General features: G+C 60.1%; 109 protein-coding genes, 2 tRNA genes and 1 other RNA gene (2 of these 112 cut by a window edge). 39 read left to right on the top strand and 73 right to left on the bottom strand.

What is annotated here, in order from left to right:
- The 6 genes from EDD75_RS04370 to cobU form a co-directional block, all read right to left on the bottom strand.
- A protein-coding gene (locus EDD75_RS04370; RefSeq protein ID WP_170157711.1) for an SAM hydrolase/SAM-dependent halogenase family protein crosses the window boundary here: on the bottom strand, positions 1–267 show its 5' portion. 480 nt of this gene lie to the left of the window's left edge; the window shows 267 of its 747 coding nt (coding positions 1–267); its start codon is at positions 265–267; its stop codon lies beyond the left edge, outside the window.
- Between the two features lie 196 nt (positions 268–463).
- Positions 464–820 (bottom strand): DUF6955 family protein, encoded by a 357-nt coding sequence (locus EDD75_RS04375; protein ID WP_123928637.1) that lies wholly within the window; start codon positions 818–820, stop codon positions 464–466.
- Between the two features lie 29 nt (positions 821–849).
- On the bottom strand, positions 850–2,211 hold the full coding sequence (gene sat, locus EDD75_RS04380) for a sulfate adenylyltransferase (protein WP_123928640.1): 1,362 nt from the start codon (positions 2,209–2,211) through the stop codon (positions 850–852).
- 287 nt (positions 2,212–2,498) lie between these two features.
- Positions 2,499–3,239, bottom strand: a complete 741-nt coding sequence (locus EDD75_RS04385) for an ATP-binding protein (protein ID WP_123928643.1) — start codon at positions 3,237–3,239, stop codon at positions 2,499–2,501.
- A gap of 19 nt (positions 3,240–3,258) precedes the next feature.
- Entirely contained in the window at positions 3,259–4,065 is an 807-nt protein-coding gene (locus tag EDD75_RS04390; protein WP_170157712.1) for a DnaD domain protein, read from the bottom strand.
- 165 nt (positions 4,066–4,230) lie between these two features.
- Positions 4,231–5,073 carry a bifunctional adenosylcobinamide kinase/adenosylcobinamide-phosphate guanylyltransferase gene (gene cobU / locus EDD75_RS11280; RefSeq protein WP_123928649.1) on the bottom strand — a complete coding sequence of 281 codons (843 nt, stop codon included), beginning with the start codon at positions 5,071–5,073 and terminating at the stop codon, positions 4,231–4,233.
- 88 nt (positions 5,074–5,161) lie between these two features.
- Between cobU and EDD75_RS04400 the strand changes: the two genes are divergently transcribed.
- A complete protein-coding gene (locus tag EDD75_RS04400) occupies positions 5,162–5,638 on the top strand; it encodes a DUF456 domain-containing protein (protein WP_123928651.1) in 477 nt (158 codons plus the stop codon).
- Here the strand turns inward: EDD75_RS04400 and EDD75_RS04405 are convergent.
- Together EDD75_RS04405 and EDD75_RS04410 are read right to left on the bottom strand one after the other, a co-directional pair.
- Complete coding sequence (locus tag EDD75_RS04405; RefSeq protein ID WP_123928654.1) at positions 5,628–6,413, bottom strand: acyl-CoA dehydratase activase; 786 nt, start codon at positions 6,411–6,413, stop codon at positions 5,628–5,630. The genes EDD75_RS04400 and EDD75_RS04405 overlap by 11 nt on opposite strands.
- A gap of 185 nt (positions 6,414–6,598) precedes the next feature.
- A complete protein-coding gene (locus EDD75_RS04410) occupies positions 6,599–7,411 on the bottom strand; it encodes a tRNA 2-thiocytidine biosynthesis TtcA family protein (protein WP_245963070.1) in 813 nt (270 codons plus the stop codon).
- A gap of 207 nt (positions 7,412–7,618) precedes the next feature.
- On the opposite strand from EDD75_RS04410, the gene EDD75_RS04415 reads away from it, so the two are divergent.
- Positions 7,619–7,936 carry an amphi-Trp domain-containing protein gene (locus tag EDD75_RS04415; RefSeq protein ID WP_123928657.1) on the top strand — a complete coding sequence of 106 codons (318 nt, stop codon included), beginning with the start codon at positions 7,619–7,621 and terminating at the stop codon, positions 7,934–7,936.
- Positions 7,937–7,960: 24 nt separating this feature from the next.
- Positions 7,961–8,971, top strand: a complete 1,011-nt coding sequence (gene gap / locus EDD75_RS04420; protein ID WP_123928660.1) for a type I glyceraldehyde-3-phosphate dehydrogenase — start codon at positions 7,961–7,963, stop codon at positions 8,969–8,971.
- A 46-nt stretch (positions 8,972–9,017) separates the two neighbouring features.
- Here the strand turns inward: gap and EDD75_RS04425 are convergent, their stop codons facing one another.
- The 28 genes from EDD75_RS04425 to EDD75_RS04565 form a co-directional block, all read right to left on the bottom strand.
- Positions 9,018–10,166 (bottom strand): SufB/SufD family protein, encoded by a 1,149-nt coding sequence (locus EDD75_RS04425; RefSeq protein WP_123928663.1) that lies wholly within the window; start codon positions 10,164–10,166, stop codon positions 9,018–9,020.
- A 23-nt stretch (positions 10,167–10,189) separates the two neighbouring features.
- A complete protein-coding gene (locus EDD75_RS04430; protein WP_123928666.1) occupies positions 10,190–10,945 on the bottom strand; it encodes an ABC transporter ATP-binding protein in 756 nt (251 codons plus the stop codon).
- A 12-nt stretch (positions 10,946–10,957) separates the two neighbouring features.
- Positions 10,958–11,803, bottom strand: a complete 846-nt coding sequence (locus tag EDD75_RS04435; RefSeq protein WP_123928669.1) for a damage-control phosphatase ARMT1 family protein — start codon at positions 11,801–11,803, stop codon at positions 10,958–10,960.
- Between the two features lie 83 nt (positions 11,804–11,886).
- On the bottom strand, positions 11,887–14,220 hold the full coding sequence (locus EDD75_RS04440; protein ID WP_123928672.1) for an endonuclease MutS2: 2,334 nt from the start codon (positions 14,218–14,220) through the stop codon (positions 11,887–11,889).
- Between the two features lie 52 nt (positions 14,221–14,272).
- Positions 14,273–16,789, bottom strand: coding sequence for a U32 family peptidase (locus tag EDD75_RS04445; protein ID WP_123928675.1), 2,517 nt, complete (start codon positions 16,787–16,789; stop codon positions 14,273–14,275).
- The gene (locus EDD75_RS04450) at positions 16,786–17,739 is read right to left on the bottom strand and encodes a Nif3-like dinuclear metal center hexameric protein (RefSeq protein ID WP_123928678.1); all 954 of its coding nucleotides are present in this window, start codon (positions 17,737–17,739) and stop codon (positions 16,786–16,788) included. Before EDD75_RS04450 ends, EDD75_RS04445 begins: the two co-directional genes overlap by 4 nt.
- A 172-nt stretch (positions 17,740–17,911) precedes the next feature.
- Positions 17,912–18,190 carry a cell division protein ZapA gene (locus EDD75_RS04455; protein ID WP_123928681.1) on the bottom strand — a complete coding sequence of 93 codons (279 nt, stop codon included), beginning with the start codon at positions 18,188–18,190 and terminating at the stop codon, positions 17,912–17,914.
- Between the two features lie 59 nt (positions 18,191–18,249).
- Positions 18,250–20,646, bottom strand: a complete 2,397-nt coding sequence (gene pheT / locus EDD75_RS04460; RefSeq protein WP_123928683.1) for a phenylalanine--tRNA ligase subunit beta — start codon at positions 20,644–20,646, stop codon at positions 18,250–18,252.
- Between the two features lie 33 nt (positions 20,647–20,679).
- Complete coding sequence (gene pheS / locus EDD75_RS04465; RefSeq protein ID WP_245963071.1) at positions 20,680–21,702, bottom strand: phenylalanine--tRNA ligase subunit alpha; 1,023 nt, start codon at positions 21,700–21,702, stop codon at positions 20,680–20,682.
- Between the two features lie 431 nt (positions 21,703–22,133).
- Positions 22,134–22,928: a TrmH family RNA methyltransferase gene (locus tag EDD75_RS04475; RefSeq protein WP_123928690.1), complete on the bottom strand. Its 795-nt coding sequence runs from the start codon at positions 22,926–22,928 to the stop codon at positions 22,134–22,136.
- Positions 22,925–23,569, bottom strand: coding sequence for a potassium channel family protein (locus tag EDD75_RS04480; protein WP_123928692.1), 645 nt, complete (start codon positions 23,567–23,569; stop codon positions 22,925–22,927). The genes EDD75_RS04475 and EDD75_RS04480 overlap by 4 nt, the downstream gene beginning before the upstream one ends.
- Before the next feature lie 13 nt (positions 23,570–23,582).
- A complete protein-coding gene (locus tag EDD75_RS04485; RefSeq protein WP_281277488.1) occupies positions 23,583–24,944 on the bottom strand; it encodes a TrkH family potassium uptake protein in 1,362 nt (453 codons plus the stop codon).
- A 100-nt stretch (positions 24,945–25,044) separates the two neighbouring features.
- Positions 25,045–25,404: a 50S ribosomal protein L20 gene (rplT, locus tag EDD75_RS04490; protein ID WP_123928698.1), complete on the bottom strand. Its 360-nt coding sequence runs from the start codon at positions 25,402–25,404 to the stop codon at positions 25,045–25,047.
- Positions 25,405–25,433: 29 nt separating this feature from the next.
- A complete protein-coding gene (gene rpmI / locus EDD75_RS04495; protein WP_123928701.1) occupies positions 25,434–25,628 on the bottom strand; it encodes a 50S ribosomal protein L35 in 195 nt (64 codons plus the stop codon).
- Positions 25,594–26,202, bottom strand: a complete 609-nt coding sequence (infC, locus tag EDD75_RS04500) for a translation initiation factor IF-3 (protein WP_342780952.1) — start codon at positions 26,200–26,202, stop codon at positions 25,594–25,596. Before infC ends, rpmI begins: the two co-directional genes overlap by 35 nt.
- Positions 26,203–26,376: 174 nt before the next feature.
- Complete coding sequence (thrS, locus tag EDD75_RS04505; protein ID WP_123928704.1) at positions 26,377–28,287, bottom strand: threonine--tRNA ligase; 1,911 nt, start codon at positions 28,285–28,287, stop codon at positions 26,377–26,379.
- Positions 28,288–28,702: 415 nt separating this feature from the next.
- Positions 28,703–29,323 carry a DUF445 domain-containing protein gene (locus tag EDD75_RS04510; RefSeq protein ID WP_123928707.1) on the bottom strand — a complete coding sequence of 207 codons (621 nt, stop codon included), beginning with the start codon at positions 29,321–29,323 and terminating at the stop codon, positions 28,703–28,705.
- Positions 29,324–29,352: 29 nt separating this feature from the next.
- On the bottom strand, positions 29,353–30,363 hold the full coding sequence (gene hypE, locus EDD75_RS04515; RefSeq protein WP_123928710.1) for a hydrogenase expression/formation protein HypE: 1,011 nt from the start codon (positions 30,361–30,363) through the stop codon (positions 29,353–29,355).
- On the bottom strand, positions 30,356–31,486 hold the full coding sequence (gene hypD, locus EDD75_RS04520; RefSeq protein ID WP_123928713.1) for a hydrogenase formation protein HypD: 1,131 nt from the start codon (positions 31,484–31,486) through the stop codon (positions 30,356–30,358). The genes hypE and hypD overlap by 8 nt, the downstream gene beginning before the upstream one ends.
- Entirely contained in the window at positions 31,431–31,703 is a 273-nt protein-coding gene (locus tag EDD75_RS04525; RefSeq protein WP_123928717.1) for a HypC/HybG/HupF family hydrogenase formation chaperone, read from the bottom strand. The genes hypD and EDD75_RS04525 overlap by 56 nt, the downstream gene beginning before the upstream one ends.
- Positions 31,694–34,012 carry a carbamoyltransferase HypF gene (hypF, locus tag EDD75_RS04530; protein ID WP_123928720.1) on the bottom strand — a complete coding sequence of 773 codons (2,319 nt, stop codon included), beginning with the start codon at positions 34,010–34,012 and terminating at the stop codon, positions 31,694–31,696. Before hypF ends, EDD75_RS04525 begins: the two co-directional genes overlap by 10 nt.
- A complete protein-coding gene (gene hypB, locus EDD75_RS04535) occupies positions 33,943–34,626 on the bottom strand; it encodes a hydrogenase nickel incorporation protein HypB (RefSeq protein WP_245963073.1) in 684 nt (227 codons plus the stop codon). The genes hypF and hypB overlap by 70 nt, the downstream gene beginning before the upstream one ends.
- A complete protein-coding gene (locus tag EDD75_RS04540) occupies positions 34,616–34,978 on the bottom strand; it encodes a hydrogenase maturation nickel metallochaperone HypA/HybF (RefSeq protein ID WP_123928723.1) in 363 nt (120 codons plus the stop codon). Before EDD75_RS04540 ends, hypB begins: the two co-directional genes overlap by 11 nt.
- A 171-nt stretch (positions 34,979–35,149) precedes the next feature.
- Complete coding sequence (locus EDD75_RS04545) at positions 35,150–35,968, bottom strand: histidinol-phosphatase HisJ family protein (RefSeq protein ID WP_123928726.1); 819 nt, start codon at positions 35,966–35,968, stop codon at positions 35,150–35,152.
- Positions 35,969–37,039 carry a uroporphyrinogen decarboxylase/cobalamine-independent methonine synthase family protein gene (locus EDD75_RS04550; protein ID WP_123928729.1) on the bottom strand — a complete coding sequence of 357 codons (1,071 nt, stop codon included), beginning with the start codon at positions 37,037–37,039 and terminating at the stop codon, positions 35,969–35,971. It abuts the gene before it with no gap.
- Between the two features lie 66 nt (positions 37,040–37,105).
- The gene (locus EDD75_RS04555) at positions 37,106–39,151 is read right to left on the bottom strand and encodes a glycoside hydrolase family 15 protein (RefSeq protein ID WP_123928732.1); all 2,046 of its coding nucleotides are present in this window, start codon (positions 39,149–39,151) and stop codon (positions 37,106–37,108) included.
- A 44-nt stretch (positions 39,152–39,195) separates the two neighbouring features.
- Positions 39,196–41,988, bottom strand: coding sequence for a 1,4-alpha-glucan branching protein domain-containing protein (locus EDD75_RS04560; protein WP_123928734.1), 2,793 nt, complete (start codon positions 41,986–41,988; stop codon positions 39,196–39,198).
- Positions 41,989–42,146: 158 nt separating this feature from the next.
- Positions 42,147–42,596 carry a DUF4912 domain-containing protein gene (locus EDD75_RS04565; RefSeq protein ID WP_123928737.1) on the bottom strand — a complete coding sequence of 150 codons (450 nt, stop codon included), beginning with the start codon at positions 42,594–42,596 and terminating at the stop codon, positions 42,147–42,149.
- 262 nt (positions 42,597–42,858) lie between these two features.
- On the opposite strand from EDD75_RS04565, the gene EDD75_RS04570 reads away from it, so the two are divergent.
- Complete coding sequence (locus tag EDD75_RS04570; RefSeq protein ID WP_281277489.1) at positions 42,859–43,761, top strand: Na/Pi cotransporter family protein; 903 nt, start codon at positions 42,859–42,861, stop codon at positions 43,759–43,761.
- On the opposite strand, the gene EDD75_RS04575 is transcribed toward EDD75_RS04570, so the two are convergent.
- Complete coding sequence (locus tag EDD75_RS04575) at positions 43,751–44,938, bottom strand: D-alanyl-D-alanine carboxypeptidase family protein (RefSeq protein ID WP_170157713.1); 1,188 nt, start codon at positions 44,936–44,938, stop codon at positions 43,751–43,753. The two genes, EDD75_RS04570 and EDD75_RS04575, sit on opposite strands and share 11 nt — an antisense overlap.
- 134 nt (positions 44,939–45,072) lie before the next feature.
- Here EDD75_RS04575 and EDD75_RS11185 point away from each other — a divergent pair, with 134 nt between their 5' ends.
- A complete protein-coding gene (locus tag EDD75_RS11185; protein ID WP_170157714.1) occupies positions 45,073–45,216 on the top strand; it encodes a hypothetical protein in 144 nt (47 codons plus the stop codon).
- A 48-nt stretch (positions 45,217–45,264) separates the two neighbouring features.
- Here EDD75_RS11185 and EDD75_RS04580 read toward each other — a convergent pair whose 3' ends face one another.
- The 24 genes from EDD75_RS04580 to EDD75_RS04695 all read right to left on the bottom strand — a co-directional run bounded on the left by EDD75_RS04580 (position 45,265) and on the right by EDD75_RS04695 (position 70,085).
- The gene (locus EDD75_RS04580; RefSeq protein ID WP_123928748.1) at positions 45,265–46,554 is read right to left on the bottom strand and encodes a glycosyl hydrolase family 18 protein; all 1,290 of its coding nucleotides are present in this window, start codon (positions 46,552–46,554) and stop codon (positions 45,265–45,267) included.
- A 350-nt stretch (positions 46,555–46,904) separates the two neighbouring features.
- Entirely contained in the window at positions 46,905–47,258 is a 354-nt protein-coding gene (locus EDD75_RS04585) for an NADH-ubiquinone oxidoreductase-F iron-sulfur binding region domain-containing protein (RefSeq protein ID WP_123928751.1), read from the bottom strand.
- 37 nt (positions 47,259–47,295) lie between these two features.
- Positions 47,296–48,582: a glutamate-1-semialdehyde 2,1-aminomutase gene (hemL, locus tag EDD75_RS04590; protein WP_123928754.1), complete on the bottom strand. Its 1,287-nt coding sequence runs from the start codon at positions 48,580–48,582 to the stop codon at positions 47,296–47,298.
- A 4-nt stretch (positions 48,583–48,586) separates the two neighbouring features.
- Complete coding sequence (ahbB, locus tag EDD75_RS04595; RefSeq protein WP_123928757.1) at positions 48,587–49,060, bottom strand: siroheme decarboxylase subunit beta; 474 nt, start codon at positions 49,058–49,060, stop codon at positions 48,587–48,589.
- The gene (gene ahbA, locus EDD75_RS04600; protein ID WP_245963074.1) at positions 49,057–49,536 is read right to left on the bottom strand and encodes a siroheme decarboxylase subunit alpha; all 480 of its coding nucleotides are present in this window, start codon (positions 49,534–49,536) and stop codon (positions 49,057–49,059) included. The genes ahbB and ahbA overlap by 4 nt, the downstream gene beginning before the upstream one ends.
- Positions 49,537–50,529: a putative heme d1 biosynthesis radical SAM protein NirJ2 gene (gene nirJ2 / locus EDD75_RS04605; protein WP_123928760.1), complete on the bottom strand. Its 993-nt coding sequence runs from the start codon at positions 50,527–50,529 to the stop codon at positions 49,537–49,539.
- Between the two features lie 15 nt (positions 50,530–50,544).
- On the bottom strand, positions 50,545–51,522 hold the full coding sequence (hemB, locus tag EDD75_RS04610) for a porphobilinogen synthase (protein ID WP_123928763.1): 978 nt from the start codon (positions 51,520–51,522) through the stop codon (positions 50,545–50,547).
- Position 51,523: 1 nt separating this feature from the next.
- Positions 51,524–53,125: a uroporphyrinogen-III C-methyltransferase gene (cobA, locus tag EDD75_RS04615; protein ID WP_245963075.1), complete on the bottom strand. Its 1,602-nt coding sequence runs from the start codon at positions 53,123–53,125 to the stop codon at positions 51,524–51,526.
- A 37-nt stretch (positions 53,126–53,162) separates the two neighbouring features.
- Positions 53,163–54,101, bottom strand: coding sequence for a hydroxymethylbilane synthase (gene hemC, locus EDD75_RS04620; protein ID WP_123928766.1), 939 nt, complete (start codon positions 54,099–54,101; stop codon positions 53,163–53,165).
- Positions 54,102–54,104: 3 nt separating this feature from the next.
- Positions 54,105–55,418 (bottom strand): glutamyl-tRNA reductase, encoded by a 1,314-nt coding sequence (gene hemA, locus EDD75_RS04625; protein WP_123928769.1) that lies wholly within the window; start codon positions 55,416–55,418, stop codon positions 54,105–54,107.
- Positions 55,372–56,022 carry a precorrin-2 dehydrogenase/sirohydrochlorin ferrochelatase family protein gene (locus EDD75_RS04630; RefSeq protein WP_170157715.1) on the bottom strand — a complete coding sequence of 217 codons (651 nt, stop codon included), beginning with the start codon at positions 56,020–56,022 and terminating at the stop codon, positions 55,372–55,374. The genes hemA and EDD75_RS04630 overlap by 47 nt, the downstream gene beginning before the upstream one ends.
- 96 nt (positions 56,023–56,118) lie before the next feature.
- Entirely contained in the window at positions 56,119–57,084 is a 966-nt protein-coding gene (locus EDD75_RS04635; protein ID WP_123928775.1) for a polyprenyl synthetase family protein, read from the bottom strand.
- Positions 57,085–57,171: 87 nt separating this feature from the next.
- Entirely contained in the window at positions 57,172–57,801 is a 630-nt protein-coding gene (locus EDD75_RS04640) for a TraR/DksA C4-type zinc finger protein (protein WP_123928778.1), read from the bottom strand.
- 23 nt (positions 57,802–57,824) lie between these two features.
- Entirely contained in the window at positions 57,825–58,124 is a 300-nt protein-coding gene (locus EDD75_RS04645; RefSeq protein WP_245963076.1) for a DUF5665 domain-containing protein, read from the bottom strand.
- Between the two features lie 252 nt (positions 58,125–58,376).
- On the bottom strand, positions 58,377–59,513 hold the full coding sequence (gene dnaJ / locus EDD75_RS04650) for a molecular chaperone DnaJ (RefSeq protein ID WP_123928784.1): 1,137 nt from the start codon (positions 59,511–59,513) through the stop codon (positions 58,377–58,379).
- Between the two features lie 121 nt (positions 59,514–59,634).
- On the bottom strand, positions 59,635–61,446 hold the full coding sequence (gene dnaK / locus EDD75_RS04655; protein ID WP_123928787.1) for a molecular chaperone DnaK: 1,812 nt from the start codon (positions 61,444–61,446) through the stop codon (positions 59,635–59,637).
- 89 nt (positions 61,447–61,535) lie between these two features.
- A complete protein-coding gene (gene grpE / locus EDD75_RS04660; protein WP_170157716.1) occupies positions 61,536–62,174 on the bottom strand; it encodes a nucleotide exchange factor GrpE in 639 nt (212 codons plus the stop codon).
- Positions 62,164–63,735: a TCP-1/cpn60 chaperonin family protein gene (locus EDD75_RS04665; protein ID WP_123928793.1), complete on the bottom strand. Its 1,572-nt coding sequence runs from the start codon at positions 63,733–63,735 to the stop codon at positions 62,164–62,166. The genes grpE and EDD75_RS04665 overlap by 11 nt, the downstream gene beginning before the upstream one ends.
- Before the next feature lie 30 nt (positions 63,736–63,765).
- Positions 63,766–64,791 carry a heat-inducible transcriptional repressor HrcA gene (gene hrcA / locus EDD75_RS04670; protein ID WP_123928796.1) on the bottom strand — a complete coding sequence of 342 codons (1,026 nt, stop codon included), beginning with the start codon at positions 64,789–64,791 and terminating at the stop codon, positions 63,766–63,768.
- Positions 64,792–64,931: 140 nt separating this feature from the next.
- Complete coding sequence (gene hemW / locus EDD75_RS04675) at positions 64,932–66,068, bottom strand: radical SAM family heme chaperone HemW (RefSeq protein WP_123928799.1); 1,137 nt, start codon at positions 66,066–66,068, stop codon at positions 64,932–64,934.
- The gene (gene lepA / locus EDD75_RS04680) at positions 66,065–67,867 is read right to left on the bottom strand and encodes a translation elongation factor 4 (protein ID WP_123928802.1); all 1,803 of its coding nucleotides are present in this window, start codon (positions 67,865–67,867) and stop codon (positions 66,065–66,067) included. The genes hemW and lepA overlap by 4 nt, the downstream gene beginning before the upstream one ends.
- A 154-nt stretch (positions 67,868–68,021) precedes the next feature.
- On the bottom strand, positions 68,022–68,303 hold the full coding sequence (locus EDD75_RS04685; RefSeq protein WP_123928805.1) for a hypothetical protein: 282 nt from the start codon (positions 68,301–68,303) through the stop codon (positions 68,022–68,024).
- A gap of 240 nt (positions 68,304–68,543) precedes the next feature.
- Positions 68,544–69,512 (bottom strand): stage II sporulation protein P, encoded by a 969-nt coding sequence (spoIIP, locus tag EDD75_RS04690; RefSeq protein ID WP_170157717.1) that lies wholly within the window; start codon positions 69,510–69,512, stop codon positions 68,544–68,546.
- Positions 69,513–69,737: 225 nt separating this feature from the next.
- Positions 69,738–70,085: a phage holin family protein gene (locus EDD75_RS04695; protein WP_123928811.1), complete on the bottom strand. Its 348-nt coding sequence runs from the start codon at positions 70,083–70,085 to the stop codon at positions 69,738–69,740.
- A gap of 153 nt (positions 70,086–70,238) precedes the next feature.
- Here EDD75_RS04695 and rpsT point away from each other — a divergent pair, with 153 nt between their 5' ends.
- A complete protein-coding gene (gene rpsT, locus EDD75_RS04700; RefSeq protein ID WP_123928813.1) occupies positions 70,239–70,505 on the top strand; it encodes a 30S ribosomal protein S20 in 267 nt (88 codons plus the stop codon).
- 90 nt (positions 70,506–70,595) lie between these two features.
- Here the strand turns inward: rpsT and holA are convergent, their stop codons facing one another.
- Genes holA through EDD75_RS04715 form a run of 3 tightly spaced genes read right to left on the bottom strand, consistent with a single transcriptional unit; the run spans position 70,596 to position 73,215 of the window.
- A complete protein-coding gene (gene holA, locus EDD75_RS04705) occupies positions 70,596–71,588 on the bottom strand; it encodes a DNA polymerase III subunit delta (RefSeq protein ID WP_123928816.1) in 993 nt (330 codons plus the stop codon).
- A gap of 25 nt (positions 71,589–71,613) precedes the next feature.
- Positions 71,614–72,885 carry a DUF1015 domain-containing protein gene (locus EDD75_RS04710; protein WP_123928819.1) on the bottom strand — a complete coding sequence of 424 codons (1,272 nt, stop codon included), beginning with the start codon at positions 72,883–72,885 and terminating at the stop codon, positions 71,614–71,616.
- A 6-nt stretch (positions 72,886–72,891) separates the two neighbouring features.
- Positions 72,892–73,215 (bottom strand): nucleotide pyrophosphohydrolase, encoded by a 324-nt coding sequence (locus tag EDD75_RS04715; RefSeq protein ID WP_123928822.1) that lies wholly within the window; start codon positions 73,213–73,215, stop codon positions 72,892–72,894.
- 205 nt (positions 73,216–73,420) lie between these two features.
- Here EDD75_RS04715 and EDD75_RS04720 point away from each other — a divergent pair, with 205 nt between their 5' ends.
- A complete protein-coding gene (locus EDD75_RS04720) occupies positions 73,421–75,361 on the top strand; it encodes a sensor domain-containing diguanylate cyclase (protein WP_123928825.1) in 1,941 nt (646 codons plus the stop codon).
- Here the strand turns inward: EDD75_RS04720 and EDD75_RS04725 are convergent.
- The 5 genes from EDD75_RS04725 to EDD75_RS04745 are packed head-to-tail and all read right to left on the bottom strand — an operon-like array spanning position 75,358 to position 81,751.
- Positions 75,358–76,245, bottom strand: a complete 888-nt coding sequence (locus EDD75_RS04725) for a methylenetetrahydrofolate reductase (RefSeq protein WP_123928828.1) — start codon at positions 76,243–76,245, stop codon at positions 75,358–75,360. The two genes, EDD75_RS04720 and EDD75_RS04725, sit on opposite strands and share 4 nt — an antisense overlap.
- A 16-nt stretch (positions 76,246–76,261) precedes the next feature.
- Complete coding sequence (locus EDD75_RS04730; RefSeq protein ID WP_123928831.1) at positions 76,262–76,906, bottom strand: methylenetetrahydrofolate reductase C-terminal domain-containing protein; 645 nt, start codon at positions 76,904–76,906, stop codon at positions 76,262–76,264.
- A 44-nt stretch (positions 76,907–76,950) separates the two neighbouring features.
- A complete protein-coding gene (gene nuoF, locus EDD75_RS04735; RefSeq protein ID WP_123928834.1) occupies positions 76,951–78,606 on the bottom strand; it encodes an NADH-quinone oxidoreductase subunit NuoF in 1,656 nt (551 codons plus the stop codon).
- Positions 78,607–79,089, bottom strand: a complete 483-nt coding sequence (gene nuoE, locus EDD75_RS11285) for an NADH-quinone oxidoreductase subunit NuoE (protein ID WP_123928837.1) — start codon at positions 79,087–79,089, stop codon at positions 78,607–78,609. It abuts the gene before it with no gap.
- Positions 79,076–81,751 (bottom strand): molybdopterin-dependent oxidoreductase, encoded by a 2,676-nt coding sequence (locus EDD75_RS04745; RefSeq protein WP_123928840.1) that lies wholly within the window; start codon positions 81,749–81,751, stop codon positions 79,076–79,078. Before EDD75_RS04745 ends, nuoE begins: the two co-directional genes overlap by 14 nt.
- A 238-nt stretch (positions 81,752–81,989) precedes the next feature.
- On the opposite strand from EDD75_RS04745, the gene EDD75_RS04750 reads away from it, so the two are divergent.
- The 31 genes from EDD75_RS04750 (at position 81,990) to EDD75_RS04895 (ending at position 112,952) form a co-directional block, all read left to right on the top strand.
- Positions 81,990–82,892, top strand: a complete 903-nt coding sequence (locus EDD75_RS04750) for a methylenetetrahydrofolate reductase (protein WP_123928843.1) — start codon at positions 81,990–81,992, stop codon at positions 82,890–82,892.
- Positions 82,893–83,391: 499 nt separating this feature from the next.
- The gene (rny, locus tag EDD75_RS04755) at positions 83,392–84,930 is read left to right on the top strand and encodes a ribonuclease Y (RefSeq protein ID WP_123928846.1); all 1,539 of its coding nucleotides are present in this window, start codon (positions 83,392–83,394) and stop codon (positions 84,928–84,930) included.
- A 16-nt stretch (positions 84,931–84,946) separates the two neighbouring features.
- Positions 84,947–85,726: a TIGR00282 family metallophosphoesterase gene (locus EDD75_RS04760; RefSeq protein WP_123930345.1), complete on the top strand. Its 780-nt coding sequence runs from the start codon at positions 84,947–84,949 to the stop codon at positions 85,724–85,726.
- An 11-nt stretch (positions 85,727–85,737) separates the two neighbouring features.
- Entirely contained in the window at positions 85,738–86,481 is a 744-nt protein-coding gene (gene recO / locus EDD75_RS04765; protein WP_123928848.1) for a DNA repair protein RecO, read from the top strand.
- A 140-nt stretch (positions 86,482–86,621) separates the two neighbouring features.
- Positions 86,622–87,500 carry a glycine--tRNA ligase subunit alpha gene (gene glyQ / locus EDD75_RS04770; RefSeq protein WP_123928851.1) on the top strand — a complete coding sequence of 293 codons (879 nt, stop codon included), beginning with the start codon at positions 86,622–86,624 and terminating at the stop codon, positions 87,498–87,500.
- Positions 87,500–89,572 (top strand): glycine--tRNA ligase subunit beta, encoded by a 2,073-nt coding sequence (glyS, locus tag EDD75_RS04775; protein WP_123928854.1) that lies wholly within the window; start codon positions 87,500–87,502, stop codon positions 89,570–89,572. Before glyQ ends, glyS begins: the two co-directional genes overlap by 1 nt.
- A 136-nt stretch (positions 89,573–89,708) precedes the next feature.
- Positions 89,709–90,377, top strand: coding sequence for a transcriptional regulator CcpN (ccpN, locus tag EDD75_RS04780; protein WP_281277449.1), 669 nt, complete (start codon positions 89,709–89,711; stop codon positions 90,375–90,377).
- Positions 90,378–90,384: 7 nt separating this feature from the next.
- Entirely contained in the window at positions 90,385–91,212 is an 828-nt protein-coding gene (locus tag EDD75_RS04785) for a pyruvate, water dikinase regulatory protein (protein ID WP_123928857.1), read from the top strand.
- Positions 91,213–91,258: 46 nt separating this feature from the next.
- Complete coding sequence (ppsA, locus tag EDD75_RS04790) at positions 91,259–93,613, top strand: phosphoenolpyruvate synthase (RefSeq protein ID WP_123928860.1); 2,355 nt, start codon at positions 91,259–91,261, stop codon at positions 93,611–93,613.
- Positions 93,614–93,691: 78 nt separating this feature from the next.
- On the top strand, positions 93,692–94,267 hold the full coding sequence (gene thpR / locus EDD75_RS04795; RefSeq protein ID WP_123928863.1) for an RNA 2',3'-cyclic phosphodiesterase: 576 nt from the start codon (positions 93,692–93,694) through the stop codon (positions 94,265–94,267).
- Positions 94,268–94,318: 51 nt separating this feature from the next.
- Positions 94,319–94,912, top strand: a complete 594-nt coding sequence (locus EDD75_RS04800) for a flavodoxin family protein (protein WP_123928866.1) — start codon at positions 94,319–94,321, stop codon at positions 94,910–94,912.
- A 259-nt stretch (positions 94,913–95,171) separates the two neighbouring features.
- On the top strand, positions 95,172–96,170 hold the full coding sequence (locus EDD75_RS04805; RefSeq protein WP_123928869.1) for a deoxyguanosinetriphosphate triphosphohydrolase: 999 nt from the start codon (positions 95,172–95,174) through the stop codon (positions 96,168–96,170).
- Between the two features lie 109 nt (positions 96,171–96,279).
- Complete coding sequence (gene dnaG / locus EDD75_RS04810; protein ID WP_211328095.1) at positions 96,280–98,085, top strand: DNA primase; 1,806 nt, start codon at positions 96,280–96,282, stop codon at positions 98,083–98,085.
- Positions 98,075–99,157, top strand: coding sequence for an RNA polymerase sigma factor RpoD (gene rpoD, locus EDD75_RS04815; protein ID WP_123928874.1), 1,083 nt, complete (start codon positions 98,075–98,077; stop codon positions 99,155–99,157). Before dnaG ends, rpoD begins: the two co-directional genes overlap by 11 nt.
- A 52-nt stretch (positions 99,158–99,209) precedes the next feature.
- Positions 99,210–99,285 (top strand) — tRNA-Ile (locus tag EDD75_RS04820).
- Positions 99,286–99,361: 76 nt separating this feature from the next.
- Positions 99,362–99,436 (top strand) — tRNA-Val (locus tag EDD75_RS04825).
- 121 nt (positions 99,437–99,557) lie between these two features.
- Positions 99,558–100,238: a tRNA (adenine(22)-N(1))-methyltransferase gene (locus tag EDD75_RS04830; RefSeq protein WP_123928877.1), complete on the top strand. Its 681-nt coding sequence runs from the start codon at positions 99,558–99,560 to the stop codon at positions 100,236–100,238.
- A 114-nt stretch (positions 100,239–100,352) separates the two neighbouring features.
- Positions 100,353–100,706, top strand: an RNA gene (gene rnpB / locus EDD75_RS04835) — RNase P RNA component class A.
- Positions 100,707–101,200: 494 nt separating this feature from the next.
- Positions 101,201–102,310 (top strand): hydrogenase small subunit, encoded by a 1,110-nt coding sequence (locus EDD75_RS04840; protein ID WP_211328096.1) that lies wholly within the window; start codon positions 101,201–101,203, stop codon positions 102,308–102,310.
- Positions 102,311–102,335: 25 nt separating this feature from the next.
- Positions 102,336–104,051: a nickel-dependent hydrogenase large subunit gene (locus EDD75_RS04845; protein ID WP_123928880.1), complete on the top strand. Its 1,716-nt coding sequence runs from the start codon at positions 102,336–102,338 to the stop codon at positions 104,049–104,051.
- A 13-nt stretch (positions 104,052–104,064) separates the two neighbouring features.
- A complete protein-coding gene (cybH, locus tag EDD75_RS04850) occupies positions 104,065–104,721 on the top strand; it encodes a Ni/Fe-hydrogenase, b-type cytochrome subunit (protein WP_123928883.1) in 657 nt (218 codons plus the stop codon).
- Positions 104,722–105,118: 397 nt separating this feature from the next.
- The gene (locus EDD75_RS04855; RefSeq protein WP_123928886.1) at positions 105,119–105,595 is read left to right on the top strand and encodes an MOSC domain-containing protein; all 477 of its coding nucleotides are present in this window, start codon (positions 105,119–105,121) and stop codon (positions 105,593–105,595) included.
- Between the two features lie 531 nt (positions 105,596–106,126).
- A complete protein-coding gene (locus tag EDD75_RS04860; protein WP_123928889.1) occupies positions 106,127–106,591 on the top strand; it encodes an RrF2 family transcriptional regulator in 465 nt (154 codons plus the stop codon).
- Complete coding sequence (gene nadA, locus EDD75_RS04865; RefSeq protein WP_123928892.1) at positions 106,572–107,546, top strand: quinolinate synthase NadA; 975 nt, start codon at positions 106,572–106,574, stop codon at positions 107,544–107,546. The genes EDD75_RS04860 and nadA overlap by 20 nt, the downstream gene beginning before the upstream one ends.
- Positions 107,547–107,586: 40 nt before the next feature.
- On the top strand, positions 107,587–108,798 hold the full coding sequence (locus EDD75_RS04870) for a cysteine desulfurase family protein (protein WP_123928895.1): 1,212 nt from the start codon (positions 107,587–107,589) through the stop codon (positions 108,796–108,798).
- Positions 108,785–109,198: a Fe-S cluster assembly scaffold protein NifU gene (gene nifU, locus EDD75_RS04875; protein WP_123928898.1), complete on the top strand. Its 414-nt coding sequence runs from the start codon at positions 108,785–108,787 to the stop codon at positions 109,196–109,198. The genes EDD75_RS04870 and nifU overlap by 14 nt, the downstream gene beginning before the upstream one ends.
- Positions 109,167–109,499 carry an FAD-dependent oxidoreductase gene (locus tag EDD75_RS04880; RefSeq protein WP_245963077.1) on the top strand — a complete coding sequence of 111 codons (333 nt, stop codon included), beginning with the start codon at positions 109,167–109,169 and terminating at the stop codon, positions 109,497–109,499. Before nifU ends, EDD75_RS04880 begins: the two co-directional genes overlap by 32 nt.
- Complete coding sequence (locus EDD75_RS11565) at positions 109,441–109,611, top strand: hypothetical protein (protein ID WP_245963110.1); 171 nt, start codon at positions 109,441–109,443, stop codon at positions 109,609–109,611. Before EDD75_RS04880 ends, EDD75_RS11565 begins: the two co-directional genes overlap by 59 nt.
- Before the next feature lie 230 nt (positions 109,612–109,841).
- Entirely contained in the window at positions 109,842–111,119 is a 1,278-nt protein-coding gene (locus EDD75_RS04885; protein WP_123928901.1) for an MFS transporter, read from the top strand.
- 114 nt (positions 111,120–111,233) lie between these two features.
- Positions 111,234–112,046: a GGDEF domain-containing protein gene (locus EDD75_RS04890; protein WP_123928904.1), complete on the top strand. Its 813-nt coding sequence runs from the start codon at positions 111,234–111,236 to the stop codon at positions 112,044–112,046.
- A 93-nt stretch (positions 112,047–112,139) separates the two neighbouring features.
- Entirely contained in the window at positions 112,140–112,952 is an 813-nt protein-coding gene (locus EDD75_RS04895) for a GGDEF domain-containing protein (RefSeq protein ID WP_170157719.1), read from the top strand.
- Between the two features lie 57 nt (positions 112,953–113,009).
- Here EDD75_RS04895 and EDD75_RS04900 read toward each other — a convergent pair whose 3' ends face one another.
- The 3 genes from EDD75_RS04900 to EDD75_RS11190 all read right to left on the bottom strand — a co-directional run bounded on the left by EDD75_RS04900 (position 113,010) and on the right by EDD75_RS11190 (position 114,144).
- Positions 113,010–113,612, bottom strand: a complete 603-nt coding sequence (locus EDD75_RS04900) for a flavin reductase family protein (RefSeq protein WP_123928910.1) — start codon at positions 113,610–113,612, stop codon at positions 113,010–113,012.
- A gap of 156 nt (positions 113,613–113,768) precedes the next feature.
- On the bottom strand, positions 113,769–113,948 hold the full coding sequence (locus EDD75_RS04905) for a hypothetical protein (RefSeq protein WP_123928914.1): 180 nt from the start codon (positions 113,946–113,948) through the stop codon (positions 113,769–113,771).
- A 22-nt stretch (positions 113,949–113,970) separates the two neighbouring features.
- A complete protein-coding gene (locus EDD75_RS11190; RefSeq protein ID WP_170157720.1) occupies positions 113,971–114,144 on the bottom strand; it encodes a hypothetical protein in 174 nt (57 codons plus the stop codon).
- 315 nt (positions 114,145–114,459) lie between these two features.
- Here EDD75_RS11190 and EDD75_RS04910 point away from each other — a divergent pair, with 315 nt between their 5' ends.
- On the top strand, positions 114,460–115,164 hold the full coding sequence (locus EDD75_RS04910) for a hypothetical protein (protein WP_123928917.1): 705 nt from the start codon (positions 114,460–114,462) through the stop codon (positions 115,162–115,164).
- Positions 115,165–115,268: 104 nt separating this feature from the next.
- On the opposite strand, the gene guaB is transcribed toward EDD75_RS04910, so the two are convergent.
- Positions 115,269–115,343: the end of an IMP dehydrogenase gene (gene guaB / locus EDD75_RS04915; RefSeq protein ID WP_123928920.1), read on the bottom strand. Its footprint extends 1,389 nt past the window's final position; only the last 75 of its 1,464 coding nucleotides appear in the window; the start codon falls outside the window, past its right edge; it ends in the stop codon at positions 115,269–115,271.

The following is a 115,343-nucleotide window of genomic DNA, read 5'->3' on the forward strand; positions in this document are numbered from 1 at the left end:
GACGAAGTAGTAGCGCCTGGTAGCCACGGCGAGCCGCTGCCGTTCCGAACCCACCCCGGGGTCCACCACAGCGAGGAAAACCGTCCCGGCCGGGAAATACCGGTAGGCCGTGTAAAGGAGCCACGCTCCCTGCCGGACCGCGTAGGGCGGCACCGCGTGGGTAAGATCGACAATCCGGGCCGCGGGATGAATGGCGAGGATCACCCCTTTTAAAATGCCCGGGTATGCCGAAGTGCCGAAATCAGTTACCAGCGCCACTATACCCACCGGAGCCACCTCCCTACCGTACTTTTCCCCAGGTGCCTCGCGTTTTTCTTTCGACGCCGGAGAATTTCCTCCTTCACCGGGCGTTAGGTTTGCCGTTTTGGCAAGCTTTCCGAAAAGCCTTGCGGGCGCACCACAAAAAAGCCGCCTGGCAGGCAGGCGGCTTCATAAGCAACACGCAGAAAAAACTTACGTCAATCTATACGTCGATATCCGGCGGCGGGAGGTATTCGCTCTCCTTTGCCGCCATCTCTTTAATCTCCGCAAGCCGGGCAAAAACGCCCTTCATAACCTCCGGGCCAAGCGACTTCGCCTTCGCAATCTCCTCGAAGACAACCCGGTTGAACGCCACGGGCACGTCGGTGATCGCCCCGCGCGAGTCGATCCGGGCGGTAGCGAACTCTTCCAAAATGCGCTGCGTATCTTCGTCAGAAACCTCTAAGTTAAAGGCGTTGAGCGCGCCACCAAACAGCTTCACGACCTGCTTCTCTAACCCGCTGCCTTCGAGCTTCTTCATCCGGTTATCGTCCAAGAGAACCACCAATGTCTTGGGCATTTTTTCACCTCCTGGTTAATACGCAGAACCTAAACATCCATATGCGGGAGATCGACCTCGAGCTCTTTCTCCCGGGCGATCAGGTACTTCGGCGTGACGAACGGGTAACCGAAGACCTTCCACCACTTAACCGCAACCTTGTAAACCTCCGGCCGGAAGATAACCGGCGGCGGGAAGACGCCCTCGGAAACCATGCCGCGGATGAAGCTGCCGCTGAATTTCTGCTTTTCCTTGGAGTGGTTGCAGTTACCGCTGTAGGCAATCTCACCGCACTTCGGGCAGTACCAGAACTCAAGCATGTTCTGCGGTCTGATCTTGAGACCGTAAGGCACCTCGGTAATCGGCTTCGGGAAGCCAAAGCTCGGGATGCCCTTGCCCCAGAGGATCTGGGTGGCCCACATATCATAGTACTCGCCGACGGCAGCGTGGTCCCGACCGAACATGTGGTGCGTGCAGCCCATGTTCTGCCGCACAATGCCGTGGAGCATCGATTCGAGCGGGTTACCGTAACGCATATCCCAGAGCAAGATGCTGACCATGTGGCGCTCCGGCTTGATGTAGCCGCCAAGGTTGACGGCCTCGTGCCCTTCGACGATGGCCTCGTCCGGATAGTCACCTTTACGCTTCACACCGATGATGGCGTTGACTAAGATACCGTGGCAGGGTTCCGAGTCGCCGGTGTAAGCAGCGTTCTTCATAAGGAACTCGTGGCCGACGTGCGGCACGTTTCTGGTCTGGTGGGCGATGACGGTGCGCCAGCCGCGCCGGTCGAACTCCTCGCGGCATTTCCGCGGCGGGAACCAGAACCGGTCAAAAGGAGGCCGCAGCTTTGGCTCGTTGATGATCGTGAACTTGCCGGCATAAATCACCGGGTGCATGCTCTTATAGATTACCCAGCCCGGGTGCTTTTTATTGAAAGCTTCCTTGACAACTTCAGGGTTATCCTCGGGGGTGCCGAAAGTCTTGGTAGCTACTTCTAGGGGGTCGATCCGGTAGATTTCCTCGATATCGAGGATGGCGAAAGGCTCACCTTTCAGCCTTAGGAGAATTCTGTCGCCGGCGGTAACACCTAATTTCTTGTGGTCTTCCTCCGATACGTCGAAGAGGATCGGGTAGGGGAAAATCCAGTCGTTGAGGAGTCTTCTCTCTTTCAAAACCCGCGCGAGCTCCGCCTCTTTCATCGAACCCTCAACCGGGGAGAAAAAGCCGTAGCACACGGACATAATCTCGCGGTAAACATTGCGGACCGGCACGCCGTTTTCGTCAAGGGTCGGCTTAATGTCGAGCGCGGGGCAACCTTTCGCCATCTTCTTCCCGCGCGCCGGATCCGTAACCACCCGTTCTATGAGTCTGCCGCCATGGGGCTCAGGCCTCTCAATCCGAAAGGACATTTACGTACCTCCTTCTTTTCGTGAAGATCTTAAAGCAAACTTCTTGTTCGGAAAGGAACGGATAGAGTAGCACATTCGCCAGAAACACCCTTAACTGAAGCGCTTTTCCTGCGTCACCCACCTCCCTCGCTAGTTTGTGATTATCTGAACATGCAGCACCAAAAAAAATTGACCCTCTTCTTCCGCACACTATAAAGGTGAACCAAAACTTCACAGTTAAGTATACTTTATGCTTCCGGGCTTGTCAATACCCTATGTTTATATCGTCTGTAGATGAGCCAGCGCGTTTACCGCCGGTGCGCCTCTTTCTCCTGGCGGCGAACGAAACGGATGTCGTGTTCGACCAGGAGCCGGTAAGGGCGGCACATCTCAATGAGGCGGGAGGTGGTTCGCTCGCCTAAATACTCCTCGAGGTCTTCCAGAGCAACGTTAGTAGTTACGACAACCGGTAGACAGTGGTTGAGGCGGTAATTCAAAATGGAGTAGATCTTCTGGCGCGCCCATTCGGTGTAAATAAAGGCCCCTAAATCATCGAGAATTAAGAGCGGCACGCTTTTGGCCAGGCTCAACAGCTCGTGCTCGCTGTGCTCCACCACCCCGTCGTCGTAAGTCGCCCGGATTTCGTCGAGGAAGTCCGGCACCGCTACGAAGAGTACCTCCTTGCCCGCTAACAGAACCGCATTCGCGATACAGCAAGCCAGGAAGGTCTTCCCCGCGCCTACGGGCCCGGTAAAGATGAGCCCCTCCGTAGCTTTTCCGGCCAAAAATAAAGCGACGAACTCCCGGGCTGCGTCATAGGCGCGTTGCGCCGATTCGCGGTAACTAATTCCCTTGGCGCCGTCTTTCCGTGTCCGCGAGTAGTACCGGAAATCAAAGCGCTCAAAGGTATACTCCCGCATCAGAGGGGTTAGCTGCGCCTGGGCGATCCGGAAGAGTAAAGCAGACTTCTTAACGCACTCGCAAGGAATAGCAGCCTCACCCCGCAAGATGAGGCCGCGGCCCTGGCATTTCGGGCAGACCTCCTCCACGTAAAGCGGCCCCCCTTTTTTAACTTAAGTAAAGCGTCTTAATCAACGCCTTCTTCTTCTCTTTTTCTTCTTTCTCCTTGGCGGAAATAGCCGCCTTGCGCTTTCGTCTCCGGCCCGTTTCAAAACTCCGGTCGTACTCCTCAACCTCTGCGAGCGTCCGCAGGTTGTTTTTCTGCCACTCTAAGAGAATTGTGCCGATATACTTGAAGTTCCGCTTGCCCAAAAGGACGGCCCGCCGGAGCGCCTCGAGAACCAGTGCCGGTGGCATCTCTTGACGCCATTTTAAAACCTGCTCCGCCTCAATCGGGCTGAGCAGCCGCCCAAATTCTTTTTCAAAGGCCTGATAAAGCTCGCTAAAAACAGCGTCGGTAGAAGCCGCTTCCTGCTGCCCCCGGAGTAACGCTTGCAGTTCCTGGATCTCGGCTACCTTCGCGCAGGCCCAGACCTCGGAAAGCCTCTCAAAAAGCGGCTGAAAGTCGTAACCCTCCACCACCTTCTCCCCGTCGTAATACTCGCTGACCGCCAGGATTTTTTTGCTAAGTAGCTCGTCCAGCTCGCGGGAAAGAACCGCTTCTTCCGCGGTTAAATATTCGGCCAGTTCCGCCGCGGTAACGAGCAGCCGGCCTTCCTCGGCCCGCAACCGGAAAATCTGCAGGATGATCATCATGCCGAGGTCGCTGATCCCAAGCTTCTTGTAAAACCTAAGCAGTAGGTTCGGAACAAATATCCCACCGCTTAGCACCAGGTCAGTCCCGAAAACGCTGACAATATTCCCCTCGCGGTACTCTTTAACGAGCCTTTTCCCGCCGTTCAAGCGGCCCGCCATCAGCCCGACCTCCGCTTTGAAATTTGGGTACCGGGAAGAAATCATGGGTGTAAGAGAAAAAAGATGCCCTATCTTTCCGCTCTGCCCGGGTTGAAGAAATTTTTTCTACACGGGGGGACAAAAATCCTCCCACCCGGAAGATTTTTTCCGCAAAATGCCAAAAAATCAGGGTTTGAGCTGCACAGGGATGCCGCAAACGAGAAGGTAGACGGCTGCCGCGGCGTGGGCTACTACCTGGTTAACCCGGCCGAGAAGGTCACGGTAGAGCCGTCCTAACGGGTACGGCGGCACAACCCCGCCGCCCACCTCGTTGGTTACCGCAACCGTCAGCCCCTCCCGCGCGCCGACGGCACCTATAAACTCTGTCGCCTGTTTCAGCACCTCCTCTTCAGTGCACCCCGCGGCAAGGAGGTTGTTCACCCAGAAACCGAGGCAATCGACCAGCACCGGAACGCGCGTCGGCACCGACCGGACCGCACCTGCCAAGTCGCGCGGCTCCTCGATCGTCTCCCAAGAAGCCGGCCGCCGGGAACGGTGGGCAGCAATCCGCGCCGCCATTTCGGCATCGGTAGAGACCGCCGTGGCGATGAAAACCGCCCGCGGCGCGTCCTGGAGTAGCGACTCGGCGTAAGCGCTCTTCCCGCTGCGCGCACCGCCCGTCACCAAAACGAGGCCGCCGCTTACCACCTTCTTCGCGCCGGAATCTCCTTCGCGCCCTAGGTATACGCCGTAAAAGTCCACCTGGTAGTCGCTGAGCACCGCATCGCGGTAGCCGTCGATGAAGTTAACAACCTCTTCAAAAAGGCGGTGGAGAATAATGCTTTCGCCGGCGACCGCCGCCACGGCAAGGGTTGCCCGCTGCCAGGCGTTCTGCCCTTCTACCTCGGCCACGGCGACGTTGAAGCGCCCGCGTAGCTTTTCCACCAGGCTCTTCAACGTGCGCCGTTTTTCTTTAAGGGACGTCGCGCCGGGAAGAAAGATCTCCGCCGTCAACACACCGTTAACCATGCCTTTACCTCCGTTACCCGCGTTTTATTGACCCCGCGGCAATTTTCTGTTAGTATCAAAAAAACCGAATAAGCCGCAAGGAGGAAACATGTCCACCGTTGGGCTCGTGATTGCGGTTATTTTCTTCCTGGCCGGGCTTGCCGGAACCATTCTTCCCATCTTGCCCGGAGCCCCGTTGCTTCTCGCCGGCATGGTGATCTACGGCCTCTTCACCGGCTTCGCCAAACTCAATCTTCTCTTTTTCGTAGGCCAGGCACTGCTGGTCGCCCTTACCTTTGCGGTTGACTACCTAGCAAGTGCCTGGGGCGTTGCCCGCCACGGGGGCTCAAGATTGGCCATCTGGGGCGGCGCAATCGGTCTCCTTATAGGGGCCTTCTTCGCTCCCGCCGGAATCATCCTGGGACCCTTCGCCGGTGCTTTTCTCGGTGAACTGGTCGCCTCACGGCGTTCCGTCCATTCCCTGCGGGTCGGCGTTGGCTCCCTTATCGGTTTTTTCGGCGGCACGCTGGTAAAATTGGCGCTGGAAATAGGCATGGTAATCTGGTTTTTCGCGGCTATCTTTTAGCCTGACGCACCAGATCCCGGGCTATGAGCGCCGCTCCGAGCGCACCGACGATCTGCGGCTCCGGGGGTACCGCTACCGGCACGCCAAGCCGCCGGGTTAAGGCCGCAACCACCGCCCGGTTCTTGGCCACTCCCCCCGTCATCGCCACCTTCTCCACCAAGCCGACTCGGTGGACAAGCGCCGCAATCCGCTCGGCAATCGACTCGCAGAGGCCGCGCGCAATCTCCTCGCGGGGCGTCCCCTGGCCGATAAGGGAAACGACCTCCGACTCGGCAAAAACGGCGCAAATGCTGGTGATCGGCGCCGCTTTACCGGCGGCTTCCGCCAGGACGCTCAGCCCTTCGAGGTCGGTTTCCAACGCCCGCGCCATCACTTCCAAGAAGCGTCCGGTCCCCGCGGCGCACTTGTCGTTCATCGCAAAATCCTCTACCTCGCCCCGCGCGTTAACCCGGATCACCTTTGAGTCTTGGCCCCCAATATCGATAACCGTCCGCGTGTCCGGAAGAAGGTAGACCGCGCCGCGGGCGTGGCAGGTGATTTCCGTTACCCGGCGGTCGGCAAACGGGACGACGATCCGGCCGTAACCCGTAGCGACAATAGCGGCTAACTCGCCCCGGGGAATCCCGGCAGCCGCCAGCGCCGCAGCAAGCGCTTCTTCGGCCGCCCGGCGGCCCTCCGCTCCCGCAGGAAGGATACTGTAACCGGCAATGCGCTTATCTGCAAGGATCACCGCTTCTGCGGAAAGAGAACCGATATCGATTCCCGCGACCAACAAGCTTCAAACCCCCTATTCGTTTTTAAGGCCCGCAGGCACTACAAACCCCGCCATTCCCGTCTTCCGGCCGCCGTGGCCGGTCTTTATACTAATTCCACCGCCTAATGGTTATTCCTTCCAGTTGGCGGCCTAACATTTTGGTTGATATTCCCAAGTCTTTCGACGCACCAGTTACCGGTCCGCCGTTACGGCTCAAGGCCCTCCCCCCAAAGGTCATCCTCCCCCAGCGCAGACGTCCCGGCCCCCGCCGGTAGTTTTGCCGCTTTCCCGCCCCGCTGGTACCAGAGATCGTTAAAGCTCACATTTTCCAGCGCCGTCCGGAAACGCCGGCGAAATTCCGGATATCTTTCCGCAATGAACCCCACGATTTCCTTCATCGCCGCCCGCTGCGTCCGGCCGGCGTGAGGACAGACGGCCGGGAGCACGGGAATACCCGCCTGCGTTACAAGACTGCTCAGGACCCGCTCGGGAACGTAGCTCAGCGGCCTGATAAGGTGAAGCCCAATGCGGTCTAAGTAAACCGCCGGGCGGAAAGTGCGGAGGCTACCCGCAAAAATAAGGTTAAGAAAAAAGGTTTCGATCACGTCGTCCAGATGGTGCCCCAGCGCCACTCGCTGGCAGCCGAGCGCCTTGGCCCGGGAATTCAAAAGGCCCGCACGGAGTTTAGCGCAAAGGGAGCAGGCACTCTTCTCGCCCTTCGCAGCGATAACTGCGGCAATCGGGTGTCGGACGATATGCAGCGGCACGCGCCGCTCCGCGCAAAAATTCGCCACGCGCGAATAATCGACGGGCGCCCAGCCCGCGTCCACTAAAATCGCCTCGAGCGAAAAGGAGAGGTGCGAGTAGTCCCGGAGGTAAGAGAGGATGTACAAGAGCGCCATGCTGTCCTTCCCCCCGGAAAGACCAACGGCCACTTTGTCGCCCGGAGCGATCATCGCGTAATCCTTGATGGCCCGCTTGACATCCGTCAAAAACCACTTGCCCCAGCTCTGCCGCACCGCCGCAAGCCCCGTTTCTATGGAGAAACATGTGACTCTATTATGCTTAACATCCTACCTCGAAATCAACCCTTCCGGGTAGTTTGCTTCGTTGGCAGCAGGATATGGAAAATGGCGTGGCGAAATCTTTACCAAGCCTACCTTTCCCCTGCGTATAAGGCAAAAAGAAGGGGGCAGGCTAAAATTCAGGGACGGAGGTGAACCGAAATGGCAAAAATTAAGCAGGAGATGTCCCGCGAAGAGCTTGTATCGTTCCTTGAGCGAATCTTATCGGAGCTGAAAGAGGGTAAGCTCACCGTAGCGGAACTCCCGCTGCGCCTGCCGGATAAGGCGAAAGTAGAAATAGAAACCGAAACAAAAAAGGACGGGCAGGAAATCGAGCTCGAAATCAAGTGGCAAGTCCCCGCAGAAGGTCAGGAAGATAGCGCCGCAGCGACCGGCAAGGAGCAATTAGCGGCCTCCGAGGGTCAGACCGAAACGGCCTCTGAAGAAGGCGAAAAGGAATGCGGCAAAGATCAAGCTTAACGCAAGTTCGGGAGGGAACTGGCAGTGCTGAAGATCGGGATTAACGGTTTCGGGCGGATCGGACGCAATTTCTTCCGGGCGGTTGTAGGCAGCACCGACCTTGAGGTAGTGGCGATCAACGACCTCACTACAGGGCCCACCCTGGCGCACTTGTTGAAGTACGACTCGGTTCACGGCATTTTCGCGGCGAGCGTGGAAGCCGAACAGTGCGTCCTCAGGGTTAACGGCCGGGAGATCAGGGTTTTTGCCGAAAAGGACCCCGCTCACATCCCGTGGCGCGAGGTCGGCGTTGACGTGGTAGTCGAAGCCACAGGCCGCTTCACCAAGTTTGAAGATGCCAGGTGGCACCTCGAAGCCGGTGCCCGGAAGGTGGTAATTACGGCGCCGGCCACAATGCCTGAAGACGTAACGCTCATCATGGGCGTCAACGAACACTGGTACGATCCCGGCCGGCACCACATCGTTTCCTGCGGCTCCTGCACTACCAACTGTCTGGCGCCGCTCGTCAAGGTGCTCCACGAAAACCTGCGCGTCTTGCGCGGCGCCTTAACCACCGTTCACGCCTACACCAACGACCAGAACCTGCTCGACCTGCCCCACCGGGACCTGCGTCGCGCCCGGGCCGCGGCCCTTTCAATGATTCCCACTACCACCGGCGCTGCCAAGCTGGTCGGGCTCGTTTTCCCGGAGCTCAAAGGTAAGATCACCGGTGTCGCGGTGCGTGTGCCTACGCCCAACGTCTCGCTCACCGATCTGGTAGTAGAGGTATCCCGCGCCACAAGCGTCGAAGAGGTAAACGGGCTTTTCCGCCAGGCCGCCGCAGGCCCGCTCAAGGGGATCATGCGTTACTGCGAGGAACCGCTCGTCTCGAAAGATTTCAACGGCGACCCCCACTCCTGCATCGTCGACGCCCTTTCTACCATGGTCATTGACGGGCACCTGGTGAAGGTGCTCGCCTGGTACGATAACGAGTGGGGTTACTCCAACCGGGTCGCCGACCTTATTCGTTACATGGCAGCGCGGGAAAAGAAGTAGCAGGGTCTCAAGCCCTGCTATTTTATACCGCGGAACACAACGGGTGCTAAATCCCGAACCGGCTTTCGGCAATGGCCCGGTCGATTTCCTCCTGCAACACGGGCGGTAATCCTTCGATGCGGACGTTTAAAAAGCCCCGGACAATCGTCGCCGTAGCCTCGTCTTCGTCCAGCCCGCGGGCCATCAGGTATTCGATCTCCTCCTGGGCCACCTTGCCTACTGCCGCTTCGTGGGAGAGTTCCACGTTGGCCACCCGGGCATCGAGTTCGGGAACCGCGTAAATCCGGCCGGATTCCGAAAGCATCAGCCCCCGGCATTCGAGATGCCCCCGTACGCCGGCAACTTCGCCCGCAATGTAGCCCCGGTTAATAATCTCCCCCCCGGTCGTTATGGTGCGGGAGACAAGCTCGGCTTTGGTTCCCGGCGCGCTCAAGAAAACCCGGGAACCGACATCCATCTTCGTCCCGGGCGGGGCGATGAGAATAGTATTGTAACGGGCAACGCTGTTATGCCCCACAAGGCGTGTAAAGGGATTCATCAAAATATCTTTAACTCCGCTCAGACAGATATAGTTAGAAAGGAAAACGGCATCTTCTTCCACCAGGGTGGCACCGCGCGGGCGAACGACCACGTCCCGGCCCCAGTTATGGATCATGGTGGAGGTAAGCTTGCCGCCTTTTTTCACGTAAGTCTCGGTTATCCCTACGTGAAGGCCCCGGTGGACGAAAGCGCCGGTCGCGCAACCGGCGATCACGTCAAGGCTCGCCCCTTCCTCCACGATGATAAGGTTGCGTACCTTCTGGGCCAGACCCTCATGCCCGATGTACATCCCCGCCTGAACGGGGTAGCGGGCCTTCACCCCCGGCAGGACCCGGATGAAGAAGCCGCTGATCGGCTGTCCCGACCGCCGCTCCTCCGGCAAGAAGGGAATCAACCGTCCCAGGTAATCCTCAACCCACGGGTAGCGCGTCGCCGCCTCCTGAATACCGAGCACCTCCACGCCTTCCTGGTCGCTGCGGCAGTGGACGACGGAGTGGTCGAGCTGCATAAAGGTTCCGGACCGCCCCGCACCAGTCACATCGAGCCCGGTGTGCAAAAGGCGCTCCCTCTCCGCTGTAGGCAGAAGGGTCAAATCTTCGATATAAGGGTGCGCTTCCGCTTCCTGAACAAAAACTTCCTCTATTTTCTTCGCCATTGCTTCCCATCCCTCCGGCCTCTTTAAAGGACACAACGGACGCACTCGCCGTAGCCGACCCGCTTGATGCAGCTGAAGAGTTCCCGCGGGTTACCGCTGCACGAGAGGCGGCCTTTATAAAGCACGTGTCCGACATCCGCTTCGACGTAGTTGAGAATGTATCCCGTGTGGGTGATGATGAGTCCCGACTTGGTCCGGCCCATTCGGATTTCGCGCAGGGAACGTTTGTCCCACGGCGCAACCTCTTTTTCCAGCAGCCGGTTGATCGCCGTACCGATTAAAGCCATGTTTTCCAGGTCGACGCCCGACTCAGGCTCGTCTAACAGCACCAGGTCGGGATTTTGGGCCAGCAACTGGATCAGCTCCGAACGCTTCAGCTCCCCACCCGAGAAGCCATGGTTGACCTCCCGGTCAAGAAAATCCGTTAAATCCAGGCTCTGGGCAAGGGTTTCAACCGAAACATCGTGCCGGGCCGCGATCCGGATGATGTCGCGCAACAGGACCCCCCGAAGCGTTGGCGGCCGCTGAAAGGCGATCCCTATCCCGCGCTTTGCGCGTTCGTTGACCGGCAACGCAGTCACGTCCTCGCCGCGGAAGAAGATCCGGCCCTCAACCACCCGGTAGCGCGGAAAGCCCATAATTGTCCCGAGCAGCGTCGATTTGCCGGACCCGTTGGGGCCGAAAAGAACGTGTGTTTCCCCCGGTTTGATCTCCAGGTTGATATCCACCAGGACCGTGCGGTCACCGACGGCAACGGTCAGGCCTTCTATCTTTAGCATCCTTTATCCCTCCTACGCGCGACTAAAAGCCGCCACAAAGCTGCCCTGCGGCACCCCGAGCGCCGCCGCCACCGGACGGCATTTGGCTTTTAACAGGTGAAAAACCCTCCCATCATTCATCTCCGAAAAGCTTTCGAAATATCCCATCCCTTTCGCTAAAATCAGGTCTGCCCGCTCGTAAAGCGCCCTGAAGGCCGGTGAAGCGGCTTCGAGGTCGAGCCCCGGTGAATCGGTGCCGGTCGTTTCTACCCGGCGAAAGGCCTCCCGGAGCCCGCTCGCTTCCAGGTCGGCCAGGGTGAGGTCGTTTTGCACCGGTGCCCCTTTCACGACGTAGACCGCCTCTTCCACCGCCACGGCCAAACGCCGGAAAAGAGGGAGATCAAAGTAACACTCGCCGGCGTTGTCCGTCAAGAAAAGGAGGCAGCGCACCCCCGCTAGCCGCTCGAGAAACGCCGGTATTTCGTCGATGTAAAACTCCACCGGCATCCTCATCTCCGCGGCAACCGTCGCCAGGTCCCGAAAAAAATCAATGCTATTGCCTAAGGCGGCCAGCCGAAAAAGGCTCGTCCAGTCATCATTCACGGAAGGAGAAACCTCGCCAACAACTCGCGCTGATAGGGCAAGTTCCCCCTCTTTGACCTTCTTGAACGGGTCCGGATTTTGAGCGGTTTCCCTGATTACCCGCTGGGCCGCTGCCGCGATCTGGGCCGGAATCCTGTCCGGCGAGAACTCGGCTTCAAGGACCGCCCGGCCCGCGGCAAGCGCTTTTTCCCGGAGCTCCGGCACGTCTGTAGCCAGAGTGGCTGTAGTAACTATTAACCGGTCAAGACAGGCGTAGCATTCTTCTACCGCACGCATTCTTTCTCACCACGCCAATATTATACTTCGTTTGGGGCGGCTACGTTAAGAATTTTGCAAAAATCGGGGCTAACTGGGAAAACTCAGGCCAGCTCCGCCACCGTTACGCCCGGGCCGCCTTCACCCGGCCCGCCGGGCCGGAACGAGCGCACCCTAGGGTGGTGGGAGAGGTACTCCCGGACGGCAGCCCGCAGCGCGCCGGTGCCGTAGCCGTGGATGATGTCGACGCGGCCCAGTCCGGATAGAAGGGCCGCATCGAGGTGCCGCTCGAGGTTTATCAGGGCCTCCTCAACCCGCTGCCCCCGGAGGTCAATGGTGGGACTGGCGGCAACCGCCGCACTTGTTAAACGGACGCCGCCGGCGGGCTGCCGCCGGGCCACCGGCCGGACCGCCCCGGGCGGGAGCTCGACGCGGAAAGAGCCGACCTGAACGGTTACCCCCTGCGGCGAAACGCCGACTACCGTCCCCTCCTGGCCGAAGCGCGGGATGTAGACTGCTGCCCCTACAGCTAAAACTCCCGGCGCAGCCTCTTCCGGCAGTTCCGGCACCGCCTCCTCGTGGCGTGCGGCTAACCGGCGCAGGCGCTCCCGCGCCGCCTGGACCGCCTTTTCTTGTTCCCGCCGCTCCTCTTCGCGCAGCTTCTCCTTCAGTTCCCGAACGATCTCCTCCGCTTCGCGCCGCGCTGCCCGCACTAAGGCCGTGGCCTGCTCGCGGGCTTCTGCCAACAGTTTTTCCTTACGCGCTGCTAACTCCCGCGCCTTTTCTTCGTAAGCGGCCTTGAGCGCCAGGGCCTCCTCCTTGAGGCGGGCGGCGGCAGTGGCATCCCTTTCCGCGCTGCGCCGCACCCGCTCGAGTTCCTGCGTCAGCTCCCGCACCCGCCGCTCCTCGGGGTCCAAAAATTCCTTCGCCCGCGCAATCAACCGGGCGGGAAGGCCGAGCCCCGCGGCGATCTCGAAGGCGTTTGAACGGCCCGGCTGCCCGATGACCAGACGGTAGGTCGGGGATAGGGTTTCCGGATCAAAATCCACCGAAGCGTTCTCCACGCGGGGACGCCCGGCGGCAAACTCTTTCAACTCGCTGCTGTGGGTGGTGGCAATGGTGCGGACGTTGCGCCGCGCCAGCTCCTCGAGGATGGCGCAAGCAAGCGCAGCGCCTTCCCGCGGATCGGTTCCGGCTCCCAGCTCGTCTAGCAGCACCAGAGAACGCTCATCCGCTTCCCGGAGAATGGCGGCGAGGTTATGGATATGGGAGGAAAAAGTGCTCAGGCTCGCGGTGATGCTCTGCTCGTCACCGATATCGGCAAAAACTTTGGCAAAAAGGCCGATTTCAGTCCCCTCTGCCGCCGGGATCTCCAGCCCGGCCTGGGCCATCAGAACGCAGAGGCCGACGGTCTTGAGCGCGACGGTTTTCCCTCCGGTATTCGGCCCCGTAATAATCAGGATATCGAAATCCCGTCCGAGGCGCACGTCTATGGGCACCGCCTTCGTCCCGAGAAGCGGGTGCCGGGCCCGCCGGAGGTTGATCTCGGGCACCGGCAGGAGCACCGGGGTTACGGCGTCGAGGCTTACACTGTAGCGTCCCTTCGCCAGGATGAAGTCAAGCCGGCCGAGGGTTTCGGTCGCGGTAAGAAGTTCCCCGGCTACCGCCCCCACCGCCCGGGTGAGCTCGGTCAGAATCCGTTCGATTTCGCGTTGCTCGGCGGCTTTTAACCGGCGGACCTCATTACCCTTCTCCACCACGGCCAGCGGTTCGATAAAGAGGGTCGCCCCGCTCGCCGACTGGTCGTGGATCAGGCCTTTCACCTTGTCTCGGTGTTCGATCCTGACCGGTAGCACATAGCGCCCTTCCCGGATGGTAATTATCGGTTCCTGAAGGTACTTCTGCCACTCGGGGGAACGGACAAAATTTTCCAGGATTTCTTTGATCTCCACCCGCAGCCTTTCGATCCGGCGCCGGATCTCGGCCAAGCGCGCCGATGCCCCGTCGGCTACTTCACCCGGAGGCCGGAGCGCCTTTTTCAGCTGTTCTTCTAGCTCCGGGAAAAGGGGTAACGTCCCGCACAGCCGCCCGAGAACGGGGTATTTCGCCCCCCGCTCCTGGAAAAAAGCCTTTACACGCCGGATGGCGGCCAGATTCTCACCTACCTGATAGAGTTCCGCCGCCTCCAGAAGGCCGCCCTGCAGCGCCCGCCGCAGCGCCGCGCGAATGTCGTGCCAGCCGCCGGCCGCGAAACCGGGCTCCAGGCGTAAAAGCTCCCTGGCTTCGGCCGTTTCCGATAGCCGCTGCCTGACAACTTCAATCTCGGTTGCGGGAGTTAGGCCCTCGGCTAGCTCGCGGCCAATAGGACTCTCCGTCAGCCGGGCCAGATGCTCCCGGACCAGGTCAAACTCAAGGCGGCGCAAAACCCGCTCGTCCAAATTCTTACACTCCCAACTGCCGGCGTCTTGAGCCCCAGCCTGGCTCCCTATCTCAAACGACACCGCGGAAATAGTGGCCCCGCGTAAAATCGCCGCCGGCCAGCTCTTCCTCTATTTTTTCATAAGCTTGGGGGGCACCCCCGAGCGCCGCGTCGAGCGCCTGCCGGTAAGCCCGCGTGACGCGGGACACGTAGGCGGCGTCTTCCAGGCGGGCCTCGATACGCAGCCCCGCTACGCCCGCACGCACCAGCGCCGGCAGGAACCGGAGCATCACCAGTTCCTGGCTATTAAAGATGTGCATCCGGCAGGCGGTGTCCGGATAGACCGGGAAAAGCACGCCCAGGCGGTCCCGCAGCGCAAAGCGCCTGCCGCGGCAGGGAACGCTGCAGGCCCGGTTCGCCCCCATTCCTCCTAAAACCGCCCCCACCACGCAATATTCCGAAACCATCAGGGGAAGGCGACCGTGGACGAGAACCTCCAGCGGCAGCGGGCTCCGCCCGGCCATCGCCTCTACCTGGCGGAGCGTTAGCTCCGGTGAAAGGACTGCACCCTTCGCCCCTCGCTCCTGAAGAAAGGTTACCGCCTGGAGGTTGAAAACGTTCAGGTAGTAGTCGGCCCAGACGGGCACCCGGGCCGCCTCTATCAGCGCCCTGAGCAGGCCGAGGTTACCGGCCACCACCCCGCTGAGAGCCCCCGCAGGCGTCCTCTGGCAAAAAGCGAGTGCCGCCGCCAGCTCCGCATCCTTAGCCACGCGCGGCGTCAAGAGAAAGAACTCCCGGCCCTGCGCCCGCACGTAGTCCGCAACCGCCGCGAGCCCCGCACCGCCATCCCCATCAGCCGCCCGGAACCGGAACTCCTCCCCGCCGAAGTAAATCCGGTCGGCCCCGGCGGCGACGGCCGCCTTGACCGCTGCTGGCGTCCCACAGCTTACCGCCAGGTAAACCGTCGCGCCACGAGCGCCGGGGTTGGGCGCACGGACAGCGTCTTTGAGCCGCGCGGCAAAAAGCCCCTCAGCGAGAGGCTGGGGAACGCGCGCCCGCACCTGCGCCAAGGCAGTGATGGCCTCCCGCCGGACCGCGTTAATCTCGCTTACGGGAATGAAGAGGCCCTCTCCCACCTCCCCCGCGAGCTCCACTAACTCAAAGGGCGTATTGCCGAGCCGGCCGAGCTGCTCCCGCAGCAGCTCCAGGGTCAGCGGTCGCTTCTCTGCCCGCACCGCAAGGCTTTGCGTTGTAGCCGCCCCGCTGTGCCCCGCCGCATCCGCCACCGTAACGCGCAGCGGCTCGCCTTCCCGGAGGTGCACCCGAAAGACGACCGGGATTTTCCTGATTTCCTGGCCGTTGAAGCTCGCCTGCGCCTCCCGCAGCAGCGCTGCATCGGCCGTTTTAAAGACCCGGTCCCCCGGTCTGATCTTTCCTGCCGCGGCCACTTTTACCACCGCTCCCGCTGGAGCAGCATCCATCTCCCCACCGTCTACCAAGAGGCGCCGGACTTCAGCGCCGACGCGCCCCCCTTCAGATACCCAGAACTCGATCCCGTCGCCCACCCGCAGCGGCAGGTTGAGTTTGATGGTGGCGATTTCCCGTTGCCGGTCGTAGGCGAGCACCCTCCCTACGGGAACGCCGCGGTTGTTCGGCCGGCGGTAACTCATAAGGTCCCGCCCGGGCCGGCCGAAAAGGTAGCCCGAAGAAAAGCCGCGGTTGAAGATTTGCGCGAGCGTGAGGGATTCCTCCGGCAGGACGAAAAAGCGCCCTGCCGCCAGCCTGTCGAGCAGCCGCCGGTAAATGCGCACGACCGTTGCCACGTACTCCGCCCGCTTCATCCGGCCCTCAATCTTCAGCGCATCCACCCCCGCTGCCGCCAGCGCAGGCAGGTGGTGGCTCAGATTGAGGTCGCGCGGGGAGAGGAGAAACGCGCCTATTTCTTCCGGCTTCGCAACCGCCCGCCCGCCTGCATCGCAGAGGGTGTAGGGAAGGCGGCAGGGTTGCGCGCACATCCCGCGGTTGCCGCTTCGGCCCCCGATCAGGCTCGACATCAGGCACTGGCCGGAGTAGCAGATGCAGAGGGCCCCGTGGGCGAAAACTTCCACCTCGAGGCCGGTTCCCTTTTTTAAGGCTTCAATCTCCCGCAGGGAGAGTTCCCGCGCCAGAACGATGCGGCGGACCCCCGCCTCCCCCACGAGAAGCGCCCCGGCCGTGTTATGCACGGTCATCTGCGTGCTCGCGTGGAGGGGGAGTTCCGGCAAAACTATGCGGGCAAGGCGCAAAAGGCCGAGATCCTGGACAATCACGGCGTCAGCGCCGGCCTCATAGACGAAGCGGAGGAAGCGTGCCGCCTCCTCCATTTCTTCGTCCGCGATAATGGTGTTAACCGTTACGTAAACCCTCACCCCGCGGACGTGGGCGTACTCGATAGCTTCAGCGAGCGCCCGCGCGGTGAAATTGGGCGCCTGCCGCCGGGCGTTGAAACCCTTCCCCCCTAAGTAAACCGCATCGGCGCCATTCTGAACCGCCGCCACCAGGGCGTCCCAGTCGCCCGCAGGAGCTAAGAGTTCCGGAACCCGCTTCACACTCTGGCCACCCGAATTAACCCGGAAGTAGTGATGATCTCAATGCCCTGCCTGGCAAGCTCATCAAGGAAAAGGTTCATCCCGAGCGAATCACTGGCCATGTGGCCGGCAATCACCACGTTGATGTTGTTTTTTTCTGCTTCTTTGCGGTGCTCCTCCTTGATGTGCATACCTACGACGGTACCGACACCGGCCACCTGCAGCTTGGCGTAGGCCTCCGGCGAGCCGCTCGTCCCCCCGGTCATATCGACGAAAATCTTACCGGCGCGCCGGTCTTTCTCCCCCACCACAATTGTCGGGCCGGCACCCTGCTTCGCCGCCGTTTTGTACTCCGGGATCTCCTTCAGCACCTTGACCACGTCGCTGAGCCGCTCCGGTTTCCGTTCGTCAAAAAGGCGCTGCAGGTAGTTGGTCACCAGGTTGTCGGCGGCGGTATGGACGCACATCAGCGGCAGGTCAAGCAGCCGCGCCGCATCTATCGCCCGGAAGTGGTTGAGCGGCATCAGCCCCCGCTTCACTTCGCTGATCCGCGAAGCCATTATCCCTTCCGCCACGTTGATGGGAACCCCGAAGTAGGCGAGCACGTCTTCCTGGAGGTGCATCACTTCGTAAAGCGCCGCCAGCGCCCGCCCCTCAGGATGGTGCGCGATAATCAGATCGACCGGCTTACCTTTCTCTGCGAGCCGGTCGGCTAAGAGGACCTCCTGAACCTCCACGTCGATCCCGACCAGGACCCGCCGCACCTCTTTTTCCGGATCGCCGTAAAGGATGCGGGTGTCGCTGTAAGGATTGGTCAGCTTCTCTAGGTCGTAATCCTCTTTCTCGTCCTCCTTAAGCCCTTCATAGCGTTCCCGCTCCTTGGATAGAAGGGCCCGGACCGCCTCTTCGCCCCGGGGATCGCGACTGATCCCCATCTCTACGGCAAGTGCATAAATCTCCTTGATCTTCAACTGACCCTACCCCCTTTTAAAATTGCCTGGCGCCGGAAGACACGGCCTGGCAAACCGGCAACCAGTCCCGCCGCAGGAGCTGTCTTGCCCGCCTGCCTTCCGACCCTCCGCTACTAAAGCTATTTTATCCTGAAGCTTGCGCTCCTAAGATTCGCGCTCAATCACTTCATCCTTACCGGCCGCTCATATTCCGGGGCCTCTCTTCACTCTCGATCAGTTTCACTAAATTATCATACTCGTCCTTGAGCCGGAGATACTCGTCCGCGATGTTAAGCGCTGCCGCCACCACGGCCTTGGTAAGCGGCACACGTGCGTTCCGTATCCGGACCTCCTTGATCTTCTGGCTGACGAAGCGGGCCACCCGCTCAATATGTTCCGGAGGGGCATCGCTTCTTAGGACATAAGGCTCGCCGGCGATTTCGACTTCCACCCGGTTCTCCTTCTCCGGCATATTCTTCCCTCCAATGTGGCGTTACGTGGATTTTCGCCACATTGGTTCAAATTCCTGCATCAGGAACGGAGAACCGCGCCAAACTCTTCCTGCAGCCGCTCTACCACTAGACCGACGAGCCCGGTAACTTCCTCGTCCGTTAGGGTACGGTCATCCGCCCGGAAGAGCAGGGAGAAGGCGAGACTTTTTGTCCCCGGAGGCAGCTTCGGCCCCTTGTAAACGTCAAAAACCTGGACGCTGCGCAGGAGAGCACCCGCCGCCGCCTTAATTGTTGCCGCCAACCTCGCCGCGGGCAGGTGTTCGGGAACGATAACCGCAATGTCCCGCACAACTCCCGGAAAACGCGGCAATTCGGCGAAAACAACCGGCCGCTTAGCCGCCTGCAGCGCCCCAACATCGAATTCCGCGACCACCACGCGCCGGGGGAGGTCGTAAGCTCCGGCAACCTCCGGGTGGATTTCGCCCATAAAGCCGAGCAGTTCGCCGTTGCTCATAACCCGCGCCGCACGCCCCGGGTGAAGGGACGGGTGGTCTTTGAGCGGCTCGAACACCTGATCCGCAACGCCCAGCCCCTTAAAAAGAGCGGCAGCAACGCCCTTCAGGAAAAAGAAGTCGAACTCCCGCGGCGGAAATTCCCAGCCGCGCGGCTCCTTTCCCGTAACCGCCAGTCCGAGTTTAAGCCGTTCTTCTGGCAGCGCCGCCGCGCCCTGCGGGTAAAAGACCCGCCCCACTTCGAAAATGGCTACGTCGTCCACCCGCCGCGCAAGATTCCGGGCCAGCACCTCCAAAAGCCCCGGGAGAAGCGTGGTGCGCAGCACCGACTGCTCCTCGCTGATCGGGTTCTTAAGCTGAATGACCCGGCGGAGCGGGTCGTCCGGCGCCAAGCGCAACCGGTCGAAAGAGGCGGGGTGGATGAAGCTGTAGCTGATTACCTCCCTCAACCCCAAGCCGCAGAGAAGGTGGCGCAGCCGCTGCACAAAGGCCTCTTCCGGTGGCCGCACTCCTGGGGTCGTCGCTCCGCAGGGCAGCGTCGGCGGGATCCGGTCGTAGCCGTAAAGTCGGGCGACTTCTTCGACAATATCTTCCTCGATCGCCACGTCGGGACGGAAGCTCGGCACGGAGACGACCCACTGGGACCCGTCTGCGCGAACCCCGAAACCGAGGCGGCCAAGACCGGCCAGCGCCTCCTCCTGCGGTACCGCCACTCCCAAAACCGCCGCTATCTTTTCGGGCCGAACGACTACCGTACGCGGCTCAGGCGGTGCCGGATAGTTATCCACCACCCCGGGAACCGCCCGGCCCGCCCCGATCTTTTCCATGAGCAGGGCCATCCGGTCCGCCGCCCGTACCGGGCCTTCGATATCGACGCCCTTCTCAAAGCGTAAAGAGGCTTCCGAGCGGAGCCCGAGCCTGCGGGAGGTCCGCCTGATGCTGCGCGGGTTAAAGTTGGCCGCCTCTAATAGAACCGTTTTCGTAGCGGCAGTCACTTCCGTATCCAACCCACCCATCACGCCGGCAATGGCCACCGCCCTCTCGGCATCGGCGATCACCAGGTCTTCCGGCGTAAGTTCCCGCTTTACCCCGTCAAGCGAGACGAGTTCCTCGCCGGGCACCGCCGGACGGACGATGATCTTCCTGCCGCGCAGAGTCTCGTAGTCAAAAGCGTGTAGTGGCTGCCCGAGCTCGAGCATGACGTAATTCGTGAGGTCCACCACGTTATTGATCGGCCGCATCCCGGCCAGGCGCAGCCGCACCTGCATCCAAAGTGGTGAAGGGCCGATACGCACTTCGCTAAAAACCCGGGCCGCGTAGCGCCCGCAGAGCTCCGGGTTCACAATCTCCACGTTGATATAGGCGGCCGCGGCGTCACCCGCGGCGGAGAGGACCGGTGGGGATTTGAGTTCTGTGCCTAAAATTGCCGCCACTTCGCGCGCCACGCCAAAGACCGAAAGGCAGTCGCCCCGGTTCGGCGTGAGATCCAGCTCCAGAACCGCCTCCGGCAAGCCCAACAGTAGGCAGATATCCTGGCCCACCGGCGTTTCCGGCGGCAGGATCATGATTCCCGCCGAACGTTCCTCCAACCCCAGTTCCGCTTCCGAACAAAGCATCCCCTCGGAGGTCACGCCGCGAAAGCGAGCCTTCTTCAGAACAGTGCCGTCGGCCAGCCGGGCGCCAGGCAGCGCCAGGGGAACCACCGCGCCGGGGAAGACGTTCGGGGCGCCCGTAACCACCTCACAGACGGCCCCGCCGCTTTCCACCACGCAGATGCTAAGCCGGTCGGCATTCGGGTGGCGGCGCACTTCGCGGATCCGTGCCGTCACGATTCCTTTGAGCGCTTCTCCCACCCGCATGACAGTATCCACCGCGATTCCGGCCGCCGTCAGGCGGTCGGCCAGCTCTTCCGGGGCGACCGGGATCGCGACGAACTCCTTCAGCCAGTTGACAGGTACCCGCACGAAACTGCCTCCCTTGGCCAAATATGGTCGGAATTAAAATTGGGTTAAGAACCGCAGGTCGTTATCGAAAAAGAGCCGGATATCGTTAATGCCGTACTTCAGCATCGCAATGCGCTCGATGCCCATGCCAAAAGCGAAGCCCCGGCACTGCTCTGGGTCATAGCCCGAAACGGCCAGCACCCGCGGGTGAACCATCCCCGCGCCGAGGATCTCCAGCCACCCGGTATGCTTGCAGAGGCGGCAACCTTCACCGCCGCAAATCACGCAGGAAATATCCACCTCCGCACTCGGTTCGGTGAAAGGGAAATAGCTCGGGCGGAGCCGCAACCGCGTCTTGGGCCCGAACATCTCCCGGGCAAAGGTGAGCAGCACCCCCTTCAGGTCGCTGAAGCGGATGTTCGTATCCACAGCAAGTCCTTCAACCTGGTGAAACATCGGCGAGTGGGTGGCATCGTCATCCCGGCGGTAAACCTTACCGGGGGCGATGATTTTGACCGGCAGCTGCGGTGCGAGGCGCTCGAGCGTCCGCACCTGAACCGGCGAAGTGTGGGTGCGCAGAAGGATCTCCTCGCTGATGAAGAAGGTGTCCTGCATGTCGCGGGCCGGGTGGTCCTTGGGCAGGTTCAACGCCTCGAAGTTGTAATAGTCGAGCTCGACCTCGGGCCCCTGAACGATGCTGAAACCAAGACCTAAAAAGATCGCTTCAATCTCTTCGCGGACAATGTTGAGCGGGTGCTGGGATCCTAAAAGCACCGGACGCCCCGGCAGGGTAACGTCCACCGCTTCCGCCTCCAGGCGCCGGCGTAATTCCTGCTCCCGCAGAACCGCCGCCCGCGCAGCGAGCGCCTCCTCGAGCTTTTCCTTGATTTCGTTGGCCCGCTGGCCGATAACCGGCCTCTCAACAGCCGGTAGCGCTCCCATGCGGCGCAGGATCTGCGTCAGTTCGCCCTTGCGGCCCAGAAAGCGCACCCTGACCGCTTCGATTTCCTCTAAGCTCGCCGCCGCGGCCACCGCTCGTTCAGCCTCTGTCCTGATACTCTCCAGCTCCCCAAGCACTGGCAACCCTCCTACCTGACGCCCACCGCCCGAACTTCCTTCGCAGGCGGTCAAAAGGCGCTTTTCCCCCAAAAGGCAATCAAAAGGCATCTTACATAATTTTAGCTTTAACGGCCTCATTTGTAAAATAAAAAAGCCCTTGCCAGCAAAAATGGGCAAGAGCCTCACTATCTTGCGCTCCTTCTACGGGACGAAACCTTACCGTTAGTCTTCTTCCGTTTCCTTACCGCAACACCTCAGTGGACTGCAAGCCTCCGGTATAAAACGTAAGCGCGGATCGATCCCGTCCTTTCAAAGAGTCTCCAAAAAAACTCGGCGGTCCAGAACATCGGCTCACAACCTTTCGAAGATTTTTTGGAGCCCCTCGTTCAAATTATAACATACGGCCGTCCCGAAAACAAGGAAGGCCTTGCTGCCAAAATTTTTATTTTTCAAAAACGCTGCCGCTGGCGGACCACCTCATAGAGAAGCAGGGAGCCGGCAACCGCAGCGTTCAGCGACTCGGTGCCACCCGGCATCGGGATAAAAACGCGCCGGGAAGCCGACTTTACAACCTCCGGGCGCGGCCCAGCCCCCTCACTCCCGATGACCAGCGCCACCGGTCCCGTGAAGTCCGCCGCGTAAAAGGGCGTCTCCCCCCGCGGGTCGGCAACGACCAGCGTCAGGCCCGCCGCCTGCAGAAACCGCAGCGCCTCCGCCCAGGGAAGGTCCTGCACCACCGGCAGGTGGAAAACCGCGCCTGCCGTAGCGCGCACCGCCTTCGGGCTGTAAAGATCGACGGTGCCCGCAAGCAGCAGGGCGCCGGTCGCTCCCGCCGCCTGCGCCGTACGGATGAGCGTCCCTAAGTTCCCCGGATCTTGAAGCCCATCTACCACTAAAATTAGCGGCGGCTCCGGACGGAGCAACGCCTCCAGAGCTACCTCTGGTATCCCGATGACGGCCAGGACCCCCTGCGGGGTCTCGGTAGCGGCCACCCGGGAAAAGACCTCGGTGGGTAGTTCGTACAGCGGAACACCGCGCTGCTGCGCTAAAGCCAGCGCCTCACCCTTCTGAGCCGCGAAATCAGGCGTAAAGTAGACCCCTTCCACCGGCCAAGCGGAAGCAAGCGCCGCCGCGACCAGATGCGGGCCCTCCGCGACGAATTTTCCCTCTTTCTCCCGGTGGCGCCGCCGGGCAAGACGGCTAAGCGCCTTCACCCGCGGGTTATGCTTCCCCAGGCGGATCATTGCTCTAACCGGCGTAACCGGTCGTTCCGGCCCACCACCACCAGGATATCCCCTTCCTCCACCGTGTGGCGCGCCCCCGGAGAGATGATAATCTCGTCCCCCCGGCGGATCGCCAGGACCGTCACGCCGTACTTCATCCGGATCGCCGCCTCGCCGATAGACTTACCCACGAACTCCCGCGGCGCGATCAGCTCCATGAGGCTGTAATCGGGCGAAAGCTCGATCTGGTCCACAATGTTGGCCGCAACGAGGGCCCGCGCCACCCGGACGCCCATGTCCCGCTCCGGAAAGACCACCTTATCCGCACCCACCTTGGCCAAAACCCTGCCGTGAAGCTCGGTCCGCGCCTTGGCCACCACCGTCTTCACGCCCATTTCCTTGAGCATCACCGTCACCAGGATGTTGGCCTGAATGTCTTCGCCGATGGCCACGATCACCACGTCGAAATTCCGGATACCTAAAGACTTGAGGGCGTGCTCGTCGAGGGCGTCCACCTGGACGGCGTGGGTCACGATATCCATCACCGCGTTGACCTTTTCCGCGTCCACATCCACGGCCAACACGTCGTAACCCATACGCGAGAGGGTCTCGGCAACGCTAGTCCCGAAGCGACCCAGCCCGATCACCGCAAACTGTTTCATTTCCCTTTCTCCTTCAACCAACCATAATGTTTTCTTCCGGGTACCGGAAAGTAACCCGCCGCTGCTGGGCCAGGGCATAGGCGATCGTCAAAGGCCCCAGCCGGCCGATAAACATCGTCAGGATGATCGCGATCCTGCCTACCGGGGTGAGCGCAGGCGTGATCCCTGTAGATAAGCCCACCGTGCCGAAGGCCGAGACCGCTTCGAAGAGCAGCCGGAGGAAATCCTTTCCTTCCACCGCTAGAAGAACGAGCAGCACAAAACCCAGCCAACCAAGCGCCAGCAGGCAGATGCCCACCGCCTTTAAAACCTGCCCCAGCGGCACCCGGCGGCCAAAAACCTCGGTAGCTTCGCGCCCGGCAACCAGTGACCAGAGTGTCAGAACAAGCAGGGTGAAGGTGGTGGTCTTGATCCCGCCGCCGGTAGAGCCTGGTGAAGCCCCGATGAACATTAAAAAGCAGAGCCAAAGCTGCGTAACCGGCGCAAGCGCGCCGATATCCACAGTGTTGAAGCCAGCCGTTCGGGGGGTAACGGACTGAAAGAAGGAGGCTAAAACTTTTACCGGCCAGGAGAACCCGGCCAGGGTATGCCTCGACTCCAGGACCAGGAAGAGAACCGTCCCGCCGGCGAGCAGCACCCCGGTGGTAAGCAACGCGAGCTTCGTATGGAGGGAGAAGCGGCGCCACCGTCGGCGCTCAATAACCTCCGCAATCACGGAGAAGCCTAATCCCCCGATGATGATGGGCAGGGCAATGCCGAAGTTCACCACCGGATCCGCAACGTAGCCGGTGAGGCTGCGGAACTGGCCGAAAAGGTCAAAACCCGCGTTGTTGAAAGCGGAGACGGCGTGAAAAACCCCGTACCAAATATTGTGCGGCCAGGGGTAATCCCGCGCTAGGCGCAGCATCAGGACCAGCGCGAAGAAGCCCTCCACCGCCGCCGTGTAGATGAGAATGTAGCGGACCAGCCGGACCATCCCCGCTACGTTCACTTGTCCCAGGGACTCGCGGATGAGGATGCGCTCCTTGAGCCCGATCTGGCGCCCTAACAAGATCGAAAAGATCGTCGCGCTGGTCATTATCCCCAGGCCGCCGAGCTGGATCAAGAGCAGGATCACGGTCTGGCCGAAGGAAGACCAGAAGGTACCGGTATCCACCACCACCAGGCCGGTCACGCAAACGGCCGAGGTAGCCGTAAAGAGGGCCGTTAGGAAACCGGGGGGTTCCCCGGACTGCGTGGCCCAGCTCGTGTTCAAAAGGAGCGCCCCGGCAAAAATAAGCCCGGCAAACCCCAGAACCAGCATTTTAGGTGGCGAGAGTCGCCACCGGCGCTGCTCTTTTTCGCTGCCGGACCGCTTTGGCGCTAAACCTGGCACCAAAAGAACTTTTCCTTTCATAATTCGCCCTATTCAAGAATTAAGCATGGTTTTGAAAACCATGCTCAATGAACATCCGGGCCAAATTGAATCCTTATTCTTACGAGCTGAGGCGGGCCTTCGCCATCGCTACGAGCTTGCTAAAGGCCTGCGCGTCATTGACGGCGATATCGGCCAAGACCTTGCGGTTGATCTCAACACCCGCTTGCCTTAAGCCGCTGATCAGACGGCTGTAAGAAAGGCCGTTCTGCCGGGCCGCCGCGTTGATCCGCGCAATCCAGAGGCGCCGGAAGTCCCGCTTCCTTGCCCGGCGGTCGCGGTAAGCGTACATGAGCGACTTCATTACCTGCTGTTTCGCAACCCGGTAAAGTTTTGATTTTGCACCCCAGTACCCCCGCGCTAATTTCAGGATTTTTTTATGTCTCTTCCGCGTTACCACACTCGTCTTAACCCGCGGCATGCTCTATACACCTCCGTAACGGTAAAAACTTAATAGGGCAAAAGACGTCTGACGCGCGCCGCATCTCCCGGTGCCAAAACCGTTTTTTTACGGAGCCGCCGGGTCCGCCTGCTCGGCTTACCCACGAGCAAGTGGCTTTTGAAGGGGTGCCACGCGACGACCTTCCCCGTACCCGTTTTCTTGAAACGCTTAGCTGCTCCCCGGTGCGTCTTGATCTTCGGCAACGTTACTCCTCCTTTCCCTGTCCGGCCTGGGAGCCAGAATCATGATCATATTCCTTCCCTCTAACTTCGGCGGGCGCTCGACCACTGCGATGCTCGCCACCTCTTCCGCCAGGCGTTGCAGAAGCTTTTCGCCGATATGGGGGTGGATGATCTCCCGCCCGCGAAAGATGAGGGTGACCTTCACTTTGTCGCCGTCGTTCAAGAAACGCGAGATGTTACGCGCCTTGACCTGGAAATCGTGTTCCTCGATGCTCGGCCGCATCTTGATCTCCTTGACACTGATTACCCGCTGCTTCTTGCGGGCCTCCCGGTCACGCTTGCTCATTTCGTACTTGTACTTCCCGAAGTCCATTATCCGGCAGACAGGCGGCCTGGCCTGCATGGCTACACCTACCAGGTCCAGCTCGCGCTCTGCGGCGATCCGTAAAGCCTCCTTAAAAGGAACGATGCCGATCTGCGTGCCGTCGACATCGATAAGCCTTACCTCACGCGCCTTAATCTCCTCGTTAATCGGAAGATCCTTCGTAATAAGCTTTACACCTCCCAGAATTACCCATAAAGAAAGGCGGACCAACCCATCCGCCCGAAAGCACGCTACATCAAATCTCTAAGTCCAACCTTACTGGCAGCCCGCGCGCCGTAAGGTGAGAAGCGGATGGCTTCTGCTTTGCCAGCGAAACCTTATTTACTTGCTGCTATTATAACAAACGGCTGCCGCAACGTCAACAAATTCCAGCGTTTCCCGCGGCTATATTTTCCGCGTCTTGATTTCTTCGCGCACCCGGTTGATAAAGTCGGACAGCAGCACCACACCGAGGTCTCCCTGACTCCGGTGGCGCACCGCCACGGTCCCCTCGGCAGCCTCCCTGTCACCAACCACCAGCATGTAGGGAACCTTCTGGACCTGCGCCTCCCGAATCTTGTAGTTGACCTTCTCGTTCCGGGCGTCAAGCTCCACCCGGATATCGGCCTCCTCTATCTGCCGCGTTACCGCAGCGGCATAAGCGGCGTGGCGGTCGGTAATCGGCAGCACCCGGACCTGAACCGGCGCCAGCCAAACCGGAAAGGCGCCGGCGAAGTGCTCGGTTAAGATGGCTATGAAGCGCTCCAGACTGCCGAAGACGACCCGGTGGAGCATCACCGGCCGGTGGCGCTGCCCGTCTTCTCCCACATAGTAAAGGTCGAATTTTTCTGGCATCAGGAAGTCTGCCTGGATGGTCCCACACTGCCACGTGCGCCCCAGGCAATCCCGGAGGTGGAAGTCGATCTTCGGGCCGTAGAAAGCGCCGTCGCCCTCGTTCACCTTGTAGGGCAGGCCGCGCGCTTCGAGCGCCTCCCGCAGCGCCCCCGTGGCGAGCTCCCAGATCGCGTCGTCACCCATCGCCTTCTCCGGCTTCGTCGAAAGCTCCACGTGGTAATCGAAGCCGAAAACTTCCCGGTAGAAATACTCGACAAGATCGATAATCTGCAGGATCTCCTCTCTCACCTGGTCCCGCCGGCAGAAGATGTGCGCGTCGTCCTGGGTGAAACAGCGCACCCGCATTAGCCCGTGCAGAACGCCCGACAGTTCGTGCCGGTGGACCAGCCCCATCTCCGCCATCCGTACGGGCAGCTCCCGGTAGGAGTGGACCCGCCGCTTGAAGACCAGGATGCCGCCCGGACAGTTCATCGGCTTGATGGCGTAAGGCTGGTCATCGATGGTGGTAAAATACATGTTTTCCTTGTAGTGGTCCCAGTGGCCCGAGCGTTCCCAGAGCTCGCGGCGCAAGATGATGGGGGTGCGGATCTCCTGGTAGCCCCGGCGCCGGTGGACCTCCCGCCAGAATGCCTCGAGTTCGTTGCGGATGATCATTCCCTTGGGGTGGAAAAAGGGGAAGCCGGGCCCCTCCTCCCGGATGCTGAAGAGGTCGAGCTCCGCCCCGAGGCGCCGGTGGTCCCGCCGCTTAGCTTCCTCGAGACGGTGGAGGTGCTCCTCTAAGAGAGACTTTTTGGGGAAGGAGGTGCCGTAGATGCGCTGCAGCATCTTGTTCCGCTCGTCCCCGCGCCAGTAGGCGCCCGCTACGCTGAGGAGCTTGAAAGCCCGGACGTAACCCGTCGAAGGCAGGTGCGGCCCGGCGCAGAGGTCGGTAAACTCCCCCTGGCGGTAACAAGAGATGACCGCGTCGGGCGGCAGTTCGTCGATGATCTCGACCTTATAAGTCTCACCTGCCGCGAGGAAGGCGGCGCGGGCTTCTTCCCGCGAAAGCTCGCTGCGCTCAAGCGGCAGGTCTTCCTTGATAATCCGTTCCATTTCCGCCTCGATGCGCGCCAGATCCTCCGGCGTAAAGGGCCGCGGCACGTCGAAATCGTAGTAAAAACCGTCGGCAATCGCCGGGCCGATCGCCAACTTCGCCTCCGGGTAAAGCCTTTTGACCGCCTGCGCGAGGATGTGGGCTGAGGTATGCCGGTAAACGTCCCGCCCCTCCTCGTCTGCAAAGGTGAGGAAGGTGACCGCTGCCTCCGGCGGTAAAGGTGTGCTGAGGTCCACCAGCCTGCCGTTTACCCGCGCGACCAGCGCCTCTTTCTGGAGCCGCTGCCCCAGCGTCTTTAGCACATCCGCAGCGGTAACGCCGTCCGGAAACTCTCGTCTCGTGCCATCCGGCAAGATTACTACCGTCATCGTAACGCCTCCTCGGATAAAGGTCCAACGCTCAAGTTTTTTTCATTTTTAATCCGGCCCAACCTGAATTCCAGTCCCACTCCCGGCCCTAAACAAAAAACCCGCCCCGCCCAGGGACGGGCTTGCGCGGCCCGCGGTTCCACCCTGCTTGGGAGGGGAAAACCCCTCCCCGCTCGGCTGCGGGTAACGGCCGCCACCGTTCCCGGCACTGCGGAATAGAAGCCACAGGAGGCGCACAGGGGAAAGTCCCGTGTCCGGCCGCCCCGTTGCGTGCCGGGAAAGCTCCGGGGGTGGTACCCTTCTCCGGACGTAACCCAGGAGCGCTCTCAGCCACGGCGCTCCCTCTCTGTGGCGCCCGGAACAGGGCAAGTTCCCGTTCATTGCCTTTTCGTTTTTCGTTTACTTCCCTTTTATACTAAAAGCCGGTCGATCCTGTCAACCGCAGAAGCAACAAAAAGAGCGCCTGGAGGCCACCGATGAGCCCGCCGAGTACGGCACCCATCACCTCGATATGCTTGATCTCCTTGCGCGCGACGGTAAAAATGATCCGCTCCAAGTCTTCGAGGGGAAAGGCGTTGAGCTTCTCCTCGACAAGCTGCCCGAGACTCACCTCTTTTTTCATCGCCTCCCCGAAAGAATCGACCAGTGCCGTCACCAGCAGGGGAAGGTAGTCACCTACGAGGTCGCTAAGGGCCTCCGCCAGAGTTTTTTTAACCCCTGCCGGCACCCAGCCCGGCACCCTCTTAAGCACTGCCTGCCGGACCGCCTCCCGCAGAAGCGAAGCCGCCCGTTCGGGCACCTCCCGTTCGCGGAGCCGCTGCAGGATGTCGTCAACTGACAAGACTTCCCGCTCGATGACCTCGCCCGCGCATCGCGCTAACTCGTAGCGGCGCCGCGGCAGAACCCCCTGTAGTGTCCACCGCCAGATTCGGTAGGGTTTATAAGGTCGGAAGAGGAGCTTTATCGCCAGCAGGTTCGTAATCCAGCCGATAAAGGCCCCGACTACTGGAAGCAGGATGAGGTTAACGTAAAACATCTTGGTCTGCGGGAAACGCTCCCGCCGGGCTAACAGATGCGGGGCAGGGGCGTTCCCGCAAGCATATCCAGAAACTTCGTGCCGCCGAAAGCTGTTTTAAGGTAAACATTGCCCCGGCCGGAGCAAACCTCACCGATGAGTGCCGCTTCTTGGCCGAGAGGGTGACGGCGCAGCACGCCGAGCGCCTTTTCCCCGTCCGCAGCAGGGACAACGGCCATGAATTTCCCTTCGTTCGCCAGGTAGAGGGGATCCAGACCCAAAAGCTCCGCTGCTCCCTTCACCTCGGGCCGGACGGGAATCGCGTCCTCCTTCAGGATGATGTCGCACCCGGCCGCTAGCGCAATCTCCTTGGCCGCCGTGGCCAGACCCCCGCGGGTTAAGTCACGCATCAACTTCACGCCCGGCACCGCGGCCAGGAGCTCCCCGATGATGCCGTTGAGGGGCGCGCAGTCGCTCGCCACCTGCCCGGCAAAGCCGAAGCCTTCTCTCAGCGCCAAGATGGTCATCCCGTGCTCCCCGATCGGCCCGTTGACCAGAATCTGGTCGCCCGGCGCAAGACGCGCGTAACCTAACTCAACCCCGTCGGGGATAAGCCCTACCCCCGTCGTGTTGATAAAGAGCCGGTCGAGGTTCCCCCGTCCCACAACCTTGGTGTCACCCGCCACTATCTCTACCCCCGCTTCGGCGCAAGCCGCCGCCATAGAGGCCACGACCCGCTCCAGTTCTGCAAGCGGGAGCCCCTCTTCGATTAGGAAAGAAGCCGTGAGGTAAAGGGGCTTCGCCCCCACCACCGCCAGGTCGTTTACCGTGCCGCAAACCGATAGCTTCCCGATATCCCCGCCCGGGAAGAAAAGGGGGCTCACCACAAAAGAGTCGGTGCTCACCGCCACCCGGCCCCCGGAAAGCTCAAGCGCTGCCGCGTCGGTCAGGCTTTGGAGCGTCCGGCCCGGGAAGTAGCGGAGGAATAACCCCGTGATGAGCTCGTGCGTTAGCGCCCCGCCGTCCCCGTGGGCTAACAGCACCACGTCGTTCTTACGCATGGTTCGCTCTCTCCCCGTAATGGCGCTCAAACTGGTAGTAGGCGGCACAGGCCCCTTCAGACGAAACCATGCAGGGACCAACCGGGGAAGTGGGATTGCAGGCGACGGCAAAAAGACGGCACTCTTTAGGCGTAAGCTTTCCTTTGAGAATCTCACCGCAGGCACACCCGGCAGGGACCCGCGGCACCACCGGCGGCAGCGTAAAGCGCGCCGCCGCGTCGAAGGCCGCAAAAGGGGCCGCCAGTGTAAGTCCGCTACCCGGGATAACCCCGAAGCCGCGCCAGGAGGCGTCACCAACCCGAAAAACCGCCGCCATCTCGCGCTGGGCGATCTTATTCCCTTCCTCCCGCACTACCCTGGTGTAGCCGTTTACCACCCGTGGCTCTTTTCCCCACATCATCTTTAGTATCTGCCTGATACCCTCCAGAATGTCGTTGGTTTCAAAGCCGGTAATCGCAGCCGGCAACCGGAACGCTTCAAGGAAAGAATAGGCCCGGCGGCCAATAATGGCGCTCACGTGGCCCGGCAGGATGAAGCCGTCAACCTTGATCTCCGGGTCCTCAAGAAGCGCCATGAGCGCCGGCGGCACGAGCTTGTGGTTGACGTAAACGCTGAAGTTTTTCAGCCCCCGCGCCCCGGCCTCCTTGATGCTCAGGGCGACCGCTGGTGCCGTGGTCTCGAAGCCGACCCCCAGGAAGACGAGCTCCCTTTCCGGGTGCGCCGCCGCCCAGGCCACCGCGTCCGCCGGGGAATAAAAGATGCGGATATCGGCCCCGGCCGCCCGTTCTCGCTCCAGCGAAGAATCGCTTCCGGGCACCCGGACCATATCCCCGAAAGTACCCACCGTCACGCCGGGAAGGCGGGCAAGCGCTACCATCCGGTCGACATCGGCGTAATCGGTAACGCAGACGGGACACCCGGGACCGCTACGTAGGTCAAGCAGATCTCCCAAGAGGCTGCGCAAGCCCGCCCGGGAGATGGCCACCGTGTGGGTGCCGCAGACCTCCATCAAAACCACCCGCCGCCCAAGCCGGTCGGCAACCCGTGTCGCCAGGTGCCGCACGTCCTTAATCAGTGCCCGGGCGATCTCCGGATCGCGGAACTTCGTCAAAAACTCCCTCATGCGCCAACAATTCCTCCCATAACCTGATCCGTTCCAGCGCCTCGGCCACGTCCACTTTCTCGATCGCGTAGCCAGTATGCACCATCACGTACTCGCCCACGGCAACCTCGCCGACAAGAAGTGTGCTGATCCGCTGGCGGATACCGAAGGTTTCGATCTCCGCCATATGCTCTTCCGGCGATACAGCCACGATTTTACCGGGAATTCCTAAGCACATTCTGTAGCCCTCCTGTAAGCGATTACGGCCTGCCCGAGGCTCAATCCCCCGTCGTTCGGAGGCACCTGCCGGTGGCAGAAAACCGTAAAACCTTCCCGGGTCAAGAGCTCCTTACCGCGTTCAAAGAGGTAACGGTTCTGCCAGGTACCGCCGCTCAAAGCCACGTGTGTGAGACCCGTTGCTTCCCGGACCTTCCTAGCGGCCTCCAGGACCATGGCCAGGACGGTATTGTGAAAACGGGTAGCGATAAGCTCGCGGGCCGCGCCCTGCCGGAGATCCGCAAGCACCCCGGTCAAAATCCCGGCGGGCGAAATCACCTCCCCTTCGAAGGCGAAAGGATAAGGGGAAATCGCCCCCCCTTCTTCTGGCGCCAGCACCGTCTCCCCTAATTCCACCGCCGCCTGCCCCTCGTAGGTCGCCTCCCAGCAGATGCCGAGGAGCGCCGCCACGGCATCGAAGAGGCGCCCGCAGCCGCAGGCCAGCGGCGAATTGAAGCGTTTTCTTACGAGGTATTCGACAACCTCAAGCTCCCTTCCCTTTCCCCCGAAAAGCGCCGCCGCCGCCCCGGTCCCCTCATCCCCTAAGAAAGTCAGCAGGTAAGAAACAGCCATCCGCCAGGGCTGCCGGATTCCCTGCTCCCCGCCCGGCAGGGGCGCGTAAGCCAGGTGGAAATGGCGCTTAAAAGCAGCGTAATCACCGCTTAAAATCTCGAAGCCCCAGAGGTTCCCGTCCTCCCCGTAACCGGTCCCATCGAGGATAATCCCGATGGCTGGCGCCGTTACCTCGTTTTCCGCAAGGCATGCCGCCAGGTGGGCGTGGTGGTGCTGAACGCCCACGCGTACGCGCGCCGGAATACTCTCCGCAATACGGGAAGAGCGGTAGCCGGGGTGGAGGTCGTAGCCGACTACCTCCGGCTCCACACCCAGTAGGCGCTGAAAATTGACCAGGCTCGCGAAAAGATTCTCTTCCCCCTCCAGGCTGTCGAGCTCGCCGATGTGTTGGCTCAAGAAAGCCTCTCCCTTTTTCAACAGGCAGAAGGTATTCTTCATCTCCCCGCCGATCCCCAGAACCACCGGGCCCTCTCCTGTAGGCACCCGGACCGGCCGCGGGACGTAGCCCCGGGACCGCCGGTAAAGCTGCACTTCGCCCCCCACAACGGCGGCAAGCGAATCGTCGCAGCGGTTCACGATTGGGCGGTTGTGGAGGAGGAAACAGTCGGCTATCCCCCCGAGTTCCTGGTAAACCCGCTCGTTGTCCTTGCAAAGGGGCAGCTCACTGTAGTTGCCGCTGGTCATTACGAGAAGCGCAAAAGGTCCGTCAAAAAGCAGTAAGTGCAGCGGCGTATAAGGGAGCATCACCCCGAGCGTCTTTAGCCCTGGCGCCAGCTCCTCCGGAAGCGGGGCGTCCGGACGGCGCCGCAGGATGACAATCGGCGCCTGCAGCGACCGGAGCAGTTCCTCCTCCGCTTCGCTCACGAAACAGTAACGCCGTGCCGTGGCAATGTCCCGGCACATCACGGCGAAGGGCTTATGGCTGCGGCCTTTCCGCTGCCGCAGCGCCCGCAACGCCTGCCGGTTAAAGGCGTCGCAGCAGAGGTGAAAACCACCGAGGCTTTTAAGCGCCACAATCTTCCCTTCCGCCAGGGCGCGCCAGCAGTTTTCGCGCCAGTCGCCGGGCACCGGGTTCCCCTCCGCATCACGGAGCTCTACCTGTGGCCCGCAGGCGGGACACGCTACGGGCTGGGCGTGAAAGCGCCTGTTGGTAGGGTCATGGTACTCCCGGGCGCAATCGGGACACATCGCGAAGCCCGCCATCGAAGTCTTGTCCCGGTCGTAAGGCACCGCAGTAACAATGGTAAAACGTGGCCCGCAGTTGGTGCAGTTGGTAAAAGGATAGAGGTAATGTCGGTCCCGCGGGTCAAAGCTCTCCCGGGCGCAATCAGGGCAGAGCGCTACGTCGGGGGGTACTAACGCCTCTTTCTCTGCCCCTTCAGCACTGAAAGCGATCTCGAAGCGCGGGTAACCCACAGGCACCAGTTCTTCGTGTTCCACGTGCACGATCCGGGCCAACCGCGGCGGCTGCTGGGTGATTCTTTTTAGAAGCTCCTGTACCTTCCCGGGCTCCCCCTCCGCCTCGACGAGCACCCCGCGGGCATCGTTGAGGACAAAGCCGCAAAGCCCTAAAGCCGTAGCCGTGTTGTAAACAAAAGGCCGGAAACCTACCCCCTGCACAATCCCTTTTATTCTGATCCGGTACCGGATCCGGCCGCCCTCTTCCGCAAAAACATCTCTTCTACCCACCTGCACCATTCCTCAACCCCTTCGCCGGTCCTGGCTGAAAGAATAAAAACCTTAACCTCCGGATTTAGGGCCCTGATTTCGCCGGTCACACCGGCGAGATCAAAATCGGTAAAGGGCAGCAAATCCGCCTTCGTAATTACCACCGCGCCGGCGCTCCTGAAAACGAGCGGGTATTTGGCCGGCTTATCCCCGCCCTCCGCCACGCTGAGGAGTGCTACTTTCACGTCTTCGCCCAGGTCGAACTCGGCCGGGCAGACCAAATTGCCCACGTTTTCGATGAAAAGAATGTCGTACGCCGCACCTAACTCCTCACACGCCCGCGCCACCATAGAGGCGTCCAGGTGGCAGATGCCGGCAGTGTTCACCTGGACGACCGCCGTCCCCTTCCCGGCTATCCGTTCCGCATCGCGCGTGGTATAAATATCGCCTTCGATCACGCCGATGCGGAAACGTCCACCGAGCCGGACCAGCGTCTGTTCCAAAAGGGTTGTCTTGCCGGCTCCGGGCGAGCTGATCAAGTTAACCACCAGCGTCCCCGCCGCGGCAAAACGCGCCCGGTTCTCCTGGGCCACGGCAGCATTCGCCTTTAGCAGGCGCTGCCCCATTACGACTTTAACCGCCACTCCCATCCTCTCCGTTATCCCCTTCGTAGTACTCGATGAAGAGCTCGTCGCCGCTTATTATTTCCATCCGCTCCCCGCACGCGGGGCAGAAGTAGTCAAGATACTCGGGCCTGGTTTCTGTGCCGCAGGCGGTGCACCGGAGCACCAGCGGCCGCTCTTCGATTTCGAGCCGTGCTCCCTCAAAGATGGTCCCCGGGCTCAGATTCGCAAAAGCGAAGTGCAAAAAATCGGGCTGTGCCAGCGTGAGCTTCCCGACCACCAACTTCACGCTGAGAATCCTGGTGATGCCGTTCTGCGCCGCACTTTCCGTAACCTGATCCATCAGCGAACAGATGAGCCCGACCTCGTGCATACGCCACCCACTTGATAATTTTCGTCTGGTTCCTCCGGCCCCGACCGGTAATCCCTGCCGCAAACAGGGCGAGCCTTCCCGAAAAAACAAAAAGGTCGCTTTCTTGAACCCTTATTTCTTATGCGCCATTTTTCGACACAAACCTCGAGTTTTCCTTGTGGAATATTCTGGTCATAAAAGCGGCAGAAGTCTCCGTCTGCGCCCTTCAAAGGTTACCACCTCTCGGTAGCCAATCCGGAGCAGGAGGTCAACCGCGTGGTCGAAATCCCGGCCCACATCCTCCGGCCGGTGCGCGTCCGAACCGAGCGTAACCGGGACGTCATACCGGTAGCAGAGCGATAGGAAAAAGGGAGCCGGGTATATTTCCCCCACTGGCTGCCTCAGCCCCGCGGTATTAACCTCTACCACCACCCCGGCAGCCGCAATCGCCCGCACCGTCTCCTCATAAAGCGCCGCAATGTCGCCGCGCGGCCGGTAGCCGAACTTTTTCAGCAGATCTGGGTGCGCCACCACATCGAAAAGACCGGTAGCTACCATCCGCTGCAGCAACCGGCAATAATCCCGGTAAAGAAGGTCGATATCCTTTCCGGCGTAACCGGCAATCGCGGCGGGGTTGTCAAAACCCCAGCCGTCTAAATAATGAATTGAGCCCAGCACGTAATCGAAAGGATAGCTTTGGAGGATCGCCGCTAACGCCTCCTCTTTGCCGGGCACGTAGTCCGCCTCGATACCGAGCCGCACGCGCAGGTCCCGGTTCTCCCGGCCAAGCGCCAGAACCTCGGCTACGTACGCATCAAGCTCCTCGGCCGCCATCGCCAGCCCCGGATCCCGCTCTGCCACCGGCAAAAAATACTGGGGGATGTGGTCGGCAAAACCGATTTCCCGCAAACCCCTGGCGCGCGCCGCCGCCACAAATGCAGCGGGGTCACCTGTAGCGTGGCCGCAGCGCCGCGTGTGAATATGGTAGTCGACAAGCTTCCTCCCCGCCAACTACTCGCCTCCCGCTGCCCACAGCTCCCGGGCTACCGCGGCCGTGAGCGCGTAAATCCGTTCCGCCAAAGGTACCGGTAAAATTCCCGTCCCGCAACTCGGCGTGATGAGGTACTGCCTTTCGAGCAACCCCTGCGGCACGCCACGGGCAGCCAGTTCCCGCCAGTAAGAATGGAGCCGGCGGACGAGGCTTCCTGCCTCCTCCTGCCAGGCGGCCTCACTGGTCGGAACGATACCCCAGGCAAGCAGTCCCCCGCGCGCCAAAAACTCCGTTAGCTCCCGCCGGTAAGGAAGCAATGAATCAAAATAGGCGTAAGCGTCAAAACTCAGGACGTCAATGTCGAGGGCCATCAGGATACTCCAGTCAACCGCGGCACACGAGTGGACGCCAGCCCCGGCCCCCACACCCTTGATTTCGGCGACGATAGCCCCCATATCCGCCAACACCTGTTCCCGCGTAACGGTGATGTAGGTTGACTGCCCGTAAACGCTCACCGCCGGTTCATCGATGAAAAGGAGCACCGGCCGTTCGCCCTCTTTCAGCGTGACCGCCTGCCACCGGGCTGCCAGCGCAAGGTTTTTCACGATCAACTCGCGGAGCTGCGGCTCGTAGTACGCCGGACGCCCGCCCGCGGCGGTCAACTGGAAGCCAACCGTCAGCGGCCCGACAACCTGCCCCTTTACCGCGACCGCCCCGGGAAAGGTCTGCGCCTCGAGCTCCCGGCGAAAGGCGAAAAAGCCAGCCGCCGCCTCCTCCCCCGGCGCAAAAGCAGCCAAAGCAGCGGCGTCTCCCGCTTCGGCAGCAAGGCAGAGAGAGAAAAAGTTGGTCAAGATCTCTGGCCAGTCCTCGTGCTCGTCAACAAAAGATTTACCGTCCGCTCCGAGCGCCCCCTGCTTCTTGAGCGCGCCCAAAAACTGCTGCACGAAACCCTCTGCCGCCGTCCGGCGCGGCAGCTGGGGCCAATGAGGCAGCTGCGGCAGACACTCCTTGATGATTGTGAGCGCCGGTTCCGTCTCAAGATAAGGCAGGCTGCCAATACCCGTCGCCAGCCCCGCAATTGCCCTACGCAAACGATACCCCCCTGAATTTGACAATCCTGTTTTGTTTATTATAACCCCATCAGTAGCAGGGACCGTCTAAAAATTGACTCCTTCCCGCTCCCTTTCGGGCAGGGTAAAAAGCAGTTCCTCCCGGGCGGCCTCAAGCTCCCGGCACCGGGCGGCGTACTCGGTTACCGCGGTGATAAAGGCGGCGTGGGACCAGGAAAGCGGCGCCACCGATAGCGGTTCTCCCGTCAACGGATGCACCTGTTCGGGCATCACCCCTGTAGGCAGGGTGTGCCTGACGCACCATTCCAGCAGAAGCCGGGCCCGGGAAAGGTCCTCGATGCTCACCGCCGTTCTGATGTAATACTGCGCCAGCCAGAGGGTGCAGATAAACCAGGGATTGCCGGGAATCCGCTCCAGATCCTCTGAACGCCGGAAGTAATAGTCGCCGTAGTACCGGGCAACCCCGCCCACGTCGCTTTTGACCCACAGCACCTTTTCCACCTGGCTCATCGTTTCCGCCACGCGGAGGTCGTGAACCGGCAGCAGGTTGAAGAGAAAGACGCCCGCCAGGCTGCTATCCACCGTATCGTCGGGCTCAAAAGCCTTTTTGGCCCGGTTGAAGTGCAGGCCGCGCAGAAAACGTTTCTTTTGCGGGTCGTAGAGGTTGCTAAGCACCCCCTCCTTAATCTGGGCCGCGCGGCCGAAATATTTCGCCGCTAACTTCGGCTGCCCAAGAAGCTGCGCGAAATTCCCGGCCGCTTTAAGCCCGGCATAAACCGTCGCCGTCGTGAAGGTAAAGATGCCCCGCCTCTCCTCCCAGAGATCATAAGACTCGAGCGGCAGCTGCAGTTCCTCATCCACATAGCCGGCCAGGAAATTAGCCGCCGGACGCACTAAATTATGGTAGTGGGCCAGCACAAATTCCAGGTCGCGCTCCTGCAGGTAGTACTCCCAAAGCGCCCACAGCACCAGCGCCGTCTCATCCTCCTGAATGGGAAGCTGGACCACCCCCTCGTGAAGCCACGGGTGCCAGCTCGAGCCCGCCGTCCCGTCCGGGTTATACTTGTGGAGAAGATAGCCTTTATCCGTCAAGGCGTTGGCGCAAAAACTGAAAAAGGGCCGGGCAACCTTGCCGTAGCCGGCTTTAATCAGCGCGTAGGCCGCCATAGCCCCGTCGCGGGGCCACAGATAACAGTAGTGGTCCCGGTTGGTGGCCATGATATCGGAGTCGGGGGAGGCGATCACCGCCCCGCGCGCATCAAAGTGGGTTTTGAGGATAAGCAGGCTCCGCTTGTAAACTTTGACTATCTCCCCAAAGGAATCCTTTAACTCCAAGGCACAGTTGCTACTGCAGGTGAAACAGGCTTCTAAGAAAGCCCGGTGCATCGCCTCCGTCCGTAAAAAAAGCTCCGCCGGCTCCTGCTCAAAAACAAACTTATTAAGCGCCCGCGCCTCCTGAATGTTCCGGCCGACGCAGATCCAGTAATATATAGTTTCCTCACCCAGCGGCGGCAGAATCAGGTTGAAGCCGATCACGCTGTCCACCGAGCCCTGCGCAATCGCGTTTCCGCTTAAAACGCCGTCCTCAGCGTCGCGCCAGGTTCCCTCCGCCTGACCGAAGCCTTTGATGCCCGTGGCAAATTGTTGGAAGCGCCCGAAACTGCTGTAACCATTGATAACGAAGTAGCGGTTCCGCTTGTAGTGGCAGAGGGCCCGCTCGAAGGCGTCGTAAAATACGGTATCACCGACCTCGGTTTCGTCAACCGAAAAGTCCTGCCCCAGGAAAACCCGGACCTCCCGCTCCTTGTTCACCATATTTTGGACCACAATCTTTTTGAGGTAGATATTCTCCCGGCGGTGTACCGCATCGTTGATCAACAGCTTTACCTTTAGCTCCGGATGGGTTGCCTCCACCTGAGTAATCAGGCAATCCTCCTGATAGCCGAGTAGGCGCTCCCAACTGCTGTCGGCGGTCCAGCTGAACCTGCCGTCCACCCAAACGCCAAGGCGGTTCCGGTTCCCCTGGAGGTGGTTCCACTGGCCCACAAAAGGATAAAAGAAATCCCGCATCTCAAGGTTCTCATCGAAGGTCACCATTATCTTTCCGTTACCAATTACCAAGGGCCGCGGCATACTCACTCCCCCGCATCACGCTCAATGATAGCGTCCGGCGAAACTTACAAAACTATCTTCTCCGGGATCCTCGCGAGCCTGCTCTGAGCCCGCGCGTAAACCTCCTGGGTAACCAGCGCGATATGGCGCCAGTTATACGTCGAGCGCACCTTGCGCCACGCCCGCCGGCAGAGTTCCTCGGCCAGCGCGCGGTTAAGCACTAACTCGCTTGTGTAGCGGGCTAACAAATCCGGGCGTCCGGGAGGGACCTTAAAGCCGTCAACCCCGTGTTCCACTACCTCGCTTAAGCCCCCGGTATCGCCCACGACTACCGGAACCTGGGCGGCCATCGCCTCGAGCGCCACAATGCCAAAAGGCTCGTAGTGGCTCGGGAAGACCGCCACCGCCGCCTGCGCGAAAAGGCCGTTTCTGGTCGCCCCGTCCACAAACCCGGCGAATGTTACCCGTTCGCTCACTTTAAGTTCCGCCGCGAGGTGCTTAAGCTCCCCCTCGTACGGGCCCTGGCCGCAGATTACGGCCCGCACCCCCGGAACCCGCGCCGCAATCAGGGGCAGGGCCCTGATCAGGTCCTGGACCCCCTTCTCCGGTACCAGCCGCCCTAAAAAAAGGATTACCGGCGCGGCGGCCGGCGCGGTAAGCCCCCGCCAGCCCTGCACCCCTAAAATCTCCGGGGCCACGCCGTTCGGAATAACCGTAATCTTCTCGCCGGGCACCTCGAAAAGGTGTGCAACCTCGCGGGCCATGTATTCGCTGCAGCAGATGAGGTGGGTCGCCCTCTCCGCCAGTCGTTTCTCCGCCATGTGGATCCGCCGCTGCAGCTCGTTATGGATGCCGCCGTGGCGGCCGTGTTCTGTAGCGTGAATCGTAGCTACAAAAGGCAGGCCTAGGCGGCCCGCTAATTCCTCGCCAGCGGCACCAACCAGCCAGTCGTGTCCGTGCACGACATCGAAATGCCGCCCTTCTTTGTGGAGACGTTCAACCGCCGCCACCATCCCCCTATTGAGCCGCGCCACCCAGTCGAGGAAATCTGCGCCGTCCCCGTCCACCGGTACCCGGTACACCCGGACACCGCCGGCCTCCTCCACCGGCACGCTGCCGGGCCGCAACGCCGTAACCACCGTAACCTCACTGCCGAGCTGGGCCAGCGCCCGCGAAAGATCATCGACGTGGCGCCCGAGCCCCCCCACGATGTAAGGCGGGTACTCCCACGAAAGAAGCAGAACCCGCCGGGGAACCGGCTGCCCGGAACTTCTCTCCAGCCAGAAACGGCTGTAAATCCGGTAGTCGATCTCCGGAAAGATGGCGTCCTTCGCTTCAATCGCGGCGAGTGCCGCGGCATCGATCTTTTCGTCAAGGATCTGGTCCGTTAAACTGTTAAAACGGAGGATATGTTCCTTCAACCGCCGCGTGGCGTACCCCACCGTGGAGCCGACCTTCAAGATAAAGGCCCAGTCGCTCGACTCCGCTAACAAAAGCTCCCGCGCCGCCTGGTTGAGAGCCCGCCGGGTAAGGCCTGCAGCCTCCGGGTAAAGGTCGCAGAGCTCAACCATCCGGGCTTCCGCGTGGTGAGTATGGCGGTAAATCCAGTCGTTCACCGGATCCAGCCAGACTTCGCTGTAGCCACCGGCCCCCCAGCTCGAAAGGCTCATCGTGACGGTCGCCTGGCGCGGGTGGGCCTTCAGGTAGTCGGAAGGCGTAACTAACAGCACCGCGTCCTGGTCGTAGTAAGCCTTGCGAATCAAAAACTCCAGCCACTGCGGCCCCTCGTACCACCAGTGGCCGAAGAGCTCGGCATCGTAGGGCGAAACGATAATGGGCCTGATTCCCAGGCATTCGCTCCAGTAAGCCACCTGTCGCTGGCGGTGGTAGAGAAAATGGTCGGCGTGCGCCGCAGCCCTCTCTATCGCGACGGCTGGTTCATAAGGCTGCTTTATTTCGCTCCCGGTAATCCGGTAGTATTTGAAACCGGTATCGGTCCGGACCTCCCCGGAAGGGAGGAAGGGCTCGAGGTAATCCCAGGGCAATTCATAACCGATATCCTTGTAGTACTCCCGGTACCAGTAGTCGCCAGGATAGCCGATCTGCCGGTCCCATACCTGCCGGGAAGTATCCGGGTCGCGTCCGAAGGCCGCCACCCCGGCCGGCGTGTAAACCGGCGCGTAGACCCCGTACGGCGGCGACGGCACCGCCGTCAAGATTCCGTGGCTCTCCACAAAGAAGTACTGAATGCCGCAGGCGGCTAAAATCTCGTCCACCCCGGGCGGATAACCGCATTCCGGTAACCAAAAGCCGCGCGGGTAGGAGCCGAAGTGACGCCGGTAGAGGTCGAGCCCCACCAAAATCTGGGCCCGCCGCGCCTCTTTCCCCCTGATTAAGGGAAGGTAACCGTGCGTCGCGCAGGTGGTGATGACCTCAACGGCACCCTTTTCCTGAAGATTAGCAAAAGCCCCCACCAGATTGTTCCGGTAGCGGTGGACGAAAAGGTCGTAATTGCGGCCCAACCGCTCTTCGTACATCGCCGCCAACGGGTAAAAAGCGCTTCCCGCCGTCCTTTTTTTCTCCGCCGCCGCCAGGCGTAACAGCCGCTCTAAGTAAGCAACGTAGCGCCGGGTCAAAAGCTCGTCCGTCAACATGCTGATGAGCGTCGGCGAGAGGGATACGGTGATGCGGAACCGGACACCCTCCGCGACCAGCCGCTCAAAGACGTCGACAAGCGGCAGGTAGGACTCGGTCAGCGCCTGGTAAAACCAGCTTTCTTCCAGAAAACGCTCCTTCTCGGGATGGCGTACGAAAGGCAGGTGGGCGTGCAGGACGATGGCAAGATATCCCTGGGGCACACTGATCCTCCCAACCGCGCTCGCGTTAAGTAAATCCTCCCTGTCAGCATAACATTTCTCGGAAAAAAATAAAAGCCACAAGGCACCAAAAGATCAGTATAAAAGAAATGGGCTCAAGCGCCCAATTTCAACTGCCATCTATGTTAAACAAGAATTCCTCAGTGCCTCGAGAGGCTGCCGGAACTCACGCCAATCGCTCTTACCGCCTCCACGAAAGAAACTCCTTCTGCCCCTTGTCCCCTTCCCTGGCGCACCGGAACCCACCGCCACGTCTTATCGGGAGGAACATCTACCACTTCCGAGCAAAGGAGGGGATAAAACTCGCCATTTTCGAACCAGCCAAGCTCCGCCCGGTAGCGCTCACCCGGATTCACCCCGCGAAAGTACCAGTCACCCGTATAGAAGGAAGGAGAAACAACCATGCGCGGCACCGCAAAACCGTTGGCCACCGAAGCCAGCCGCAGGATAAGGTTCTTCCCCCTGAGGAACTCCTGAGCCGCACTTGATATTTCCCAGTAGGCAAAAAGGACGGTGCTACTCTGGACCAGAAGCATCAGCACGTTCTCCCCGTATCCTGCCGGCAAATCAGAAACCTCAAGATAACCCATTCTCCCCCTCCCCTCGGTATTTAGTTGTCAAGCTGCCGGAAACAAAAGCCCTACCAAAAGAGCACTTGACAAGAAAATTATAACACAAAATATATTTTCCGGTATAGAATCCTTATTCTTTTTTCGAGAAATTTTTACAAAACTTTAATGCTCTATTTCCGGTTTTCCTCTTGGTTATACCAAAAAATTTCCCCCGTATATCTATGTCGGGGGGTTAGCGACGCATAACTTTTTCCTGCCGACAGCAACAGCGATAGCCGGTCTGGGGCTGCTGCTTACCGGGCTACGGTTTCTCCAGGCGGGCCTGTTATCTTTATCGAGCCGGCGCCTCACAAGAGCTCTGCGCGCCGTAGCGGCCAGCCGCCTGCGCGCCTTTCTCGCTGGTGTGGGCACGAGTGCCCTCACCCAAAGCAGCACCGCCGTATCGATCATCACCATCGGGCTGACGCACGCCCGGCTGATCGCTCTGAGCGAGGCAATCGCCGTTATCCTCGGCGCAAACATCGGCACCACCCTTACCGTCCAGTTCATAGCGCTGCATCCGGGGCGTCTCGCCCTGCTTCTAGGCTTAAGCGGCATCCCCCTGCTCGCCCGCCGCTCCCCGGCCCGCTTTCTCGGGCAGGCCCTCACCGGAACCGGCATGGTTTTCGCCGGCCTCGACCTGCTAAACCGCGGCCTGGCCCCGCTCAAATCAACCCCTTGGTTTGCCGCCGGGCTCGCCGCTGCCGGCGAAAACCACCTTCTCGCGATCGCGGTAGCCACCCTTTTTACCGCCCTCCTCCACTCCTCCAGCGCCGCTACCGGCCTCGTGATGGCCCTCTACGCCCAGGGGGCGATCTCCCGGGAAACCGCCGTGGCGCTCGTCCTCGGAAACAACATTGGCACTTGCTTTACCGCGCTCATCGTTTCCCTCACCAGTTCGGCAGCCGGAAGGCGGGTGGCCGCAGCCCATTTCCTCTTGAATACAATAGGGGCAGCCGTCTTTCTGCCCCTCATTAACACTTTAAGCCTTATCGGTGGTCTCACGGCAAGTGACCCGGCCCGCCAGGTTGCCAACATCCACACCATCTACAATATCGTGAGCAGCCTGGCGGCGCTACCCTTTTGCACGCCCTTCGCCCGCCTGCTCGAACGCCTCGTCCCCGACCGGCGCCCTACCTCCTGAAAAGGCGCTGCCGCCGCCGTTTGCGCACCGCCCAAAGCGCCGCAAGCATAAGGAAAAGGCCACCCCCGGCAGAGAGACCCTTTGCTACCCCTGGCCACCGCGGCTGCCGGACTACCGCCTGCGCAGCTACCACCGCCACCCGCCCGAGTTCCCCGGAAGGGCCGGTAAAAACCACCTCGCCGAGCGTCTGCCCCTGGGCCACGGGCGCCTCTACCGGAGCCAGCGAGAGCCGCCAGTTGGGCAAGGTCAGGGCAGGCTTATCAGCCGGAAGGTTGTACCAGAGCGACCGCGCTACCTTCAACGTAACCGGTCCCACCCCGCCGGCCACGGGGACCGACCCGATAACCTGCCCTTCCCTGACGAGCTCCACCAGCCGGTAGGCGGAAAAACCGTAGTCGAGCAACGCCGCCGCGTCCTGCCAGACGTTTGCCCCGACCGAACCTAAGACCACCGCGATCAGCTCCCGTCCGTCGCGCCGGGCCGACGCCACCAGGCATTGCCCGGCCTGAGTGGTGTAGCCCGTTTTAACCCCCGTAGCCCCTTCGTACCGCCAGAGGAGCTTGTTGTGGTTTATCAGGAGGCTCAAATCCTCCGGGTTGTCCCGCCGAATCGTTTTCGTCTTGGTGGCTACGATCTCCCGGAAAACCTTGTTTCCCATAGCGACCCGCGTTATCCGCGCCAGATCGAGGGCAGTGGTGTAATGGTTCTCGTCGGGGAGACCGTGGGGGTTGTTGAAGTGCGAATCGGTCGCCCCGCAGGCCTTAGCCGTCCGGTTCATCAGCCGTACAAAATTCGCGACCGAGCCACCAACTTTCTCGGCGAGGGCCGTAGCCACGTCATTTGCCGAGTTAAGCAAGAGGGCGTAAAGCGCGTCCCGGACCGCCAATTCCTCACCCTTGCGGAGCCAGATCGCGGAACCCTCGGTGCATACCGCCCCCTCAGAGGCGCGAATCCGGTCGTCAAGTTTAGCGTTCTGGAGCACCACCAGCGCCGTCAGGATTTTGGTCGTGCTTGCCGGGTACATCCGCCTGGTTGCCTCCTTGGCGTAAAGGACCTGCCCCGTCTTGAGGTCGAGCACCACGGCTGCCGGAGCCACAATCTGCGGCTCGGCACAAGCCCTGGCGGCGCCCAGAGTAAGCGCAAAGAGCAACGGGAGTAAGCAGAGCGCAACCCGCAAAATCCCTTCCTCCTCTGCCGGCAGAGCGGGCTTAATCTGTTTCCCGCAGGCATCATAGCTTGTTCCTTTTTCGCAAATAATATAACAGAAAAAAGGCGCCCGCGGGAAGCTTTTCCGAAAGGAGCGGCGGTAAAGTGCAGCTGAACGGGTTTACGCCGGCAGAGCTCACCCCGGAACAGATCGCTGCTATCAGTGAACTGGAGAAAAATTTTGCGGCGGATAAATCCGGCCGCAAAATTTACCTGCTCGCGGTTACGCGTAAAGACGACGCCCGCTAACTCTCCCAGATGCCCCGATCATCGTTAGGTAGTTGGCGGCGCCGGTGGCTAAAATCCCGCCACGCGCAGCGTCTCCCAGAAGCTGGCATCCTCGAAACCGAGGCGCCAGATGGCCACCCCGGCCAGCCCGTAGTTATGAACCAGGTTAAGTTTTATCCTGAGGCTGTAGGAGTTCTCAAACCAGACTTCGTGCGCTACTCCTTTATCCGTATAACGGAGGTAGGGCACACAGGCCAGGTTGTCCCAGGCGACCTGGGACCACCCGTTCCGGTTAATCAGCTCGTTAACCTGATTCCAAGGAACAACCCTCGTGCCGGTGGCAGACCAGTCGTAACCGTAAGCGGGGATGCCGAGGAGAATTTTCTCTCGGGGGATGGACTTCACCGCAAAATCCAGAACGGAAACCACCCAGGGAAGCGAGGCGATTGGCCCCGGTGAACCACCAAACCAGTGTTCATCGTAGGTCATGAGCATGACGTAATCGCAAATGCGCCCGATTGCCGCGTAGTCAAAGGCGCCGCCCCACACATCTGTAGGATCGTCGGCGGTTTTGGCGGGAACGGCCGCCGTTACCAGAAATCCTGCGGATTTGAACACCCCAGCGAGCCGGGCGAGGAAATCATTGAAGAGACTACGGTCGGCGGGCGCGATGTTTTCAAAATCGATATTTACTCCTGCCAAACCGTTATCTTTAACTAACTGGAGTAGATTGGCGATGAGCCGGTCGCCGCTTACCCGGTTGCTCAGGATATTGTGAACGAGCTGCTGGTCAAAGGAGCCGTTACGGTAGTTATGCACCACCACCAACCCCTTAACCCCTAGCCGCTTCGCCAGCGCCACTCCGTCCGCCGGCAAACTACCGCGGAGATTCCCTTGATCATCAAGGCTAAGACAAAAGAACCCTACGCCGTTCGGACCACCCCCAAACCTCTCCAGGGAGGTGTAGGCCGCCCTGTCACCTGGATAGTCAACCGGGTAGTAACCGAAAACCACCTTGCCGCCGCCTCCGGTGGGCAACTGACGGGAAACAGGCTGAGAAACCGCAGGGAAGAGGAGGGCCCATTCCTTTTCGGTCACCACGCCGTCCGGGCAGAGACCGGCCGCCCGCTCAAAGCGGGTTACCGCCCGGTAGGTGACCAGGCCATAGTAGCCGTTGGGCTGGGTGGTAAGATAACCCAATTGTGCCAGGCGAACCTGGAGGGCGTAGACGTCGGAACCGCGGGTTCCGAGCGTCAACGTGCGGTAAAATTCCGCTGCTTCGGCGCGAGTTGAGGGCGCAATGCCAACGAGGAGAAAAATTAGGCCGACTAAGAGGACTTTACTTGCTGTAAGTTTCATTTTCTCCCTCCTGCGTGACAAAAATTACTGCTTGTCCCTATAATAGCAGGAGAGAGGAAACAAAACCAGCCATTAGTTTATGGTAAGCAAGATATATTCTGGATTTTGTAGAAAAATGGAAGAAATAATACCAAATGCGCAAAAAAAATGAATGACGATAAGCAGAATGCTTTGGGAAAGAACAAAGGTCCTGGCCCAAGCACGGTTGAGCTGCCACCGGTTCAAGCGCAACGAAGAAGGGGACCGTTTCCGGTCCCCGCGCCACTCCATGCGCTCATGGTTTCGGTGCCCTAATCTTCTGAACCGAATCCCGCCCTGATATCCGCCGCCCCGCCGGCTTTGGGCCCGCGTCAGCCCACCTCGACCACGTAGCGGATATCGCAAACGCCCGCCGGGCAGTACCGCTCAACCACGTGGGCCGCCAGTTCATCTTCGTAATTGAGCAGCGCGCTTTCCACGATACTGGCGCCAATCCTGCCGACACCGCACGCGGCCGTTTCCCGCGCCTGGGACGACAGAAGCTTGAGCTCCGTGAGCGCCGCGCGCCCGCCCTCGCCCCGCCCGATACGGCGGAGCAACTGCTGCATTGCTTTCAGTTCCCGGGTGCAAACCGGACAATCACTGCAAGCCTCCTGCAAGACAAGGCCGAGGTAATGCTCGGAAAGATCCACGATACAACGGGGAATCGCCCCACCCGAACACATTCCGCAACGCCTCCTTTACGTTTTGGGCTTCGTGCCCTCACGCCACCCGTCTGAAGGCCTGCGCGGCTACAGCCACCGTTTCTTCGATATCGGCGGCAGAATGCGCCAGGGATACGAAGAGCGCCTCAAACTGAGACGGCGGGAGGTAAACTCCCCCGGCAAGCATCTCCCGGAAAAAGGCCGCAAATCTTGCCGTATCCGCCGTGGTCGCGCTGGCGTAATCCTTCACCGGCCCCGGCGTGAAGAAGACGGTGAGCAGCGAGCCGACCCGGTTCACCGTCACCGGAACACCCGCCTCCCGCGCCGCCGCTTCCAGGCCCGCCGCAAGGCGCGCGCCCATCGCCTCGAGCCGTTCGTAGGTCCCGGGCTCCCGGAGAAGATCGAGCGTGGCAATGCCTGCCGCCACGGCGAGCGGGTTGCCGGAGAGTGTGCCGGCCTGGTAAACCGGCCCTGCTGGCGCCACCAACTCCATAATCGCCCGTTTCCCTCCGTAGGCGCCCACCGGAAGGCCGCCGCCGATGATCTTGCCGAGACAGGTGAGGTCGGGGAGGACACCGTAGCGCTCCTGGGCGCCGCCGTAACCTACCCGAAAACCGGTAATCACCTCGTCGAAGATCAGGAGCGCCCCGTAGGCGGTGCAGAGGCGCCGCAACCCTTCCAGGAATCCCGGTTCCGGGGGCACAACCCCCATATTGCCGGCTACCGGTTCCAAGATGACCGCCGCTACCTGTTCCCCTTCGCGCTGAAAAATCTCTTCCACCGCGGCCAGATCGTTATACGGGGCAATGAGCGTGTCGCCCGCCACCGTTTCCGGAACACCGGGGCTCGTGGGAACGCCCAGGGTGAGCGCTCCGGAGCCGGCCTTGATTAAAAAGGCATCGGCGTGGCCGTGGTAGCAGCCTTCAAACTTCACGATCTTAGAGCGCCTGGTGTAAGCCCGCGCCAAGCGGACCGCGCTCATGGTCGCTTCGGTACCTGAGTTGACCAGGCGAACCATCTCGACCGCCGGCAGGGCGTCCACGATCCGCTTGCCGAGTTCCACCTCGAGCTCGGTGGGCGCCCCGTAGCTTGTCCCGCGCTCCGCCGTAGTCTTCACGGCCTCAACGACCGCCGGGTGGGCGTGACCTAAAATCAACGGCCCCCAGGAGCAGACGTAGTCGATAAAACTGTTCCCGTCTACGTCGAAGATGCGGGCACCGCTACCCCGGGCGATAAAAATGGGCCGGCACCCCACCGCCCGGAAAGCCCGCACCGGGCTATTCACTCCCCCGGGCAGGTAGCGTTGCGCCGTGGTAAAGAGACTTTCCGAACGCGCGAACTGCATCCTCCTACCCTCTTTCCGTGAAATACTGCGGATTCGAGCGTTTTAGTTCCTGCGTACTAAAAAGAACCAGGTAGTCTTTAATGCCCACCGCCTCGCTCAGCCGCGCGGCAATCGCCAGGCACTCCTCCCGGTGGGGCCGGTGGATCATCGTGTAGAGGTTGTACGGCCAGTCAGGCGCGGTTTCCCGTTCGTAGCAGTGGGTCACCTCCGGGAAAGAGGCGAGCTTCTTCCCGACTTCCTCCAGCCGCTCCGGCGCCACCCGCCAGACGACCATCCCGTTGGCCGTAAAACCAACGTTCTGGTGGCGCAGAGCTACGCTCAGGCGCCTGATGATGCCCCGCGCGATAAACTCCTTGACGCGCGCGAGCACTTCCTCCTCCGTCAGCCCTACCCGCTCACCGATCACGGCGAAGGGCCGGGACGCGATCGGGAAGTTATTGCCGAGCTCCGTTATCAACCGTTGTTCGAGCTCTGTCACCGTTCTCCCTCCAGGTCAAAGTTTACCCGGATCTTAAAGATGCGTCGCGCTGGGAGGTTTAAGAAATCCTGAATCCCGGTTTTCTCCTTGATTTCCCCGATGATCCGGTCGATTTCCTGGGCCGACGGCGCCAGGATGGTAAACCAGACGTTATAGGTGTGCTCCCGCACGTAGTTGTGGGTAATTTCCGGGAAAGAATTTATCACTTGCGCTACTTCAGGAATGCGCTCCGGAGGAACCTTCATCGCGCAGAGCGTCCCCGTATAGCCAATCTTGCGCGAATCGATAATCGCCCCCAGCCGCCTGATCACACCCGCCGCTTTAAGCCGTCTGAGTTCCCCCAGCACCTCTTCCTCCGTCAGGCCCAGCCGGTCCGCTAACTCCTTAAAGGGTTCCGGCACGGGAAGAAAACCGTCCTGCATCGCGCTCAGCAAACGGCGCTCGGCCTCGCTCAGACCTTTTTCCTCGGCTGCCACCTAACCCCTCCTCCCGGCTCCGTAGAGGCACCAGGGCTCCTCTGCCATGTAGTCGCCGTAGTAAAAAAGCGCCCGCGCGCGGCAGCCGCCGCATACCTCCCGGTAATCACACTGCCCGCACTTGCCGCTGTACTCCTGGGTTCTCAGGCGCTGGAAGACCTCGGCCTCCCGCCAGATGGCGGAAAAGGGTTTTTCCCGCACATTTCCTGCCGGAATATCGAGGTAAGCACAGGCCTGAACAACCCCTACCGGGTTGATGAGACAGTAAGAAAGCCCGGCCAAACAACCCCGAGAGAAACGCGTCGGAACCCCCATCTGCTTTGCGATCCGCAAAAACTGGGGCGCACAGGTCGGCTTGATCTCAATCGTCACTTCGCGCTGCTTTGTTAGCAAGCGGCGTAGCAGCCGCTCGTACTGGTCCGCCTTGATAGAAGCATCAGCGATATCCACCGCCCGCCCGGTAGGCACCAGGAAAAAAACGTGGTGCCCCCGCGCGCCGACCGCCACCGCAAAATCGGTGATTTTTTCTACCTCGTCGTAGTTAAACTCCATAACGGTAGTGTGAACCTGGAAAGGCAGCCCCACTTCCCGGCAGGCCCTCATCCCGTCTACCGCCGCGTCCCAGGAGCCAGCTACGCCCCGCAGGTCGTCATGCGCCTTTTTGTCCATGCTGTCGAGGCTGATGCCCACGGCCGTCATCCCGGCTTCCTTCAACTTCCGGGCTACCTCATGAGTGATGAGCGTCCCGTTGGTCCCTAACACCGGCCGGAGGCCCCGGTCCCGCGCGTAAGCTACCAGTTCATAGAGGTCGTCCCGCATGACGGGCTCCCCGCCAGAAAAGATCATGATCTTGAAGCCGGCACGGGCAATTTCGTCGATGAGCGCCCGTCCCTCATCCGTCGAGAGCTCGTCCGCCTTTTTGGCGCCGGCATCCCGGTAACAGTGGGCACACTTCAGGTTGCACGCGTTGGTTGCGTTCCAGGAAACGATCACGCCCTTGCTTCCCCCTTATTTTTCCTTAAGCCACGTGGCGACATCCTTGGCAAAATAGGTTAGGATCATATCGGCCCCGGCGCGCTTCATCGCCGTCAGCATCTCGAGCACCACGGCCTGCTCGTCCACCCAGCCGTGCGCCGCTGCCGCCTTCACCATCGCGTATTCCCCGCTTACGTTGTAAGCCGCCACGGGCCGCTGGAACCTCTTTTTTACCCGGTAAATCACGTCTAGATAAGCGAGCGCCGGCTTGACCATCACAATGTCGGCTCCTTCCTCTAAGTCAAGCGCCACCTCTAAGAGCGCTTCCGCCCCGTTCGCCGGGTCCATCTGGTAGCTCCGCCGGTCCCCGAACTGGGGCCGCGAATCCGCCGCTTCGCGGAAGGGGCCGTAAAAAGCGGAGGCGTACTTCGCGCTGTAAGCCATGATGGCTACCTCATGGTAACCGGCCGCATCAAGTGCCGCGCGGATCGCCTTCACCCGGCCGTCCATCATATCGGAAGGCGCCACGATATCGGCCCCGGCGCGGGCGTGGGAAACGGCCGTCCGCGCCAGAATCTCAAGCGTCGCGTCGTTCGCTATCCGCCCCTGCTGCACAACGCCGCAGTGACCGTGACTCGTGTAAGCACAGAGACAGACGTCGGTCATCACGAGCAAATCCGGGAAACGCTCCTTCACCGCCCGCACGGCCCGCTGCACGACCCCGTCCGCCGCCCAGGCACCGGAACCTGCCTCGTCTTTTTCCGCCGGGACACCGAAGATGATTATTCCGGGAACCCCTACCGCAACTACTCTTTCAACTTCGCTAAGAAGGGTGTCTACGGAGAACCGGTTCACCCCGGGCATCGCCTCTACCGGGACGACCACCCCTGTTCCCTCGGTAACGAAGACGGGATAGATTAAATCGCCCGCGTTAAGCTCCGTCTCGCGGACCAACCGCCGCATCGCCTCACTCACCCGCAGCCGGCGGGGCCGCGTCACCGGAAAACCCACCTTAACCCAACCCCCTTCCCTGAAAATCAGCGGCCGGCTGCCCTTCTCTCCCGGTCCCACCGAAATAGCCGGCCAGCGCCTCTACCAGGCCCGGAATGGTATACTGCTTCGCCTCGACGGTCACTTTTAGGCCGAGCTCCCGCGCCGTCGCGCTCGTCACCGGACCAATTGAAGCTACCGCCACCCCGTCCAGAAGCTCTGCCGCACCGGGGCCGAGCGCCGCCACTAAATTTTTTACCGTGGAAGAACTCGTGAAGGTAACCGCATCAACCGCGCCCGCCCGCAACATCTCGCGCAGCATACCGGCGTTCCGGTGTTCCGGAACCGTCCGGTAGGCCACGACATTATCTACGACGAAGCCGCTTTTCGCCAGCGCGCGGGGCAGGGAATCGGGCGCGATGTCCGCCCGCGGCAGGAGCACCCGTGCGCCCGCTGCCGCCCGCTCTTTCAAGCCCGCCGCTATCGCGTCGGCCCTAAATTCTTCCGGCATATAAGCAACCACCAGCCCGCGCTCCTCTAAGGCAGCGCGCGTGCCGGGACCGATCGCCGCCACCGCCGCCCGGTAGAAAGACCGGATATCGCGGTTAAGCTCGCGCAGGCGCCGGAAGAAAAAGCGCACCCCGTTCACCGAGGTAAAGACAAGCCAATCGTAGGTCTGCGCGTTACCGATGGCTGCGTCGAGCGCGCTCCAGTCTGCAGGCGGCTCGATCCTGATTGTCGGAAACTCAAAGGCCTCGCCGCCGAGGGCCGCAATCGCCTCCGCGAGCACGCTCGCCTGCTCGCGCGCCCTGGTCACCACAATCCGGCGCCCAAAGAGCGGGCCGCGCTCGAACCAGGCAAGCTTTTCCCGGAGCGCCACCACCCTGCCGACCACCACTACCGCCGGGTTGGTCACCCCCGCTGCCGCCACCTTCGCACAGATATCGTCAAGGCTACCGGTCACCGTCCGCTGTTTCGCCGTTGTCCCCCATTGGATCACCGCCACCGGCGTTGTCCCTGGCAACCCGGCATCCTTAAGACGCACCGCGATCTGGGACAGGTTCGCCATGCCCATTAAAAAAACAAGGGTGCCGCCGTGCGCCAATCTGTCCCAGTCCAGCGCTGAATCGGGTTTGGCCGGATCTTCGTTCCCCGTGATTACCGTAAAACTCGAGGTAAAGTCCCGGTGAGTAACCGGTATCCCCGCGTAGGCCGGAACCGCCACCGCCGCCGTCACACCCGGAACCACCTCGAAGTCTATCCCCGCCTCCCGCAGGGCCTCCGCCTCTTCGCCCCCCCGTCCGAAGACAAAGGGATCGCCACCCTTAAGCCGCGCCACAATCTTCCCCGCCCGCGCTTTCTCAATCAGCAAGGCGTTGATCTCCTCCTGCTTCAACGCGTGGCGTTCGGGCGACTTCCCGGCATAGATAACCTCCGCGTCAGACCGGATATAACCGAGGAGGCGCGGATTTACCAACCGGTCGTAAACAACAACCGCCGCGGCAGATAAGCACTTCATTCCTTTCACGGTAATGAGGCCCGGATCGCCGGGCCCCGCCCCTATCAAGTAAACCTTGCCCTGCATCATCCTGTCACCTTTCGCCTGCTTTACTCGCGCATCCAAACCCTATGCGCCGCCCGGCCTTCCCGGCGGCCCGTGCTCAAGAGCCGGGCGCGCCCTCCCTTATCGCGCTCAGAACCGCACCGGCCCCGGAGGATAGCAGCTTCTCGGCCAACCGCACCCCCGTTTCCGCAGCGTGCGCCACCTGGCCACTCATCCGGTCCCGGTAGAGGCGGCTCCCTTCCAGGTCCGCAACCATGCCCTCAATGGTCAGCACCGTGCCGGTCACGGAAGCCACGGCGCCTATCGGCACCTGGCACCCACCTTCGAGCCGGCGCATAAAGGCCCGCTCCGCGACTACCTCCGCCCGGCTGGGCGCATCGTCAACCGCACCAACAAGCCGCGCTATTTCCGGATCATCGGCCCGGATCTCAACCCCTATCGCGCCCTGCGAGACCGCAGGGAGACAAATGGTATACGGTAACCTTTCGGTTGCGGAACCTTCCAGCCCCAGCCGCGCCAGGCCCGCCCACGCCAGCACCAGCGCATCGAAGTCGCCGGCTTTCAGCTTGTTTAGACGGGTGGTGAGGTTGCCGCGCACGGGAATGAGCGCCAGGTCGGGGCGGTAATAACGCAGCTGCGCCTGGCGCCGCAGACTTGAGGTGCCCACCCGCGCCCCGGGCGGTAGCTCGCCTAAGGTCTTCCCAGTACGCGAAACCAAAACGTCACCCGGGTACTCCCGCGGTAAAACCGCCCCGATGACCAAGCCCTCAGGAAGCACCGTAGGCACATCCTTCATGCTGTGCACCGCCAGGTCAATTTCCCTTTTTAAAAGGGCAACCTCCAGCTCCTTTGTAAAAAGGCCCTTGTCGCCGATTTTCGCAAGGGCCACGTCTAAAATCTTGTCCCCGGTTGTCTTAATCTTCACTACCTCAAACCGGTAATCTGGCCACCGCTTCGCGAGTTCCCGGATCACAATCCTGGTCTGCGCGAGCGCCAGCGTACTCCCTCGCGTTCCCACCCTGACCGTGCGTGCCAAATCCTATCCCTTCCCCTTCGCCGCCGCGGGGAGTTCTTCCTGGGCGGAGTTTTCTTTAAGGTCGAGTTTGAAGAGCTCCTGCACCGCCTCGGCGTAAAAAAGCCCCTGGGAGGTTAACGCCAGATCCTTCAAGCGCCGGACAGGCTCGTGCAGCAACTGGTTGGCGATGCTGTTGGCCAGGGACATAATCACCCGGCGCTCGTAATCGGAAAGGTCACCGAGACGGTTGAAGGCCCGGCGCAACTCTTTCTGCTTTATCTCCTCGCCGAGCTTCTTAAGGGCTACAACGGTAGGAATCACCGCCTGCTCCGCCTGCCGGCGGCGAAAGCCCTCAACCTCTTCCTCGATTATTCTTTCCGCTTCCGCCGCAATCCTTTGCCTTTCGGCAAGGTTACCGTCGACTACTCCCTGCAGCGCATCGATATCGAAGAGCACTATCCCCGGCAGGGTCGCGACCGCGGGTTCGACGTCCCTGGGAACCGCGATATCGATCATAAAAATCTTCGCCCCGCGCCGTTTCGCCATCACCTCGGCCATTTCCCGGGCATGGATCACGTAATGACTCGCTCCCGTACAGCTAATGACGATATCCGCCCTTTCCATCCACCGGTAGAGCTCGTCAAACCGGACGGCCCGTCCCCCAAAACGGGAGGCCAGCTCCTCGGCCCGCTCAAACGAACGATTGGAAACAATCACCCCGGTTACCCCGTTGGCGATAAGGTGCTTCACCGTAAGCTCGCTCATCTTTCCTGCACCGACGACTAAGACGTTCCGCCCCTCAATACTCCCTAAGTTCTGCTTGGCCAGTTCCACTGCAGCATAGCTCACCGAAACCGGGTTCTTGTCGATGCCCGTCTCGGTGCGCACCCTCTTACCCACAGCCAGTGCTTGCTGGAAAAGGGCGTTGAAGTAACCCCCTGTGGTCCCAGCTTCCAGCGCCAACTGATAGGCGTCCTTTACCTGACCAAGGATCTGCGTCTCGCCGAGAACCATCGAATCAAGCCCGGCCGCCACCCGGAAAAGGTGGCGGACGCAGTCGTTCTCCGTATAAACGTAGAGATAACGCTTCAATTCCGAAAACTCAAGCCCCGCCCGCCGGCAGAGAACCTCAATGACGGCCGTCCGGGCGATCTCGTTCGTGAAAAACATATAAAACTCGGTACGGTTACAGGTGGAGAGGAGAACAACCGCGGAGACTCCAGGCTTACTCCGCAGCTTGGTGAGAAACTCTCGCGCCTGCTCGTTCGAGAAGGAAAGCCGCTCCCGCACCTCAACTGGCGCCGTCCGGTGGTTCAGACCGATAACGATCGTAAACACCCTTTACCAACTCCTTGGCCGCAGCAACATCGTTTTTCTCGAGGGCACTAAAGACTTCCGGCGTAACAATCTTATCGAGCACCTCTTCCTTTGCCGCAGGATACCGGCTGATAATCTCCCGCCGCAGGGAGCCAAGGTACTCTAGGAATTCACCATAAGCCGGCGGGAAAACTTTTTCGAGTTTTTCTCTTAGCTTTCGCGCGAGAAGAGGACTCTTGCCTCCCGTCGATATGGCTACCGTAAGCTCCCCCCGGCGGATGACCGAAGGGACGTAGAAGCTGCAAAATTCAGGCTGGTCGACCACATTGAGCAAAATATTCCCGGCCGCACACTCCCGGGCCACCTGGCCGTTCACTTCCCGGTCATCGGTTGCGCTTACCACCAGGAAGGCACCCGCCGTATCGCCTGCCACAAAGCCGCGCCGGACCCATTCGATCTCTCCCACCGCAGCCAGGGCAGCGAGCTCCTCAACCACCTGGGGGCTCACCACCCGGACCTTTGCGCCGCACATAAGCAACATCTTAACCTTCCGCGCGGCGACCTTTCCGCCTCCTACTACCAGACACTGCCGGTTTTCGAGTTTAATAAAAGCAGGGTAGAGCAAGCCTTGTAGACTCCCCGGCGCCAAGCGTTCCGCTTGGCGCGCAAATTTACCCTTTTATTATAAAATACCGCGCCCGGCTTTTTAACCGGGAATTTATCAAAACTGACGGGCAACCACAAACTCCGCAATGGCGCCGAGTTTGTCTCGCGTCGGAATATCCGGCAGAATCCGCAGTGCCTCCTGCGCCCTCCTTACAAACCGCCGCGCCACCTCCAGGCTGTAGGCTACGCCCCCTTCCTCCTGAATGATCGTGATCGCCTCTTTAATCTCCGCATCGCTTTTCTCCCGGGCGCAAAGGATCTCTAACAGGCGCCGGTGGTATTTTTTGCTGCGGCGGAGGACATAAATCACCGGGAGCGTAGCGATCCCCTCCCGGATGTCACCTCCGGTTGCTTTCCCGAGCACACGCTCGTCCGCCACTATATCCAGGACGTCATCAACAACCTGAAAAGCCATCCCGACCGCCAGGCCGTACCGCCCTAACTCCCGGCTGATAAACCGCGGCGCACCGCAAACCACCGCCCCAAGCTCGGCCGCGGCGGCGATAAGGTAGGCTGTTTTGCTGCGAATCCGCCAGAAATAACCGCGCAACGTCTGGCGGGGGTTAAAGCAGGCCTCCGCCTGGGCAAACTCACCGGTGCAGACCCGCATGCAGGTCGCCGCCAATTTCCGGCTGACCACCGGTTCCGGATAACCCGCCACTAACTCGATAGCCTTCGCGAAGATGGTATCGCCCGCGCGGATGGCCACCCTGTTCCCCCAAAGCCTCTGGACCGTGGGGCGGCCGCGCCGCACGGCGGCCCCGTCAACCACGTCGTCATGCACCAGTGTTGCCATATGGATAAGCTCCACGGCCACCGCTAACGGAGCCACCTTCTCCAGTTCGTAGCGGCCGAAATGACCGCTTAAAAGCGCGAAGGCGGGTCGCAGCCGCTTTCCTCCCGCGTTGCAAAGATGTGTCGCCGCTTCCCCGAGAACGCCGTCGAACTCCCCGACTACCCTTTTGAGCTCTGCCTCAACATACGACAGGTCATCCCTTATTTCGCAAAAAAAATCAAACATTACTGCTCCGTGCGTTCCCTGCATTGCTAAGATTGAAATTCTTCTTCCTACGCCAAAATCCTCCCCGCCCCGAAAAAAATGCTCCCCTTACCGGCCGCCACGGGGCTTACCCCTGTAAAGGCGGAAATTCTGGTAGTATGCCCCATTGCTCTTGTAGTAGGCAAGGTCGTCAACATCCGTGACCGAACCCCGGTTCTCCTCTTCCAGCGGCTCCGTTTCCGTAGAAAGGCCGTGTTGCGCTACGTCCTGCCAGGCATCTTCCCGGTCGTAAATCACACTCTCATCGCCGGGGCGCGCCCAGGGATGCTTCAAGAGCTCCTCCTCCACCGGCCTTCGCCGCAGCCCCCCCTGGCTTTCCTGTTTTTCCTTGCAGGAGGCACACATCGTCGTGTAGGGAACCGCCTCGAGCCTTTCCAGAGGGATCGGCGCACCGCACGCGTCGCAGAAGCCGTAACGCCCTGCCGCCATCTTCGCCAGCGCATCCTCAATCGCCCGCAGCTTCAGCGCCGCATCCTCTTTCAAGGATAGGTCCTTGGAGCGCTCGAAGAGTTCGCTGGCTACATCTGCCGGGTGGTTGTCGTAAAGAGAAAGCTCGCCGATCGCGTCCCGCATCGGCAGCGCCAGACCCTCGTCTTCAATGCCCGCAATACGCCGTTTTAGCTCTTCCCGGTCGCGGTGCAACCGCTCCCGGAAGTAATCCTGCAACCCCGCATCCACGCGCTACACGCCTCCTTCTTCATTCAGTACAGATGAAGCTCCACCATCCGCACGACTTCAGCAATAAACCTGCCGATTCCGGGAAGGTTGGCCGCCACCAAGTTTCGCAACACGTAAACGAGGACCGCTCCCAGAATCGTAAACCCAATGGCGATGCCAACACCCCGCGCGATACCGGCGATGAGGTTGATGTACATCAGCCGCCAGGGGTGCTCGAGCAGGTGGACGTACTCGGCCAGGCGCATCTTTTCCATCGCTACGCTCAGCCGTTCGATCTTCTCTGTGAGTAACCGAATGACCGCCTTGTCTTCCGCAACCGCCACCAGAACTCACCCCCCTGCCTCCCGGATGCCGGGTTGGGCCGCTGTCCACCGGACAGCAGACATTCCCGCCCTTTTGCCTGTCGTTTTGCTACCGGCCCCGGACGCACTGCCCCATTCTCCCTACCCCGTTCTTAATTTAACCCTGCCCCCGGCAAAATAAAAGGTGCTGCCCCCGCTAAAATTTAAAGACAGCCTTACGGCTGCCTTTAGCGAAAATTCTATAATTACGCTACCTGCCAATCACGCCCGCGCTTACATAAAGGCGTCCCGGACCTTTTCAAAAAAACCTTTCTCCTTATCACCTTTTGCCACCTCGTCACCCGAAAGCCGGGCAAACTCACGTAAGAGCTCTTTCTGGCGCTCGGTAAGCCGGGTTGGGGTTACAACTTTGAGCCGCACGATGAGGTCGCCCCGGCCGTGGCCGTAAGGATTCGGAACACCTTTACCCTTAAGCCTTACCACGGTACCGGATTGTGTCCCTTCCTGAACCTTCAGCCGGGTCGTTCCCTCGAGGGTGGGCACCTCAATCTCCGCCCCGAGAGCCGCCTGCGGGAAGGAAATGGCGGCTTCGTAAATAAGGTCGTCACCCTCCCGCCGGAAAACCGGGTCGGGACGCACCCGGATATAAACGTAAAGGTCGCCCGGCGGGCCACCGCGCGCACCGGCCTCGCCCTCGCCCCGGAGCCGGAGGCGGAAGCCGTTATCTACGCCCGCAGGAACCTTCACCTTAACCTTACGCACCCGCTGGACATAGCCGCTGCCGTTGCAGTCACGGCACGGCTGCGGGATAAACTGGCCGCTCCCGCCACAGCGGTCGCAGGTCCGGGTCTGGATGAACTGACCGAAGGGCGTGGCGCGGCTAAAGCTCACCTGACCAGTACCATTGCAAGCCGCACAGCGTTCCGGCGCGGTCCCGGGAGCGGCACCCGAACCGCCGCACGTGCCGCAACGTTCGGTTCGCGGCACCCTGACCTCCTTCTCCGCGCCGAAAACCGCTTCCCGGAACGAAAGCTCGAGCTGCGTTTCGAGGTCCGCCCCGCGCTGCGGCCCGTGCCGGCGCCGCCCCCCACCGAAGAAGGCCTCGAAGAGATCTCCGAAACCGAAGTCAAAGCCCAGGTCCCGGAAATCAAAATTCCGGAAGTCAAAACCAAAGCCCTGCCCTTCGGGCCCGGCGTGGCCAAAGCGGTCGTACTGCGCCCGCTTCTCCGGGTCCGAAAGCACCGCGTAAGCCTCGGTGATCTCCCGGAACTTTTCCGCCGCCTCCTCTTTTTTGTCGGGGTTCGCATCCGGGTGGTACTGCCGCGCAAGCCGGCGGTAGGCCTTCTTTATCTCTTCCTGGGTCGCGTTGCGCGAAACCCCGAGAACCTCGTAGTAATCACGCTTAGCCATAAAACCCGCACCTTCTCAAAAAAAAGTCAGCACCTACCATCCGGGAAAAACTATCCGGGGCGCGTAAAGGAGCCCCCGCGTAACCTGAAATATTCCCGCCGCGGCAGGCAAATATCCGGCACTACTTCACCTCGTAGTCCGCATCCATCGTCCGGCCACCCTGCCCGGGGCCGCCAGTCGTCTGGTTTGACGCAGAACTCGCCGCCTGCCGGTACATCTCCGCCGTCAGGGTATGGAGCGGCTCAGTTAAAGCCTCTAACTTTTGCTTGATGAGCGCCGCGTCGTTCCCTGCCAGCGCTTCCTTTAGCTCCTTCACCGCCGCTTCGAGCCGTTCCACCTGGGACTTATCCGCCTTTTCCCGGAAGTCCTTCAATACCTTCTCCGCCTGGTAAACCATCGTCTCGGCCTGGTTTTTGAGTTCTGCCGCTTCCTTGCGCTTCCGGTCTTCCTCGGCGTGGCGCTCCGCATCCTTCACCATCCGCTGGATCTCCTCCTCGGAAAGCCGGGTGGAGCCGGTGATCGTGATGCTCTGCGCCTTGCCGGTACCCAAATCCTTGGCCGAAACGTTAACGATACCGTTAACGTCGATATCGAAAGTAACCTCGATCTGCGGCACCCCGCGCGGCGCCGGCGGGATACCGATCAGGTGGAAACGCCCGAGGCTCTTGTTATCGGCCGCCATCGGCCGCTCCCCCTGGAGAACGTGAATCTCCACCGAAGTCTGGTTATCGGCCGCGGTGGTGAAAACCTGGCTGCGCCGGACGGGAATGGTGGTGTTACGCTCGATGATCTTGGTGAAAACGCCGCCGAGAGTCTCGATGCCGAGCGAAAGCGGCGTCACGTCGAGCAGTACCACGTCCCGCACCTCGCCTGCCAAGACGCCGGCCTGAATTGCCGCGCCGATCGCCACGCACTCGTCCGGGTTGATCCCCTTATGAGGCTCCTTCCCGAAAAAGCGGCGGACAGCCTCCTGCACACACGGCATCCGCGTCGCGCCGCCTACCAGGAGGATCTTATCAATTTGCTCGGGACCCAGCCCCGCATCCTGAAGCGCCTGACGCGTCGGCCCCATCGTTTTCTCCACCAGGTCCGCCGTCAGTTCTTCGAACTTAGCCCGGGTCAGCGTCAGGTCGAGGTGCTTCGGGCCGGTCGCGTCTGCCGTGATGAACGGCAGGTTGATGTTAGTTGCGGTGACGCCCGAGAGCTCGATCTTCGCCTTCTCCGCCGCCTCTTTCAGCCGCTGCATCGCCATGCGGTCGGTGGAAAGGTCAATACCCGTCTCCTTCTTAAACTCGGCCACCAAGTAATCGATGATCCGCTGGTCGAAGTCATCGCCGCCAAGGCGGTTGTTCCCGCTCGTTGCCTTGACCTCGAAAACCCCCTCGCCGATCTCGAGGATGGAAACGTCAAAGGTACCACCGCCCAGGTCGAAGACCAGGATCGTTTGGGTCGCTTCTTTATCGAGGCCGTAGGCCAGCGCCGCGGCGGTCGGCTCGTTGATAATCCGCAGCACCTCGAGCCCCGCGATACGTCCGGCATCCTTTGTTGCCTGGCGTTGCGCGTCGTCGAAGTAGGCCGGCACGGTAATGACCGCCTTGGTTATTTTCTCCCCGAGGTAGGCCTCGGCGTCCGCCTTAAGTTTCTGCAGGATGAAGGCGGAAATCTGCTGCGGCGTATATTCCTTATCATCAATCTTTACCCGGTAGTTCGAACCCATATGCCGCTTGATCGACATTACCGTTCGCTCCGGGTTCACTACCGCCTGGCGCTTCGCCACCTGTCCGACTAAAAGCTCTCCCGTCTTCGAGAAAGCAACCACCGAAGGGGTCGTCCGCCCGCCTTCGGCATTCGGAATCACAACGGGCTCGCCACCCTCCATGATGGCCATACAGGAGTTAGTAGTTCCCAGGTCGATCCCCAGAATTTTTTCCATAGAAACCCTTCACCCTCCTTCGGAAATACCATTTTCATCTTTCGTGGTGCCGTAGAAACCACTCTATAAACTGGGCGCTATAAAACGCCCTACTCTTTTTCTCTACTCACCTTCACCAGCGCCGGCCGGATAACCTTACCCCGGAACATATAGCCGCGCCGGAACTCCTCGACAACCGTGTGCCGCGGGCCATCTTCACCCGCTTCGTAGGCCACCGCCTCGTGGCGGCTGGGATCAAACTCCTGGCCAACCGCAGGGATCGGTTCCAACCCCTCGCGCGCGAGGATTTCGCTGAGCCGCCGGTAGATCATGTTGACACCAGATAGAAAATCGGCCACCTGTTCACCCGGCGATTGCAAGGCCCGCTCAAAATCGTCGAGTACCGGCAGAAGCGCGGTCACCAGCGCCTCACCGGCAAAATGAAGGAACTCCTCGCGCTCCTTGTTTACGCGGCGCCGCAGGTTTTCAAAATCGGCCCGCAGCCGCAAAAGCTGCTGGTAATACTCCGCCGCTTTCGCCTCGGCTGTACTTAAGGCCGCCTCGAGTGCGCGTACCCGGTCCTCGGGGGATAGCGTCTCCGGCGCCTCCCCCAGGTCCTGGGCGGCCTCTCGCTCCGGCAAGCTTTCCTCCACCGCCGGCGCTTCTGCGTCGGTTTCTGCGCCGGTCACCGCCGCAGGAGCGGCGGCTTCCCCGTTAACCCTTTTTTCTTCCCTTTCTTTATCCGGCATCTTTGACCTGATCCCCGCTTTCCTGCTTCTCATCCCGCTTCCGGATTATCGTATCGATCCGGAGGATCGCCTCCGCGATCTCCCCGGCAGCTTTCAGGGCGTGGATCTTGACCAGCGCCGGGTCAAGGATTCCCGCCTGGAGCATATCCTTTACCTCGCCCGTATCGCAATCAACCGCAAGGGAGTTTTTCCGCCGCGCCACCTGTGCCGCGACCACGTCGCCGACCTTTTCTAACGGATTAAAACCAGCATTAGCGACGATCTGCGCCAGGGGCCGTTTCAGGGCTTCGACCACGCAATCGACGCCGTAGGCAGCCATTCCCCGGACGCGGCCGCGCATCTTTTCCACTTCCCGGGCAACGGCAATCTCCAACGCCCCGCCCCCCGGGACAACACCCCCCTTGACCGCCGCCTGCACGGCCGCCGCCGCGTCCTTGGCGATCCGCTCCCGCTCGCCGACAACCTCCGCCGTCGCGGCGCCGACAACAATCGTAGCCATCGGTTTGCCGCCACCCGCCCGGATCCAGACCTGTTCCAGGCGCTCGTCATCGTAAACCTCGCCCGCAAAGCCTAAGTACCGGGCGAGCTCCCCAGGCTCCTTCTTCAGCCCCGTCCGCTTAATCATTCTGGCTCCGGTGTGTTCCGCCGCGCGGCGTAATTCTTTCTGTAACACCCGCTGAATGACCATCACACCCGCATCGGTGAGCATCTCCTCTGCCACATCCGCCACGCCACGGTCGACCAGAACCAACTTGACCCCCATCTCGATAAGCTTGCGGATATTCTGTTTAAACTCTTCCTGCAACGCCAGGTAGCGGGTAAACCCCGCTTCCGTCCCCAGGGCCTCCTCCTCCAACTCTTCCGGCTCCAGGGCATCGTCGACGACCAGCACCTTCGCTCCGGTGAGGTGCTCGGGCATCTGCCGGTTCAGCCGCTCTTTGCTGATGATTACCCCTTCAAAAACCTGGTTCTCCGCCCCTTCCTCGGCCACCACAAGGTCGGCCAGCCGGAAAGCCGGTTTTAGAAGCTCCTCCCTGCCGACGAGGCGGGCTGCTTTCACCACCAGGTCGGCGATGTCTTCGTTCCCCCTCCCAGCCACCAGGGCTACGGCGCGCAGGCGGGGGTCGTCAAGGTCCCTAAGCTCGCTGGCTTGCTGGCGCATCACGTCGACCGCAAAGCTGACGCCCTGCCGCAGCCCTTCGATCACCCGCGCCACGGGTACGCCTTTTAGCACTTTTTCGAGCCCGGCACCAACCATTGCCCCGGCCATCACCGTAGTCGTGGTGGTACCGTCGCCTACCTCCTCATCCTGAGCCTTGGCAACGTTAATCACCATTTTCGCCGCCGGGTGGGTCGCTTCCATGGTGGTGAGAATGGTCACCCCGTCGTTGGTGATAATTACCTCGCCGAAGCGGTCGACCAGCATCGTGTCGAGGCCCTTCGGCCCTAACGTCCCCTCCACCGCGGCGGCCACGGCCCGAATGGCGTTGGTGTTGGAAATGAGGGCCGCCAGGCGCTCGTTGACTTCTGAACCCGTCGTTGCCTGCTGCTTTAAGCTCACCTAACCGATCCTCCTGCCCTGCTAAGACTCTTACCGGAAAAACTTGACCAGCTCTGCCGAAAGACTCTCGGCCACGTACCGTAAGATTCCCGCTACCCGGCGGTAGCGCATCCGGGTGGGGCCGAGCACCGCCAGCACACCCCGCATCTTATCGTCTATCCGGTAGGTCACCGCGACCATGCTGAGTTCCCGGATATCCGGACGGTTAAACTCCTCACCGATCCGGATGCTCAGGCCCTGTTCCTCGCTCTGGGAGGTCAGCAGGTCGCAGAGAAAATCCTCCTGGTCTAAAAGCCCCAGTAGTGTCTGAAGCCGGCTCACATCCCTGAACTCGGGCTGGGTCAGGATGCCGTGGATGCCGCCCTGGTAAATCCGTTCCTCTTTAACCTGCAACGCCTCCTGAATGAGCTCGAAAGTCCAATCGAGAACGCTCTTATAGTGTGAAAGTTCCGCGTAAATCTCTTTCAACAGGGTGAGTTTAATGTCTCTAACCGTAAGCCCCCGCAACTTGGCGTTAAGTACCCGGGAAAGCGCCTCCAAATCGTAAGCGGTAATCCCTTCGGGAACCGGGATCAACCGGTGGAAAACATCTCCCGAAGCGAGAACCACCAAGACCATCGCCTGCCCGACGCCGAAGGGGACGAGCTGGATATGCCGGTACATACTCTTCCCGCACGGTGCCGTAGCAATCGCCGCGTAACTCGTAAGTTGCGAGAGAATTTGGCCGGTCTGGCGGATGACCCCGGCAATCTCCCTTGATTTGGTGCTGATGTAACTACGCAGAAGCTCCTTTTCCTCTTCCCCCGGCTCCTCCGGCTCCATCAGGTGGTCGACGTAATAGCGGTAGCCCCGCTCCGAAGGGATGCGCCCCGCCGACGTATGGGGCTGCTTCAAATAACCCATCTCCTCAAGATCCGCCATTTCGTTCCGGATGGTCGCCGGGCTGATCCCCAGCCCGTACTTCCGGGCAATGGTCCGCGAGCCTATCGGCTCGGCCGTATCGATGAAATCCTCCACAACAGCTGCTAAAATCCTTTCTTTCCTTTCGTCGAGCATCGGAACCGCCCCCTGTTAGCACTCAAATACAGCGAGTGCTAAAGGTTCTTTTTTAAAGATAGCACCGGGAAACATAATTGTCAAGGCTGTGGCCGATAGAACAACCATTAATTCCCAAATCAGCAGCACTCCGGCGCAAATTATACAAACGCCGCAAAAACAACATTGGCCACCGGCAAGGCCGTCCGGGTCAACCGCAAAAGATCCCCTTCCCGGCAAAGGAGCCCCTGCGCCACCAACCGGGAAATTTCCCGCCCGTAGACCGCTTCCGGCCGGCGCCCGAAACGCGCCGCAAAACCCGAAAGCGAGACGCCCGCCGTAAGGCGCAAGCCCAAAAAGAGCGCCTCCGACATCTCTTCCGCGGGTGTGAGCGCGTGCTCCTCCGCCACCGGCAGCTTTCCTCCCGCTACCAGATCGCAGTAGTCTTGAAGCGCCGCTACGTTTGCCCACCGGCGGTGTTCAAGGTAAGAGTGGGCCGCCGGTCCGAGCCCGAGGTACGGTTCCCCCACCCAGTAGAGGCGGTTGTGCCGGCATTCCTTGCCGGGCAGGGCGAAATTGGAAATCTCGTAGTGCCTGTAACCTGCTGCCGTCAGGCAGTCTATCGCCATCAGGTACATTTCCCGCGCCTCTTCCTCAGGGCAGCACGCGTACGCGCCGGCCGCTACCGCCCGGCCAAGTGGCGTTTCAGGGTGAATTTCCAAGTCGTAGGCCGAAATATGCTCGGGGCCGAGAGCAAGCGCCTCTTTAAGCGTCTTTTCCCAATCCTTAAGTCTTTGTCCGGGAAGACCGAAAATCAGGTCGAGGTTAAGGTTGGTAAACCCGGCCCTGCGCGCCCATTCGACCGCCTCCACCACCCTGCGGAACGTATGTCCCCGCCCCAAAAACCGCAGCTCCGTATCATTCGCCGCCTGCATCCCGATGCTCAGGCGGTTCACCCCGGCCAGGTGGAGCGCCCGCAAAAGCTCAGGGTTTAGGGTCTCCGGATTGGCCTCAACCGTAATCTCCGTCCCCGGCAGGACCGTGAAGTGGCGGGCAACAAACTCAAAGATGCTTTCTATCGCCGCCGCCCCCAGGCAAGTGGGGGTACCGCCGCCTAAATAGATGCTTCCGATAGCGGCTTTACCGCCCAGCCGCGCCGCCCGGAGGCGTATCTCTTGCGCCAGCGTTTGCAGGTAGCGGCTGGCAGCCGCGGCGTCGTAAGGGTAAGAGACGAAATCGCAGTAGTTACATTTTCGCCGGCAGAAGGGGACGTGGATGTAGAGCCCGAGGGCGCTCACTTATCATTCACCCGCAACACAGCCAGGAAGGCCTCCTGCGGAATCTCCACGTTACCCACCTGCTTCATCCGCTTCTTGCCTTCTTTCTGTTTCTCCAGCAGCTTTTTCTTCCTGGTAACGTCACCACCGTAACACTTAGCGAGCACATCCTTCCGAAGCGCCCTAATCGTCTCCCTGGCGATCACCCGGCCTCCTACCGCCGCCTGCACCGGAATCTCGAAAAGATGCCGCGGGATGAGCTCCCGTAGCCGCTCTACAAGCTGGCGCCCGCGCTGGTAGGCCCGCTCCCGGTGGACGATAAAAGATAAGGCGTCAACTAACTCGCCGCCAACCAGGATATCAACCCGCACCACATCGGCTGGCCGATAACCTAAAAATTCGTAGTCCAGCGAGGCGTACCCACGGCTCACCGATTTCAGACGGTCAAAGAAATCGTAAATGATTTCCGCCAAGGGAAGTTCGTAGGTCAGGATGACCCGGCTTTCCCCCACGTACTCCATATTCTTGAAGCTGCCGCGCCGACCGTTGCATAGCTCCATTACCGCACCGATGTAATCCTTCGGTAGCATGATGGTGGCGCGGACAAAAGGTTCCTCGATCGCTTCGATCTCCCCGGCCGGGGGCAGTTCCGCCGGGTTTTCCACCTCTACCACGCGGCCGTCTTTCCGGAGCACCCGGTAGATAACGTTCGGCGCCGTGGTGATGAGTTTCAGGTCGTACTCCCGCTCCAGACGCTCCTGCACGATCTCCATGTGCAGCAGTCCCAGAAACCCGCAGCGAAAGCCGAACCCCAGCGCAGCAGAGGTCTCCGGCTCGTAGAAGAGGGCCGCATCGTTGAGACGCAGCTTATCGAGCGCTTCCCGCAGCCGGCCGTAGTCCGCACTCTCCACCGGATAAAGGCCGCAAAAGACCATTGGTTTCACCGCGCGGTAGCCGGGGAGCGGCTCCTGCGCCGGGCGCTTCGCCTCCGTAATCGTATCGCCAACCCGGCAGTCCCGGACGTTTTTAATCTGCGCCGCCACAAAGCCGACTTCCCCCGTTTTGAGCGCTTCGACCGGAGCAAGCTGCGGCCGGAAGGTGCCCACCTCGGCCACCTCGTACTCTTTACCGGTGGCCATCATCCGGATCACCATCCCCGGGCGGATGCTCCCGTCCACCACCCGGACGTAGGCGATAACGCCTTTATACGGATCGTAATGGGAGTCGAAGACCAGCGCCCGCAGCGGTCCTTCTTCATTCCCCTCCGGCGGTGGTATCTCCCTTACAATCGCCTCTAGGACATCCTCAATGCCGGTCCCGTATTTAGCCGACACTAACAGCGCCCCGGACCCGTCCAGCCCGATCGCCGTCTCGATCTCGCGCCGGACCCGGTCCGGGTCGGCGCTCGGGAGGTCGATCTTGTTGATCACCGGCACCAGAACCAGGTCGTGCTCGAGCGCCTGGTAGGTGTTGGCCAGCGTCTGCGCCTCGATTCCCTGGGTCGCGTCAACAACAAGGAGAGCCCCCTCACAGGCGGCCAGGCTGCGGGAAACCTCGTAGGAAAAGTCCACGTGGCCGGGCGTGTCGATCAGGTTAAGCTGGTACTCCCGGCCGTCCCGGGCGCGGTAGTTGAGCCGGACAGCCTGGGCCTTAATGGTGATACCCCGCTCCCGCTCGATCTCCATCTGGTCGAGGACCTGCTCCACCATCTCCCGCGGCGCGATCGCCCCCGTATACTCTAACAGACGGTCGGCCAGGGTGGACTTCCCGTGGTCGATATGGGCAATAATGCAGAAGTTCCGGATCTGCTCCTTCGCCACCACATCTCCTCCAGCCTGTCGGAAATAACCGGCAACCGGCAAGGTCAAAATTTAGCCGCGCCCGGGAAGCCCCTTCCGCCCCCCGAGCGCTGCCTATTTATTATACCACAAGAGCGCAGCAACCGGCCGCGGTCAGGGCGCAGGAGACGGGTTTTCACGGCCGGAAACTGAAGTAGCGCTCCAGGCGGGAAAGGGCCGGAACGGCCCTCCGGGCACACGTTGCCGCAAGACGTTTGGGCGGCGCGGAAAGACGAAGGGTATAACGGACATTCATGAATTCTATGCGGTACGCGGTTTCAGACAGGACGGTAAAACCGAGCGCACGCACCGCCCTTTCCGGCCCGAGCGCCCTATTTAACGCCCCGAGGCAGTGATCAACCCCTAAAGTGACACCCATAAGCGCCACGATAACCAGCAAAAACCATCGCTTCCCCATATCCTATTTCCTCGAAAAGCCCAATTATTACCAACACCGGCGGCCGTCCGTGGCCGCAGACCCGCCTCCGCTGCTCGTCGTCGCCCGAGTTTAATAAACCGCACGGTTCAAGTGTTCGCTTGGAGCTGGAAACAGGCAACGCCGCCTATACTTATCGTTCCGTTGGTGCGGGCCCCGGTTCGGATATCCTCTCGGAAATATTATCCTCCGGAAGGAAGTCCCGCATACACCATCCGGGACTCAGGGGGACGCCGGCTTATCCTCGCCCGCATATTCCTCCCAAAGGACGTCCGCTAAGACGTCCGCAAAAAGCGCCGCCGCCGCTGCCGCTTCCGCAAAGGTGTTATTAACCCCGCCAATTTCTATCAGCAGCGCGTGCGGGTGAAGAAACTGGTTGTAGCGCCCTTCCTTCACCCGGACCCCCGCACACAGGCCCGGGTAAAGCTGTTGGGCGTGCGCCGCTATCCGGCGGGCGAAGGCCAGGTTTTCGCGCCAGGTCGGGAAAGGCTGCCGCTTATCGGACCCCACTACGATGAGGACCCGCGCCACTTCCTTCCCATTTATTTTGGCGGTGGCCACGCCCCGGGGCTGGCGCGAATCCCGGTGGATATCAAAAAGGGCGGCGATCTCCGGCGCCGCGTAAATCATCTCCCGTACCGTTTTCGCCGATTCAAGGTAAGAGGTCGCGTAACAAGCATCGTGAATCCTCTCTGACCGCAACACCCTGATGTCCCGCCGCCTAAGCCCTTCCGCCAGGATTCCCGCCACCTCTACCACCTTTCCCCGTCCCACTACCCGCTCCACCCCGTCGTCTGGCGCGTAAGTTTCACCGGTATGGGTGTTGTATATGCCTACCAGCGGCGCAGAACCATTTTTTTCCGGCGCGGCCTGGGAAAACGTATGGGGAGATGCCACCACCACAGATGCGGTTTCTTTTTTCCCGGGACACAGCACCGCAGGCAAGACCGACCGCAGGAAGCCGGCCTGCGTCGGCTCTACCCCGCTCAGCGCCTTCCCCGCTGTAAGCAGAAACCGGGGCCAAAGAAGGCCTTGCCCCCTAGATAACGGCGGCAAACAGGAGCCCACGATCTGCTCCGGCGACCACAGGCCCCGCACCAAACCCGCTCCTGCCCCCGCAATGCGGGGCCAGAGGAAGCAACCCCCAACCACCGCCACTACGAGCAGGAGAGACCAAAGCCCGCGCCGCAATAAAAGCCCCCCTCGCAAAAACGCGCCGTCATAGAGAATCCGCTAACCATAAGCCTATCATCACGGAAATAGAATGCGCTTGTCCGCGCCCCGCGTAGCGGCAGGATACTTTTTAGGGAAATGATATGCCCCCCGGAAGGAGACAAGACCGGCAGGAAGAAAACGGTGCGTGATTAACGTTGCGGGCGGCCGGATAGGCCGCCCCCGACAGTCGCCGTTCCCCGGCTAGCGCAGCATCGTGGGGACAAAAGCGTCGATAAGACCGATGATAAAGGCCGCGATCAAAGCCCCGATGATGCTAACGCTTAGGAGCCCAGGGATTATGAACTGCGCCAGGTAAATCACCACGGCAGCCGTAATGAAACCCACCAGACCGCGGCTTTGCGGTGAAATCCGGTCACCGAGTAAAGTTTCGGCGATGTAGCCTAGAATCGTGATCACCGCTGCGGCGATCAGGGCCCCGAGAAAACCGCCTTTTACTACAAAGCCCGGGGAGATCCAGCTCACGACCATCAGGACAATGGCCGAAACAACAAACCTGACAGCCGCACCGATCCACGTCTGACGTTCCACCTTCGTTCACCCCCTTTCACGCGTTTGAAGATATCATTGACCAGAAAAGGGAAAGTTATTCCTTAACCGCCGCAAAACTTCGGGCTTGCAAGCAGACCGGCAGCATGGTAAAATGCTGCTGCAAAGTCAAAACGCAGGCAAGGAGGTGCAAGGTTGGCCAAGAAGTCGTCGCTCAAGAGGCTGCGCCAGATTCAAAAACGGACCCTTAGGAACGCCAGTTTGCGGTCCTGGCTCCGCACCGCGATTAAGAAGTTCGAAAAGGCCCTGGCAGCCGGTGAGGCCGACGTGGAAGAGAAGCTCCGGTTTGCGCTGCGGGCAATAGACAAGGCCTGGAGCAAGGGGATCATCCATAAGAATACGGCCGCGCGGAAGAAATCGCGCCTGATGAAGAAGTTCAACAAAAACCGCCTTGCCGGATAGAAGATAAAGCGGCTGTCATCTTTTCCCGCCGTAAATATTTCTACCGCAAAAACGCCGCCTGGACTAATGGTGTCAGGTGGCTTTATACATTTACGGTACCTTTCGCCAGCCCCTCAGAAGCAAGCGACGCTCAAGGCCCGGCAGGAACTCCTCCCGTCCCGATTTCACCGCGGCGTCCAGTTCGAGCAGGGACCAGAAGAGTTCCTCTATCTCGACGCGCGGGAAACGCCGGGCCTGCGCCGCCACCTTCCGCGCTACGAAAGGATGGATGTTGAGCGCCTGCGCTAAGTTCTCCTGCCGGCCGGGAAAAGAGAGATCCTGCGCCAGCATTATCAGACGCAACTGGCGGGCGAGCAGGGAGAAGACGACCCCCTGAGCTTCGCGCTCCAAGAGCGCCCGGATCTTCTTCAGCGCTTCAGGGTAACGCCGCTCCCCGAAGGCATCGATGGCCGCAAAGACCGTTTCCTCGCTGGTCGGCACGAGCACCGCCTGCACGTCGGCGGCGGTCACCACCGGTCTGTCTCCCGTATAGGCGAGCACTTTTTCTATCTCGTTGTACAGAACCGTCAGGTCCCGCCCGGCCGCAAGCAGCATCTCCGCCGCGGCCGGTTCGAGGCTTTTCCCCGCCTGCCGCGCCTTTTTCTGAAACCATTTTTTCAGGTCTTCGGGCGCAAGGTAGCTAAACTCAACCGCTTTCCCCTGTTTCTGCACCAATTTGAAGGCACCCGCTTTCTGTACCGTGCCGGCGGTGCAGAAGATCAGGCAAGTGGCGGGATTCGGCTGCCGGAGGTAGGCGAGCAGGGCCGGGTCTTCCTTTCCGGTACCGAAGTAAGGGGCGTTCTTTACCACTACCAGCCGTCGGACAGCAAAGAGGGGAAGCGTGTTCGCCATGGCCGCCACTTCACGCGGCGGCACCTCCTCCCCGTCAACCACTTCGTAATTGAGCGCATTCTCTCCCACCAGGGCCGCGCGGAAGCGCCGCACCGCCTCGCGCTGCAGGTACACCTCCGGACCGTAAAAAAGGTATACCGGCAGGATTTCCCCTTTTTCTATCGCTGCAACCAGATCGAGGAAATATTGCATTCTCCTGGCCCCCCGGATAGGGGTTTTACTCCAACGCGTAGAGCACGAGACCGGTCGGAACCTTGGGGTAAAAGTAAGTTGACTTCTGGGGCATCCGCTCGCCAGCCTCTGCCACCGCCACCATTTCGGCCACCTCAGGGGCACGAAGAAAGAAAGCCATATCCCAGCTACCGCCGTCAACTAACCGGCAGGCCGCCGTGGCGTCGTGCGTGTAGCTTACCCTGGTGCCGGCACGACATTCCGCCGCATCAATACCGAGGAGCCGCTCGAGAATTAGGGCGTGCAGCACCGCAACCTCCAGGCGCTTCCAGGCAGGTGACCCGGGGCCCGGCAAGACCCCGGCCGGATCAAGCCCCTCCTTCAACCGCAGGTGGAAAGCCCGCCCCTCCCGGGTGTAAAGACCGAAAACGTACCGCCCTGCCGCCTGCGCCACCCGGTCCCTTCGTGTCTCCACCACAGTGAAGAATTCCGCCACCGCGGTGAGAAAAGCCTCCAGATCGAAGGCGGGCGTTACCCTGACCAGACGGTGCGTGGGCAGGATTACCAGGCCCGGGTCGTAGATGTTTACCAGCAAGGCCAGGATAAAATCATACGGCTGCACGCCGGTCGGGTTCGCCGCCGCCCGGCGCTCGCGGGCGTACTGGAGCGCTGTCTCAAACCGGTGGTGGCCGTCAGCGATGTAAACGCGCCGGCTGGCAAAAAAATCGGTAACGGCGGCAATGACCGGCTCGTCCTGGATCACCCAGAGCCGGTGACGCTGTCCGTCGCCGTCCGTGAAGTCATAGACAGGTTGCCCGCGCCGCGCGAAAATAGCCGCAAGAAGACCTTCAGGGTCCGCGTAGAGGCCAAAAATAGGTGAAAAGTTGGCCTTACAGGCGCGGAGAAGCTCCAGGCGGTCGGCCTTTGCCGCCGGTAGCGTCTCCTCGTGCGGAAAGATATTCTTCCCGTACGGCTCCAATTTAAGCCCGCAAAAAAACCCGCTGCGGGTCCGCGGCACGCCGGAGAGGTAAAAGGTCTGTTCGTAGAAGTAAAAGGCGGGGCGATCCTCATTGGTTAAGACTCCTTCCTCCCGCCACTTCCGGAAAGTCGCTGCAGCGCGGGTATAGCGGTTGTTGCCCGCGTCATCGTCAGGAAAGGTGAGCCCGTATTCCAGCCGGATGATGTTATAGGGGTGACGGGCGTAATACTCGCGCTGGGCCGCCGCGTCGATTACATCGTAAGGGGGCGTGATCACCGCCGCCAGATCGCCGCTGCGGGGGTCGTAACGCCAGCCCCTGATTGGTGTGAGAGTTGCCACGCAGCGCTATACCTCCGCTTTCCTTGTCCAGCGCTGGCTGTCGCGCTGGCGGTATTTGGCCATCGTCTTCCGAAAAGCATCCGCCAGGTCGATGCCCAGCGAGTTGGCGTAGCAGGCGAGAATGAAGAGGATGTCACCGATCTCCAAGGCGATATCGCCCGGCGGCTCATCCGGTTTCTTGGGCTTCTCGCCGTAGCGGTGGTTGAGCTCCCGGGCAAGTTCCCCGACCTCCTCGATAAGACGAGCGAGGATGCTCAGGGGATGCCAGTAACCCTCCGCAAACTGGCCGATCCAGGCGTCAACCTCAGCCTGTACCTCCCGGAGATCCATAGGCCTCAACCCCCGACAAAATATCAGCAAAATTTTAGCACAAATTACTGCCCCCGCAAAGAAAAAAGTGGGCCATATACTGGGCCGGGCAGGTTTGAAGCTTCCGAGACCAACATTGCCCGTTAACTTTTTCCGGGAAGGGGTTAAAAGTTTCGCCTTCGGTTCGATCTTATTAAAGAGTGCCTTTTACAGTCAGGTGTTGCGTATGAGCGAAACCGAGTTTACCCTCTTAGCCACCAAGCTCGCTACGACGGAAGACCCGCTCCGTGTCGGGCAACTGATCGCCGCGGCGGTCTGTGCCGCCACCGGCTCCCCGACGGCCGACGTTTACCTGGTAAACCGGAGCGAGGGCGTGCTCCTCTGCCTCACAGGAAAACACTTGCAGGAAAAGAACCTCCCGCTCGGCGATGCCGGCCTCCCCGGGCGGGCAATCAAGAAGGGAGAGCCAGTCGAAGCGGAAGGCCGGCTCGCGGTACCCATAACCTACGCCCACCAGGAAATCGGGGTGCTGGTAGTCGAAGCGGGAGAAAACCCTGAAGCCCGTGCGGCCGGGATCTCCGGTCTCGCAGGGGTCATCGGCCTGGCGCTGGCAAACCTTGCGGCGCGGCAGGAGATGCTGGCGCAGTGGCGTTTCCTCGAAGTCATCACCACCCTTAACTGGCTCATCACCTCCGGCCTCGAAAGCCGGGAATTCTATGACGCCCTCCACCACCTGATTAAGGGACTGATCGACTTCGATTGGATGAAGGTCCTAGTCAAGGAAGATAACCGGCTGAACGTCCTCGCCTTCATGCGGGACGGCACCCCAGTCGAAGCCAAGGAGGCGGAAGATCCCAGCGATCTTATCCTCCAGGCGCGACTCGAAGGGGGCCAGCCGGAAGTAATCGAGGACCTCACCTTGGTCCCGGAACTCAACGAGGCCCAGAGTCTCACCGCAGCAGGGCTGCGTTCCCTGCTCCTCGTGCCCCTGCTCACCAAACGGGGCGTTATCGGCGGGCTCTGCTTCTACAGCCGGGAGAAGGGTAAGTACGCGGAAAAAGACTTCCCCCTCGCCCAGCAACTCGCGGGCCAGTTAGCAATAACCATAGAGAACTCCCTGCTCATCAACGAAATGGCGCGCAAAAACCGCGAAATCGAGAAGAGCCACCAACGGCTTCTTACCCTCAACACGGTCGCGGAGGTCCTTACCCGCTCGCTCGAGATAGAGCTGGTCCTCCAGGAAGTTCTGGCCAAAGTTACGGAAGTAGCCAACTGGGATGCGGGGGCCGTTTACCTGCGCGAAGAGAACGAATCTTACTCGCTGGCAGCCCAAAGAGGCCTGCCCGATGACTGTGCCGCCCACGTGGCAAAAAGCTTAGGGACCAGAGATGACGCCGAAAACAACCCTCTCCGGTTAAGAGAAGAACTCGTGTTTTTCGACGCCCGGGAAATCTTCCGCCGCTCCGATCTCGAAACCTGCACCGTCGGAGGCTTTGCCTCCGGCGTGGTGGTTCCCCTGAAGCACCAGGACGAACTCCGCGGCGCGCTGGTGCTCTTTCACCGGAGCAAAATGGAACTCACCGAGCCGGAACGAAGCGTGCTCGAGGCGGTGGGCAACCAAATCGGCGTGGCGGTAGAAAACGCCCGGCTCTACCAGAAGGTTAAGAGCATGGCCGAACACGACGCTTTAACCGGACTTTACAACCGGCACAAGTTCTTTGCGGTCCTGGATACGGAACTTAAGCGGTGTAAGCGTTATAACGGGAAATGCGCGGTTTTGCTTTTTGACGTAGACCACTTTAAGGACTATAACGATACGTTTGGCCATCTCGCAGGCGACGAATGCCTCCGCAAGGTTAGCGCCCTCATCAGGCAGAGCATCCGGGAGACAGACACGCCGGCCCGCTACGGGGGCGAGGAATTCGTAGTGTTGGTGGTCGAAGCCGACGCTCGTGCCGCCATAACCGTAGCCGAAAGGCTGCGGAAGCGGCTTGAAGCCGCAGGGCAAAAAGAACCCTTACCCACCGTGAGCATCGGGGTTGCCGTCTATCCCGACGATGCGCAGACGGTGCAGGACCTGCTCCTGATAGCCGATAACAACCTTTACACGGCAAAGCGCCTCGGGAGAAACCGGACGGTTTGGCGGGGTCTGGTGCAGACAGCTTAAATCCCCGCCGCCTCGAGGATCTCAAGCACCAACTCTTCCCGGCCGATGGCCATGATGTGGACGCCGTCGCAGAGCCTCTCTTTCTTGATGGTAGCAATCATCCGCCCCGCGATCTCGATCCCTTTCCGGAGCGCCCCTCCCTTCCCCGCAGCAGCCAGTTCGTCGATCAGATACTGCGGCACGCAAATACCAGGAATGTTCGCGTTCATATATTTCGCCATGCCGACCGAAGTAAGCAGAATAATCCCGGCCAAAATTTTCACGGGGAACTGGCGGGCAAACTCCATAAACTTCGCGAACTTTTCGAGGTCGTAAACGCCCTGGGTCTGGAAGAATTCGGCGCCGGCTTCAACCTTCTTCTCGAACTTGATGAGCTGCGGTTCGATCGGGTCCGCTTCCGGGCAGACCACAGCGCCCGCGCAAAACTCAACCGCACCGTCGAGCTTGTTCCCGCCCAGGTCTTCGCCTGTCTCGAGCTGGCGGATGGCCCTAAGCAACTGGACCGAGTCGAGGTCGAAAACCCCTTTCGCCCCCTTGTGGTCGCCGATTACAACGGCGTCACCGGTTAGGCAGAGCACATTGCGAATGCCCCGCGTGTAAGCGAAAAGAAGGTCGGCCTGCAATGCCAGCCGGTTGCGGTCCCGGCAGGTCATCTGCAAAATCGGCTCCCCGCCCCGCTCTTTAATGGCTAAACAACCCCCAAGCGACGGAAAACGCATCACCGAGCTCTGGTGGTCGGTCACGTTGAGCGCATCCACCCGGTATTTTAGCAGGTCGATATGGTGCTGCATTTTATCGAGGTTGGTCCCTTTCGGCGGACCGATCTCGCAGGTAACCACAAACTTACCGGAATTTAGAACCTCTTGGAATTTCGATACGGCCATCTCCGATTCTCCTTACCTATCCGAGTTTTATGCTCTTCGGACGCGGTACCACCTGGTAATTCTTCGGCGGGTGGTACTGGCGCATGAGGTCCAGCCGTCCTTGAAGTTTAAGACGCCGGTAGATAAGGGTCCAGGCGCAGTCCTTCTCCTTATCCACCTCGCACTTGCCGTTATTGGTTCCGCCGCAGGGGCCGTTAAGGAGACCTTTGTGGCAGGCGGTGAGAGGACAGATGCCGGCCGTTTCCCCCAGCACACACTGGCCGCACTGGGCGCAGACCTCCCGGAACTGGCCGGGTTTCTCTTCTACACCAATAAAGAGGGTATCGAGAGCCGGGAGAACCGGTTTGTTGGTATAAAGGCTTAGCCGGTGGACACCGAGCGCGCAGGCCATCACCAGGATGCAGCCCGCTTTCCGGATGGCCCGCTCGTTCTCTTTCAGCAGCACGGCCGTCATTTCGTCGCAGGCAGTCGGGATGACCGTCGACCCGGTCACCACTTTATCGATCGCTTCAAGGCGCTCCTGCATCGCCGCTACCTGCTCGATCCCACCGGTTGCAGTCATGGTGGCGCAGGTACCGCACCCGGCAATGAAGACCGCATCAAACCTTCTCAGACTACGCTCGATCTCCTCGAAAGGCTTCTGTTTGGTGATCGACTTCATCTCCACATCCCCCTAAAGATTATCGCCTTTCGGCTCCTGTCCGGTTATCGCGGCGCTCTGACGCCCCGCCGGGATTTGAGCGGCAGGCGCTCCCAGTTGCTGGCAGGACACCTTTTCTCTTTTATGTGCGCTTCGTACTCATCCCTGAAGTAGTGGATCGTAGAAAGCACTGGGTTAGGACAGGTCTGCCCTAAACCGCAAAGAGAGGTTTCCTTGACCGTCCGCGCTATCTTGAGAAGCGTTTCTACGTCGCCTTCTTGCCCCTTACCTTCCGTGATTCTGGTAAGTATCTCCAGCATCTGCTTGGTTCCGAGGCGGCACGGCACACACTTGCCGCACGACTCTGCCTGGGTGAAGCTCAGGAAGTACCGGGCCACCTCGACCATACAGGTTTCTTCGTCCATCACCACCATGCCCCCAGAACCCATAATCGAACCGACCATGGCCAGGCTCTCAAAATCGACCGGGGTATCGGGAATCCGCGCGGGGATGCAGCCACCGGACGGGCCACCCGTCTGTACCGCCTTCAGGCGCTTACCGTCCGGAATACCCCCCCCGATATCGTAAATGATGGTGGAAAGAGACGTGCCCATCGGAACCTCCACCAGACCCGCGTTAACGATTTTACCGCTCAAGGCAAGCACGGTCGTTCCTTTGCTTTTCTCGCTGCCGATTCCCGCGAACCACGCGGCGCCGCGGTCGATAATAATAGGAACCGAAGCGAGAGTCTTCACGTTATTGATGGTGGTAGGTTTCCCGGCCAGGCCGGCCTGGGCCGGATAAGGGGGACGCGGGCGGGGCATGCCCCGCTGGCTTTCAATCGAAGCGATGAGCGCCGTTTCCTCACCGCAGACAAAGGCCCCCGCGCCTTCCTTCAGATAGATGTCGAAAGTAAAACCGGAGCCGAGGATGTTCTTCCCTAAGAAACCTTTCGCCCGCGCCTGGTCAAGGGCAATCCGCAAACGCTTTACCGCCAACGGATACTCGGCGCGAACGTAAATAAAACCGGTGGTGGCACCAATAGCGTAACCGCCGATGGTAAGCCCTTCAATCACCGCGTGCGGGTCGGCCTCCAACACGGAACGGTCCATGAAGGCCCCCGGATCGCCCTCGTCAGCGTTACAGATAATGAATTTCTCCGGGCTGCATACGTTACGGGCAAACTCCCACTTCCGCCCGGTGGGGAACCCGGCCCCGCCCCGCCCCCGCAACCCGGAACGCTTGATCTCTTCGATCACCTGCTCCGGCGTCATTTTGAGAAGCGCCTTCGCCAGCGCCCGGTAACCGCCGGCAGCGATATAATGGTCGATCTTTTCCGGGTTAATCCGGCCGCAGTTACGCAGGATGACCCGGCACTGCTTCCGGTAAAAGTCGACATCATGGTAGCGGGCAATGAGGCGGCCGCTCTTAGGGTCCCGGTAAAGGAGCCGCTCTACCGGCCGGCCGTCACGGAGGTGGGCGCTGACTATTTCCGGCACATCCTCGGGCCGCACCCCCAGGTAAAAAATCCCTTCTGGCTCAACAACGACGCTCGGCCCGTGGTTACACAACCCGTGCCCGTGGCACCCGCTGATCTCCACGGCTACGTTGCTCAGCCCCTGGCGTTTGACCTCCGCCTCAAAGGCGCGGTAGACATCCTCAGAACCCATCGAGAGGCAAGGCGTCTCCGCGCAGACAAAAACGGTGTAAGCCTCCCCCATTTACCCTTCACCCTTCGTGAGCAGTTTCGCCAGCTTCTCAGGATCCATATAACCGTGGACCGCATCATTCACGACGACGTTAGGCGCCAGAGTGCACACGCCGATACAGGCCACCGTTTCCAGGGTATACTCCATGTCCGGCGTGGTTTCGCCTTCTTGGATGCCAAGCCGCTCTTCAAGCATTTTTAACAGGGTTTCGGCCCCGCGCACGTGGCAGGCGGTACCCCGGCACACCCTGATCACCTGCCTGCCGCGCGGCTTGGTATAAAACTGGGCGTAAAAAGAGATGACGCCCTGAACCTGGCTAGGGAAGAGCTTCATGCTCTTCGCTACAATAGGAATCGCTTCGGGAGGAACGTAACCGAACTCGTTCTGGATGCGCTGAACCACCGGGATCAAGGCCCACCTTTCAACCTTGCACTCGGCAACGATTTCCTTGATCCTTTCTAGATTAACACCTGGCGACCGATCAACTTCTCTCATCGCCACCGATCCTTTCCACTCTCACCTTAACCATTTTAGTAAAGGGCGTTTTTCGCTCCGGGTCGAACTCCAGAAGGAATAATCGCCCTACGGTATCCTGCACCGGCGAAAACGGGGCGAAAAGCACTCCTTCCGGCAGCGTAGCGCTGATTTTAGCAGTTGCCACCGCCTCGCCCGCAGCAGCGACAAGCCGCACCTCCTCTCCGCCGTGGAGGCCAAGCCGCGCCGCGTCGGTTTCCCCGATGAAAACAGCCGCTTCCCGGTAAAACTTTCTGAGCCGCCTCGCCCGTGCGCTGCGCGCGCCGGTGCCAAAATGGAAGAGGGTGCTGCCTACGAGAAGGGTGAAGGGATAGGCCGGATCGTTATCCGGTAGTTGCGGCTCCTGCACCGGCCCAAAATGCGGTGTCACTTCCGGCTGTTTCCGGTAAACCGGTGCCGGTGCGCCTTCCCCTGTCGCCGCCACCTCGCCAACCGCTTCCGCTTCCGCAAAGCCAAGCCCTCTGTAAGCCGGCACGAGCTGCGCTATCTCTTCCCTGACCCCCCGCAAATCCTTATAAGGCAGCGGGCAACCCATCGCCGCGGCCAGGCGCAGGATAATCTCCCAGTCGGGGAGGCTCTCTCCCGGCGGCGCAACCGCCTGCCGCAACCAGTTAACCCGCCCGTCGAAGCTCGTGAAGGTTCCTTCCTTCTCCGCAAAGGCGGCCGCCGGCAGCACCACCTTCGCCAACTTAGCCGTTTCGGTGAGAAAGAGGTCCTGAACCACCAGAAAATCAAGACATCCGAGCGCTTCGCGGATGAACGCCGCGTCGGGGAAGCCGCCCAGCAGGTTTTCGCCAACGATGTACATTCCTTTGATTTGGCCTTCCTTTGCCCCCCGCAGCATCTCAACCACGGTGCGTCCCGGAGTGGCGGGCAGGCGACCCCAGTAATCCCGGAAGCTCCGCCGCACCTGCTGGTCGGCCACCGGGAGGAAGCCGGGCAAGAAATCGGGAAGGGTTCCCATATCGCAGGCACCCCGCGCGTTAGCGTCGCGCTGCAGGGCGTAAACAGCAGCCCGGCCGCCCGCAAGCTGCGCCAGGTTACCAAGCGCCCGCACGGCCTCGGTCCCTCCAACCTGCTGGTTAAGCCCGTTGCCGTAAAGGATTACCGGATGCTGGGCCCTGGCATATAGCTCCGCCGCTTGGCGGATTACCGTCGCCGAAACACCCGTGACCTCTTCCACCCGGCGCAAATCAAGGGCGGCAAGGAAGTCTTTGAACGCAGCGAAGCCCGTACCCGTCTTTTCAACCGCTTCCAAATCCACGAGGCCCTCTTCGATCAGCACCTTGGCGAGAGCGCTTAGCAACGCGGCATCGGTTCCGGGCCGGGGCCGCAGCCAGCACTCCGCAAAGAAGACGAGCCGCGTCTCCCGGGGATCAACCACGATAAGCTTGGCCTCCCGGCACCGCACGGCCCTTTTCACCGCGTAGCCGGCAAGAGGCGCGGACGTTGTGGGATCAGCGCCCACTACCAGAATGAGATCCGCTTCCTCAATATGCCGGAGCGCACCGGTGGGGGCAGCAAGACCGTAGGCTTCCGGCGCCCCCCCATAAAGGCGGCTGCCGTTATCGATATTGTTGGTGCCAAGAACAGTACGCGCAAAGCGCTGCAGCAGGTAGTTTTCCTCGTTGGTGCACCTGGCCGAGCCGTAAACGGCGAGGCTGTCGCTGCCGTATCTTTCCTTTATCCCCCCAAACGCCGCCGCAACAACCGCAATCGCCCTCTCCCAGGAAACAGGCTCAAACGAGCCGTTTACGTTGACCAAGGGCTTAGTCAGCCGTTCCGGACTGTGGACAAAATCGTAACCGAAGCTTCCCCGGACACAGAGCGTCCCTCTGGTAACCGGGTCGTCCCGGTCGGGCACGGCACGGACCAGCCGCCCGTCCTTTACCTCTAAATAGAGGCTGCACCCGCAACCGCAGTAAGGGCAAGTGGTCCGGACGGTGGTAGCCACGCTCCCCCTGTAATCCGGCTCCGCTTCGACCAGCGCTCCGGTCGGGCACAGCGCAACGCAGGTCCCGCAGAAGGTGCATTCCGACGCCTCGAGCGGCCCTTCGCCGAAAGTTGCCGGTTTCGCCGCAAACCCGCGCCGGAAGTAGTCGATCGCTCCTTCCACAACCAACTCCTGACACGCCCGGATACACTTGGCGCAAAGGATACATTTACTCAGGTCCCTCTTAATAAAAGGGTTCGCATCCTTTAAAAGGGCAGTTTGCGGAATCCGCTGCAGGCCGATTAAGTCCACCCCTAACTCCGCCGCAATCTGCCGCAGCTGACACCGATTCCCTTTGTCGCAAACCAGGCAGGCATCGGGATGGCTCGCTAACATCAGTTCGATAATGGTCCGGCGCCGCTCGATCACCCGGGGCGAATGGGTGCTGATCGCCATGCCCGGGGTGATAAAGGTAGTGCAGGCCGTCATGAGGGCCCCCGTCTGCTCATTTTCCACAATGCAGATGCGACAGGCGCCAATGGAAGGGCAGGCTGCCCCCGGCGCGGTAAGGTGGCGTTCGTAACAAAGCGTCGGGATACGGATACCTTCCTGCTCGGCAAGTTCGAGAATGGTCATCCCCGGCCGGCCCTGTACTTCGCGTCCGTTGAGGGTAACGGTTATCGACTGCAACTCCGGATTCCCCTTTTACGGTTTCCTAAAAATTTGCAGTGCCCAGGTGTAACGTAATTTACCACCCGGCATTTTAAGGGTCAATATTTTCCGGCCGAATGGAAGGTAAGAGGGATGGAGTGTCGTATACAAAGGTTTAAACGTCGTGTTGTTTAAGGATTGCCACTACGAGGAGAGAATAGTTAAAAATCGCCTTAAGAAGCAAGGCGCATAAAGAAAGGGCGGGAGTGCAAAAACCGTGCGGATCAGCAAAATCTACGCTGCGTACAAGCCCGTGATCTCTTTTGAAATCTTCCCCCCGCGGACCGAAGACCGGGCGGATATCGTCTCGCGGCTCGCAGCCGACTTTCGGAAATTGGGGCCGGCGTTTATCAGCGTCACTTACGGGGCAGGCGGCACCACCCGCGATACAACGGTTGAAATCGCCTCCCTCCTCAGCGGCTTCGGCTTCACCGTGATGTCCCACCTGACCGGTGTAGGGCACACCGTAAAGGAGGTCGACGAAGTCTTAGCCCGGCTGCACGCTGCCGGCGTTGAAAACATCCTCGCCCTTCGGGGCGACCCGCCACGGGAAACAGCAAACGTCTACACCGCCGGCGATTTCGCCTACGCGGTGGACCTTATCCGCCACCTCCGCAGCAAAGGCGTTTTCGGTATCGCCGCCGCCGCCTACCCGGAAGGACATATCGAATCGCCCCGGATCGATCTCGACTGGCGCCACCTGAAGGAAAAGGTGGACGCGGGGGCGGAATTCCTGGTTACCCAGCTCTTTTTCGATAACCGCGTTTTCTATCATTTCTTAGAGAGCATCCGCCGGATGGGCATCTTCTGCCCCGTTACCGCCGGCATCCTGCCGGTTCTCAATGCGGGGCTGCTAAAACGCATCGTCAGCCTCTGCGGTGCCTCCGTCCCGGCGAAGGTGCTCGGCCTGCTTGACCGGTACGCGGACGACCCGGTAAGCCTGGAGAAAGCCGGCATCGAATACGCTACGGCCCAGGTCGCAGACCTCATCGCTAATGACGTGGACGGGGTGCACCTTTATACCCTGAACAGGCCCGAGTGGGTCACGCAACTCTTAAACAACATCGGCTACAAGCGCCGCGAGTATCTCCCGGCGTCGCAGGCGGGCCTAGCGCGGTAAGATTGAGCCCTGCAACCGCCAGGGCCTTCGTCCCGGACAAGCGGCCCGCCCCGCCAACAGTCCGCTCCTGACCGCACCCCAGGCCAAATCAGCGGTACCGGAGTTCCTCTAAGCGGATGGCTCTTTCCCCTGCGCCTGCAAGTTACCGGCCGATAGCAGCCCGCCCGGCGGCCCTCACCATTACCGCACCGGTCCGCTCGGCCCGAAAGACTTGACACCGCCCGATGGAAACCGATACAATACAATAAACCTGGGAGAAAATAGAACGCGTGTACCGCTTGAAAGGCAGTTTAAACAGGCTGTAGCGGCTCTGCCGTGATGGCTGTTAAGATAGACGCTTTCCGGAAAAGTTCCTCTGTTAAGGGGTGGATTCTTCCTTATAATCAATAATAGCGCCTTCGCCCTAGAGTGAGCCGCGAGTCCCCGCAAGAGGTGCACGCTTCTTTTTCTGCCGAGGTTAGACTCGGCTTTTTATTTATTAATAACGGGGGTGAAGTCTTTGCCGGATGCGGTGTGGGTCATATTTGCGGCCGGGACCGCTATCGCCTTCGCTGGCGGTTATTTCGTCCGTCGCTACGTCTCTGAGGCCAAGGTTACCGCGGCGGAAGAGCGCGCCCGCCAGATCTTAGAAGCGGCAGCCAAAGAGGCAGAGAGCAAGAAGCGGGAAGCGGTCCTGGAAGCCAAAGAAGAAATCCTTAAACTGAAAAACGAAACGGAACGGGAAAACCGGGAGCGGCGTCAGGAACTCCAGCGGCTGGAAAAACGCCTCGTCCAAAAGACAGAGGCACTCGAGGCGAAATTCGAGGCGGTTCAAAAGCGGGAGGAAAGGCTAAGCCAAAAGGAAGCCGAAATCACCAGTCTCAAAAACGAACTAGAAAAGCTTCACGCAGCGCAGGTTGCCGAACTCGAGCGGATTTCGGGTCTGACAACCGAGGAGGCCCGGCAACTGCTTCTGGCGGAGGTGGAAAAGGAGGCCCAGCAAGAAGCGGCCCGCATCATCCGGGAGGTCGAAGCGAAAGCCAAGGAGGAAGGAGAGCGCCGCGCGAAAGAGATCATCGCCTTGGCAATCCAGCGCACTGCCGTGGATCAGGTAAACGAAACAACAGTATCCGTCATCCCCCTGCCCAGCGACGAGATGAAGGGGCGGATCATCGGCCGTGAGGGGCGTAACATCAGGGCCTTCGAAAACCTTACCGGCGTGGACCTGATCATTGACGATACACCGGAGGCCGTGATCCTTTCGAGTTTCGACCCGGTAAGGCGGGAAATTGCCCGTATCGCCCTCGAAAGGCTGATCGCTGACGGGCGCATCCATCCCTCCCGGATCGAAGAAATGGTTGAAAAAGCACAGAAGGAAGTGGAACGCCAGATATGGGAAGCCGGTGAGCAGGCCGCCTTTGAGGCGGGAATTCCGGGGCTCCACGAAGAACTTATCAGGCTTCTCGGACGCCTGAAATTCCGGACCAGCTACGGTCAAAACGTCCTCCGCCACTCGCTCGAGGTCACCTACTTAGCCGGCTTTATGGCGGCAGAACTCGGCGCCAACGTCCAGCTTGCCAAGCGGGCTGGTTTGCTCCACGACATCGGCAAAGCGGTGGACCGGGAAATGGAAGGTCCCCACGTCGCGATCGGCGTGGAACTGGCACGGAAGTACGGTGAGGATCCCGAGGTTCTCCACGCCATTGCCGCCCACCACGGGGACGAGGAACCGCAAACCCTCGAAGCGATGATTGTTCAGGCCGCCGATGCCATTTCGGCCGCCCGCCCCGGCGCACGCCGGGAGACGCTGGAGGCTTACATCAAGCGCCTCACCAAGCTTGAGGAGATCGCCAACTCCTTCCCGGGCGTAGAGAAGGCCTACGCCGTGCAGGCCGGGCGCGAGATCCGGGTGGCGGTGAAGCCGGAGCGGGTCGACGATGCAGCGATGGTTCGGCTGGCCCGGGACGTCGCGAAAAAGATCGAAGGCGAGCTTGAGTACCCGGGTCAGGTCAAGGTAGTTATAATTCGCGAGACGAGAGCGGTAGACTATGCAAAATAAGCCACCGGTACCGGAAATGAAAGTCCTGATGATCGGCGATGTGGTCGGCCGTCCCGGGCGGCGGGCGGTAAAAGAGTTCCTGCCCGCCCTCCGCGAGGCCCGGCAAATCGACCTCGTGATCGCCAACGCCGAAAACCTGGCCGGCGGCAACGGTATCACGCGCGAGACAGCCGACGAGATTTTCAGCTACGGGGTGGATTTCCTCACGGGCGGAAACCACATCTGGGATAAAAAAGAAAGCTACAGCTACATTGACGAGGAAACGCGGCTTGTTCGTCCCGCCAACTATCCTCCCGGCGCGCCCGGCGCAGGCTACCGGGTATTTACGGTCGGCAACCATAAAGTCGGGCTGGTCAACCTTTGCGGCCGGGCCTTTATGCCCGATCTCGACTGCCCCTTCCGGAAGGCTGAGGAGATTACCGCCGCTCTGGCAGCGGCGACACCGATAATCATCGTTGATTTTCATGCCGAAGCCACGTCGGAGAAGATTGCGCTCGGCTGGTTTCTCGACGGCAGGGTGACCGCCCTTTTCGGCACCCATACCCACGTCCAGACGGCAGACGAACGCATCCTTCCCGGCGGAACCGCCTACATTACGGACGTCGGCATGACCGGGCCGCGGGACGGCGTCATCGGTGTACGCAAGGAGGCCATCATTTCTAAATACCTCACTCAGCTGCCGAAGCGCTTCGAGGTGGCAAGCGGCCCTTACCAGTTCAATGCCTGCTTGGTGACGCTCGACCCGGCTACCGGAAAGGCGCTATCCATCGAACGGGTTCAGGAATTCGAAAGATAAAAAGTCCGGAGATGAAATTCTTCCAAGCCGAAGCGGTCGTCCTCAAATCCCGCCCGCACAAAGAGGCAGACCGGATCATTACTTTTTTCTCCCGCGAGTACGGTAAGCTCCGGGCGGTAAGTTACGGAAGCGCCCGGCCCACCAGCCGGAAGCGCGGTGCCGTCCAGCCTTTTTGCCGGTCGCGTTTTTACTTGGTCCGCGGGCAAGAGGTACACCGCATCGATCAGGTAGAGCTCTTAGAGCGTTTCCCCGCCATCGAGCAGGATCTGGCGCTCTTCGGCGTCGCCGCCTACCTCGCCGAGTTGGTGGATGCCTTCACCGGCGAAGAAGCGCCCAACCCTAAGCTTTACGACATTTTTCTACGCTCCCTGCGTCTTTTAGGGAAGGCCGGGGCCGCGCTCCTCACCCGTGCCTTTGAACTCCGCCTCCTGATCCTGACGGGCTTCGGGCCCGAGCTCGGGGTCTGCACGTTGTGCCGGCAAACCCTTCCGCCCGGAGAAAGAATCGCCTTTAGCCCCCAAACCGGCGGCGTGCTCTGTCCGTCCTGCAAAGGAGAAGGTCCCACCATCGAAGTCGGTCCCGGAACACTTAAAGCCCTGCGCCACCTCGCCGCCGGCCCTTTCGAACAAGTTCTCACCGTGAAAGTGGCGCCGGTCATCGAACGGGAGCTCTACGCCATCCTCGCGGAAACGGTGGCTTTCCACCTCGGTTACCGGCCACAGGCGCTCTCTTTTCTCGACCGGCTCGGCAGTTAAGACACCGCTGCCGGCAAAAGCAGCGTTTTTTTGCAAAGGCTTGACTTTTAGGCCTCTCTTTGCTAAGGTTTTTGCCAGACGCAGAAGTTGCCCGCCGCTGCACCCGAAGCGGGGGCTTTTATCTTTGAGGGGGACAGGGCGTGAATTTTCAGGAGCTCATCTTAACGCTTGACCACTTCTGGGCAAAGCAGGGCTGTGTCATCCAGCAGCCCTACGATATTGAAAAAGGGGCGGGGACAATGAACCCGGCTACCTTCTTCCGAGTCCTCGGCCCCGAACCGTGGCGGGTCGCCTACGTTGAGCCTTCACGGCGGCCAACCGACGGCCGGTACGGGGAAAATCCCAACCGTCTCCAGCACTACTATCAATACCAAGTGATCCTCAAACCTTCGCCCGACGACGTGATCGAGGTTTACCTCGCCAGCCTCCGCTCTTTAGGCATAGACCCGCTGCAGCACGACATCCGCTTCGTCGAAGACAACTGGGAATCACCTACCCTCGGTGCCTGGGGACTTGGCTGGGAGGTGTGGCTTGACGGGATGGAGATAACGCAGTTCACCTATTTCCAGCAGTGCGGCGGCTACGACCTCCACCCCGTTTCGGCAGAGATAACGTACGGGCTCGAACGCATCGCCATCTTCCTGCAAGGTGTGGAGAGCGTCTTCGACATCGTCTGGACCGACGGAATCACCTATGGCGACATCCACCACCGGGGCGAGGTGGAGCACTCCCGGTACAACTTCGAGGTCGCGGATACCGACTTTCTCTTCGCCAGCTTTGAAGCCTTTGAAAAAGAAGCGCGGCGCGTTCTGGAGGCGCAACTCGTGCTTCCGGCTTACGATTACGTGCTGAAGTGTTCCCACACCTTCAACCTGCTCGACGCGCGGGGGGCGATCAGCGTGACCGAACGTACCGCGTTCATCCACCGGATCCGCGCCCTGGCCAGGGCCTGCGCGCGAGCCTACCTTACCCAGCGGGAAGCCATGGGCTACCCGCTTTTAAAGAGGGGGAAATCCTGATGGTGCAGGACTTTTTACTCGAAATCGGCACCGAAGAAATACCGGCCCGCTTTCTGCCCGGCACGCTGGTCGAGTTGCGGGAAAAAGCGGTTTCTCTGCTGAACGAGGCGCGTCTGCCTCACGGCCCCGTCCGCAGCTACGGCACGCCCAGGCGCCTCGTTCTTCTCGTAGAGCAAGTCGCCAGCAAACAGGAAACAGCGGTGGAAGAAATCAAGGGCCCGCCTTTAAGCGCCGCCTACGACGCTTCCGGCCAGCCGACGAAAGCCGCCCTCGGCTTCGCCCGCAGCCAGGGTGTTCCGGTGGAAAAGCTCGTGGTGCGACAGGTCGGCAAGACCGCGTACCTCTTCGCCGTCAAGGAAAAACCGGGACGCGAAGCAACAGTAGTCCTGGCGGAGCTATGCCCCCGCCTGATCAGGAGCCTCAGCTTCCAGAAACCGATGCGCTGGGGCGACAAGGAACTCCGCTTCGTGCGCCCAATCAGGTGGCTGGTGGCCCTTTACGGCGACACGGTGGTGGCGTTTTCCCTCGACGGTCTGGAGTCCGGGCGCGTCTCCCAGGGGCACCGTTTCTTAAGCGCCGGCCCGGTCTGCATAGCCAATCCTGCTGAATATTTCACGCGGATGGAAGCCGCCCGCGTGATCGTCGATTCCGCCGTGCGGCAGCGGCTGATCAGCGAGCAGATAGAGCGGCTGGCCGCAGCCGAAGGAGGCGTGGTGCCGCCCGACGCCGAACTCCTCGAAGAGGTCGTCAACCTGGTGGAGCACCCCACCGCCTTCTGCGGCACCTTCCCGGAAAAGTATCTGGAACTGCCGCGGGCAGTGCTCGTAACGGTAATGCGGGAGCACCAGCGCTTCTTCCCCGTCTGTGACCGGGACGGGCGTCTTCTCCCCCGTTTCATCGCCGTGCATAACAGCGCGCCCGAACACACGGCGACTATCAGGCGCGGCAACGAACAGGTGCTCCGAGCGCGTCTCGCCGACGCCGCTTTTTTCTACCGCGAGGACCTCGCCACCCCGCTCGCCGACCGGATCGAAGGGCTGAAAAAGGTCGTCTACCAGGAGGAGTTGGGCACCCTCTACGACAAAACGGAACGGCTCTGCGCCCTGGTTGCCCACCTTGCCGGTGCGGCCGGGCTCGGGCATGATGACCGGGCCGCCCTCTTCCGGGCCGCTTACCTTGCCAAGGCCGACCTTCTCACGAACATGGTTTACGAGTTCCCCGAGCTCCAGGGGGTTATGGGGCAGGAATATGCCCGCAAAAACGGCGAGCCCGAAGCGGTAGCGGTAGCGCTTTACGAACAGTACCTCCCGCGCTTCGCCGGTGATTCCTTGCCGCAGACCGCCGCCGGGCGTCTCCTCAGTATCGCGGACAAGCTGGATAACCTGGTAGGCTGCTTCGGCCTCGGCCTTATCCCTACCGGATCCCAGGACCCCTACGCCCTGCGGCGGCAGGCGCTCGGCATCTGCCAGATCATCATTGCGGGAAAGCTGCACCTCTCCTTCCGCGCCATGGTCGACCTCGCCTACCGGGAATACGGCGGGAAGCTCAAAAACGAACCCGCTCAAGTTTTCGCGGAACTCGCCGACTTCTTTAAACAGCGACTCCGCGGCATCTTTGGCGAGCGGGGCATCGCCCCCGAGGTTACCGAGGCGGTCCTGGCTGCCGGCATAGACGACCTCTACGCCGCCTACCTTAGAGCGGCAGCCCTGCATGAGTTCCGCCGTGACCGCCGCTTCGGCGATCTCTATACGGCCTATACGCGCGCGGCCAATCTATCCCGGACGGCGCCCGCGCGCGAGCCTGATCCCGCCCACTTCACCGATCCGGCAGAAAGAGAGCTTTACGCGGCGGTCCAGGCCCTCCGGGAAAAGATCAAACCCAAGCTCGCAACCCATAATTACCGTTCCGCTCTTGAAGAGCTCTGCGCGCTGCGGCCACCCGTAGATATCTTTTTCGATGCCGTGCTGGTGATGGATGAAAACCCCGTGCTCCGGGAGAACCGGCTCGCTTTGCTGCGCGCCGCAGCGGATCTCGTTCGGGGGATAGCCGACCTGGCAAAGATTTCTATCTAAGAAAGTGCCGGCCGCCGGCAGGAAAAAAACAGTATGGCAGAGTATTAGAAATAGTGTGTGTTTTTTCCGTCTCGGACAGAATTAATGTGTCATAAAAGGGCGGACCGGCACGTATATTTGGGCTGACCCCGCAGTGTTGCTGGTTTGCTGTTTAGGAAAAGGGGGGGTCTTCCTGGAGCTGACCCAGCGGCAGCAAACCATCCTGGGAATTGTAAAGTCCGAAGGACCGATAACCAGCGAACAGATTGCCGACCGTTTAAAGCTCACCCGGGCCACCCTACGCTCCGACCTCGCCATTCTTACCATGGCGGGGCTCATTGAGGCACGGCCGCGGGTGGGTTATTATTACAGCGGCAAGTCGCCGCACGAAGTAGTAGCGGCCAAAATTCGCCGCTTCAAGGTCGGTGAACTGCAGTCCCGGCCGGTGGTAGTTGGCGAAGCAACCTCGATTCACGACGCGATCATCACCCTTTTCCTGGAGGACGTAGGTACCCTCTTTGTTGCCCGCGAAGGAGGAATCCTGGAGGGAGTGGTTTCGCGGAAGGACCTTCTTAAAATAGCTTTCGGCACCGGAGACATCCGCAACCTACCGGTAGGCGTCATCATGACCCGCATGCCGAACATCATCACCACTTCACCTGAGGAGCCCGCGTGGGAAGCCGCCCGGAAATTGGTGCTCCACGAGGTGGACGCCCTTCCGGTGGTCGAGCCCGTCGCCGACAACAAAAACGAACTGCGCGTAGTGGGCCGGTTTAGCAAAACAACAGTGGCCCGGCTCTTTGTAGAAATAGGAGAAAGGCGGTAGAGAAGCCTTGTCACCTTTGGAAACCGGCAGGCACCCGGTAATCTACATCATCTCCGACTCCATCGGGGAAACAGCCGAGCTTGTAGGCCGGGCGGCAGCCAGTCAGTTCGACTCCGGAAACGCCGAGATTCGCAGAGTACCCTACGTTACTCACCCGGAAGAGATTCCCGAAATCGTGGCGCAGGCTGCGCGCGACGCAGGAATCATCATCTTCACCCTGGTAATGCCCCACCTGCGCGAGATGCTCTTGAAAGAGGCGCACCGCCACGGCCTGCCAGCAGTGGACATCCTGGGGCCGGTGCTCGAAGCGCTGGAGGGAGTTACGGGACGCAAGCCGCGCTTCGAACCGGGGCTCATGCGGAAGGTCGACGAGGAGTACTTTCGCCGGGTAGAAGCGATCGAATTCGCCGTCAAGTACGACGACGGCAAAGACCCGCGCGGCATAACCGAAGCCGATATCGTTGTGCTGGGGGTTTCCCGCACGGGCAAAACGCCGCTCTGCATGTATCTCGCCCACAAGCGCATCAAAGCGGCGAACATCCCGCTCGTTCCGGAGGTCCCGGTCCCGCCAGAAGTTTTCTCGCTCCCGCTCAACCAGGTCGTGGGGTTGACCATCCAACACGACTACCTTGTTACCATCCGGCGGGAAAGATTAAAAACCCTCGGGTTACCCGCTGAAGCGGAATACGCGAGTAAAGAGCGCGTAGAAAAAGAGCTGGCCTACGCCGAGGAGGTGATGCGCCGGATTGGTTGCGCCGTCATCGACGTGACGGGCAAAGCGGTTGAAGAAACGGCAAGCAAGGTGCTGGAAATCTATTACCGGGGGCGACGGTAACGTGATGCGCCCGGTCCTAATCGGCTGATACAAGGAGAGTGAAAAAATGGCCCTAAGATTTATCAGATGGTTCAGGGAACTCGGTAAAGGGGATGTGGGGCTTGTCGGCGGCAAGGGTGCCAACTTGGGGGAATTGACGCAGGCCGGCATTCCGGTACCACCTGGTTTTTGCGTAACCGCGGAGGCCTACAAGTACTTTATCGAAAAGACCGGCCTGGCACCCAAAATTATGGAAATCATCAGGCAGACCGACGCGAACAATTTAGAGCAGCTCATGGAGAACACCGCCCGGATCCGGGATCTCATCCGCAACACCCCGGTCCCGCCGGAGATTGCGGCAGAAATAACGGCCGCCTACGAAGAACTCGCTGCTGGCGGCACGCCGCCCAAAGTGGCCGTCCGCAGCTCCGCTACCGCCGAGGACCTTCCCGAAGCCTCCTTCGCCGGGCAGCAGGATACCTACCTCAACGTGGTAGGCACGGAGGACGTAATTGAGCACGTCCGGCGCTGCTGGGCTTCGCTCTGGACGGCCCGCGCGACTGCCTACCGGCAGGCGCAGGGTTTTGACCACACCACCGTTTACCTGAGCGCGGTGGTTCAGAAGATGATTCAGTCCGAACGGTCGGGTGTCGCCTTCACCGCCAACCCGGTTAGCGGCAACAGACAGGAGATGATGATCAACGCCAGCTGGGGGCTCGGGGAAGCGATCGTCGCCGGAAAAGTGACCCCCGACGAGTACATCGTAGAAAAATCGCCGCGCCGGATCACCAACAAGGTGGTGGCAGCCAAGACCGTGATGATCGTCGCCGACCCGAACGCCGCCGGCGGGACGATCGAGGTTGAAGTAGCCAAGCATCTGGGTCGCGAGTACGTCGAAAAGCAGTGCCTGACCGACGAGGAGATCCTCACCCTTGCTGACCTACTGGTTAAAGTGGAGACCCATTACGGCTCCCCGCAGGATATCGAATGGGGCTACGAAAACGGGGCCTTTTACATCTTGCAGTCCCGGCCCATTACCACCCTGGACAAGGAAAAACCGCAACCGGCACCCAGGGAAACAACCAAGGTGACCGAAGCGAAGGTTCTCGTCAAGGGAATGGCCGCCTCTCCCGGGATGGCCACCGGGAAAGTCGTCCTGGTGAAAAACTTCAACGACATTACCCGCGTCCAAGAAGGAACGGTTCTGGTAACGGTTATGACCAACCCGGATATGGTCCCCGCAATGAAACGCGCAGCGGCGATCGTAACCGACGAGGGAGGCCGGACCTGCCACGCCGCTATCGTTTCCCGGGAATTAGGCATCCCCTGCATCGTCGGTACCAAGAACGCCACCGAGTTACTCGCCGAGGGCATGGAGGTGACGGTTGACGCCTCCCGGGGCGTCGTTTACGAGGGACGGGTGGCTATGGAAGATAAAGCACCGGCCGCACCCCAGGCCGGAGGCACGGTGGTGCAGGGTGCCCTCTGGCGGGAGATCGCCCCGGTCACCGGCACCAAGATCTACATGAACTTAGGAGAACCGGAAGCCATCGCCCGCTACAAGGACCTGCCTTTCGACGGCATCGGGCTCATGCGGACCGAATTCATTTTTACCGACCACATCGGCGCCCACCCGATCTACCTCCTGCGCACGGGACAGGCCGACTTCTTTATCGAGCGTCTGGCGGAGGGCATTGCTAAGGTTGCCCAGGCGATCTACCCCCGGCCGGTGGTGGTCCGCTTTAGCGACTTCCGGACCAACGAGTTTCGGGGCCTCAAAGGAGGAGAAGAGGTCGAGCCGGTGGAAAACAACCCGATGATCGGCTGGCGGGGCGTTTCCCGGTACATTTCGCCAGAGTACGAAGCGGGTTTTAGGCTCGAGTGCCGCGCCATGCGTAAAGTGCGGGAGGAATTTGGCCTGCACAATGTGTGGGCGATGCTGCCCTTCGTACGGACAACCTGGGAGGTCAGGCGGGTCCTCGGTATTATGGCCGACGAAGGCCTCTCCCCCAACTTAAATTTCAAGGTCTGGATCATGGCGGAGGTCCCGGCAGTTATCTTCCTTGCCGACGAGTTCAGCCCTCTGGTTGACGGCTTCAGCATCGGGTCCAACGACCTCACGCAGCTGATCCTCGGCGCCGACCGGGATTCCGGCGTCCTCGACAACATGGGCTACTTCGACGAACGGAACCCGGCGGTCACCCGGGCGATCAGCCACCTAATTGAAGTCGCGCACCGGCACGGAAAGACCGTTTCCATTTGCGGCCAGGGGCCTTCGGTTTATCCCGAACTAACCGAATTCCTTGTCCGCAACGGCATTGACAGCATCAGCGTGAACCCGGATACCGTAGCCAACACGCGGCGGCTGGTAGCCTGCGTCGAGCAGAAAATCATCCTCGAGGCGCTGCGGCAACGGAAATAATGCCACGATACGGCGCAAAAGCGGGGGTTGCCAGCGGGCAACCCCCTATTTATTCTATTAGGGGGGTAAAAATTAATCATGGATACGCTGCGTCTTTTCTGGGCCGTCACCTTCCCGGAGGAAATCCGGGATAAAATCGCCGGCGTGCAGGCGGCCTTCCGGAAACTGCCGCTCAACGTCAAGTGGGTCGAAACCGAGAACCTGCACCTCACCATTCGCTTTATCGGGGCGACGGATAAGGCCCTGGTCGAGCCGCTTCTATCAACCACAAAAGGACGCCTTGCCGAAATTAACGCCTTCCCCCTCTTCCTGCGGCGGGTCGGCGTTTTCCCTTCCTTGAAAGCGCCGCGCGTCCTCTGGGTAGGGGTCGAGGAAACCGCCTCCCTGCTCCATCTGTACCGCCTCGTGGAGGAAGCGGTCCGCTCCTTCGGCTTTCCGCCTGACGCGAAGCGGTTTTCGCCCCACGTAACGCTCGGACGCTTCCGCACCGGCGCGAACGGCGCGCTGCTACGGCAGGCGATGGGCGAGATGGGGGACGTGGAACTCGGTAAATTTGAGGTTGGCGGCATTGAGTTGATCGCCAGCGAGCTCAAGCTGAGCGGGCCGGTTTATTCACCGGTCGGACGCATTGATTTTGGCTGCGCTTCTGGTTAAACCCGGAAGCCCGGCAACGTATAATTTTCAAAAGGAGGTAGACGAAAATCAGTGTTGATTATCGGCCTGAACGGCAGTCCCCGCCCCGACGGGGGCACCGCCCGGCTTTTGCAAACAGCGCTCGCCGCAGCCGCAGCGGCAGGCGCCCAAACACTCCTGCTGCACGCGGTTGAGGGGCTAAAGGGGCAAAAGGTTCCCTTTTGCCTCCACTGCTCCTCTCCCTGTTCGGGTGAGTGTTACAAAGACACCCGCCTTGCAGAGTTTTTCAACCTCCTGTGCCGGGCGGACGGGCTCCTTCTCGGAAGCCCGGTCTATTTCGGCACGGTATCCGCTCCCCTTAAAGCATTCTGGGATAAAACCCGCAAGCTCAGGAAAGAAAAAATGCTCCTCAACGTGGTAGGCGCCGGCGTAGTTTGCGGCGGCTCCCGGTTCGGCGGCCAGGAACCAACGCTTGAAACCCTGGCCGCAATGATGCTCTGCCACGGCATGACCGTCGTGGGCGACGGCCACTACGATGCTGACCCCGGACACCTCGGGGCCTGCATCCGGTACGGAGAGGAAGATGACGGCTTCGAGCGGGCGAAAATCTTAGGGCAGCGTGTTGCGGAGGTGGCCTGGGCCACACAGCACCTTCGCAAGCGGTGAGGCACCTTCACCGTCTTAGTTTGCGCAGCCCGGCAAGCCCTTGACCGGGCTTTTTTATCCAGTTAAACTAAAGTAATTCGGTTTAAAGAAAAAAGAAAGGCGTCCAGGAGGAGTACCCCGTGCGGGCTTTCCGGTCCGTACCAGCGGCGGAATGAAAATGGGCGGCGCTGCCTGTTTTCAGCTTCAAGTGAACGTACGAACAGGCGGTAACAGCCGCCGGTATTAGCAATAACTGGTCATCTTCACGGAGGTTGAGAGCGTGCGGTTACGCGAATATACGGAAGAGCTCGAGGAGCGTCTCCTTTCGCCCTACGCGTGCCGGAGCCGCTTCACGAAGGGGAGACAAAAGCCCGAAGAGCCGTGTACCATCCGCACCGCCTTCCAGCGGGACCGGGACCGGATCATTCACAGCAAGAGCTTCCGGCGCCTCAAACACAAGACGCAGGTTTTCATCATTCCTGAAGGAGACCATTACCGGACGCGCCTCACCCACACCCTGGAGGTCGCCCAGATCGCGCGAACCATCGCCCGGGCCCTGCGGTTAAACGAGGATCTGACCGAAGCCATCGCCCTTGGGCACGACCTCGGCCACACCCCCTTCGGCCACACCGGGGAAGATGCTCTGGCTGAAGTATTTCCGGGATTCAAGCATAATGAACAGAGCCTCCGCGTGGTGGATATCCTCGAGGGGGGCTGCGGGCTTAACCTAACTTTCGAGGTGCGGGACGGAATCTTAAACCACACCGGCCCCAAGACACCGGCCACCCTGGAGGGCCAGGTGGTAAAAATAGCCGACCGTATCGCCTATATAAACCACGACATCGACGACGCGCTTCGCGGCGGCATCCTTACAGAAACCGACCTGCCGCGCGATTGTCTGACGATTTTAGGTTTTCGGCACCGCGAGCGAATCAACACGATGGTTCTTGACCTGATCAAGGCAAGCTGGAACCAGCCGGAGATAAAAATGGGGCCGGAGGTACAGCACGCCATGGATAAGTTGCGCGCTTTTCTCTTCGAGCGGGTCTACACCGGTTCGGAAGCCAAGCGGGAGGAAGCCAAGGCGCGGCACGTCGTCCAGTATCTTTTTCAGTACCTGGTGGCCAATCCGGATGCCCTTCCCCCGGAATACCGCGAGCGCATCGAGGAATTTGGACGCGAGCGGGTAGTCTGCGATTACATTGCGGGGATGACGGATCGTTACGCAGTGGCACAGTTCGAGCGACTTTTTATCCCGCGCGGCTTTCCTGCATTTTAAAAGGCTTTCCTGCATTTTAAAAATTGTCGCTTTAGGGGAGGAAAATCTGACCGGGTAACGAATATATACTTCGGGTGGCCGCTCTGCCCCGCATTTGGTGGTGGTAAGATTGCGCGGCTCCGTTCCGGGTGAATTTATCGAAGAGGTCCTGAGCCGGACGGATATCGTAGCCTTGATCGGGGAGTACGTCCGTCTGGTGAAAAAAGGTCAGCGCTACGTCGGGCTTTGTCCGTTCCACCAGGAGCGGACCCCCTCGTTTACCGTATCACCCGACAAACAATTTTTCTACTGTTTTGGTTGCGGTACCGGGGGAGACGCCCTGAAATTTCTCATCTTGCGGGAAAACCTCTCTTTTCCCGAAGCGCTCCGCCGGCTGGCCGACCGCGCGGGGCTGAAACTTCCCGTGACGGCGCTCGACCCGGAAGCCGAAAGGCGACGCCGCGAACAGGAAACCGTCTGGGAAATAAACAGGCTCGTTGCCGGCTACTATGCCCGCCAGCTCCAAGATAAAAGCGGGGCGCCGGCGCGGCAGTACCTTGAAAAAAGAGGCGTACCTTTGACGGTAGCCTCCAAATTCGAACTCGGTTTCGCTCCTGCTTCCGGAGACGCCCTCCTGGATTTCTTGCGACGTCAGGGGGTGAGCGGCGAAGAGGCCGTCCGTTGCGGGGTAGCGATCCGCAAAGAGACTGGCGCAGTTGTTGACCGTTTCCGGGGCCGGCTAATTTTCCCTATCCACGACGCTCGCGGCAGGGTGGCGGGTTTTGGCGGGCGCGCGCTTGACGACGCGACCGAGCCAAAGTATCTTAATTCACCGCAGACCCCTTTTTTCAACAAGCGGGAGCTACTGTACGCCCTCTACCAGGCTCGGGACACCATCCGCGAAAAGGGTTTTGCGGTCATTGTCGAGGGTTACCTTGACGCGATCACCGCCCATCAGTTTGGCTTTACCAACGTGGTGGCCAGTTTGGGGACGAGCCTCACCCGGGAACAGGCACGGTTACTTCTTCGGTATACGGCAACGGCGCTCATCGCCTATGACAGCGATACGGCGGGAACGGCAGCCACCCTGCGGGGTCTTGATCTCCTCCAGGAAGCGGGCTTTGAGGTAAAAGTAGTCCGGGTACCCCAGGGCAAAGATCCGGACGAATTCATAAGGCAAGCGGGAAAGTCAGCCTGGGAGAAGCTTGTAACCCAGGCTCTCCCTCTTCTCGAGTACAAGGGAATCCATTTAGCCCGCGAGAAAGGGATAGAGACAGCCGCAGCCAAGATGGCCGTGCTGCGCGAACTCCTCCCGAACCTCGCTTGGCTTAAGACGGCGCCTGAGATTGAGGAAGGCGTCCGGGCGGTGGCCCAGCTTACCGGCCTTAGCTGGGAAACTGTGCGGGGTGAACTTGACCGGTTTTTAGAAAAAGGGCAAAAAGACTGGCTAAATCCGCGAAAAAGTGTAAAAAATAAACATAAAATAGAGTACACGGCGGATGCGCGCAAGCGGGCCGAGGCCTCGCTCCTGCGGCTCCTGCTCGAAAAACCCAGCTTCGCCCAGCAAGTAGAAGCAGCCGGAGGTCGTGAGATCTTCGCGGACGAAAGATACCGGCGGATTTACCTGACCATAGCTAGGGAAGTTGCTCCTAGCGGTGAGCTACCGACGCCCTTACTCTTCAGCCGTCTGGCAGAAGATGATAAGGCAACCGTAGCTGCCCTTTTAGCCGCAGAGCTTCCCGAAGCTTCGGAAGCTCTGGTGGAAGACCTGATTGGTATCCTGCGCGAGAAGAAGCAGCGCGAAAAACGGCAGGAGCTCCTGCTTTCCTTGCAGATGGCGGAAAAAGCAGGAGACGAAGGCCGGGTGCAGGAGCTTTTACGTCAGCTTGCTGAACTACTCAGGAATAGAAAGGAGGGTTGTGGAAATGGAAGATGAGCTTCAGTACGGAGAAATCGAAGGGCTGATCGAAAAGGGTAAAAAGCGCGGCAGTCTTACCTACAGCGAGATTATGGATAGCCTTCAGGGGGTAGATCTTACTTCCGAGCAGATCGAGGATATTTACGAGCGTCTCGCCACCATGGGTATAGATGTCGTTCCTGAGGCCCAGGATCTCGAGCCTGCCGAGGGGACGCCCGAACCTTCGCCGATAGACACCGACCTCACCATACCTGAAGGCGTGGAAATTGACGACCCGGTGCGGATGTACCTGAAAGAAATCGGGCGCATTCCCCTACTTTCGCCGGAGGAAGAGGTAGAGCTCGCCAAGAGGATGGAGCAGGGCGACGAGGCCGCCAAGCGCCGGCTGATTGAAGCCAACCTGCGGCTGGTCGTCAGCATTGCTAAGCGGTATGTCGGCCGGGGGATGCTTTTCCTCGACCTGATCCAGGAAGGAAACCTGGGCTTGATCAAGGCGGTTGAAAAATTTGATTACCGCAAAGGTTATAAGTTTAGCACCTACGCTACCTGGTGGATCCGGCAGGCAATTACCCGGGCGATTGCGGACCAGGCACGGACCATCCGCATCCCCGTTCACATGGTAGAAACCATAAACAAGCTCATCCGGGTATCGCGCCACCTGCTGCAGGAGCTTGGTCGCGAGCCCACGCCTGAAGAGATCGCTAAAGAGATGGACATTTCTGAAGAGAAAGTGCGCGAAATCATGAAGATTGCCCAGGAACCGGTGAGCCTTGAAACACCGATCGGTGAAGAAGAAGATTCGCACCTGGGTGACTTTATCGAAGATCAGGACGCTCAGGCACCGGCGGAGGAAGCTTCCTACCGGCTGTTGCGGGAGCAACTCAACGAGGTCCTGCAAACGCTGACCGAAAGAGAACAACGGGTCCTGCGGCTGCGCTTCGGGCTTGATGACGGTCGCGCGCGGACCCTGGAGGAAGTCGGCCAGAAGTTTGGCGTGACGCGGGAGCGAATCCGGCAAATAGAAGCTAAAACCCTTCGCAAGCTGCGTCACCCAAGCCGCTCAAAGAAACTTAAAGATTACCTTGAATGACCCTATCCGGCGTCTTCTTGACGACCGGATTATTTTTTTATACAATATCTTCGGGCCCATAGCTCAGCGGTCAGAGCCGCCGGCTCATAACCGGATGGTCCCAGGTTCGAATCCTGGTGGGCCCACCAGTTTAGAGGTTGGAAGTTGGAGGTTAGAGGTTGGAAATTGGGAGTTGGAGGTTGGGTTGTCTCCAACCTCCGAAGTGGGCGATTAGCTCAGGGGGAGAGCACTTGCCTTACAAGCAAGGGGTCGCAAGTTCGAATCTTGCATCGCCCACCACTCAGAAAATTAAGTTCTCAAGCAATAGGAGTCCGGGGAAAACCCGGTTCTTCTTTTACCGGAGAAGCTTAAGTAACCTAGTTTGGTACCGCCGGGAGCGGCGGCCCGGAGGTAGCGGACGATTAAGCTTTCACCGCGACTTCAGGCAGTAGCAGACCTCGTACCGCCCAGCCGGTGTGTGGCGGATATCGGTACCGACCATGCCCTTCTGCCTCTTTACCTGGTTGAACAGGGGATCGTGGCCCGGGTGATCGCGGTAGAAAAAGAAGCGGGGCCAGCGATAGTTGCTCGGAGAACCGTAGCCGCCCGGGGGCTCATGGACCGCATTGAAGTGCGCGTTGGTGACGGCCTCGCCCCCCTCCGCCCTGGTGAAGCAGAGATTATCGTTCTGGCTGGGCTCGGCGGTGAAAAAATCGCCACTATCCTGGCCCACGGCATAGAGACGGCCCGCACGGCCCGGCAGCTTGTCTTACAGCCGATGAACCGGGCGGCAATCCTGAGACGCTGGCTGGCCGAGAACGCGTGGCGCATCGCAGCAGAAACTCTCGTCGCGGAGAAAAAATGGCTGTACCAGATAATTACGGCGGCGCCCGGAAAAGAAGGGCAACTCAGCTGGCTCGAAGCGGAGCTTGGCCCCTGCCTTCTCGCCTCCCACCACCCCCTGCTCCCGGAACTGATCCGGCGGCTTATCATCCGCTACGAACAGGAACTCGCTGGTCTCGCGCAGGCTTCCGGGGAACAGATTACCGCCCGGCGTGCAGAACTCCGGTACCGCCTGAGCCAGTTACGTGCCTTACGGTAAACCGTTACCCGAGCGAGCGACTGATAGGCTGAGCACTATAGCCCCCCTCCTAAAGCACGCGCCAACTCCTGGCCCGTTGCTTTCGACCGCAAAAACCGCTATACTCATATTAGGTGAGTAAACCAGGTGGTCGCGGGTGCAAGACGCGTAAAGTCGCACCTGAGGAAAGTCCGAGCTCCACAGGGCAGGGTGCCGGGTAATACCCGGCGGGGGCGACCCCAGGGAAAGTGCCACAGAAATGTAGACCGCCCCGTGAGTGCGGGGTAAGGGTGCAACGGTGCGGTAAGAGCGCACCAGCGGCCGGGCAACCGGCCGGCTAGGTAAACCCCACCCGGAGCAAGGCCGCGTAGGGGGACAATGGAGTGGCCCGCTCCGTCCCCGGGTAGGCCGCAGGAGGCGCCAGGGCAACCGGCGTCCCAGATAAATGACCACCCTCGACAGAACTCGGCTTACAGGTTTACTCACCCACGCCAAACGGCGGTTTTACCGCAGTTTGGCTTTTATTTTTTGTGTACAGGGGAAAAACCGTAACCAAAATTTAATTTTTCTCTTGTGTTTGTGTTGTGGCAGCCCGGACCCGGCTCCTCTCTAATTTTCGACAATATTTCGGAAATTTGGCTGCTAAAGAGATAAATTTTTGTGGAGACCTGCAGGAATTTGACGGAGAATGCAGAAAAATAACGAAAACCAGATCCTCTGCTCAAAGTGCCGGAGTTAAGGTTAGTAAACTGATCACGGTTTATTTCTCGGCGTTTATTCCCCAGAAAAAGCAACTACCTTCAGGAAGCTGCTTCCAACCAGTACCAATTCGCTCACGCGTCTCTGGCACCTAGGAGGATAAGGGGGGGTGAAAAAACAGAGTAATAGCACAGAGACGAGAGCTCTTCGCGAACGTCAGCCTGCTTTGGTCAAGTTTATCACTCTTTGCTGTCCCTTTGTTTGTAGGAAGGGAGGAAGATTGAATGGCAAAAGGGCGAAGGATTGTTTCTATCTCCGAAACCGCCGGCGCGGATGGAATGCTCGCGATGCTGAAGCATAAAGGGGTTTCCCGCCGGGAGTTCCTCAGGTTCTGTGCAGTCATTGGCGCTACGCTGGCCGTTCCTGTAGAGATGGTCGGTAAGATCGCCGATGCGCTGGCATCAGTCCGCCGCCCCCCTGTTATTTGGCTGGAATTTCAGGATTGTGCCGGGTGCACCGAGTCCTTCCTGCGGGCCTCCCGCCCGACAGTGGCCGAGATCGTGCTGGACCTACTTTCGGTAGATTACCACGAGACGATTATGGCGGCGGCTGGCCGACAGGCGGAGGAAGCAAGAGAAGCAACGATCAAGACCGGTGGTCACCTCGTTATCGTGGAAGGCTCTATTCCCATCAAGGATGGCGGCCTCTACTGCTGTGTAGGCGGGCGCACAGCAATGGAAATCCTTTCGGAAGCCACCCGCGGGGCGGCCGCTGTGATTGCCGTGGGCAACTGCGCGGCCTTCGGCGGCTTGGCGGCGGCTGAGCCCAATCCTACGGGAGCGGTAGGCGTGCGCGACTTGGTAAAGGGCGTGCCCGTAATCAACCTTCCCGGCTGTCCCGTGAACGCAATCAATATAACGGCTACGGTTGTTCACTACCTTACTTTTAAATCCCTGCCGGAACTGGATGCCTGGGGCCGGCCTCTCTTTGCTTACGGCAAACGGATTCACGATAACTGTGAGCGCCGCGCCCATTTCGACGCCGGCCAGTTCGTCGAAGCCTGGGGGGACGAAGGCCACCGGAAGGGCTGGTGTCTTTACAAAATGGGTTGTAAAGGACCCGAAACTTACAGCAACTGTCCCACCGTCCGTTGGAATGAGGGGATTAATTGGCCGGTCGGTGCCGGCCACGGCTGCGTTGGCTGCACGCAGCCAGGTTTCTGGGATACGATGACGCCCTTCTACCGGCGGTTGCCGACGGTACCGGGCTTCTCGGTTGAGTCCACCGCGGACAAGATTGGCCTTGGCCTCGCGGCGGCGGCCGCCGTCGGGGTTGCCGCGCACGCGGTGGCCAGCTCTGTGCGGCGCAAGACAAAAGGAACGGAGGAGTCATAGGAGACTCTTTAAGGAGGGGTAATCTATGCCCAGGGTTGTTATTGACCCTGTAACCCGAATTGAGGGCCATTTGCGAATTGAGGCGGAGGTTTCAGGTAGAAACGTAGCCAGTGCATGGAGCAGTGGCACCATGTTTCGGGGTCTCGAAACCATTTTAAAAGGTCGCGATCCCCGGGATGCTTGGCTTTTTACCCAGCGGATATGCGGCGTCTGTACGACGGTCCACGCCATTTGTTCCGTGCGGGCGGTAGAAGATGCCCTTGGCATTCAGATTCCGCCGAACGCGCGGATGATCCGCAACATCATTGAAGGTATCCAGTATGTCCAGGACCATGTGATTCACTTCTATCACCTCCACGCTTTAGACTGGGTGGATATTGTTAAAGCGTTGGACGCAGATCCGGCGAAAACATCTCAATTAGCGCAGTCTATTTCCGACTGGCCTAAGTCCAGCGCGGCTTATTTCAAAGGCGTCAAGGAACGCGTCCAGGCTTTCGTAAAAAGCGGCCAACTGGGGCCCTTTGCTAACGCTTACTGGGGGCACCCGGCGTACAAGCTGCCACCGGAGGCTAACCTGATGGCTGTAGCGCACTATCTGGAGGCGCTGGAGTGGCAGCGGGAGGTGATTAAGGCCCACGCGATTTTAGGCGGCAAGAACCCTCACCTCCAGACTTATCTAGTGGGCGGAATGTCGTGCCCGGTAGACCCGAACAGTCAGGCGGGTCTGAACGCCGATAGTATCGCCTACCTCAAAGAGCTTTTCGCCAAGGCGAAGGAGTTTGTGGAAAAGGTTTACCTCCCGGATGTGCTGGCGGTAGCGCCCTTCTATTTAGACTGGGCCAAAGTGGGCGAGGGACTAGGCAACTTCCTTAGCTTCGGGGACTTTCCCCTCACCGACACCAAGAGTAGCGACGATCCCGGTGACCTCTTCCTGCCCCGCGGGGTTATCCTGAACCGGGATCTGAAGACCGTCCATCCGGTTGACCAGAAAAAGGTGGCCGAGTATGTAACCCATTCGTGGTATTCCTACGAAGATGATAAGAAATCCAAACACCCGTGGGAGGGAGAAACCCGGCCCAACTACACCGGTCCCAAGCCGCCTTATAAGTACCTGAACGTAGACGGGAAGTATTCCTGGCTTAAAGCCCCGCGTTACGACGACAAAGCGGTGGAAGTGGGACCGCTGGCGAGGATGCTTGTGGCTTACGCCGCCGGGCACCCACGGGTGAAGCATTGGATAGACGCTGTGCTGGCGAAGTTACGCGTCGGGCCGGAGGCCCTCTTTTCCACCCTGGGCCGGACCGCTGCCCGCTGCATCGAAACGGTCGTCATCGCCGAGCAGTTAATCCCGTGGACCGACGAACTGGCGGCCAATATCAGCAAAGGCGACTTGCGCATCCACGAGCAGAAGCACTGGGAGCCGTCCACCTGGCCTAAGGAAGCGGAAGGTTGGGGCTGGACGGAGGCGCCGCGGGGAGCATTGGGTCACTGGGTGAGGATCAAGGACGGCAAGATCGAAAATTACCAGTGTATTGTGCCCACCACCTGGAACGCTTCACCGCGGGATGCAAGTGGCCAGCCCGGCGCTTACGAGGCGGCCCTTGTCGGTACTCCTGTTGCGGATCCGGAAAAGCCGTTGGAGATTTTACGTACCATCCACTCCTTCGATCCGTGTATAGCCTGCGCAGTTCACATGGTAGAGCCACGCGGTCGTAAAACCTTCTATATAAGTGGCTGCTAAGGGGGTGACGCTTATGAGACGAGTGCTGGTATGGGAACTTCCGGTACGCGTCTTCCACTGGGCCACGGCGCTCAGCATCTTCGCCCTGGCGCTTACGGGTTATTATATCGGTAACCCCTTCGTGATCGTGTCTGGTGATGCCGCGCAGGCTTACCTGATGGGGTGGATGCGCGCTGTCCATTTTGTGGCTGCCTTTGTTTTAGGGATAGCCCTGCTGGTACGCATTTACTGGTTCTTCCGCGGGAACCGCTACGCCAGTTGGCGCGAGTGGATCCCCACCAGCCGGGAGCGCTGGAGCTTTTTCTGGCGGCAACTCAAGTACTATCTCTTCCTGCAGCGGGAACGCCCTCTCTACGTAGGGCATAACCCGGTGGCCGGGCTAAGCTATCTGGTTGTGGGGCTGTTAATCCTGGTGCAAGGCCTCACCGGGTTCGCGCTTTACGCCGAAGCTTTTCAGGATGGTTTCTGGCGGTTTTTCTTCGGGTGGCTCCTGGTCCTCTTTGCCAACCAGGACCTCCGCCTCATCCACCACGTTACTATGTGGCTCATTCTCGCCTTCTTTGTCGTACATCTTTATATGGGTATCCTGGCGGAGATTGAGGAGCGTAACGGGACCCTTGGCAGTATCGTTAGCGGTGTCAAGTTTGAGGAGCCAAGGGGTGCTGAATAGCTACCCCGCAAATACAAATTCTAAAAGGGCCATGGCCTTGGGAGGGGGAAAACGCCCCAAGGTCCGTTAGATCTGGACTTACATTACTTACCGACGCCAAATCGCGCTTAAGAGTGCGGTTTGGCTTTTGTTTTTTGCCGTTTCTTCTGCCTAGCAAGAGGAGTTTCGGCACCTACCCGAGAAAATTTACCGGGGTAAAAAAGAGGTGGCAAAAAGAGGTGGTGGATCGCCTGCCGCCGCAGGTCCGGGAGAGCTTTCAAGAATTTCAGAGGCTGGTAGGTTCGACGTGGGCATGACACTGGCCGTAGCCTTGAATGCTACTTTAAAAATCAAAATCCTTGGAAAAGGTCCGCACAGAAAACGAGGATTTATGCTTTAAACCGGGAGGCGCCAGAAGATGCGAAATAACGAAGGAACACGGGGCCGGATCATAGCTGTGTGTCTGAGCAAGAACAAGGGCGAACGAAAAGAAAACATAGGGAAAGGTAGGCTGGTGGCCGGCCACGGTCTCGAAGGTGACGCCCACGCAGGTAACTGGCACCGCCAGGTAAGCCTCCTTGCCCTCGAAAGCATCGAAAAGATGCGGGCGCGAGGTTTGGAAGTTGGCCCCGGAGACTTCGCGGAAAACATCACTACCCAAGGGCTGAACCTTACCCGCCTACCCGTGGGGACCCTCCTGCGGATCGGCACCGCGCTCGGAGAGGTGACTCAGATCGGGAAGGCGTGCCACACCGCCTGCGCCATCAGGCGCCAGGCGGGGGACTGCATTATGCCCCGCGAGGGGATCTTCGTCCGGATAATCGAAAGCGGCGCGGTCGAGGTAGGAGACACTGTGGAAGTGGTCGCTATAGGCTGCCCACCCGAGCGACGATAAGCTTCTACTGCCGAACTACCTACTTTTGACAACAACTACCCAGGATTCAACTCTTCCCAAAGCAAAATATAGTCTTCCAGGCTATAAGCGAAACCACCCTCCTCTGTTCTGTGCTACAAAGGGAGCTACCCTCCTCTGCCCTTGCGTTACCCTCTTGACAAGAAAGCTTTCCTGCTTTATCATGACTAAAATGATAATATTAATAGGCAATAATACGACAGAAAGGACAAAAAGATAAAGGAAAGGTGGTGGCTACCTGATGGGGATGTTCTCCTTCAGCTCTGTCCCGGATGTAAAGAAGAGGTACTCTTCCTCTCCCAACCGGAGGCGGCGACCTGTCCCCGCTGCGGGCAGTTTGTCTTTCCCGTCTCAACTAACAGCCCGGAATTATACCGAAAAAAGAGTTTTCCAAAGGAACCTTTACAAGGTCAGAAAACAGACTGACCACGACCAGAAACGCCCAAGTTACCTCGCCGGCGGTTAAAAGGCCGGGGGAACTAACGCTTACCCGTACTCGGAGGGAAGCTGGGGATGAAACTCTCAACAAGGATTCGCTACGGCGTCAGGGCGCTAATGGATATTGCCGAACATAGCACGGCAGGGCCGGTAAGCCTGAAGGACGTTGCCCGCCGCCAAGGGGTCTCGGAACAATATTTAGAACAACTGGTACTGCTACTGAAGGGAGCGGGGTTTGTTAGGAGCGTCCGGGGCGCTCACGGAGGCTTCGTGCTGAGCAGGCAGGCCACGGAGATCCGCCTGAGTGAAATCGTGGAAATCCTAGGCGGGACCATCATGTTGGTAGACTGCCTTTACGACCAGGAGGTATGTACGCGGGCCGACTGCTGCGCCATCCGGGACGTATGGCGCGAAGCCAACGAAGCCTTCCGCAACGTGTTGGCCGCGGTAACCCTGGCTGACCTCGTGGAGCGGCAGCGAAGAAAACTAGAGCATCCGCGTCAGAAAAGAGGGACCAGAAGTGGAAAGCAACGGGCTTAAAGAGCGGATCGCGGCCCTGAAAGCCGAAAAGAAGGCCGTCATCCTCGCCCATAACTACCAGCGGGCCGAGGTTCAGGACGTGGCCGACTTTGTCGGCGACAGCCTGGAGCTGAGCCAGCAAGCGGCGAAAACGGACGCGGAAGTGATCGTCTTTTGCGGCGTCCACTTTATGGCCGAAACCGCGGCGATCATCTGCCCCGGAAAACGGGTCCTCTTACCCGATCTCACAGCCGGATGCCGGATGGCAGATATGGTCACGCCCGCGAATCTGGAAGCGATCAAACGGCAGTTTCCCCAGGCGCTCGTGGTCTGTTACGTGAACTCCAGCGCTGCGGTCAAGGCAGCGAGCGACGTCTGCTGCACCTCGGCCAACGCCGTTCGCGTCGTGGAAGCGCTTGGGGATCAGGAGATTTTGTTCATCCCCGACCAACACCTAGGCGAGTATGTCCGCGAGGTTACGGGTAAGCAGGTGATCCTGTGGCCCGGGTTCTGCCCCACCCACGTCGCCATCAGACGGGAAGAGATCCTAAAGCTGAAGGCACTCTACCCAGATGCCCCCGTCGTGGTTCACCCCGAGTGCCGACGTGAGGTAAGGGAACTCGCGGACGCAGTGCTGAGCACGGGGGGCATCTGCCGCTACGCCAGGGAAAAGGATTTCGAAACCCTCATTGTGGGCACCGAGGTGGGCATCCTTCACCGGCTACGCAAGGAAAACCCGGGGAAGAGGTTCATCCCGGCTTCAAAAAGAGCGGTCTGCCCCAACATGAAGCGGATTACTTTAGAAAAAATTGTCCGGGCGCTGGAAACTTTGCAGCCAGAGGTGACCGTGCCGGAAGAAATCCGGCTAACGGCCCACCGCGCGCTGGAGCGGATGTTTGCGCTCACCGGTCAGGATACGTCCAAGGCACCGGACGCGCTGCCATCGTCTTTAAATGCGCCCGTTTCCGGAGCTTAAAACCGAAGAAGGAATTTCAACCAAAGAGGGGGTTGTTTTCTTGGTCTATCTTGATTATATCGCCGCGGCCCCGGTACTCCCGGAGGTTTACGAGGCGATGCTTCCCTACTTTACAGAGCACTGGGGTAATCCCTCCAGCATCCACGAACTGGGGGAAAAAGCCCGGGAAGCGCTGGAGAAGGCGCGGGCTCAGGTGGCCGACTTGATCGGAGCAGCACCGGAGGAAATAATCTTCACCTCCTGCGGAACCGAGGCCAACAACTTTGCGCTCAAAGGCATCGCTTGGGCCCACCAGAACCGGGGTAAACACATCGTCATCAGTTCGGTAGAGCACTTTTCCATTATGCACTGCGCCAAAACGCTGGAACGTTGGGGGTTCGAAGTAACCCGCCTACCGGTTGATTCATACGGCATGGTAAATCCGGCGGATGTGGAAAAGGCGCTCCGGCCCGACACCATCCTCGTTTCGGTAATGCACGCCAACAACGAAGTAGGTACGATCCAGCCCATCGCTGAAATCGGGCGCCTCTGCCGCGAAAGAAACGTCCTTTTCCATACCGACGCCGTGGCCACGGTGGGACTGATCCCGGTCAACGTAGAGGAGTTGAACGTGGATCTTTTAACCCTTTCCGCCAACACCTTTTACGGTCCCAAGGGTGCAGCCGCCCTCTACCTCCGGAAGGGAGTCCGGATCCAACCGCTGCTTGACGGCGGAATTCAAGAGCGAGGGCTTCGGGCAGGCACGGAAAACGTACCCGCAATTGTTGGGATGGGTGTAGCTGCTGCGATCGCCAAAAAAGAGACGAACTCCCGCATCCGGCACCTGCAGGCTTTGCGCGACCGCCTGATCGAGGAGCTGCCTAAACGCATTCCCGACACCATCCTCCTCGGGCATCCCCACCAGCGCCTGCCCAACAACGTCAGCGTGGCCATCGAATACGTCGAGGGCGAGTCAATGCTCCTCTTTATGGATATGGCAGGCATCAGGATCTCCAGCGGCTCGGCCTGTGTTTCCCGCAGCTTAAAGGTCTCCCACGTAATGCTGGCTATGGGGATAAGCGCAGCCACCGCCCAGGGCTCGCTGGTATTCACCCTGGGCATCCACAACACCGAAAAGGACGTGGACCGGGTGCTCGCGGCCCTGCCGCCAGTGGTGCAGCGGCTGCGGGAAATGTCGCCCCTCTACCATAAGGCGAAGCGCGCGCAGGCAAGCAAACAACTTTCGGGAGGTGGCCACAGTGTACAGCGCTAAGGTGATGGAGCACTTTTTGCACCCGCGCAACGTGGGCGTCATTGAGGACGCCGACGGCGTCGGCGAGGTGGGCAACCCTGCCTGCGGGGATGTGATGACCTTTTACGTCAAGGTCAAGGAAGACCGGATCGCGGAGGTCAAGTTTCAGACCTTCGGTTGCGCCGCAGCGATCGCCGTTGCCAGCATGGTCAGCGAGATGGCCAAGGGCAAACACATTTCGGAGGCACTCAAAATCACGAACAGGGACGTTGCGGAAGCCCTGGAGGGTTTACCGAAACAAAAACTCCACTGCTCCAACCTTGGAGCCGACGCCCTGCACAAAGCGATCGAGGATTACCTGGCGCGCAAAAAAGAAAAGGAGGCTGGAGATGATGGAAACCAATCTTCCTGCGCTCGATGAGCGACTGATCACCCGGGCGATAATAACCCGGTATACCGAACTGCTTCTTTCCCTCAGTGAGGTCGAAGTGGCGGTGGTCGGTGCCGGGCCTTCGGGGCTTTCGGCCGCGTATTATCTGGCCGGCAGCGGCATCAAAACAGCAGTCTTTGAGCGCCGCGCAAGCGTCGGCGGGGGAATGTGGGGCGGCGGGATGATGTTCAACCAGATCGTCTTCCAGGAGCCCGCCCGGGAAATATTTCAAAATCTTAGAAAACACCGGCGAGGTCTACCCGGGCCTCTACGTTACTGGGATGGCCGCTAACGCGGTGGCCGGCGGCTACCGGATGGGCCCCATCTTTGGAGGGATGCTCCTTTCCGGAAAGAAGGTGGCAAGCCTGATCAACGAAAAGCTCCGCGGCAGCAAAGGAGTGTAATCTTTAAGCAGGCAAAGTACTGTGAACAACACTCTGGCTCATCTGCAGAAGTGCCATGGCCTTGGGAGGGAAAAAGCGCCCCGAGGTCCGTTAATCTGGACTTACAGGTTTACTCACCGACGCCAAATCGCGCTCAAAAGTGTGGTTTGGCTTTTGTTTTTAGTGCAGGGATTCCGCCACCGCTGGCGAATTGTTTCGAAAACAGGACGGAAACGACTACAGGAGGGCTAATGAAGCGCAGGAGCCGGGGCATCCATTACGGTTGGGTCATCCTTGCAATGGGAATGATAGCCGCACTCGGGGCGCACGGGTTTGGCCGTATGGCCTATACGCTCATCCTGCCGGCCATGAAAGAGGGCCTGGCCTTGAGCTACACCCAAGCAGGGCTTCTCGGCACCGCAAACTTCCTTGGTTACCTCATCTCGGCTTTCTGCGGCGGCTTCCTCGCCACGCGTTTCAACAGCCGCTTCGTTATCGGTTTCTCCCTTCTCCTGATGGGCTGCACCATGTTTCTCACGGGGCTGGCGCAGTCCTTCAGCTGGGCCTTCGCCATGCGGTTCCTCACCGGCTTGGGACATGGCAGTGCTTACGTCCCGTCCATGGCACTCGGCTCAGTTTGGTTTGCAAGGCGCTACCGGGGGTTCGCTACAGGCGTCGTCTCAAGCGGCACCGGCATCGGCATCGTGCTCGGCGCGCTCCTGGTGCCTCGCATCCTGGCAGTCGTTGGGCCGTCCGGCTGGCGTTACGCCTGGTTCTGCCTCGGGGCCGCGCTGGCGGCCATCAGTTTCGTCTGCCTCACCTTTCTACGTCCCCGGCCGGAGTCCCTGGGTCTCTCCCCCATTGGAGGAGACCGTGCCGGCGACACAGAGCCACGCGGTACCGGCGATAACCCTCCGGATTGGCGTTCGGTTTACCGTATAAGAACAATCTGGCATTTCGGGGCGGTCTATTTTACTTTCGGCCTCTCGTACGTAATCTATCTTACCTTCTTCGCCGCCTACTTGCGGAACGAGATCGGCTGGAGCACTGCACAGGCGAGCGATCTCTGGGGATTGGTCGGCATGCTCACCATCTTCTGCGGCCTCATCTGGGGCACCCTCTCCGACCACGTAGGGCGGAATCGCGGCCTCGCCCTCGCCTTTTTCATCCTCACGCTCTCATACTTGCTTTTTGCTTTCGTTAAGACCGCGCCGGCCCTTTATCTTTCGGCAGTACTTTTCGGCCTCACCTACGCCGGCATCCCGACAATCATGGCCGCAGCCGCGGGAGACTACCTCGGGCGCCGCCTGGCGCCGGCGGGGCTCGGCTTTCTTACGCTTTTCTTCGGTATCGGCCAGGCTCTCGGGCCGGCAGCCGGTGGCTACCTGGCCGAAATCTGCCATACCTTCACCTGGAGCTATACCCTGGCAGCCGCAGCCGCAGCGATAGGCATGATGGGTTCTCTTCTTTTGCCTTCTGCCGCCACAGCAGGAACGGAGCCCCTTCCCCTTGCTTCGCGTAGCACCTGACCCGACCCCCATAACTCGACAAAAATTTTCGTAAAATCAGGCGCAAGGCATCCATTTGTTGCAGGAATTTGCCATTCGGTGTCGAAGTTTTCGGGTGTAAGGGAGGGCAAACGGGTGCTCCAGACCTTCGCTCAGTGGAGCTATAACACTAAGGTTCTCTTTGTTTCCCACGTGCTCCTGGAAGGAGCGCTGCTCGTTTGGGTTGTCGTGTCTATTTACATGGCTACCCGTTTTTTCCGGGACCGGATAATGGTCACCCTGCTCGTGCTCGGTTTGGTTTCCTTCATCGTCGGGGCCACAGCGCATATTTACGATTATATTCGACCCTTGAGCCTCTGGCAACATGTTTTCTTGGCCGACTTGGCCCATTGCGGTGGTTATATTTTCCTCTCTTCCAGCATCGGCTACCTGGTTTACCGTTATCTAAAGCTCCACGAGGCGCTCAAGCGCGAAGCCACGACCGACTTCTTAACCAGTCTTTGCAACCGGCGTTATTTCTACCGGCGGCTCGCCGAAGCGATCGAACGGTACCAGAAACATGGGGAGCCCTTCGGGGTCGCGGTCTTAGATGTTGACGAACTGAAGGAAATCAACGATAAATACGGCCATCTGCGGGGCGATGAGATCCTGAAAGAGATAGCCCAGGCGCTGCGGCGGGCGGTCCGCGCTTCCGACTGCGTCGCCCGCTTCGGCGGTGACGAATTCGTTATCCTCTTCGTCGGTGCGCCGAACGAAGAGGGGTTGATAGAACGTTTACAGCGCGAGATCGAAAGCTGCGCGACAACCTTAAGCATCGGTATGGCCTTTTGCCCCAAAGACGGCACCACCGCCGACGAGCTTATCACCACGGCGGATAACCGGATGTACAAAGCGAAAATGGATAAGGCGGGCAAAAAAAAACCCCTTCCGGCAGAGGTGCTGCAGTAGAAATTTTTCTCCCTTCTACCCCGTAGAATTTTTGGAACAGGTGTAAAGATGCTGCGATATATGTCGAATAAAGAGGTAGAGGGGGTGAGGCCGATGCCGGACCTGCTCTTAAGCTCCGCAGGTACGCTTGCCCAGACGGCACCGGTGGTGAGCGAGATCGCTTGGTTTGCCGTAATCGCTTGCGCCTGCCGCTATTTAAAAAACCGCCGCGCGGCTACGCTGCTCGCGGTTGGGGTTCTGAGCTTCGTTACCGGCTGGGCCATTCGCCTTCTATCGGATTGCGCAAAGCTACCGGGGGAGCTTATTGCAGGCAGCGACCTCGCGATCGCCCTGAGCTTTATCCTGATGCTGGTAAGCATCGTCTATCTGGCCCGCATCGGGTGGCGGACGGCTCACCTGCTGAAGTACGAAGCAGAATCTGACCCGCTGACCGGAGCTTACAACCGGCGGTACTTCTTGCGCGCGCTCCAGGCAGCGCTTGCGGAAGCCGAAGCGGGATTTGCGGTAGCGATTATCGACATCGACAATATGAAGGAAATTAACGATAACTTCGGCCACCATAAAGGAGACGAGGTGCTCCAGCGAGTGGCCCGGACACTCCGGGAAGGGGTGCGCCAGACCGACGTGGTCGCCCGCCTCGGTGGCGACGAGTTCGGCGTTATTTTCAGGAAGGCTAATGGCGACACGGGCGTGTTACTGGAACGCCTCCGGAAACAGCTTGACGCCAGCGGGGTGGCGGCGAGCTTCGGCCTCGCCTCCTGCCCGCAGGACGGAAAAGAAATCGAGAGGTTATTAGCGGTGGCGGACGCGCGGATGTACCGGCAGAAGAAAGCACGCAAGAACCGTGCCGCCAGGGGAGGCGCGGGAGAGCTTAAAAATCCTGTCCTCCTAACCGCGGCGCGTTAAATCACGGAAAACAACCCACCTCCGGCTGACCCCGGTCACAACCGGGGTATTTTTTTGTTAGAACTTCGCCACCAGCAACTTCTCTTCGACGGTAAAATCTTGCCCCTCCTTAAAAACACGCACCATCTTGCCCGGCACGGCATAAAGTGGTCCGCCCAAATGGTTGACCGGGAAGCTCTCGTCCCCGCGGGATAGCAGCCAGTGGTTCTCGAAATGCTCTGCCGCCACTACCGCGGCCACCACTTCGCCGACAAAGATGTAGTGGTCTCCCCCGTCGTAAGCATTCCAGAGGCGGCATTCGATTCCCGCCAGGCACTCCGCGATGAGCGGTGCCGCAACCTTCTCGCCCCGCACCGGCGTCAGGCCCGTCGCCGCAAACTTATCCGCCTCTCTCCCGGAGACGGTGCCGCAATAATGGACCTGGGGCAGGAGGTTCCGCCCGGGAACGTTAACGGTAAAGTTTTTGCCCGCCAGGATATACTCCGCCGTCAGGTGCTTTTTGGCGACGGAAACAGCGATAAGCGGCGGACTGACGCTTACAGGCATCTGCCAGGAGGCGGTCATCACGTTGTACCGGCCCCCCTTTTCGGTGGCTATCAAAACCACCCAGCCGGGCGTCAACAGGCGGTAGGCCGTCGCCACCGGGACTTTTTGCTGCATTTGTCTTTCCCTCCCTCACTTTGGTATCTCTGGAAGATTCGCCGTCAGGTACTGAACTCCTTCCCCAACTTACGCCGGTTTTTAAAAAAGATAAAAGCGGGCACTGCAACGCCCGCCGCAATAAGCGCCACCGCTGCTTAAAACTCTGTGGCTGGCCTACCGCACCAGATCGGCTAATTTGACCATCTTTCTTACCACCCGCTGCGCCCGCTCGATCCGGGGGATCCTTTCGCGCAGCCGGCCGACCCGGTTTTCCTCCCCCTCATCCGTGAGCCACAGAGCCCCGACAATCATGCCTAAGATGCTACCTGCCACCAGGCCCCGCCAGAAAGTCACCGCTCCGTCACCCCCGTCGGTTTTAGTAAAGCGCCTCGTTCCCGGGATCAAAGGAAACGAGGCTCCCCTCCTCATCGATATCGAAAACCTGGACGCCTTCCTTGTCGATCCGGTATTCGACACAACAATCCCAGCAGTAATAGTGACTGGCGCCCACCTTGCCGGTGGCCCTGCCGCCACAAACCGGGCAGTTCACATTCTTTCCTCCTCGCCCAAACTATCGCCCCAACCGAACTCGAAATTCCGGGCTCCGTCAGAGTGCCTGTCTCTATTATGCCCCGCCGGGCAAAGAAAAATGCCGCCCGCCAGCCCCGGTTTCGTTATTTCCGCCGCCGTGCCTTCCAGCCGTGGTAGGCCGAAGGTCCTAAAAAGGGTAGGTGGCGGTCCCAACGCAAAACCGATCCCGCCGCCCCCGTAAAACAGACCTGTCGCCTCATGCAGCCTCTCCCGCGCCCAAGCGATAATGATGTCGAATACGGAAGCATTTTGTCGTAAACAAGGGGCGGAAGCTATGTTTAAGGGGGAACGTACAACAAAGAAGGTTATCTGGACGATCCTCTTTTTAACGGTAATAACCGCCCTGTCGAGCGGCACTTTCGCCACCGCGCGGGTCAGCCTCAGCGAACTCGAGCGGGTGCCCGCCGCGATCAGCGGGGTCAGGGGTGAGCGTGCCGCGTTTGGGCAGGCTGAGTTTCCGCCCCAGGAAGCGGTGGTCACAGAAGTGCGCCACCTCGAAGCCGCCTTGCCTTTTCTGTCGGACCAGGAAATCCCAGTTTACGTCGTTCGGGAACGCTGCTTTCTTCCCGGTTTCGGCTGGCTCGCCGGCTGTACCCTCCCCGGCCAGAAAGCGGTCTACCTCTTCGCTTCGCCCCAGTACCGGAGCTACACTTACCGGGTGAAAAATGGGGTGGCCAGGCCGGAACGCTACGCCCCCTACCTGGCGGCGTACACCGTGGCCCACGAGTTTGGCCACATCCTTCGGTACGAACTGGTTAGCGAAAAGGCGCTGCAGCAATACCTATCGCTGCGCGGCGTGACCCAGACGAAGGAAGATGAATGGACCAGTAACGCCGAGGAGATTTTCGCCGAGGATTTCCGCTGGCTCTTTGGCAGCGAGAAGGCGCACCAGGTCCCCTACCTCTGCAGTGCCAGGCCGCCCGGCGAGAGAGAAAAAGAGCTTCTCCTTAAGCTGCTAAGCGGAGCGGAATCCCTGTGAAACGCGCAGGAGCCCGAGAATCCCGGGCCCCCGCTGGTTTTGATAGCGTAAAGCCTTTATCTTTACTGGCCGAAAGACCCGTTTCCTTGACCGCGCATCTCCTTCTACCCGCTGCGCTCGATAGTGTAGTTGGGCGCTTCCTTAGTGATGATAACGTTGTGCGGGTGACTTTCCCGCAA

Source organism: Thermodesulfitimonas autotrophica (genome assembly GCF_003815015.1).
GTDB classification, from domain to species: domain Bacteria; phylum Bacillota; class Desulfotomaculia; order Desulfotomaculales; family Ammonificaceae; genus Thermodesulfitimonas; species Thermodesulfitimonas autotrophica.

Bases quoted from the DNA above. Each gene is read 5' to 3' on its own strand.
- EDD75_RS04375 (WP_123928637.1), bottom strand. From the start codon at position 820: ATGCCCAAGACATTGGTGGTTCTCTTGGACGATAACCGGATGAAGAAG.
- sat (WP_123928640.1), bottom strand. From the start codon at position 2,211: ATGTCCTTTCGGATTGAGAGGCCTGAGCCCCATGGCGGCAGACTCATA.
- EDD75_RS04390 (WP_170157712.1), bottom strand. From the start codon at position 4,065: ATGGCGGGCCGCTTGAACGGCGGGAAAAGGCTCGTTAAAGAGTACCGC.
- cobU (WP_123928649.1), bottom strand. From the start codon at position 5,073: ATGGTTAACGGTGTGTTGACGGCGGAGATCTTTCTTCCCGGCGCGACG.
- EDD75_RS04400 (WP_123928651.1), top strand. From the start codon at position 5,162: ATGTCCACCGTTGGGCTCGTGATTGCGGTTATTTTCTTCCTGGCCGGG.
- EDD75_RS04415 (WP_123928657.1), top strand. From the start codon at position 7,619: ATGGCAAAAATTAAGCAGGAGATGTCCCGCGAAGAGCTTGTATCGTTC.
- EDD75_RS04425 (WP_123928663.1), bottom strand. From the start codon at position 10,166: ATGGCGAAGAAAATAGAGGAAGTTTTTGTTCAGGAAGCGGAAGCGCAC.
- EDD75_RS04430 (WP_123928666.1), bottom strand. From the start codon at position 10,945: ATGCTAAAGATAGAAGGCCTGACCGTTGCCGTCGGTGACCGCACGGTC.
- EDD75_RS04435 (WP_123928669.1), bottom strand. From the start codon at position 11,803: ATGCGTGCGGTAGAAGAATGCTACGCCTGTCTTGACCGGTTAATAGTT.
- EDD75_RS04455 (WP_123928681.1), bottom strand. From the start codon at position 18,190: ATGCCGGAGAAGGAGAACCGGGTGGAAGTCGAAATCGCCGGCGAGCCT.
- EDD75_RS04475 (WP_123928690.1), bottom strand. From the start codon at position 22,928: ATGATCCGCCTGGGGAAGCATAACCCGCGGGTGAAGGCGCTTAGCCGT.
- EDD75_RS04480 (WP_123928692.1), bottom strand. From the start codon at position 23,569: ATGAAACAGTTTGCGGTGATCGGGCTGGGTCGCTTCGGGACTAGCGTT.
- rplT (WP_123928698.1), bottom strand. From the start codon at position 25,404: ATGCCGCGGGTTAAGACGAGTGTGGTAACGCGGAAGAGACATAAAAAA.
- thrS (WP_123928704.1), bottom strand. From the start codon at position 28,287: ATGACGGTAGTAATCTTGCCGGATGGCACGAGACGAGAGTTTCCGGAC.
- EDD75_RS04510 (WP_123928707.1), bottom strand. From the start codon at position 29,323: ATGTTTTACGTTAACCTCATCCTGCTTCCAGTAGTCGGGGCCTTTATC.
- hypE (WP_123928710.1), bottom strand. From the start codon at position 30,363: ATGCGTAAGAACGACGTGGTGCTGTTAGCCCACGGGGACGGCGGGGCG.
- hypD (WP_123928713.1), bottom strand. From the start codon at position 31,486: ATGAGGGAGTTTTTGACGAAGTTCCGCGATCCGGAGATCGCCCGGGCA.
- EDD75_RS04525 (WP_123928717.1), bottom strand. From the start codon at position 31,703: ATGTGCTTAGGAATTCCCGGTAAAATCGTGGCTGTATCGCCGGAAGAG.
- hypF (WP_123928720.1), bottom strand. From the start codon at position 34,012: ATGGTGCAGGTGGGTAGAAGAGATGTTTTTGCGGAAGAGGGCGGCCGG.
- EDD75_RS04540 (WP_123928723.1), bottom strand. From the start codon at position 34,978: ATGCACGAGGTCGGGCTCATCTGTTCGCTGATGGATCAGGTTACGGAA.
- EDD75_RS04555 (WP_123928732.1), bottom strand. From the start codon at position 39,151: ATGCCGCGGCCCTTGGTAATTGGTAACGGAAAGATAATGGTGACCTTC.
- EDD75_RS04565 (WP_123928737.1), bottom strand. From the start codon at position 42,596: ATGGGTTATCTTGAGGTTTCTGATTTGCCGGCAGGATACGGGGAGAAC.
- EDD75_RS04580 (WP_123928748.1), bottom strand. From the start codon at position 46,554: ATGAAACTTACAGCAAGTAAAGTCCTCTTAGTCGGCCTAATTTTTCTC.
- EDD75_RS04585 (WP_123928751.1), bottom strand. From the start codon at position 47,258: ATGTGTTCGGGTGGGGCGATTCCCCGTTGTATCGTGGATCTTTCCGAG.
- hemL (WP_123928754.1), bottom strand. From the start codon at position 48,582: ATGCAGTTCGCGCGTTCGGAAAGTCTCTTTACCACGGCGCAACGCTAC.
- EDD75_RS04635 (WP_123928775.1), bottom strand. From the start codon at position 57,084: ATGTTTGATTTTTTTTGCGAAATAAGGGATGACCTGTCGTATGTTGAG.
- dnaJ (WP_123928784.1), bottom strand. From the start codon at position 59,513: ATGGCTAAGCGTGATTACTACGAGGTTCTCGGGGTTTCGCGCAACGCG.
- dnaK (WP_123928787.1), bottom strand. From the start codon at position 61,446: ATGGAAAAAATTCTGGGGATCGACCTGGGAACTACTAACTCCTGTATG.
- grpE (WP_170157716.1), bottom strand. From the start codon at position 62,174: ATGCCGGATAAAGAAAGGGAAGAAAAAAGGGTTAACGGGGAAGCCGCC.
- hrcA (WP_123928796.1), bottom strand. From the start codon at position 64,791: ATGCTCGACGAAAGGAAAGAAAGGATTTTAGCAGCTGTTGTGGAGGAT.
- EDD75_RS04685 (WP_123928805.1), bottom strand. From the start codon at position 68,303: ATGGGGAAGCGATGGTTTTTGCTGGTTATCGTGGCGCTTATGGGTGTC.
- holA (WP_123928816.1), bottom strand. From the start codon at position 71,588: ATGCAATATTTCCTCGATCTGGTTGCAGCGATAGAAAAAGGGGAAATC.
- EDD75_RS04715 (WP_123928822.1), bottom strand. From the start codon at position 73,215: ATGGATCTCCGGGAGGTACAGGCTGAGGTTGACGCCTGGATCGGCCAG.
- EDD75_RS04720 (WP_123928825.1), top strand. From the start codon at position 73,421: ATGAGCGAAACCGAGTTTACCCTCTTAGCCACCAAGCTCGCTACGACG.
- EDD75_RS04725 (WP_123928828.1), bottom strand. From the start codon at position 76,245: ATGGCCGTATCGAAATTCCAAGAGGTTCTAAATTCCGGTAAGTTTGTG.
- EDD75_RS04730 (WP_123928831.1), bottom strand. From the start codon at position 76,906: ATGAAGTCGATCACCAAACAGAAGCCTTTCGAGGAGATCGAGCGTAGT.
- nuoF (WP_123928834.1), bottom strand. From the start codon at position 78,606: ATGGGGGAGGCTTACACCGTTTTTGTCTGCGCGGAGACGCCTTGCCTC.
- nuoE (WP_123928837.1), bottom strand. From the start codon at position 79,089: ATGAGAGAAGTTGATCGGTCGCCAGGTGTTAATCTAGAAAGGATCAAG.
- EDD75_RS04760 (WP_123930345.1), top strand. From the start codon at position 84,947: ATGAAAGTCCTGATGATCGGCGATGTGGTCGGCCGTCCCGGGCGGCGG.
- recO (WP_123928848.1), top strand. From the start codon at position 85,738: ATGAAATTCTTCCAAGCCGAAGCGGTCGTCCTCAAATCCCGCCCGCAC.
- glyS (WP_123928854.1), top strand. From the start codon at position 87,500: ATGGTGCAGGACTTTTTACTCGAAATCGGCACCGAAGAAATACCGGCC.
- ppsA (WP_123928860.1), top strand. From the start codon at position 91,259: ATGGCCCTAAGATTTATCAGATGGTTCAGGGAACTCGGTAAAGGGGAT.
- thpR (WP_123928863.1), top strand. From the start codon at position 93,692: ATGGATACGCTGCGTCTTTTCTGGGCCGTCACCTTCCCGGAGGAAATC.
- rpoD (WP_123928874.1), top strand. From the start codon at position 98,075: ATGGAAGATGAGCTTCAGTACGGAGAAATCGAAGGGCTGATCGAAAAG.
- EDD75_RS04840 (WP_211328096.1), top strand. From the start codon at position 101,201: ATGGCAAAAGGGCGAAGGATTGTTTCTATCTCCGAAACCGCCGGCGCG.
- EDD75_RS04845 (WP_123928880.1), top strand. From the start codon at position 102,336: ATGCCCAGGGTTGTTATTGACCCTGTAACCCGAATTGAGGGCCATTTG.
- cybH (WP_123928883.1), top strand. From the start codon at position 104,065: ATGAGACGAGTGCTGGTATGGGAACTTCCGGTACGCGTCTTCCACTGG.
- EDD75_RS04855 (WP_123928886.1), top strand. From the start codon at position 105,119: ATGCGAAATAACGAAGGAACACGGGGCCGGATCATAGCTGTGTGTCTG.
- EDD75_RS04860 (WP_123928889.1), top strand. From the start codon at position 106,127: ATGAAACTCTCAACAAGGATTCGCTACGGCGTCAGGGCGCTAATGGAT.
- EDD75_RS04880 (WP_245963077.1), top strand. From the start codon at position 109,167: ATGATGGAAACCAATCTTCCTGCGCTCGATGAGCGACTGATCACCCGG.
- EDD75_RS04885 (WP_123928901.1), top strand. From the start codon at position 109,842: ATGAAGCGCAGGAGCCGGGGCATCCATTACGGTTGGGTCATCCTTGCA.
- EDD75_RS04895 (WP_170157719.1), top strand. From the start codon at position 112,140: ATGCCGGACCTGCTCTTAAGCTCCGCAGGTACGCTTGCCCAGACGGCA.
- EDD75_RS04900 (WP_123928910.1), bottom strand. From the start codon at position 113,612: ATGCAGCAAAAAGTCCCGGTGGCGACGGCCTACCGCCTGTTGACGCCC.
- EDD75_RS04910 (WP_123928917.1), top strand. From the start codon at position 114,460: ATGTTTAAGGGGGAACGTACAACAAAGAAGGTTATCTGGACGATCCTC.